At 59.4% G+C, this 115,343-nt stretch carries 85 protein-coding genes, 12 pseudogenes and 1 riboswitch (1 of these 98 running past the window's edge); of the genes and pseudogenes, 52 read left to right on the top strand and 45 right to left on the bottom strand.

Translation table 11 applies throughout. The annotated features are described in order from the left end of the window. A protein-coding gene (locus NP945_RS26950; RefSeq protein ID WP_256748082.1) for a class II aldolase/adducin family protein crosses the window boundary here: on the bottom strand, positions 1-162 show its 5' end (the start). 606 nt of this gene lie to the left of the window's left edge; only the first 162 of its 768 coding nucleotides appear in the window; it begins with the start codon at positions 160-162; its stop codon lies beyond the left edge, outside the window. Between the two features lie 224 nt (positions 163-386). Further along, complete coding sequence (locus NP945_RS26945; protein ID WP_256748027.1) at positions 387-1,283, bottom strand: LysR family transcriptional regulator; 897 nt, start codon at positions 1,281-1,283, stop codon at positions 387-389. A gap of 277 nt (positions 1,284-1,560) precedes the next feature. Between NP945_RS26945 and NP945_RS26940 the strand changes: the two genes are divergently transcribed. Together NP945_RS26940 and NP945_RS26935 are read left to right on the top strand one after the other, a co-directional pair. Further along, the gene (locus tag NP945_RS26940) at positions 1,561-2,295 is read left to right on the top strand and encodes an SDR family NAD(P)-dependent oxidoreductase (protein WP_127808822.1); all 735 of its coding nucleotides are present in this window, start codon (positions 1,561-1,563) and stop codon (positions 2,293-2,295) included. A gap of 74 nt (positions 2,296-2,369) precedes the next feature. Then, the gene (locus NP945_RS26935; RefSeq protein WP_256748026.1) at positions 2,370-2,969 is read left to right on the top strand and encodes an NADPH-dependent F420 reductase; all 600 of its coding nucleotides are present in this window, start codon (positions 2,370-2,372) and stop codon (positions 2,967-2,969) included. Positions 2,970-3,064: 95 nt separating this feature from the next. Here NP945_RS26935 and NP945_RS26930 read toward each other — a convergent pair whose 3' ends face one another. Further along, entirely contained in the window at positions 3,065-3,358 is a 294-nt protein-coding gene (locus NP945_RS26930; RefSeq protein ID WP_256748025.1) for a hypothetical protein, read from the bottom strand. Between the two features lie 901 nt (positions 3,359-4,259). Here NP945_RS26930 and NP945_RS26925 point away from each other — a divergent pair. The 4 genes and pseudogenes from NP945_RS26925 to NP945_RS26905 all read left to right on the top strand — a co-directional run bounded on the left by NP945_RS26925 (position 4,260) and on the right by NP945_RS26905 (position 7,900). Continuing rightward, the gene (locus tag NP945_RS26925; RefSeq protein ID WP_256748024.1) at positions 4,260-4,676 is read left to right on the top strand and encodes a hypothetical protein; all 417 of its coding nucleotides are present in this window, start codon (positions 4,260-4,262) and stop codon (positions 4,674-4,676) included. A gap of 71 nt (positions 4,677-4,747) precedes the next feature. After that, positions 4,748-5,350 carry a DUF3011 domain-containing protein gene (locus NP945_RS26920; protein WP_256748023.1) on the top strand — a complete coding sequence of 201 codons (603 nt, stop codon included), beginning with the start codon at positions 4,748-4,750 and terminating at the stop codon, positions 5,348-5,350. A gap of 871 nt (positions 5,351-6,221) precedes the next feature. Next, positions 6,222-7,113 (top strand): annotated as a pseudogene (locus NP945_RS26915) (DUF1403 family protein); the annotation flags it as partial. 65 nt (positions 7,114-7,178) lie between these two features. After that, positions 7,179-7,900: pseudogene (locus NP945_RS26905) on the top strand (SMC-Scp complex subunit ScpB). Between the two features lie 38 nt (positions 7,901-7,938). Here NP945_RS26905 and NP945_RS26900 read toward each other — a convergent pair. Together NP945_RS26900 and NP945_RS26895 are read right to left on the bottom strand one after the other, a co-directional pair. Further along, positions 7,939-8,463, bottom strand: a complete 525-nt coding sequence (locus tag NP945_RS26900) for an RES family NAD+ phosphorylase (RefSeq protein WP_256748020.1) — start codon at positions 8,461-8,463, stop codon at positions 7,939-7,941. Next, positions 8,460-8,846 carry a hypothetical protein gene (locus tag NP945_RS26895; protein WP_256748019.1) on the bottom strand — a complete coding sequence of 129 codons (387 nt, stop codon included), beginning with the start codon at positions 8,844-8,846 and terminating at the stop codon, positions 8,460-8,462. The genes NP945_RS26900 and NP945_RS26895 overlap by 4 nt, the downstream gene beginning before the upstream one ends. A gap of 535 nt (positions 8,847-9,381) precedes the next feature. Between NP945_RS26895 and NP945_RS26890 the strand changes: the two genes are divergently transcribed. Then, the gene (locus NP945_RS26890; protein ID WP_256748018.1) at positions 9,382-11,082 is read left to right on the top strand and encodes a hypothetical protein; all 1,701 of its coding nucleotides are present in this window, start codon (positions 9,382-9,384) and stop codon (positions 11,080-11,082) included. A gap of 220 nt (positions 11,083-11,302) precedes the next feature. Here the strand turns inward: NP945_RS26890 and NP945_RS26885 are convergent, their stop codons facing one another. Both NP945_RS26885 and NP945_RS26880 read right to left on the bottom strand, forming a co-directional pair. Then, on the bottom strand, positions 11,303-11,521 hold the full coding sequence (locus NP945_RS26885; RefSeq protein WP_256748017.1) for a hypothetical protein: 219 nt from the start codon (positions 11,519-11,521) through the stop codon (positions 11,303-11,305). A 203-nt stretch (positions 11,522-11,724) separates the two neighbouring features. Further along, a complete protein-coding gene (locus NP945_RS26880; protein ID WP_256748016.1) occupies positions 11,725-12,537 on the bottom strand; it encodes a DUF5677 domain-containing protein in 813 nt (270 codons plus the stop codon). Positions 12,538-13,053: 516 nt separating this feature from the next. Here NP945_RS26880 and NP945_RS26875 point away from each other — a divergent pair. Then, on the top strand, positions 13,054-13,587 hold the full coding sequence (locus tag NP945_RS26875; protein ID WP_306283304.1) for a very short patch repair endonuclease: 534 nt from the start codon (positions 13,054-13,056) through the stop codon (positions 13,585-13,587). Here the strand turns inward: NP945_RS26875 and NP945_RS26870 are convergent. From NP945_RS26870 to NP945_RS31880, 14 genes are all read right to left on the bottom strand, one after another. Then, on the bottom strand, positions 13,480-19,338 hold the full coding sequence (locus NP945_RS26870; RefSeq protein WP_256748014.1) for a DEAD/DEAH box helicase: 5,859 nt from the start codon (positions 19,336-19,338) through the stop codon (positions 13,480-13,482). The genes NP945_RS26875 and NP945_RS26870 overlap by 108 nt on opposite strands. Positions 19,339-19,341: 3 nt before the next feature. Beyond that, positions 19,342-21,357, bottom strand: a complete 2,016-nt coding sequence (locus NP945_RS26865; RefSeq protein WP_256748013.1) for a hypothetical protein — start codon at positions 21,355-21,357, stop codon at positions 19,342-19,344. Between the two features lie 53 nt (positions 21,358-21,410). Then, positions 21,411-23,852 (bottom strand): hypothetical protein, encoded by a 2,442-nt coding sequence (locus NP945_RS26860; protein WP_256748012.1) that lies wholly within the window; start codon positions 23,850-23,852, stop codon positions 21,411-21,413. A gap of 27 nt (positions 23,853-23,879) precedes the next feature. Further along, positions 23,880-25,727: a DNA cytosine methyltransferase gene (locus NP945_RS26855; RefSeq protein ID WP_256748011.1), complete on the bottom strand. Its 1,848-nt coding sequence runs from the start codon at positions 25,725-25,727 to the stop codon at positions 23,880-23,882. 114 nt (positions 25,728-25,841) lie between these two features. Then, a complete protein-coding gene (locus NP945_RS26850) occupies positions 25,842-26,012 on the bottom strand; it encodes a hypothetical protein (RefSeq protein ID WP_256748010.1) in 171 nt (56 codons plus the stop codon). A 16-nt stretch (positions 26,013-26,028) separates the two neighbouring features. Continuing rightward, positions 26,029-28,155 carry a nuclease-related domain-containing protein gene (locus NP945_RS26845; protein ID WP_256748009.1) on the bottom strand — a complete coding sequence of 709 codons (2,127 nt, stop codon included), beginning with the start codon at positions 28,153-28,155 and terminating at the stop codon, positions 26,029-26,031. Between the two features lie 735 nt (positions 28,156-28,890). Then, on the bottom strand, positions 28,891-29,706 hold the full coding sequence (locus tag NP945_RS26840) for a hydroxymethylpyrimidine/phosphomethylpyrimidine kinase (RefSeq protein ID WP_126057617.1): 816 nt from the start codon (positions 29,704-29,706) through the stop codon (positions 28,891-28,893). Next, positions 29,697-30,302 carry a thiamine phosphate synthase gene (locus tag NP945_RS26835; protein WP_126057618.1) on the bottom strand — a complete coding sequence of 202 codons (606 nt, stop codon included), beginning with the start codon at positions 30,300-30,302 and terminating at the stop codon, positions 29,697-29,699. The genes NP945_RS26840 and NP945_RS26835 overlap by 10 nt, the downstream gene beginning before the upstream one ends. Continuing rightward, positions 30,299-31,072 carry a thiazole synthase gene (locus NP945_RS26830; protein WP_127318688.1) on the bottom strand — a complete coding sequence of 258 codons (774 nt, stop codon included), beginning with the start codon at positions 31,070-31,072 and terminating at the stop codon, positions 30,299-30,301. Before NP945_RS26830 ends, NP945_RS26835 begins: the two co-directional genes overlap by 4 nt. Before the next feature lies 1 nt (position 31,073). Then, the gene (thiS, locus tag NP945_RS26825; protein WP_127318686.1) at positions 31,074-31,271 is read right to left on the bottom strand and encodes a sulfur carrier protein ThiS; all 198 of its coding nucleotides are present in this window, start codon (positions 31,269-31,271) and stop codon (positions 31,074-31,076) included. Next, positions 31,240-32,241: a glycine oxidase ThiO gene (gene thiO, locus NP945_RS26820; RefSeq protein WP_135887487.1), complete on the bottom strand. Its 1,002-nt coding sequence runs from the start codon at positions 32,239-32,241 to the stop codon at positions 31,240-31,242. The genes thiS and thiO overlap by 32 nt, the downstream gene beginning before the upstream one ends. After that, complete coding sequence (thiC, locus tag NP945_RS26815; protein WP_256748008.1) at positions 32,238-34,073, bottom strand: phosphomethylpyrimidine synthase ThiC; 1,836 nt, start codon at positions 34,071-34,073, stop codon at positions 32,238-32,240. Before thiC ends, thiO begins: the two co-directional genes overlap by 4 nt. A gap of 104 nt (positions 34,074-34,177) precedes the next feature. Continuing rightward, positions 34,178-34,294, bottom strand: a riboswitch (TPP riboswitch). A 107-nt stretch (positions 34,295-34,401) separates the two neighbouring features. Further along, positions 34,402-34,629: a hypothetical protein gene (locus NP945_RS26810; protein WP_245454713.1), complete on the bottom strand. Its 228-nt coding sequence runs from the start codon at positions 34,627-34,629 to the stop codon at positions 34,402-34,404. A gap of 662 nt (positions 34,630-35,291) precedes the next feature. After that, a complete protein-coding gene (locus NP945_RS31880) occupies positions 35,292-35,753 on the bottom strand; it encodes a hypothetical protein (RefSeq protein WP_306283303.1) in 462 nt (153 codons plus the stop codon). 835 nt (positions 35,754-36,588) lie between these two features. On the opposite strand from NP945_RS31880, the pseudogene NP945_RS26800 reads away from it, so the two are divergent. From NP945_RS26800 to NP945_RS26790, 3 genes and pseudogenes are all read left to right on the top strand, one after another. Beyond that, a pseudogene (locus NP945_RS26800) lies at positions 36,589-37,174 on the top strand (SMC-Scp complex subunit ScpB). A 533-nt stretch (positions 37,175-37,707) separates the two neighbouring features. Further along, a complete protein-coding gene (locus NP945_RS26795; protein WP_126057624.1) occupies positions 37,708-38,358 on the top strand; it encodes a DUF433 domain-containing protein in 651 nt (216 codons plus the stop codon). A gap of 4 nt (positions 38,359-38,362) precedes the next feature. Then, entirely contained in the window at positions 38,363-38,740 is a 378-nt protein-coding gene (locus NP945_RS26790; protein WP_256748007.1) for a DUF5615 family PIN-like protein, read from the top strand. A 21-nt stretch (positions 38,741-38,761) separates the two neighbouring features. Here the strand turns inward: NP945_RS26790 and NP945_RS26785 are convergent, their stop codons facing one another. Genes NP945_RS26785 through NP945_RS26775 form a run of 3 tightly spaced genes read right to left on the bottom strand, consistent with a single transcriptional unit; the run spans position 38,762 to position 48,493 of the window. Beyond that, the gene (locus tag NP945_RS26785) at positions 38,762-41,395 is read right to left on the bottom strand and encodes an ATP-binding protein (protein ID WP_126063810.1); all 2,634 of its coding nucleotides are present in this window, start codon (positions 41,393-41,395) and stop codon (positions 38,762-38,764) included. Further along, positions 41,392-42,516 (bottom strand): DNA repair exonuclease, encoded by a 1,125-nt coding sequence (locus NP945_RS26780; protein WP_126057626.1) that lies wholly within the window; start codon positions 42,514-42,516, stop codon positions 41,392-41,394. The genes NP945_RS26785 and NP945_RS26780 overlap by 4 nt, the downstream gene beginning before the upstream one ends. 13 nt (positions 42,517-42,529) lie before the next feature. After that, positions 42,530-48,493 (bottom strand): DUF3320 domain-containing protein, encoded by a 5,964-nt coding sequence (locus NP945_RS26775; RefSeq protein WP_256748006.1) that lies wholly within the window; start codon positions 48,491-48,493, stop codon positions 42,530-42,532. Between the two features lie 671 nt (positions 48,494-49,164). Between NP945_RS26775 and NP945_RS26770 the strand changes: the two genes are divergently transcribed. Then, positions 49,165-51,849, top strand: a complete 2,685-nt coding sequence (locus tag NP945_RS26770) for an AAA family ATPase (protein ID WP_256748005.1) — start codon at positions 49,165-49,167, stop codon at positions 51,847-51,849. A gap of 21 nt (positions 51,850-51,870) precedes the next feature. Here NP945_RS26770 and NP945_RS26765 read toward each other — a convergent pair whose 3' ends face one another. Further along, positions 51,871-52,200, bottom strand: a complete 330-nt coding sequence (locus NP945_RS26765; protein ID WP_186815491.1) for a hypothetical protein — start codon at positions 52,198-52,200, stop codon at positions 51,871-51,873. A gap of 59 nt (positions 52,201-52,259) precedes the next feature. On the opposite strand from NP945_RS26765, the gene NP945_RS26760 reads away from it, so the two are divergent. From NP945_RS26760 to NP945_RS26750, 3 genes are read left to right on the top strand one after another with little or no spacing between them, the layout of a single operon-like run. Beyond that, a complete protein-coding gene (locus NP945_RS26760; RefSeq protein ID WP_126057628.1) occupies positions 52,260-53,717 on the top strand; it encodes a metallophosphoesterase in 1,458 nt (485 codons plus the stop codon). A gap of 2 nt (positions 53,718-53,719) precedes the next feature. After that, on the top strand, positions 53,720-55,786 hold the full coding sequence (locus NP945_RS26755) for a hypothetical protein (RefSeq protein WP_126057629.1): 2,067 nt from the start codon (positions 53,720-53,722) through the stop codon (positions 55,784-55,786). Then, the gene (locus tag NP945_RS26750; RefSeq protein WP_126057630.1) at positions 55,783-56,838 is read left to right on the top strand and encodes a hypothetical protein; all 1,056 of its coding nucleotides are present in this window, start codon (positions 55,783-55,785) and stop codon (positions 56,836-56,838) included. Before NP945_RS26755 ends, NP945_RS26750 begins: the two co-directional genes overlap by 4 nt. 605 nt (positions 56,839-57,443) lie before the next feature. Here NP945_RS26750 and NP945_RS26745 read toward each other — a convergent pair. The 3 genes and pseudogenes from NP945_RS26745 to NP945_RS26735 all read right to left on the bottom strand — a co-directional run bounded on the left by NP945_RS26745 (position 57,444) and on the right by NP945_RS26735 (position 60,040). Further along, positions 57,444-58,502 (bottom strand): class I SAM-dependent methyltransferase, encoded by a 1,059-nt coding sequence (locus NP945_RS26745; RefSeq protein ID WP_024504268.1) that lies wholly within the window; start codon positions 58,500-58,502, stop codon positions 57,444-57,446. A gap of 57 nt (positions 58,503-58,559) precedes the next feature. Then, positions 58,560-58,780: pseudogene (locus NP945_RS26740) on the bottom strand (insulinase family protein); the annotation flags it as partial. 1,023 nt (positions 58,781-59,803) lie between these two features. Then, a complete protein-coding gene (locus NP945_RS26735; RefSeq protein WP_256748004.1) occupies positions 59,804-60,040 on the bottom strand; it encodes a hypothetical protein in 237 nt (78 codons plus the stop codon). 19 nt (positions 60,041-60,059) lie between these two features. On the opposite strand from NP945_RS26735, the gene NP945_RS26730 reads away from it, so the two are divergent. After that, positions 60,060-60,200, top strand: a complete 141-nt coding sequence (locus NP945_RS26730) for a hypothetical protein (RefSeq protein ID WP_245265356.1) — start codon at positions 60,060-60,062, stop codon at positions 60,198-60,200. 464 nt (positions 60,201-60,664) lie between these two features. Here NP945_RS26730 and NP945_RS26725 read toward each other — a convergent pair whose 3' ends face one another. The 3 genes and pseudogenes from NP945_RS26725 to NP945_RS26715 all read right to left on the bottom strand — a co-directional run. Further along, a complete protein-coding gene (locus tag NP945_RS26725; protein WP_024504270.1) occupies positions 60,665-62,119 on the bottom strand; it encodes a glutamate synthase subunit beta in 1,455 nt (484 codons plus the stop codon). 41 nt (positions 62,120-62,160) lie between these two features. Continuing rightward, positions 62,161-62,312: pseudogene (locus NP945_RS26720) on the bottom strand (TlpA family protein disulfide reductase); the annotation flags it as partial. A 287-nt stretch (positions 62,313-62,599) separates the two neighbouring features. Beyond that, positions 62,600-62,785 (bottom strand): annotated as a pseudogene (locus tag NP945_RS26715) (pyridoxal-phosphate dependent enzyme); the annotation flags it as partial. Between NP945_RS26715 and NP945_RS26710 the strand changes: the two are divergent. Next, on the top strand, positions 62,700-63,653 hold the full coding sequence (locus NP945_RS26710) for a TauD/TfdA family dioxygenase (protein WP_024504271.1): 954 nt from the start codon (positions 62,700-62,702) through the stop codon (positions 63,651-63,653). The pseudogene NP945_RS26715 and the gene NP945_RS26710 overlap by 86 nt on opposite strands. Before the next feature lie 594 nt (positions 63,654-64,247). Here NP945_RS26710 and NP945_RS26705 read toward each other — a convergent pair. Beyond that, a complete protein-coding gene (locus NP945_RS26705) occupies positions 64,248-64,517 on the bottom strand; it encodes a hypothetical protein (RefSeq protein ID WP_024504272.1) in 270 nt (89 codons plus the stop codon). A gap of 858 nt (positions 64,518-65,375) precedes the next feature. Between NP945_RS26705 and NP945_RS32045 the strand changes: the two genes are divergently transcribed. From NP945_RS32045 to NP945_RS26670, 6 genes and pseudogenes are all read left to right on the top strand, one after another. Next, positions 65,376-65,681, top strand: a complete 306-nt coding sequence (locus tag NP945_RS32045; protein WP_370451711.1) for a multicopper oxidase domain-containing protein — start codon at positions 65,376-65,378, stop codon at positions 65,679-65,681. Positions 65,682-66,260: 579 nt separating this feature from the next. Then, positions 66,261-66,542 (top strand): acyl carrier protein, encoded by a 282-nt coding sequence (locus NP945_RS26690; protein ID WP_029356603.1) that lies wholly within the window; start codon positions 66,261-66,263, stop codon positions 66,540-66,542. Beyond that, a complete protein-coding gene (locus tag NP945_RS26685) occupies positions 66,543-67,751 on the top strand; it encodes a beta-ketoacyl synthase (protein WP_126057631.1) in 1,209 nt (402 codons plus the stop codon). It abuts the gene before it with no gap. A gap of 853 nt (positions 67,752-68,604) precedes the next feature. After that, the gene (locus NP945_RS26680) at positions 68,605-69,195 is read left to right on the top strand and encodes a NodA family N-acyltransferase (RefSeq protein ID WP_256748003.1); all 591 of its coding nucleotides are present in this window, start codon (positions 68,605-68,607) and stop codon (positions 69,193-69,195) included. Then, positions 69,192-69,851, top strand: coding sequence for a chitooligosaccharide deacetylase NodB (nodB, locus tag NP945_RS26675; protein ID WP_024505874.1), 660 nt, complete (start codon positions 69,192-69,194; stop codon positions 69,849-69,851). Before NP945_RS26680 ends, nodB begins: the two co-directional genes overlap by 4 nt. Before the next feature lie 15 nt (positions 69,852-69,866). Continuing rightward, a pseudogene (locus NP945_RS26670) lies at positions 69,867-70,643 on the top strand (glycosyltransferase); the annotation flags it as partial. Here the strand turns inward: NP945_RS26670 and NP945_RS32040 are convergent. From NP945_RS32040 to NP945_RS26630, 9 genes are all read right to left on the bottom strand, one after another. Continuing rightward, positions 70,592-70,921, bottom strand: coding sequence for an alpha/beta fold hydrolase (locus NP945_RS32040; protein WP_372337993.1), 330 nt, complete (start codon positions 70,919-70,921; stop codon positions 70,592-70,594). The pseudogene NP945_RS26670 and the gene NP945_RS32040 sit on opposite strands and share 52 nt — an antisense overlap. 391 nt (positions 70,922-71,312) lie before the next feature. Next, entirely contained in the window at positions 71,313-71,612 is a 300-nt protein-coding gene (locus NP945_RS26665; RefSeq protein WP_024505235.1) for a ferredoxin family protein, read from the bottom strand. A gap of 12 nt (positions 71,613-71,624) precedes the next feature. Then, positions 71,625-72,929 carry an FAD-binding protein gene (locus NP945_RS26660; protein WP_024505236.1) on the bottom strand — a complete coding sequence of 435 codons (1,305 nt, stop codon included), beginning with the start codon at positions 72,927-72,929 and terminating at the stop codon, positions 71,625-71,627. A gap of 10 nt (positions 72,930-72,939) precedes the next feature. Further along, complete coding sequence (locus NP945_RS26655) at positions 72,940-74,049, bottom strand: electron transfer flavoprotein subunit alpha/FixB family protein (protein WP_024505237.1); 1,110 nt, start codon at positions 74,047-74,049, stop codon at positions 72,940-72,942. A gap of 16 nt (positions 74,050-74,065) precedes the next feature. Further along, positions 74,066-74,917: an electron transfer flavoprotein subunit beta/FixA family protein gene (locus tag NP945_RS26650; protein WP_024505238.1), complete on the bottom strand. Its 852-nt coding sequence runs from the start codon at positions 74,915-74,917 to the stop codon at positions 74,066-74,068. A gap of 188 nt (positions 74,918-75,105) precedes the next feature. Then, entirely contained in the window at positions 75,106-75,483 is a 378-nt protein-coding gene (gene nifW, locus NP945_RS26645) for a nitrogenase stabilizing/protective protein NifW (RefSeq protein ID WP_024505239.1), read from the bottom strand. A 180-nt stretch (positions 75,484-75,663) separates the two neighbouring features. Further along, complete coding sequence (nifS, locus tag NP945_RS26640) at positions 75,664-76,875, bottom strand: cysteine desulfurase NifS (protein ID WP_256748002.1); 1,212 nt, start codon at positions 76,873-76,875, stop codon at positions 75,664-75,666. A 12-nt stretch (positions 76,876-76,887) separates the two neighbouring features. Next, positions 76,888-77,208: a hypothetical protein gene (locus tag NP945_RS26635; protein ID WP_127331198.1), complete on the bottom strand. Its 321-nt coding sequence runs from the start codon at positions 77,206-77,208 to the stop codon at positions 76,888-76,890. 17 nt (positions 77,209-77,225) lie between these two features. Beyond that, positions 77,226-77,546, bottom strand: coding sequence for an iron-sulfur cluster assembly accessory protein (locus NP945_RS26630; RefSeq protein ID WP_127331214.1), 321 nt, complete (start codon positions 77,544-77,546; stop codon positions 77,226-77,228). Positions 77,547-78,132: 586 nt separating this feature from the next. Between NP945_RS26630 and NP945_RS26625 the strand changes: the two genes are divergently transcribed. Next, positions 78,133-79,269, top strand: coding sequence for a hemin-degrading factor (locus NP945_RS26625; protein ID WP_127331196.1), 1,137 nt, complete (start codon positions 78,133-78,135; stop codon positions 79,267-79,269). 156 nt (positions 79,270-79,425) lie between these two features. Here the strand turns inward: NP945_RS26625 and NP945_RS26620 are convergent, their stop codons facing one another. Then, positions 79,426-80,658, bottom strand: coding sequence for an MFS transporter (locus tag NP945_RS26620; protein ID WP_127318061.1), 1,233 nt, complete (start codon positions 80,656-80,658; stop codon positions 79,426-79,428). 1,487 nt (positions 80,659-82,145) lie between these two features. Here NP945_RS26620 and NP945_RS26615 point away from each other — a divergent pair. The 6 genes and pseudogenes from NP945_RS26615 (at position 82,146) to NP945_RS26590 (ending at position 87,755) form a co-directional block, all read left to right on the top strand. After that, positions 82,146-83,324, top strand: coding sequence for a cytochrome P450 (locus tag NP945_RS26615; protein WP_164762757.1), 1,179 nt, complete (start codon positions 82,146-82,148; stop codon positions 83,322-83,324). A 29-nt stretch (positions 83,325-83,353) separates the two neighbouring features. After that, positions 83,354-83,476, top strand: a pseudogene (locus NP945_RS26610) (ferredoxin); the annotation flags it as partial. A gap of 138 nt (positions 83,477-83,614) precedes the next feature. Further along, a complete protein-coding gene (locus tag NP945_RS26605; RefSeq protein ID WP_245463580.1) occupies positions 83,615-84,202 on the top strand; it encodes a nuclear transport factor 2 family protein in 588 nt (195 codons plus the stop codon). A gap of 148 nt (positions 84,203-84,350) precedes the next feature. Further along, complete coding sequence (locus NP945_RS26600) at positions 84,351-85,952, top strand: SDR family oxidoreductase (protein ID WP_256748001.1); 1,602 nt, start codon at positions 84,351-84,353, stop codon at positions 85,950-85,952. 137 nt (positions 85,953-86,089) lie between these two features. Continuing rightward, positions 86,090-87,142, top strand: coding sequence for an LLM class flavin-dependent oxidoreductase (locus NP945_RS26595; protein WP_256748000.1), 1,053 nt, complete (start codon positions 86,090-86,092; stop codon positions 87,140-87,142). Continuing rightward, positions 87,129-87,755, top strand: coding sequence for a nitrogen fixation protein NifQ (locus NP945_RS26590; RefSeq protein WP_024505250.1), 627 nt, complete (start codon positions 87,129-87,131; stop codon positions 87,753-87,755). Before NP945_RS26595 ends, NP945_RS26590 begins: the two co-directional genes overlap by 14 nt. Here NP945_RS26590 and rpoN read toward each other — a convergent pair. After that, positions 87,752-89,185 (bottom strand): RNA polymerase factor sigma-54, encoded by a 1,434-nt coding sequence (gene rpoN / locus NP945_RS26585; RefSeq protein WP_256747999.1) that lies wholly within the window; start codon positions 89,183-89,185, stop codon positions 87,752-87,754. The genes NP945_RS26590 and rpoN overlap by 4 nt on opposite strands. A gap of 68 nt (positions 89,186-89,253) precedes the next feature. Further along, a complete protein-coding gene (locus NP945_RS26580; protein ID WP_024505252.1) occupies positions 89,254-89,787 on the bottom strand; it encodes a peroxiredoxin in 534 nt (177 codons plus the stop codon). A gap of 1,115 nt (positions 89,788-90,902) precedes the next feature. Between NP945_RS26580 and NP945_RS32035 the strand changes: the two genes are divergently transcribed. The 4 genes and pseudogenes from NP945_RS32035 to NP945_RS26565 all read left to right on the top strand — a co-directional run bounded on the left by NP945_RS32035 (position 90,903) and on the right by NP945_RS26565 (position 95,799). Next, on the top strand, positions 90,903-91,232 hold the full coding sequence (locus tag NP945_RS32035) for a hypothetical protein (protein ID WP_372337992.1): 330 nt from the start codon (positions 90,903-90,905) through the stop codon (positions 91,230-91,232). 873 nt (positions 91,233-92,105) lie between these two features. Further along, positions 92,106-93,236, top strand: a complete 1,131-nt coding sequence (gene hisC, locus NP945_RS26575; RefSeq protein WP_256747998.1) for a histidinol-phosphate transaminase — start codon at positions 92,106-92,108, stop codon at positions 93,234-93,236. 71 nt (positions 93,237-93,307) lie between these two features. Further along, the gene (locus NP945_RS26570; protein ID WP_095484287.1) at positions 93,308-94,342 is read left to right on the top strand and encodes an LLM class flavin-dependent oxidoreductase; all 1,035 of its coding nucleotides are present in this window, start codon (positions 93,308-93,310) and stop codon (positions 94,340-94,342) included. A gap of 254 nt (positions 94,343-94,596) precedes the next feature. Further along, positions 94,597-95,799: pseudogene (locus tag NP945_RS26565) on the top strand (IS3 family transposase). Here NP945_RS26565 and NP945_RS26560 read toward each other — a convergent pair. Next, a pseudogene (locus NP945_RS26560) lies at positions 95,791-95,910 on the bottom strand (transposase); the annotation flags it as partial. The pseudogenes NP945_RS26565 and NP945_RS26560 sit on opposite strands and share 9 nt — an antisense overlap. A gap of 394 nt (positions 95,911-96,304) precedes the next feature. Here NP945_RS26560 and queC point away from each other — a divergent pair. The 18 genes and pseudogenes from queC to NP945_RS26470 form a co-directional block, all read left to right on the top strand. Beyond that, positions 96,305-97,003 carry a 7-cyano-7-deazaguanine synthase QueC gene (queC, locus tag NP945_RS26555; RefSeq protein WP_063170389.1) on the top strand — a complete coding sequence of 233 codons (699 nt, stop codon included), beginning with the start codon at positions 96,305-96,307 and terminating at the stop codon, positions 97,001-97,003. Further along, positions 97,003-97,359, top strand: coding sequence for a 6-carboxytetrahydropterin synthase QueD (gene queD, locus NP945_RS26550; RefSeq protein WP_063169374.1), 357 nt, complete (start codon positions 97,003-97,005; stop codon positions 97,357-97,359). Before queC ends, queD begins: the two co-directional genes overlap by 1 nt. A 5-nt stretch (positions 97,360-97,364) precedes the next feature. After that, entirely contained in the window at positions 97,365-98,090 is a 726-nt protein-coding gene (gene queE / locus NP945_RS26545) for a 7-carboxy-7-deazaguanine synthase QueE (RefSeq protein WP_164548811.1), read from the top strand. A 770-nt stretch (positions 98,091-98,860) separates the two neighbouring features. Further along, entirely contained in the window at positions 98,861-99,613 is a 753-nt protein-coding gene (locus NP945_RS26540; protein WP_063169372.1) for a carbonic anhydrase, read from the top strand. A 160-nt stretch (positions 99,614-99,773) separates the two neighbouring features. Next, a pseudogene (locus NP945_RS26535) lies at positions 99,774-99,970 on the top strand (7-carboxy-7-deazaguanine synthase QueE); the annotation flags it as partial. Positions 99,971-101,067: 1,097 nt separating this feature from the next. Further along, entirely contained in the window at positions 101,068-101,961 is an 894-nt protein-coding gene (gene nifH / locus NP945_RS26530; RefSeq protein ID WP_024505261.1) for a nitrogenase iron protein, read from the top strand. A gap of 87 nt (positions 101,962-102,048) precedes the next feature. Then, positions 102,049-103,551 (top strand): nitrogenase molybdenum-iron protein alpha chain, encoded by a 1,503-nt coding sequence (gene nifD / locus NP945_RS26525; protein ID WP_024505262.1) that lies wholly within the window; start codon positions 102,049-102,051, stop codon positions 103,549-103,551. Between the two features lie 129 nt (positions 103,552-103,680). Next, positions 103,681-105,222: a nitrogenase molybdenum-iron protein subunit beta gene (gene nifK, locus NP945_RS26520; protein WP_024505263.1), complete on the top strand. Its 1,542-nt coding sequence runs from the start codon at positions 103,681-103,683 to the stop codon at positions 105,220-105,222. A 61-nt stretch (positions 105,223-105,283) separates the two neighbouring features. After that, positions 105,284-106,759, top strand: coding sequence for a nitrogenase iron-molybdenum cofactor biosynthesis protein NifE (gene nifE / locus NP945_RS26515; RefSeq protein WP_256747997.1), 1,476 nt, complete (start codon positions 105,284-105,286; stop codon positions 106,757-106,759). Positions 106,760-106,767: 8 nt separating this feature from the next. Next, positions 106,768-108,120: a nitrogenase iron-molybdenum cofactor biosynthesis protein NifN gene (gene nifN, locus NP945_RS26510; RefSeq protein ID WP_256747996.1), complete on the top strand. Its 1,353-nt coding sequence runs from the start codon at positions 106,768-106,770 to the stop codon at positions 108,118-108,120. Beyond that, the gene (gene nifX, locus NP945_RS26505) at positions 108,117-108,614 is read left to right on the top strand and encodes a nitrogen fixation protein NifX (RefSeq protein ID WP_126097324.1); all 498 of its coding nucleotides are present in this window, start codon (positions 108,117-108,119) and stop codon (positions 108,612-108,614) included. Before nifN ends, nifX begins: the two co-directional genes overlap by 4 nt. A 16-nt stretch (positions 108,615-108,630) precedes the next feature. Further along, positions 108,631-109,110, top strand: a complete 480-nt coding sequence (locus tag NP945_RS26500; RefSeq protein ID WP_024505267.1) for a NifX-associated nitrogen fixation protein — start codon at positions 108,631-108,633, stop codon at positions 109,108-109,110. Further along, positions 109,107-109,922, top strand: a complete 816-nt coding sequence (locus NP945_RS26495) for a response regulator transcription factor (RefSeq protein ID WP_063169370.1) — start codon at positions 109,107-109,109, stop codon at positions 109,920-109,922. Before NP945_RS26500 ends, NP945_RS26495 begins: the two co-directional genes overlap by 4 nt. Positions 109,923-110,017: 95 nt before the next feature. Further along, on the top strand, positions 110,018-110,890 hold the full coding sequence (locus tag NP945_RS26490; protein WP_256747995.1) for a universal stress protein: 873 nt from the start codon (positions 110,018-110,020) through the stop codon (positions 110,888-110,890). Positions 110,891-111,732: 842 nt separating this feature from the next. Next, positions 111,733-113,031, top strand: a complete 1,299-nt coding sequence (locus NP945_RS26485) for a SidA/IucD/PvdA family monooxygenase (RefSeq protein WP_256747994.1) — start codon at positions 111,733-111,735, stop codon at positions 113,029-113,031. Positions 113,032-113,044: 13 nt separating this feature from the next. Further along, positions 113,045-113,422 (top strand): hypothetical protein, encoded by a 378-nt coding sequence (locus tag NP945_RS26480; protein WP_256747993.1) that lies wholly within the window; start codon positions 113,045-113,047, stop codon positions 113,420-113,422. Between the two features lie 272 nt (positions 113,423-113,694). Continuing rightward, positions 113,695-114,840, top strand: coding sequence for a TlpA disulfide reductase family protein (locus NP945_RS26475; RefSeq protein ID WP_063170388.1), 1,146 nt, complete (start codon positions 113,695-113,697; stop codon positions 114,838-114,840). A 317-nt stretch (positions 114,841-115,157) separates the two neighbouring features. Next, a pseudogene (locus NP945_RS26470) lies at positions 115,158-115,343 on the top strand (hypothetical protein); the annotation flags it as partial.

The following is a 115,343-nucleotide window of genomic DNA, read 5'->3' as shown; positions in this document are numbered from 1 at the left end:
TTCCTCGGGCAGGCGCGCGGATATGTGCGTGTGGATGATGTCGTCCATCCCGAACCGGGCGATCAGCCGATAAGCCGCCGCCAGATCCTCGCGCATGGCCATTTCGGCGGTCGACATCATCGCGGATCGTCCTTCCTGTTGATGACGGCCGAATACTTGAATTCCTGTATGCAGTCAATCAACCGGGGGATCGGCAGTCGACCCACGCGGCCGATCCGCGGCCGCCACGCCACGGGCGGCCGGTCGCCTCGGGCCGTCAAAGCGGCTCTTCGGCAGCACCAGATCGCCAACCGTGTAGGTGTGAAACTCGCTGGGCGCGACGGCGTCGAGCCTGCCGAATTGCCGGCGCCTGTCCACCGCAAGCGTCGCAGGCGACCCGCCGGGCGTCAGTCGCGCGATATGGATAGTCCCGTGAGAAGTGGAGCGTAGGCGGCGAGCCTGCGTGATATGAACTCCGTGAAGAGCCGCACGCGCTTGGTCTTGCGTGTCTCACCCTGGGTGAGAAGCCAGAGCGTTCCGTACATGTGCAGGTCGGTGCCCGGCACCCTCACCAGCAGGGGGTCGGCATCTCCGACGAAGCACGGCAGTGTCGTGATTCCGAGACCTTGCCGTACGGCAACGATCTGCGCCTCGGCGTCCGTGGTCCTGAATGGAACCCCCGTGGTGCGAACCTCACCCGCGCCGGCCCACTCTGGAATTCCATGAACGCTTATGACGATCCACCGGATGGGATCAGGCGCGCCCGCACGCCACGCGGCCAGGCGATCGCGGGACATGTAGACGCCGCCGAACACCTCCGGTCCCTTCAGGCCGTGAAGATTGAGCGGCAGGGTTTTGCGGTCGTAGACGACGCGGATCGCCACGTCGGCCTCTCGGTTGGTCAGATTTGCCAGTTCGCCGGATGACAGGATTTCCATCTCGATGTCCGGGTGCAGACGCGCGAAGTCGGCGAAGTCCGGCATGAGCAGGTGTGTCGCGAGGGGCGGTGCCAGCGTCACCCGCAGAAGCCCGCGCACGCTCTGGTCGCGCCCGAAGACGCGCGTCTCCAGCTGGTGAGACGACGCTTCCATCTGGTTCGCGAGCTCGAGGACCTCCTCGCCCGCAGCCGTCAGGCGGTAGCCCGAAGGCAGCTTTTCGAACATTTGCGCCCCGAGGCGTTCCTCAAGCTGTGCGATGCGTCGCAGCACGGTCGAGTGATTCACCCCGAGCTGCGCGCCGGCAGCCCGCACCGAGCCTCCGCGTGCGACGGCTAGAAAGTAGCGAATGTCATCCCAGTCGATCATGGTGCAATCCGGCACCGCGCGGTGCGCCTTCCAAAGCCCGTATCTAGCACATCCTACAGCAGTAGGGGCGGGACATCATTAGCTTATGTCGACAGGGGCGGCGCAATTCCGAATGGCGGACACGGAACGTCGCGGCTGGCGTCAGTCCTGAAGGCGGATCGATTTTGCACCACCGATGTGCGCGCTTCCGCACTCACCACCTGACCCCGACGGGCCCATTTAGAGGTCCTCGGGGCGTACCCGAACGACCAAAGGCAGAAGCTGGAAGGATTGAGTCATGGGAAAACTGGACGGTAAGGTTGCGGTTATTACGGGTGGCGCTACCGGCATCGGCCGCGCCGCAGCGAAGCGCTTCATCGAGGAGGGTGCCTTCGTCTTCATCTTCGGCCGCCGGCAGGAAGCGCTAGACGCCGCTGTGGCCGAGCTCGGGCCCAATGCCCGCGCGGTGAAGGGCTCGGTCTCGGATGAGGCCGACCTCGATCGGCTCTATGCGGCGGTGAAGGCCGAGCGCGGAACCCTCGACATCATCTTCGCCAACGCCGGGGTGGGAAGCCTGCTTCCGCTCGGCAAGCTCACCGCCGAGCACATTGACGAAACCTTCAACACCAATGTGAAGGGTACGATCTTCACGGTCCAGAAGGCGCTGCCGCTGATGGGCGAGGGCGGTTCGATTATCCTGACCGGATCGAGCGCCGGAACCACGGGCGCGCCCGCATTCAGCGTCTATAGCGCGAGCAAGGCGGCAGTGCGCAACCTCGCGCGGACCTGGGCGGAAGACTTGAAAGGCACCGGCATCCGGGTAAACGTGCTGTCGCCCGGGCCGACGGCGACCGAACTCGCGAAGGCAGCGATAGGCGAGGAGGGCTTGAAGGTCTTCGCCTCGATGAATCCGCTTCAGCGGATGGCCGATCCAGCGGAGATCGGGGCGGCGGCTGCGTTTCTCGCGTCGCCCGACAGCAGCTTCATGACCGCCAGCGAGGTCGCCGTCGACGGGGGCTTGGCGCAAATCTGACCCGCTACGCCCCGCCGTTCAATCCATTCGATATCCCGAGCCCGCAGGGCCTGGTAAACTGAAGGAGAATATACATGAGCTATGCAATTATTGGCTTCGGCAAGATCGGCCAGGCTCTTGCCAAGGCGTTTGCCCGCAACGGCATCGAAGTGTCCGTGGCAACCACGCGCGACCCGGAAAGCTTTGCATCAGCCGCGGCCGCGATCGGACCCACGATCATCCCGAAAACGCTGGCGGACGCGGTCAAGGCGGACATCATCTTTTTGGCTGTCCGCTTTGAATCGCACCCAGATGTCGCGAAGGCGCTGTCAAGCTGGGAAGGCAAGACGATCATCGACGCGACGAACGTGTTTCCAGTCCCCGAAGAACTGGACGGTCTGCCGTCCTCCGCCTTCGTCGCAAAGGCGTTCACCGACGCCAAGCTTGTCAAAGGCTTCAATCACCTGATTGCGGCCACCCTGGCTGCCGATCCGATCGTCGAGGGCGGCCACCGGGTCGTCTTTCTTTCGAGCGACGACGAGGACGCGATCGCTCCCGTGGCGGCCTTGGCCAAACAACTCGGGTTCGCACCGGTCAAGCTGGGGAAGCTCAACGAGGGCGGCGCACTGGTGCACGCACGCGGCCGCACTTGGGGCCAGCTGATCTTCCAGGATCTGTTCAAGAAGGAGCAATAACGGATTTACCGTGCGCCGTCAGAGTGGCCGGTGTTCGACGCCGGCCACATCGTCAGCATCGAGCCGAGCGCGCAAAGCGACGCGCTTGAAAGCGGCTACATCTGCCTGGGATCCTTCGGCCGACAGGTGCCTGCCACCCATGAATCGTAGTTGCAATAGCTGATGTCCCAGCCGGCATCGCGTCTTTTGGAAGTTACCTCACGACCGCCCGCGCGGATGGGTCCGAAGCCGCCCCAACTGCCATCCGAGCCCTTGTAATTTCCCATGACGCGATAATTGCAGTTGTTTACGACGAAGTTGCCGTCCATCGACACGCATGCCGATGCGACAGTGGAAAGACTGAAGAAGGCCGTGCCGGCGACTGTGACGGCGAGAGAGGCTTTGCGCATAGTGGTCTCCTAATTGGCTGGGCGAACCAACCATCACGAGATCTCAGGCCGGGCCTCTTCCCCCATTTGGGCTAAACCGGCTGGCAAATTCACAGCGGCATGGCTGCGCTTGCGGACAGAAAGGTATGTGTGGAGATGCCGAATGGCCTGCCCATCGCCGAAGCTTTACGGCCTCCGCGAAGGTCAGAGTGTCCCGGCTCGGGCGGCTTTGTCCTGTTGGCTGCGCGATATGCGGCAGGCGGCTCAGGAAAAAACGCCCTTGGCGGGCAAAACGGGCACGGGGACGGGCCGATATTATACATACACCGGACTCCAGGGTACCGCCTCGTCCGTCCGCCGTCCTGTTGCCAACCATCCCTACGCGTGCGTTCCGCTGGTTGCCTGTAGTCATAAATCGGCAGGCAGCCGCTGAGCTTTCGAATTGAACAGGCGCAGTGGCCTGAATTTCGCCGTGCGATCAACTCGCCGCAGACCCATGACAGCCTCTAGAGCGCGTCCCGTTCGAACGGTTTCAGGCGACGCGACACCCACGCTGGTGGCACAGGTGACAGCAGATTTCTGCTTCTATCCATATTGCGTCATAGAGGGAGAATTTAAGACATAGGCGTCGTTGCTCGTATCGATAGCACTCGCGAATAAGGTTTTGGATACCTTAACCGTCATCTCTGTCCGTCATAATCGACGTTTAGGTATTCTTTTTGCACCTTTTGCGTGTACTGAAATAAAAAAATTCAATGGACGCGTCTATATATCAGTTCACGTCAGTGACGGCATGCCGTTCGTCTTCCCGTTCGCCGTCGGCATCAGTCAGGGCGCGAACGTCCGAAGGACAAATCCAGGCTGATGGGTTGGCAATTGAACGCACCGAGTGAAAGGACCTATGATGAGGCACTCTCTATTCATGCTGGTTTCCGCCGCGCTATTGAGTACCGCCGTTGCGGGTCCAGCGGCAGCGCAGACCGCCGCTGAAACAAACCAGGCCCTTGACGCGCTGTTCGGCAGTCACACAACCTATCAGCAGTTCTTCGACAAGCTGCAGAAGGCTGTCAGTGCCGGTGACAAGCAGACCGTCGCGTCGATGATCGATTATCCCTTCCGCGCCCGGATCGGCGGCAAGGCGATCAAGATAAACGACGCCGCGCATTTCGTGACGGATTACGACAAGATCGTTACCGCCAAGGTCAAACAGACCGTCCTCGAGCAAACCTATCCGACGCTGTTCGCCAATTGGCAAGGCGTCTCAATCGGTGATGGCGAGGTCTGGTTCTCCGGCGTCGGAGACGGCAACACCATCAAGATCACCGCGATCAACGACTGACACCTGGCGGAAGAAATTCCATTTTCGATGATACCGACGCAACCGATCGTTGACCACTCCGGAGGGTTCACATGCTACGTTACCTGTTCATTGCTTTGCTCGCGCTCGGCTCATCGTGGATGATCTCTGATGCCCGCGCACGATCGACCGTCGAATGCCAATCGAGGCACTATCAGTATGGCGAATGCTGGGCGGGCCCGCTGAGCAAGCCGCAACTCATTCATCAGACTTCCGGAAGTCCTTGTATTTTGAACCGGACCTGGGGCTACAATCCACGCAGCAAATATATTTGGGTCGCGCAAGGCTGCTCCGGAATTTTCGCCGATGTCGGCGGCTACCACCATGGACGTGGCGACAGCTTTGATCCCAATGCCCGCATGTATGACCATCGCGGTCATGATGTCGGCGCGGTGGTTGGCGGAGCTATTCTCGGCGCTCTGATCGAGGGGATGGCGGACGATCATCACAATCGACGGCACACGACGAGTAACTACCGCTCCGATAGCAGCTACAATGGTTGTCATGGCATCGGATGCAAAGTCGACAATCCGGACCAGGCAATCGATACCCGACCGCAATTTGACAGGCAGGGAGAGCCAAACTTTGATGTGCATGGCAACTACCAAGGATGCCATGGTGCAGGCTGCCTTGTCGACAATCCTGACGCGGAGTGAATTGAAGGACGAAGGAAGCCGGTCACGATTGTCAAAGCGGGGCTCTTAAATCTTTCCCGCAGCATCAATCTTGATCTTCATCCTGGCATCACCACGGCAGACTTCGTTCACCTGCTTCTTGGTTTCTCCTCGAAGCGGTGGAGGCAGCCGAACATGTTCTCTATCCCCTCCTCCATCGTGGCGGCGGCCGAGACGATAAGATCGAGGTTCTTATGCCGTCGATCCATGGGGGCTTTGTGCGGAAGCCTCTTTGTACCAAGAATGTACCAAAAGAGAGCCGCTATCCAGAAAAATCGTTGCGAATCAGTCTGTTACGGGAAATCGATGGCGGAGAGGGAGGGATTCCTTTTCACCCATATGATACTGAAAATACTAATCTTTTCGCGCTTTTTGTTACACAGTTTGTTACACAGCTACAACTACGATTTATAACCGCTCTAAGCTCGCGGCTTTTGGGCTCGCCTGCCCAATCCATCCGATCTGTCGAAACCGACGGCTTGTAGGACACTCCCGCGTGTGTACGAGCGCCGACCAGGAAAAACCCGCAAAAAACGTCGCCCTCAGATACCCCGTCGGCAATGAATATGGGACCGAAGTTGCGCGGCAGATCGGGCGTTAGGTGCCTTCATGACATCTGAACCTGAGCAGGCTCCTACGCCGCGAGCCGGCACATTTCCGAACGGAGTTTCGTCCGGCTGCGAAAAAAGGTGCCCTGTCGGGACTTACTTGTTGGCCGGATGGCTTATCAGGGACTAACTCGTGAAGAGACTGATAATGCAACATTGTCGTTCGTATTGTCACGCACGACAGGCTGTGCGTTTTGGCATAAAAATCATGGCGAAAAGCGCACCGGCACTTTACCCTCCAAATCATGATTCGCCTCGATCCCGCGACCGCCCGCTCCTCTGCGCCGCCCTCCGTTCCGGCTTGGGCGATCACAAGCGCCGGCGCGCCGAGCGTTGGCGACGCCGCCTTCCAGGCCGGCGCCGCTTTGGGCACCCTCGACACGCTGGCCCGCGCACAAGCCAGCTGGGCCGGCGCTTGGCGGCAGCGGCTGGCGCTTCGCTGCGCCGCCGCCAGCATGCGGCTCGCCGGCCGCGCCGAGGACGCGGCCGCCTTGCGCGATGCCTGGCACTTGCGCCCGCCCGGCGCCGACCTCGGTCCCGCCGGCGCTATTTTTGGCGCCTGGCGGCAGCTGGCGCTGCAGCCGCCCGTCGCCACCGCCGATCGTTTGGCCAAGATCGTCGAGCTGCTTGGACTCCATTGGGATGGCGCGGCGCTTGCCGCGCTTTGCACTGAGATCGAAAAACTGGCGGCATCCCTGCGGCCGGCGCCGTTCGCCGCGGCGGCGATCGCCGCTCACGTCGTCGCCATGCGCCCCGATGCCGAGCTTCTGGCTTGGTGGCTGGCCGACCTGGTGCTGGCGCAAAGCCTGGGCTGGCCGCAACCCCTGCCGCTCCTAATGGCGCAGGTTTTTGGCCCATCCTTCCGCACCGAGGCCGGCGGCGGCAAACGCATCCGGCCAGGGGACAAGAATTTTGAGCGGGCGGTGCATCGCGCTCGTTGCGGCCGCCGCGGACGCTTGTCGGTTGGCCGCCGAGCTGTCGCGCCGGGCCGAAAAGCTTCTGGCGTTAGCGCCAAAACTGCGCGCCAAAGGAGCCGGCGACGTAATCTTTCTGCTGCTCAGTGAAGACGCCGTCTCCGGATCGCTGACGACGAAGAATCTGTCGCGCTTTGCATCGCGGCGGCTGTTCGAGCGGCTGCAGCAACTGGAGGCCGTGCGGGAGCTCTCCGGCCGCCCCACATTCCGGCTGTTCGGGTTGTAGCGATGAGCGAAGCCTCCGCCCGCCGAAAGCCAAACGTTCAGCCGGCTTTGCTGGATGTCGAGCTGGAACATCTGCCGCCGAGCTTCGCTGGCGCGAGTGGATGGGCCGAGTCGAAGCGGTGATCTTTGCGGCAAATGAACCGGTGACACGTAGTGTCCTCGCGCGGGTGGTGGGAAGGAATTGCAATCTCGAGCTGATCATCGACGACATCCGCGCCGAGCTCGCCGAGCGCCCCTACGAGCTGGTCGCCGTCGCCGGCGGCTGGCAGCACCGGACCAAGAAGATTTTTGGCGACACCATCCGCGCCGCCTTCGGCACGGCAGCGGGCGAGGGGGCAAAAGAACTGTCGCAGGCGGAGGCGCTTGTCTTGATGTGCATTGCCTATTTCCAGCCGATCACCCGTGGCGAGCTGTCAGGCTTCTTCGGCAAGGAAGTGTCGCGCGACCTGATCGGCGTGCTGCGCGCGCAAGATCTGATCGCCTCGGGGCCGCGCAGCCCGCAGCCGGGCGCGCCCTATACCTATGTGACGACCAAGAATTTTCTGTCGCAGTTCGGGCTCGACACGCTGCGCCAGCTGCCGGATTTCGAGGCGCTCGAGGACGCAGGGCTGCTGTCGAAGGAGAAACTGCTGGCCGGGGATATACCGACCGGTCTAGTCCGGGGGGAGGGCGACGGCGAAGAGGGCGAGCCAACGACTGGCGTCGTTGAGGATGAGGCGCTCTGAACTGATCGGAAATCGGGTTGCTTACGACAGCTAGCAACTCAGGGCCACGATGACTGATCGTTCGGCAGCCGGTCATCGGGATCGTGAACCGCGACATGATCGCCGTCGACAAGATTGGCCGGAAAGATCACCAGATTGGTGCCGCCGGCGTGACGCAGCGACGGGAACAGGATGCCGCGAAGCCCGGCCGTGATGACCAGGTCCGCGAGCTTCCACGATGGCGGGATTTTCTTGTCGATGCGAGCAATCTGGCGCCAGGCACAATCCCATTCCTGCCAAGCGCCGTCCCAGATGTCCGGGTCGAATCCCTGCGAAAGGTCGGCCACCTCAGCGAGCGTGATCTTGTAGGCGGCAAGCGTTGCCGGCGGGACGATGCTGGCGCCCTGCTTGTATTCGTCAAGAGCCGTCTGGGTCGAACGGGACAGATAAAGCGCTTCGACGCCTGGCCGGTTGAAACGACCGCCATCGATCGCCGCGCCTGCACCGCTGGTGGGCAGGAAGGCCCATTTGGGTGTCAGATAGCGATGGAAGATCTCGTCCGGCCCGACGCGGGTGACCTTCACCCGCGCGCCCCGTTCTCGAGATCCCGAATGAAGGCCAGGACTGCTTCGACCTGGCCGCCCGCGACGAGTTCGGCCGCCGTGCGATGGCCGTAGTCGGCGATCGGCTCATTGCGATACCAGTAGATCGCTTTGTCGACGTCGCCGGTGAGCTCCGTCGCGGCCGAGATCACCTTCACCATCTCGCGCATCCGGCCCTGCAGGCGCTCAGATGAGGGATTGCGCAGCGTGTTGCGATGGACCCCGGTCAACTGTGCCAAATTGGCAACCTTCACGCCCAGGGCCTGCGACAGGCGCTTCGGTGAGATATAAGGCGTGCGCGGCTCCTGAAGGCTGTCGACAAAGCCTGAGACCGCGGTGGAATGTGCGAGCTGTGCGTGGGCCATGGCAAATCTTCGACCTCTCATATGCACAATATATGCACATTCCAAGGCATAGCAAGTGAACAGTGGCCTGGCACCTTCCCGCACCCTGTTTGTCCTTCCCCATCCTCGTAGCGGGTGGTAGCTAGCGGCAGCAATGCGCCGCTTATCGGTCGTTCACCGCAACCATTTCTCGATCCCGAAACTTGCCGTTCGTTCATATCTTCGTTCGCGACGGTTTGACTGGCCGATTCGGGAACTCTGCTGGCTAACTGCTATTTGTGGTTCATGGAGGAAGTGTCCAATGACAAAGGAGCGGCTTCGTAAGCAGCCCAGACCGGGTAAGATGAAGGCACACCACGCCGCCGTTGATCGGCTTTGCGATCAGCTGCTATAAAGTCGTCCGATCAGGTCGGCAGCTGGCGAGTGTCGATGCGTTCCGGGATCGAGAGATACGCAACCTCCGAGCCGTCATGGCAGCGCGACGACCAGGATCTCCCCGACCGACGCCATCCCTTGCCTATGAAGCTGCGGCGCAAAGAGCGGACGACGAAGCGGTATGGACGAGAAAGAGCCGAAGAAAAGCGACGAAGCCCCCAAGGGTGCGGACAAACAGCCGGTGGCGGATCCATCCGAACCTGACGCGGGTCCGGCGACGACCGAACCTAAACCCGACTCGGACAAACAGCCGGTCGTCCCGCCCAAGGCCCCGACCCCATCGGGCCAAGACATCACGAATATCCGCGCTTCGGTGTTACGTGATCCGCTCGATGGCGGGATCGCGCGCGCGATGCGAGAGTTCAATATGAGCGAGCGCATGGCACGCGATCTCGGCCTGATCCGCAGCCCGCTCAACGATCTCATCTCGGGGAGAAACCAGCTGCATGGCGTGGCGCGCGCGGTCGCCGAGGCGCAAAAGGCGATGGAGGCGGCCGGCGGGTTCAGCGCGCTCCATGATCGTATGACCCGGGCCAGTGCAGGTCTGGATGCGCTTGGCGGCCTCGAAAATGTGAAGCGGCAACAGCGTGAGATGGAGCGCACGATTTCCGGCCTTGGCGGGATCGACGCCATTTTCGGTCGTCATTCGGCGATGCGCGATGCGGTGACCGCGCTGGGCGGCATCGAGTCGATCATGAAGCGGCACGACGAGATGAACCTGCTTGCGTCAGGCTCACTCGCCGCGGCCAGCTATGCGAAGGGTACCTCATTCGCGGCAAGCCAGGCGATCGAACGCGCTATGCGCGACATCGCCGGCGTGAGCTCGTTCACCGGGCTGCTCGGCAATGGCGGACTTGATCGCACGCAACTCGACGCGTTGGTCTCGGGCACGCAAGCATGGCGTGCGGGGTCGGGCAGCCTGTCGTTGGTCGCGACGCTGCATACACAACTACCCGATCTAGTTCCGGAGCGTCGCCGGGCGACGGCAGGGGATTTCGCGAGCGCGGGGCTATCGCGGTTTGGCGAGCGCTTCGTCCGCGACAGCGCGCGGCTCGCCCGGCTGCAGGATGAAATGCTCGGACTCAGGCGGCCATGGGTCGATGTCGGCAATCCCGGCCAGAGCGTATCCGCCTATGTCGATGCGCGCGCGCTGGCGACGATCGTTGAAAATGGGCCACCGGAATCACGGGCGGTGGCCACCGCCGTTCGCGAGGAACTGGGCGATTATCGGGAGACCGATCCGGTGCCAGAGGTCGTCGCCGCCGACCCGGTGTTGCGCTCGGCCTTCCGGCTGGAGGTCGGCTATAACGCCGATCTGAGTTCGCTTCCGCCCGCGATCATCGCCACGGTGTTCGGCGGGCTCGGGGGGGCCGTGCCGCGCCGGATCGAGGCTGATCCCGACGCGCTCGAAAGCGCGGTACATCAGCGCGCGAGGCGGCTCGAACTCAAGCTCCGGCGGTTCATCGAGAAGAAGATGATTGCAGCTCGCGGCCGCAACTGGAGCAAGCAGCGGGTGCCTGGCAAAACTGTAACGGGGTGGCGTGCGCGCCGGCAGACCGACATTGACAATGGCCGTACCCCGAGCCGCCTGTTCGACTATGCGGGCTTTGAGGATTACCGCGCGATCATCGAGCAGAAGGACAATTGGGCGGAGGTGTTCGAGCCGTTCTTCAAGGTGAAGACCTCGATCCTCGAAACGCTGCGGCGGCTGAGCATGATCCGCAATCCAGACGCGCACTACCGCATCGTGACGATCGAGGATTTCCTCGATCTGCACACCGAAGGGCGGCGTCTGGATGCGTGGATGGACGCGGCGAGCTGACCGGCACGGCACCTGATGATACTGGCCCTGACTATCTTGGCCCCGATTATTTCGAACCCGAAGAGTTCGAGGATCCCCCGACGACGGGCCGCGCCATGGTGATGTGTCCGAGCTTATCTGCGCGTTTCGCTGGGCAAGTACGAGGTCAGCGGCAAGGCCAAGATGCTGGCGATCGCGCCGGGCTATGGCCGCATCAACTCATCATGTGTTTACTGCGACTTTATGCGCCGGCGACAAGCTGGCGCATGCGCGTTGCAATCGCATGGTGCTCGTCGAAAATCGGACCGAGGCGCTCGGCCCATAGGTGAGCGTCCTCTTGCGCTTTCTGTTGCGAACCCCCGGCCTTCGAGAACTCGGGCAGCACTCCAGCCATCATCTGGTTCAATTCGGTCAGGCGCGCGGCCAATCGGTCGTACTCCTTGCGTTCATCCTCAGTCATTCAACAGCCCTCCACACGCCGCAACCCTACAGCATAGCTGCAGGGCGTTACTAGGCCGCTCGTTTGCGCGTTAATTCTACGAAGTAGTCAAAGCCATCATCGGTCGCAGGCATAAGCCGGCGGGCCAGATCAACTGAACTAGAACATGCCCGAGGAGACGCAGCCGACCACAATCGGGGAGGAAGCCCCAGGCGCCCAATCGGTTAGTGGTCATCCGGCCACGCGAACAGTTCCTCACGCGTCACGATCGGCACCGGCACGAGCTTTTCGCCGATGTCCAAGATCTCGGTTGGCTCATCCTCTTGGGAACCGTCCTGGATCCATATCTCAGTCGCGACCATCAGGTTTACAAAATTTCGCGCTGCCCAATAGCAGGCGAACTCCTCCCAATACCCAGCAAACGTCCCCGAACCGATCGTCACCTTCCCTTTGTTGCCCCAGATGCGCCGCGTGAGTTCATGCACTGAGAAGTGCACGAACGACGAAGTGGCATGATAAAGGAAGTCGTATTCTTTCTCTCGACCCGCGGCCTTTGACACCCATTTGAACGTCGGCGGAGCCTTATCCCACCCGAGCTTCCCTTTTAGGACCTTGAGCTCTTTTGCGACGGCTTCGCCATTCGCAGCATGAAACGCTACGTGCTCAGGTAGCCACCCAAGGTGCAGTGAGACGTTGCGTCCCAGATACGCAGCTTGCTGGGTCACGCTCTTGGCAGCCCCACCGGCCCCTAGCAAACGAAGGATGCGAGAGGCATCCGCTTTCACGGTAAGGAGGTACTCGATCCAGATCATCTCCTCGTAGCTCGGCCGCAGGAGCGATACGCCAAACGCACCATGTCCGGCGCTCGACAACGCTAATTGCGCTTGTAGTCCTTCCCACTGGCGCACGAGGACGGCTCGCTGGATCAGCCCGAAAAACTCGTCTTGGGTGGGGCCAGCCCACTCATGTTCCTTAAGCGGCGCCAGCATTGGAGTGAGGGCTTTAGTGAGGCGCTTAAGCTGATCGAGGTTTGACATGTGAAGCTCCCTCCGAGAACCCCGGGCCAAGAAACGTGCCAATACCCAGATCTTAGTGACGGGAGGGCTTCGGGCGGGTGAAATGACATAAACCTTCGCCGCAGGCTTGGGAAGTTAAGTCCTATGAAGGCCAAAGAGCGGTCAAGTGCTGCGTGGAAGGCCAATGGGTCAGCCCCGGTTAGCGCGTTCGAGAAACCGCATCGGCTTGACCACGACGGATAACAACCCTGACGTTACGATCCTATACTTGCCGCCTAAGTCGTTGCATAGAATCAGGCTTCACTTTCGGGCTCGTCTCGGAATGCCATCTACGCAGATGCCTTAGGCTGCTGCAGGGCGGACTCTTTTCAACAGGATGAACTCGTTGCGGGCGTTCGCCCGCGACATTCCAGAATACACACTCGGGTCGGCTGGATGTGCCTAACCTTGCCCCTACATGTATAATCGCTGTTCTTTCTTTTCCTGAAGGCACATGGTTCGAACACAGGCATCCTCGGTCAACCCTCTGTATGTTTGATGACTGACTTTAGCGAAGCTACGGCCGCCGTGCGTCGGCGCATGCAGCGCACGGCTCGAAAGGACAATCCGTTCGAGAGATCGGTGAGGTCACTCTTACACGCTCAAGGCATTCGTTACCGGATCCATTTCCCGCTGCCCGGCCTGAGGCGGACAAGCTGTGACATCGCCTTTCCCAGCCTGAAGATTGCCGTTTTTCTGGATGGATGCTTCTGGCATGGGTGCGACCAGCACTGTCCTGTCGTGAAGAAGAACACGGATTTCTGGCTTGGGAAGATCGAACGCAACCATGCACGAGATTTGCGGGCGACGGCTCATCTGACCGACATTGGCTGGATAGCGCTCCGCTACTGGGAGCACGAGGCCGCGGAGAACATCGCCGAGGCAATTGTCTTCGCAGTCAGGCAGGTCAGGGATGCCGGCGCTTCATCGGGCGGCGTGTCGCGCCCTCTGGAGGACGTGCAAGGGCCGTCTGGAAAGTTCGAAGCTGTCGACTGCAACGAATGTACTGTCGAGACCCAACTCCGCGAATAGCCGTTTCTGATCCCAAAGCGGATGAACTACCGCACCCCATCGGCTATGCCGGTCATCCAGGGAGAAAGTGGGGATATCCGCCCTGCCGTCGACGCATGATATCCGGTTGCCGGGTATGAAGGTCCTAGTTTCTTTTGCAAGTCGATGGGCGTTCGATGACCAGTCGCTGATCTCGAAGTCCTCGTACTTTCCATCGAAGCCGCACTCGTAGGTTGGATCAACGAATGCGCGGAGGTATGACAGTCCCAACCTCCAATCAAGCAGGCCGTGAAAGTTCCTATTGTTATAGCGTTGGAGGCACTTATAGCAGGAACTGCCGCATACGCTCATGTGATGCTCGTCTGATACGGTGTTACGGGGCCATTGCGCAGCCTCATCAAGAACGCTTGCCAGCAGATCCGACACAGGGATCGTGCTATCCCCGAGGAGATGGCGGCAGAAGCCGGAACCGTTCGGAAGCGCATCTGAAATCTGGAGATAAGGAAGAGACGGCCTTCCCGGAGAAATCATAATGTTTGGTGCCAGTGCATCGAACTCTTCGGGCGCGATATCGAGATCGAATGCGGCTCGTTGCACGAGAATTTCCGTTGCGGAAATCGCCGCGGCCCGCACGCTCGTCCTTGACGGATCACGCCGGTTCCTCATCGCCAGACCGACGTCCATGTCCAGCAAGCGGAGATTGCCGTTCAGTCGGATGGGGCCGATCTGTAGGGAGTTCGTGACCTTCGGAGACGCGAGGCAGGCGATGACCTTCTCGTCGCCCTGTCGATATCGGATGCCCTGATCCTCGGCTATCACGTCCGAGCTGATAGCCTGCCCTGTGAGTTTCAGGCGAGGCTTGGCCTTGAACCACCAGATGTTGCGGGAAGCCGCGAGGTCAGTCGCCGCTTCCACCTCGAAGCCTGCGAAGTCCGTGTCATCGTTGACGCCGGGGTTAACCAGGAAGATTTCGGAGCGTTCCGCGAAGTTGACAGTGATGTTCTCGTCGGTCTTCTGCTGGGTGGGCTTCCCGAGGCTTGCGAGAGTGATGCGCTGGCCCATCTTCGACTGAAGGTTCTCGTCGGTCGGACGAAGTTCGCTCCGGTAGGCCGTGGGTGTGATGCAGTGTATCCCGGCATCCTCCGGCATCTCCGTTCCGCAGAACTTGCATGGCATCGCCTGGGCAGATCCACGGTTCCACGCTCCGCATTCCTCGCAGAAGCGCAGATGGAAGTCATGCTTGAGCCAATGGCTGAGCGGCTGCATCGGCACTCCGAAGTCCGTGCCGAACTCCTTCGGTTCCCGCAGCATCCCTGTGAATCCGATGCACCTGTGCCGTAGCTTTTCACGCGTCCTGACACTGCCTGGGGCGAAGTCGAAAATCGCCATGTCTTGGTCACGGTCGATGGTGTCCCAGTCCGCTTCGGACGTCCCCTTTTCTTTGACGAGGTCCACGTAGAGGTTCCGCGACCGGGTGGGCATGCCGTAGAGCGGGATCAGACCACGTTCCGCAAGCGCCGCCGCAAGGCCGATCGGCTGTAGGCCGAACTCATCCTCTAGGTCATCGACCTCGGCGAGGATGCTGTCGACCCCGATCTCCTCGGTGATGTTCTGGAGTCCGCATCTCGATACCTCCGCAAGGATGACCGCCATCTGGTGACGGTGGCGGTCTGTGCGGGTCAGAGCGTCCTGCAGCCTGTCCCTCCAGCCCTTTTGGGCGTCGAAATACTCGTTGCAGTAGATGAACTCGCCATGAATGTCCCCGGGCACGAGGTTGTCACCGGCCCAGTCCATGCCACTCTCCTCCCGCATGAGGCGAAACGCGTCCACGAGCCAGAACTTCCTGAGCAGCCGAGACGGAATGTCCACAAGGCCTGTGGTAATGAAGGGCGGAGGCGGAGCGGATCCGGTGATCTCCACCGGATTGTGGAAGTAGTGGATGTCGTGGCTCTTACTCCGGCAGACGGTCAAAACGGTGGAGAAGGCCTGTCCACGGCGGCCGGCACGACCGACGCGCTGCTGGTAGTTGAACCTTTGCGGCGGCATGTTGCCTTGGTAAACGGCCTGAAGCGAGCCAATGTCGACGCCCACTTCCATCGTCGTCGTGACGGAGAGGAGATCGGCCGTGTCGAATAGCTTCCTCCATTCGAAATCCGTGTCGCTCTCGTAATCATTCTTGACGAACACCTGCTTGAACTGCTGGAGGCGCTCGGCCGGATCGCGGGTCTGGCCAGTAAGCTCCTCGCATTTCAAGCGGAACAGCGGCTCATTGTTTACTACCGCACGTATGACCCTTCGTCCAAGGAAGTTGCCTTCGGCGATCCGCCCTGCCGTATGGTCCTCGTCCCGCGTCAGCGTATCGCCGCAGCGGGTGCATCTACCGAAGCCCTCATGGAGATGGACCCGCCCGCACTGCTTGCAACGCCATGCCTTGTCGGAAGGCTTCGCGGTCCGGAAGTACAGCATGCTGATGTCGATCGTTCCGTCGCCCCTCTGCTGCTTCAGTATGGTCCTGAGCTTCTCAAGGAAGGCGTCGCATTCAGCTTCCGGATGCTGAAGTATCTTGGTCATAAGGCGCTTCAGACGGTTGTCGCCAGCCCCGAGCATGTCGTGGGCGCTTCTCCAGTCTTTTTTCGCTTCCGCCTGGAACTGGTTAGGCAAAATGCGGTAGGCATCCGCGAATATGCGAAGCATGGCGTCGTCGCGGGATTTCTCTGAAGTATACTCTTCCGGCCCATAGAAGCTCGGCCAGCCGAGGCCTGTCTCCTCCAACGCGAAGTAGGTCTTGCTGAAGAGAAGGTCCGTGGCGTCTGGCGGCTGCTCGCCTTGGACCTTCTGCCTCGCTTTGCGCAGACGGTTCAGTTCCTCCTCGGGCAATTCCGACTTCCATGCGATGCGCCCGTCGCCTTTCCGTTCGAAATATTTGTACCACTCACGGCCATCAACCCTTGAGAGTGCGGTGTCGGCACCTTCGACTGGTGTCGAACCGAGCTTCATGAGCTCCGATAGTATCGGCCGGGCATCATTGCCCACATTGTCTCGCTCGAATTCGAACAGCTCCTTCAGGGGCACGCTGGGTGGATGGTCGCTGGCTGTCTTCCGCTTCTTGAGCGCTTTCATCCGCTCGCTGATCTCCACCGTATCCTTCTCTTCATCGAGGAGCCGGGCTATCTCACGCTTCAGCCGCTGGTATTCCTCTTCATGCTCATGTGTATACACGTAGTCCTTCGCGATCATGGTCGCAGCGGACACTAGAATCTCGCGGCGGAGATCACGCTGATGCTGAACTTCCACCTCTAGCGCCAGATTGGCTGCGTCCTCGCGACTGTCGGAGAAGGCCACCAGCTTTCCGTCGCCGCCTTGCGACTTCAGCGAAGCCACCAGTTCGGTCGCTAGGAGCTGGGAGGTCTTTCCAAAACCCGTCCTGAAGCTCCGGATAGGCGACTTGCGGCCTTCGCGCATCTTGGAGTTAGACTGGCGGTAGCGGCCAGAATAGTCGGTTCCGCATTTCGGGCAGCAGAACGGCACCGCCGTTCCGGGATCGTCGGCCTTCCGGTTCTGCATCTTGTCTTCACCCGACCAGCGCAGGAGGAAACCCGGCACGTCGCCGGGGGTCTGGGTCTCCTGTACTATCCCCGTCTGTGGGTTGAGGCAGCCCTTGTCCCATTTGTATGGCGATCCGCTCCTGATTTCGGCTTCCGGCTTGGTGCGGCCCGGCCAGAAAAGAGCGAACTCGTTGTAGCTGGCATCTTCGAACCGAAGTGATGAGGCGGTCTCCGGCAGCTTCTCAAGTTCCTGCGGTGATGGCAGGAGGGACACGCGTCGGCCGCCGTTCTGGGTATCGCCGCGCTTTCCTCCTACCGCCAGATCGCCGCACGCTTCGCAATAGAGCATTTCGAACAGACGCCGTCTTCCATCTCCCACGTGATCGTAGTCTTGCCCCCGTTCGATGCTGGGGTCACCCCATATGAGTTCGCCGTCCTCACCAAGTCCCACCGAGGTGAACATGCCTTCAATGTTCCGGACGAAGCAGTGCATCCTGAAGCCGGGGAGATGCGCTACCGCTCTCCTCTCTGGCTTCATTTCATCAGGAATGATCGACTGCGGAAGGTCTGGGATTGCCCTGAGCGCGAGTAGGCCGCGAACGGCGGCGCGATCTTCGACATCGAATAATATGGTTCCGATCTCTCCCACTGCACGAGGTATCCTTCTGCCCTGAGCGTCCAGATCCTGCATGGCATATTCGAGCATGGCGGCGGCGGTGTTGGTCGCCTCAAGAAGCGCGGATGCGTCCGAGAGTGATGCCGATCCGGGAATGGTGCGGGCGGCGGCAAGGAGCTTTCCCTTTAATGCTCCAGGATCGTGCCTGTGGTCGAGCTTTTCAAGCGCCGCAGTGAGTTCGACCAGGCTCTCCCGGGTGGGGGTGCGCTCCGGACGGGGAATGCTGATCGGTCGCCCCGTGACGACGCTGTCCTTCCAGACGGTTTCGAGGTCGATGGCACCTGCTGTCCCTGCCGTGCCGAACATGTTCTTAAGGTAATCGATGCTCGCCTGCGCATTCTTCTCGTCCATCGGTAGCGATGCCGACGACGAAAGGATGCGGAGCTTGTGTGCATGCTCCGGATGCGTCAGGCCAAGGCGCTCGAGGAGGATCCGGATCAATCCGGCCATCTCGGCTCCCGACGAGCCGCGGATCAGATGAAGCTCGTCCAAAACTAAATAGAAGCGTGCGTCGGAGTTGTTCAGCAGCCATTCCCGAGTTTGCGCCAGGATTGGAGCGTCCACTTCGCGCACGAGCATGGCGTTCAGTATCGACTGGTTGGTAACGAGGATGTCGGGTGGTGTCTCCTGGATATCCCAGCGGGAGATCAGTTCGCCGCCGTCCGTCCTCGGGAAGATATACCTCAGGTCGGGATTATTGCCATCGCCCGCGATCCGCTGCTGGATGCTGCGGTATCGCCGCATCTCGTCCTTGAGCTCCTTCTTGGACCGGGCTGTGCGATCCTTCCAGTATTTCTGATCGTCGCGGCGGGGATGCTTCAGGAAGCCCGTGACAGGTGACTTTCCGGTGTATCGTCCGAAGAACAGCCTGTTGCCGTTGAAGTGCCGCTCCATGACATCCTGCGCTTCAGGCGAGTCTATCGCTTTGCGGAGGCGCACCATCTGGTCCTCAACGAGGGCGTTCAAGGGGTAAAGGATCAGTGCCCTGACGGCCTTCGGACGATCAGGATGCTCGTTGCGGCGATGAAAATTGAACCTTCCGCCCTTGTCGAGCCATGTGTCATCGACAGGCTGGCTTGGTGCCGGCCAGGATGTCGCCTCCTTGGCGAGCTGGGCGAGGATCGGAAGCATGAAGGACTCCGTTTTGCCCGAGCCCGTTCCCGATGTGGCGATGCCCGGCGCGCCGTCCGTGACGCCCTTCGTGAGCATCTCCACCTGGTGGTGATAGGGTTCGTATGCACCCTTGAGCGTCGCAGCCTTTTTGTCCCTCTCGAAAAGACCGGACAGGGCCAGTTCGACGAAAGCCCGCCGTTCGTTCATGCTGAACCCCGGAAGCTGCTTCTCGTCGTTGATCAGCGCCTCGAGGCCCATGCCCCACGTCTCATACCGGGGGACGGTTTCGAAGATGGGATCGAGAGCGAGCTGTCCTGGGCTTGAAAGAAGCTTTCGGCGCTTCTCCGAGACTATGGGGTCATCGATGCGATATGCCGTGTCCAGATAGGCCAGAAACTGTTCGATTATCCTTGTGAAGCCACCGATGGGATCGAACATGTTCTAGCCTCCAAGGTTCTGGAAGAAACGGGTGAGTTCGTGGTCGAAGGCGTCGCCTGCGGTCTTTGTCCATATTTGCTGACGGAGCAATACGGCCGCCACGTCTGCCAATTTCAGTTCGGGACCAACCGGAACCCTCGAAAGCATTTTCGTTCCGCGCACGAGGAATGCGGCGTCCACGTCGGTTGCGGTCAGTAGTTCCACCGCCTCCTCCTTGCGTTCGTTACCTCCATCTTGCAGAAGCGCCCAGTGTCCTGCGAACCCAACGACGCGGCCCGGCTTCTTGGCCTGCGATACCTGGATCGGGAAGAGGTATCGCAGCACGGAGTTGGGCACAGAGACCCGAAGGCCGTCGACGCCCGCACTTGCAACGAAGGCAAGATTCATCGGGAGCCTGCCAATCCGACGCATCTCGGCGAGCTGTGGCAGCCAGTATTCGCACGGGCCGCTCGTAATGCCGCAAAGCGCGACGGGTACCAGGATGTCCGATCTGCTCCTAGCATTTTCGATGGCTTTGGCCATACCGCCCGCCTCGTCACGCATGATGTCCTGCAGAGATACGTGGGTCGGATCGCAGAAGACGACGGCAGCGTCGTCGCCGCCGATGGCGTATGCGATGTCGGCAGCGGATGCCGCAGCGGTCTCGCCGACAAGAACAGGAACTTCCTCCGTAGAATAGAGCACGATGGCCATCAACTCGGACGGAGTGAGACCCGATGCCTTCGCGAGTTCCTGAATTGTCCTGAGTATATCTTGGGCGCCAGCAATCGGTGCGACGGGGGGCGGAGCATATATTGCGGAAGTGACGGAAACCTCCTCGCGTGAAGGGGCTTCACGCGTGACAGTCGAAATCATCTGTTCAACCTTCCTGATCTCGGTCCGCAGCTGTTCGAACTCCTCGCGGAGCTGTCGGGCGCTCTCAGATACATTCCGCCCGATCCCACGTGCCGCCTCCTCGATCTTCTCACGCAGAGACTTTTCATGCTGTTCGCTGGCGTTGCGAAGGAGAATCTCGCGGTGCGCTGTAGTGGCGAGGCGCTGTTCGGTGTCGACAACCAGAGCGCGAAGTTCGACGAAACGGACTTCCTGTTCTTCCGCCTCCGCGACAAGCCGCTGCCTGATTTCTTCGCGGAGTCGTTCCTGCTCCGTCTGCTCGAAAGTAAGGATCCTGACCTGCCACTTGGGATCTCGGGCCATCATCTGGGGGATGGCGTCAAGCAGAGACGGCCGGGTCGAGATTAGGCGGAGAGCTGCCGCGAGATCCTCCTTCTCCTGGTCGCCAACCGTTCCCGATATGCGCGCCTTCATGAGTTCCGACAGGTTCGCCTGGGAAGCTCCAGCTTCCCCGGATGCTGCAACTACCGTGCGTGAGAGCCATTCCTCGGCGGATTTCAGGATTTCATCGTCCGACCTCATGTCCATATGGACAGGGGGCGACCAGCGCGGCTGCGGGTTGAATACAACCAAACCGTCCCCCAGCCTCACCCAGCTGGGCTTTGCATCAGTGGCCACCGTCGGTGCGGAGCGGATCGACGTCTGAGGTAGAAGACCGTACAATTCGTTGGGGTGACGGATGAAGCCTGAGGTCATCCAGACGTTCATGCGCACCTCGATCGCATCGACCTTGCACCTTGTGGGGATGAAAAGCCTGCCCTGGCGCAGTTGTGTCACTATCTCCTCGTGGCTCATGTCGTGCGGACTGAAACCGACGGACAAACGTGAGGCAGTGGCGACGGAGACCGCATCCAGCGCCCCCGTGCCTGGCAGCCCCTGAAGTCGCGAGGAAAACTCGAACTGGGAACTTCCTTTAATGCTCATTGCGAGAGGTGAGGTCGTAGTGGCGAACAGCCCGACGGGTGCTTCCTGGTTTCTGGCGACGAACTTCGGTTCCTTCTTGACACCCGTCACCAGCCAGAACGAGTCCACACCGCCCAGATGAATCTGGCCGTTCCTTATCTCTTTGGGAGGTCCGCTTCCGAGCCCCGTATCGCCGTCCTTCACCTCGATGACCATAGCCATGTCGTGTCCTGAAACCTGACGGACGCGGAACACGGTTTTAGCTGCTGCTGCCATTAACTTCTTTCTCCGGCGGCGATCCGTATTTTCCCCGACCGGGAATCGAAAATCGTCCGGTTTCTATTTGAAGCGGATGCGAGGAATCTTCCCACCCAGGGTGCCACTTCCACGCCTCTCTGTGCGATCGACACAACCTTGGACAAGGCCGACACGGTCGGCTCCTCCATGGGGTAGAGATAGCGCCACTGTCCGTACACGAGACCAGAGCCTGCGTTGCACATGCTGCAGTCGGAAGCCCACCTAGCCCAGCTTGACGGGAGTGACACCCGAGGGAGAATCCCGGCCAAGGTCGAGCCGTCGTAGGCGAAGATATGCTTTCGCCTACGGGCATGGTGGGACAGGATCGCGAGTGTGGGCGACACGAAGTTCTGTCCAGGCTGCCCGGCGACCACGGACCGATAGAGGAAGGGGTTTCGGGTATCCGTGCGTTCAAGACGATAAAGGCCTTCCACCATGTCCCCGCCCTCTTGGGCGTCGAAGAAGCCACGCTCCTCGTTGAGACGTGCGGCGACGTGGTAGCCATGGACGCCCCCTGGAGCTCCGTGCGGGCGCTCCCCCTGCGATCTAGCGGCCGCCGCCGCGATTCCGGCATTTTCGACGAAAGCCCGAAGACGCGAAGGGTCTTTCGCCCGCACCAGATATCTTGGCAGAGACCACTTGGAGACCCCGCCCCAAACTTCCAGGGTCGCACCTTCCGCCTGCGCAGCCACCGTGATGCGGTCGATCACTGAGAGGGGGGTTGGCCCGCTGATGCGCACGGCATCGGCAGTGACCATCTCCCACGTCAAAGGGCGCTGCAATATCCGCCGCGCAGGGAAGCTCCGGAGGAGAGTGAAGTCGAACCATCCGGCATCGGCAAAGGAACGGAGAACGTCCCATTCCGACGGATGGCTGCTGGAGAAGGAAAGGCCCTTTCTGACCATCTCGAACGCTTCTGCGAACGACAGCCCTCTCGCCGTCCGGGCATAGAGCGCCTCTCCGACCGTCACCATCTCGTCGCAGACTGGCATGCGGGCGCCAGACCAAGACTCGATGGCGCAGTTTGCAGAGGGAGCCGTTTCGCGGTTGAATTCGTCCTCGCTGATCTCGCGCGCCTCATCGAAGGCAAGTCGTCTGGTGTCAGCCACCTCATTGGCCCGTGCGACAAGAAGCACCTCCCGATTCTCGTTGCGTAGGCATCCGACTGCGCTTCCGAAATAGACTCCTGGTGGGAAGGCAAGACCACTGTCGTCACGGATCATGTCAATGTCTGTGCTGTTCACCTTGACCGTTGTCATCGATTGGTCAGGCGTTGTCAGATGTGGCGAGAAAGGAGATCTTCCTAGCAGGGCGCTCCCTACGCGGATGCCGTCGTGCCATCCGAAAACGCGAGGCCCGGTCTCAGCAGCGATGGGTGCAGACGTCACTTGGCTACGAAACGACACCATGGACCACCGCAGGTTTATGGCACCGTAGGAATCGATCGTGCCTTCTTCGCACTCCGCCAGCTTCGAGGTGTGGATCAACATGACGTGGGATTCGAACGCGTTCGTTGCTCGATATCTCCCAAAGCCCATGTTCTCGAGAAGAACCACTCCCTTGCCAATCGCTTTCGAGATCGCCTTGGGGACGTACTTGATGACCTCCTCCGGCGCGCGGACTTGCTGGCGTTCCCCAAGGGGAGAAGCGCGGAACAGCTCGTAGTCGCCGAACTCTCCCTCCATGATCTCCAAATCTTCGAGAGCTGCCTGCTCGGCTACGATGGCATACCACGCGTGCCAGAACGGCGTTTCGGTGTAGTCGCGACCACCCCGCTTGCGCGCCCGGTCGAACAGATCGAAGTTGTATTCAAAGGACGGCATTTTCTCGGTGAGGAGATGGCGGGAGGTAGAGACTCTGTTCGAGACTATCTGAGGATCAAGTAGGTGGTCAGGGTCGATGGCGTGCCGGAGCTTCCTGAACACTGCCCGGTCGCGCCACGTTGGAAACGCGATGCGCAACGTCCGGCCAATTTGGGCGTGAGGGTTGATGCCGGGCAGGTCCAGTTGAATCTCATGTTGCTTTGCAAGATATTCTCTCAGATGCTCCCACATGGGATTCAGGCCACGCATGCTGGCGCCCCTGAACTTTTCCCCCGTCTGCTTCTCGAGCATTTCTCTAAAGTCGCGATCCCCACGCTGGCGTGTTCTTGTCGTCTGCATCCAGCAGAGGAACACCAGGATACGCACGTATTCTGGTTTCCTGCCTCGAATAGGCATGATATCGCCCGACAGATAGGCTCTGAGTAGGGGCATGTGGGGAAGCGCCGTGACGAATGCACACTGTGCTTCAGCGGCATCGAGCACTCCGAAAATCTCGAGAAGGTCTTCGTCGGACACGTAGACGCTGCCGATCGGCCCAAGGCTACCCGGCCCTAAGAAGTACCTCTCGAGACATATCTCCTCCACGCTGACAACCATCCCCCCTGAAGAAATTCCCCGTTTTACCTACTCTGATCGGGGCACGGCAGCTATGAGCGCAACCGATCCATCAGGCGAGCTATCGAGGTCCATTTTCTCAGCGAACAAATCTGGCGAAACATGCAACACCAAGTGTGGATCTCTATTGTCCGATCCCGCAAGCATGTCGGACTCTTCGAAGGTCAGCCTTACGACCGATGCGATCCTAGAACCTTCACCAAAGCAAATATTACCGTCCTCCTCTTGCGTCATGATAGGAAGATTGGCTACCGGGTGCTTGCTTAGCTTGTCATGGATCAGTTTTATGCGCGCGCGCAGATAGCGAACTGGAACATCTACTTCCAACGAATCTTTCCTGTTCGAAAGTATGGCAAGAAGCTGAACTATCGCCCTGTCGATAGCATCCACTTTATCTTCGCGTACCAACGGGATTGCAATAATTGCATTCGTCACGCACTCGAGGAGTTGGTCTTCGTAAACCTTTACAACGTTTTGGTCGAAGAAAGCGTCGCGACTGACCCGCCACTCGTCCCGGCGCCTGTACCGCAGCGGCATGACACTGAGCCGGTAGCCGTTAGCTGTGATTGCGTCAGCTGCGATCGGTTCCCCCCAGCCCGCAGGCCAATATGTTCCGCCGCCGTATCCGTCTCTCGCGCGAAGAGAGTCGTTTTTCTTGTTCATGAACCGTTTGACCATCTTCGGCAGTTTTCTGCCGCTGGCCAGTGCAAGGCTGGTGATCCTCGCTTCGATACCCTCGGTTCCGTCAGCCAAGTGCCGTATAAGCTTGGCCATAAAAAAAGGTGGGACGGCGTTGCCTACCTGTCTGTACTGGGCACCACGCGGGCCGGTAAACTCAAAGGAATCCTGAAAGCCTTGCAGGCGAGCTCCCTCCCTTACGGTCAGAGCTCGATCATGGTGCGGGTGAGTGAAGCATCCCGATGTTACATTCCCAAATCCAGCAGAAATCGTGTACGCAGGCGAAGCTTCGTGTAATCGCCCATAAAGGGTAGCGTAGTCCGTCATACGGACGCGCCTGAACCGATCGGGAAGAAGCTCTGGCGGGATGTCTTTCCATGATCCACCCTGAGGCACTTTCGATATTCGCTTGCGATTGATGTCCGCAAGTGTGTTGGCCCAATGATTACGGACAATACCCTCGCTATCGTGGACAAACTGCTTGAATTCTCCCTGCGGTGCGGGCGTGTCGGGGCGAACAGTAACCTTGCCATCAGTTTTTACACGGCTCAGATCGCCAATAGCCTCGCCTACGGTCATATATGCCGGAAGGCCTAGCTCAGCTTCAGCAGAATGGGTGGGCGAAGGGAATGTCGATGGAATGGGATCGGCAGACGCAATCAGAATGAATCTATTCCTGAGCTGTGGCAATCCATAGTCCGCCATGTTCAGAACGTCGGCAAAAACGTCATAACCTCTGTCTTCGAAAAGCTTGAACAGTTCCCTTACGATTACGAGGTTGCGCCCATACACGACGCCTGGAACGTTCTCCATTACAACGCGTCTGGGTCTGCGACCTGCTGCGGTAAACCCGTCCAGAAGTCGTATGAAGTGGACGAATAGAGCGTTTCGGGGATCATCAAGGTGGAAGACGCCCATCGTGCTGACAGCTTGGCAAGTCGGCCCAGCAAAAAACCAGTCAATCCTCTCCAGCGCCGCGCGATCGATGACGTCTGCTGCAGAGACGAGTGATACGTCACAGCAGTCAACGAGTGCTTCGGGGTGCGCCTTCTTGAAGGTCTGGGTGGCGTTCTTGTCTATGTCGAGTGCCCATTTGATCTCAAGATCGGGAATGGCAACCACGGCCCCGGCCGACATTCCGCCGCACCCAGAATAGAGATCGACTGCTGTTTGACCCATGATTCCCCCGAAATTTTACAAATAATCAAACTAAAGTCATTCATCAATATTATTCTTGGAGCTGAGCAACTCTATGCGACATTCTTGTTTGCGAATGCTCGGCTGGTGCAAGCGTCAGCCGGCCAGCTTGATGAAAATCAGTTCCGGCGTCAGCATGCTGCCAAAGGCGGCATGCCCGAGCCTTAGCTTCACTAGGCCGTCGAAGCGATCCGACGTGTCGGCACCGAGTGCTGGCGAGTACCTATCCGGCGATCCGGAAAGCCGAGGGTCGTAAGGTGCGCTCAAAATTCCAGTTTCCCCTCTAATCTATTTTCGCCGCGGCCTCGAACCTAGCGCGCACTGGCGCAAGGGTCGCGCTGAACTGCTCCATCTCCGTCTCGATCGCCTCCGCGGTTATGCCGGCAACCGTCGCTATGGACTGCATCGTCATTTCCCGGCGCCGGGGAACCTGCGTATAGGCATAGAGGTTGGGTCCGATCTGGATACCGATCGGCCCGATGCCCATGTGCGCGACCATCAGGCGCAACTGAAGCGGATCTTCGAGATGGCGCATGAACGCGTCTGCATCTGGCTTCTCTCCGGACCACAGGTCGTGAAGCGCGACTCGATGCACCACCTTGTGGGGACCGATCTGGTGTAGGCGGCTGACGTGGGAATACCGTTCGCTGAAGAAGCGATTGATCGCGGCGGCATCGTTGAAGTACACGCCATCGAACGAGCCCCGCATACTGAACGGCATCGCGCTCACAACGACGGGGACGATCCGCAGCGCCGAGCAGTTCTCCTTCACCTTGGTCGTGAGGATGTTGGGATGTTCGGTCAAAGCGGCAGCCAGACGCTGAACCTGCTCCACATGGCCGGCGGCGGACCGCAGGAAGTTATGGGACGCGATTGGATTAGTGCCAGACAGGGACCGGTTCTTGCACTCGAACACGAATAGGTAAGCCCCCCACGGGACGAGCGCGTCATACTCGTAAGTTTGGTCACCGCGACGCACTTCGAAGTGATAGACGGGTAGCCCCTCCGCTTCGAGTGCGCCGCGGAACTGCTCCTCGAAAGCCTCTCCCTTGCCCGCGACGTCGAGCCGCTTATTGGCAAGCGTCGAGAGCACCAGCCTGATCAGCAAGGCGGCGGAAAGCGCCGGCACGGCGAGCAGGCACCAGTCCGCCTCTCCTCGAAGGATAGGCGCGTCATAAACGTCGCGGCTGGACTTGGCGAAGCTCGCGTGGTCGATGAAGATGCGCGCCTTGGGGCCGACGAGTCCATTGCGCTGCAGGACCTCTTCCACTTCGGCGATCGTGAGGCGCGGAAACGCGCGGCCCAGTGGCTCGGACGCGGCCTCAATGTTATGATTGGCCAACTGCTGCAGCACCGCGAAGCCCCGCATCCATTCGCACAGCCGGAGGCCACCCAAGTCCGTCGGATGGGTGGCGACATTGATCCCCAGATACTCGCTCAGCATGATGACACTGTGCATCTCCTCTGGCGAAACGTATCCATGCGGAGGCATGGCCGCGCCGGGATCGACGCCTTGCGCCTTGGACAGCAGGTTGGTCTTTGCGGCCATTTCATGGAAGGTCTGGCCCAGCCGTTCGCCTAGGCGCTCGTTGGCGATAGTGTCGAGAACCTCCCATTCGATGCCCTCGGGGGTGTGAACGATGAGCTGCGCGCCCGTAGGAATACCGTCCTCCTTGGCTGCTTCGCGCTTTTCGAGTGCGCCGCCTAAGTAGCGGCACCGCTCCTCGATGAGCTGCCACTGCTGCCAACCCAGCGCCGTGCTATCCGCTGCCCCGGCCTGTGCGATCTGCTCGTCGGTAGCCGTGGGCAACGATGGCAGCCGGACGAGATCGTCGGCATCAAACCATTTACCCTTGTGGGCGGTGAGCGTCACGTTCATTCCGAGAACGTTGACGAGGAGCGACGTTGCCGCATCGGCCCCAAACCGGTGCCCTTCGGGTGTCTCGAGCACGACGCCGGAGATCAGAAGCTCTCCCGCCGCTCCCGCCGCATCGATCTGACTGCGAATACGATCCCAGCCGCGCGCGACGTGGCCGAGATAGGCTGACACCTGCTCGGCCTCCGACAGGCCAGCGAGCGGAAGGCAGTCGATCATCGTCCGCAACCCGGTATAGCCCTCATCGATTAGCGCGAAGATCTTGAAGCGCGCCGCAACCGCGTCCGCCGCCTCTTCGCTGAGATCGGCGCGAACCTTCGCCACCACGCCACTGAGGATTGCGGCCCGCTTCTTCAGATTGCCCGGATAGCGGAAGACTAGCCTCCGTGCGCGCAGGACGAGATCGACAAGCTTCGTCGCGGAGTCCTCATCGAGCGTAAGGGCCGCAAGGTGGGCGTCGAGGCGGCCCCAGTCGAGATCCTCGAGGCAATCGGTAACTGTGGCCTCGCGGAGGCGATCAACTTCTTCGATCATGCACTCATATCTAGCCTACGACGTCGCGCATCACCACGCCGCGCCGCCATGAATTTCGGGGCGAGGATGCCGCTCAGGTGCGTAGAGTGTTCGTCTGGAATTCGCGTTGGCCGACGCCGCCAGTCGGCTCCGGAATATCCGCTCTCTGCTCAATCTGCCTGTAACCGGAAAGGCAGTAAACGGCCCTTTCCAGCCATTCATAATGTCAGCCGGAACTGCGAAGCCAAGGCTATCGACCTCGAAGAACACACAACGCGCCTCTCCATTGTTCGTGCTTTGTACCTCGAAAGTCGCATAAAAGGGCAGTCTGGTATAATGGCCGAAATTATCTGTCGTCAGTTGAGCCTACGAGTCCAGAATTATCTGTCGTCGGCCTGACTGTTAAGTGGCTCATATCCCACCGCTTTCGCCCGAAGGGGTTCCCAATGCCCTTCGGTCAACAGGTTACCAATGTGCCCCAACGACAATTAATTCCGAACTGGCGCTAAGGAGCTGTCTTCATTAGCTTATTGCGGCCCTGATTGGTAACCTAAGGCCACCCACCACGCGGATTGGTAGCCCACAGGAATAGGTTTGGTAACCCTTATCGAGTGAGGGCCGCTCGTACCTTTCGGCGGGTTCGTTTCAGTTCTAAGCCCGGCTTAATTCTGGACAACGACAGATAATTCTGGACGGCACAGTGGAACTCAACGCGTTGTAAGGATGGCATAGAGAAGCAGTATCCCTCCAGTCTCGCTACGGGAAAAATTCTGGAAAATGGGTCTGCTTGGCTGGACGCAGAACGCTGTGGTTATTCAGCCGGCATTTCTGAAGCCTCTCCAAGACAAACAGCTTGCCTTCGCGCACGCTGTCTTCGAGCGGCTTCGGCTTCGCCAGATGCGCCGCAATCGCGCTGGCCAGCATGCAACCTGTCCCGCGCATCGATGTGGCAAGGCGCGGTGCATCGAAGCGGATGGGTTCGTGCCCGGAGCGTAACAGAATATCGGTCGACCGGGTTCCCGACGCATGCCCACCCTTGATCAGCAGGGCTTGAGGGCCGGCGGCCAGCAGTCTTTTTCCTTGTTGGAGCGCTCCGTCCTCATCCACTGCCAGTTCGGAGCCACTAAGGAGCGCCAGTTCAGGGAGGTTGGGCGTGACAATGCAGCAAAGCGGCATAAGATCGCGCTTCATGGCAGCGATAGCGCCTGCTTGCAGAAGTGCGCGGCCTGAGGTGGAGGCCAGCACAGGGTCGAGTACTGCGGGGACATGCGGAAATTTGCGCAGCACTGCGGCAACGGCAACAATGATCTTGGCAGTCGCCAGCATGCCGATCTTGATTGTGGCCACGTCGTTGGCCTGCAGCGCGGCGCACATCTGATTGGCCACCAGGCTAGGTGGCGAATAATAGATTTCGATCACGGCGTCATGCGTTTGCACCGTTAGCGCTGTGACGGCGAGACAGGTGCGCACGCCAATGGCAGAGATCGTCTCGATATCGCGTGCAATTCCAGCACCGCCACTGGAGTCCGATCCACCGACGACAAGCACATGTGGTTCTCGCCTCAGCGCCATTGGTCCGTCTTTTCGATCCATTCTCGCGTGCGCGCCTCGGGGTCGTCGTTGAGCGTGATGTCGGTCACCACCGCCGCGCTGTCCGCGCCAGCCGCAAAGACACCGTCGAGCCGCTCAGGGTTGAGGCCACCAATGGCGACCAATTGAAACGGCGCGACCTGGCGCTTCCATTCGCTGATCCGTTCGACCCCTTGCGGCGCCCATTTCATCTTCTTCAGGATGGTCGGATAGATGGGTCCAAGCGCTATGTAGTCAGGCTCGGCGGCCATCGCCGTTTCCAGCTCCTGATGATCATGTGTGCTCAGTCCGAGCCTTACGCCGGCTGCCCGTATCGCCAAGAGGTCAGCGGTCTGCAAATCCTCCTGGCCGAGATGTATGAAGTCGCAGCCTTCCTCGATTGCCAGGCGCCAGTGGTCGTTGACGATGAGTTGGCACTGGTATCGAGCACACAAGGCCTTCGCGGTGCGGATCTCCGCGCGCAACCCAGCCTCATCCACGGTCTTGATGCGCAGTTGCAGAAGCCGGACTCCGAGTGGGACCAGCCGTTCGATCCAGGCAGCGCTGTCGACGATCAGGTAGAAGGGATCGAGCTTCATGAAAAAACTGCCCTGCCGATCATCGGTGTCGATGGCACGGCGACTTCGCGCGGTTCGAGCATTCCCGAGCTGAACGCCTCACGACCGGCGTCGACCGCCTTACCGAAAGCACGCGCCATGCCGACCGGATATGCCGCCTTGGCGACCGCTGTGTTCAGGAGCACGGCGTCAAAGCCGAGTTCCATGACGGTGGCCGCGTGCGACGGCCGTCCGAGCCCCGCATCCACAATCAGCGGGACGCCAGGGAAATATCCGCGCATCGAGCGCAGCGCCGTCATGTTGACCGGTCCCAAGGCGGAACCGATCGGTGCGCACCACGGCATCAGGACCTTGCAGCCCGTTTCCAGCAGCCGCTCGGCGACAACGAGATCGTCGGTGGTATAGGGGAATACCGCAAAGCCGTCCTCGCACAGGATGCGGGCGGCTTCAACCAGACCGAACACATCCGGCTGTAGCGTGTCGTGATTGCCGATCACTTCGAGCTTGATCCAGTTGGTGCCGAAGACCTCGCGCGCCATTTTCGCGGTGGTGACGGCTTCCTTGACGGAGAGGCAGCCGGCGGTATTGGGCAGGATTCTGGCGCCCAGCGAGCGGATCAACGACCAGAATTGTTCGCCGGCCCTACCGCCCGCCATCTCACGCCGCAACGAGACGGTCACCACCGACGTGCCCGACGCCTTGACCGCGTCGGCAAGGATGGCCGGCGAAGGATACTGAGCCGTGCCGAGAAGCAGGCGCGACGAAAGCTCGGTTCCATAAAGCTCCAACATGCTAGCCGCCCTGCATGGGCGAGAGGATTTCGATCCGGTCGCCGTCGCTCAACTGGAACTCCGCGCGGTTGGCTTTGTGCACGAGGTCGCCGTTGACGGCGGTGGCGAGCCAATCGCCCTCATAGTCGAGCGCGGCAAGCAACTCGGCCAGCATGGTGGCGGCAATCTCACGCGCCTCGCCGTTGACCATCAGTTTCATGAGCATGCTCCTTGGTTCTGTCTTGACTGAAAACCAGGTCGGCAGCCTGGCGCGCCATGGCGGGGGCGAGGAGAAAACCGTGACGATAAAGACCGTTGATCGCGATGATCTCACCGTCTGTTTCGACGCGTGGCAAATTGTCGGGAAATGCCGGACGGACACCCACACCGGTTTCAACGATCTCGGCCTCACCAAAGGCCGGATGGAGGGCATGGGCGGCGCCCAGCAGCTCCATCATGGAACGCGCCGTCACCGGTCCGGCGCTCTGGCTTTCAATCATCGTCGCTCCGATCATGAAACGGTGATCGGTGCGCGGCACGGCATAAAGCGGAAAGCGTGGATGAAGCAAACGGACCGGCCGCGACAGCGAGACATCAGGCGTGCGAAGGATCAGCATTTCGCCGCGAACACCGCGCAGCCTGTCATCGGCCGCTGCCATTCCCATGCAGTCTATCTGACGGGCGAAACCCGAAACAGGCCGGGCGTCGCAGCCGAAGTGGAATTTGACACCCATGGTCGCAAGCTTGTCATGAAGTGCCGCCATCGCCTGGCGTGGGTCGAGGTGAGCCTCGTCGGGGAAGAGCAATCCACGCCGGAAGCGGCCGGCGAGGTCGGGTTCCAGGAGCGCAATTTCGTTTTCATCGACGCGCCGATGCCCTGACGTGCGACTGGCGAACCGGTCAAGCTCACCGGCATCACGCGGCGCGGCCACGACCAATGTCCCGGCCCGTGTCACCTGACCCGACAGCACCGCATCCCACCAGTCGGCAGCGTCGCGTCCGAGATCCAGCACCGGCTGCTCCGCGCTTTCGCGCTCGCACCATGGCGCCAGCATGCCGCCGGCGAACCACGACGCGTTGCCGCCAAGGCCATGCCGCATCTCGGCGACTGTAACCGTCGCGCCGCGGGCGGCGAGTTCGAAAGCGACGGTGAGGCCGGCAACGCCGGCCCCTTTGACGAGCACCCTCATGATGGTTTGGGAGCCTCTGGCACGACCGGTACGCCAGTCTCGTCAGCTGGCATGTAGAGATCGCCGCCCTCCCGGTATTTTGCCGCCATTGCCGCCATGCCTTCCTTCTGAGCCTCGGCACGGATGTCGTGGGAAATGCGCATGGAGCAGAATTTCGGCCCGCACATCGAACAGAAATGTGCCAGCTTGTGCGCCTCCTTGGGCAAGGTCTGGTCGTGGAAGGACCGTGCGGTTTCGGGGTCGAGCGACAGGTTGAACTGGTCCTCCCAGCGGAACTCGAAGCGCGCGCGCGAAAGGGCATCATCCCTGGTTTTCGCTGCCGGATGGCCCTTCGCCAGATCGGCTGCATGGGCGGCTATCTTGTAAGTGATCACCCCAATCTTGACGTCGTTGCGGTCGGGAAGGCCGAGATGCTCTTTCGGCGTGACGTAGCAAAGCATGGCGGTGCCGAACCAGCCTATCATGGCGGCACCTATGCCTGAGGTGATGTGGTCATAGCCCGGCGCGATGTCGGTCGTCAGCGGCCCCAACGTGTAGAACGGCGCCTCACCGCACACTGCGAGCTGCTTGTCCATGTTCTGCCTGATCTTGTGCATGGGGACATGGCCCGGGCCTTCGATCATCACCTGGCAGTCCTTTGCCCAGGCAATCTTGGTGAGTTCTCCAAGTGTTTCCAGTTCGGCGAATTGCGCCGCGTCGTTCGCATCGGCGATTGAACCGGGACGAAGGCCGTCGCCGAGCGAGAAGGAAACGTCATAGGCTCTGGCGATGTCGCAGATCTCCTCGAAATGCTCGTAGAGGAAGCTCTCCCGGTGATGGTGCAGGCACCATTTGGCCATGATCGAGCCGCCGCGCGAGACGATGCCCGTGACCCGGTCGACGGTCAGCGGTATGTAGTGCAGCCGCACGCCGGCGTGGATGGTGAAATAGTCGACGCCTTGCTCGGCCTGCTCGATCAGCGTGTCGCGATAGACCTCCCAGTTGAGGTCCTCGGCGATGCCGCCGACCTTTTCGAGCGCCTGATAGAGCGGCACCGTGCCGATCGGCACCGGTGCATTGCGCACGATCCAGTCGCGGATGTTGTGGATGTTGCGGCCGGTCGACAGGTCCATCACCGTATCGGCGCCCCAGCGGATCGCCCACACCATCTTTTCGACCTCTTCGGCCATCGACGATGTGACAGCCGAGTTACCGATGTTGGCGTTGATCTTCACCAGGAAATTTCGCCCGATGATCATCGGTTCGCTCTCGGGATGATTGATGTTGGCGGGAATGATTGCGCGTCCGCGCGCCACCTCGTCGCGCACGAATTCGGGTGTGACGAAATCTGGGATCGCCGCGCCGAAGGCTTCGCCGTCGCGTTGCAGCTTGCCGCGCATCACCTCGCGGCCGAGATTCTCGCGGATGGCTACGAACTCCATTTCTGGCGTGATGATGCCGGCGCGCGCATAGGCAAGTTGGGTCACCGCCTTGCCCTGCTTGGCCTTGAGCGGCCGATTGCGTATCGGAAATTCCGGTGTCAGGCGCTCGCCGGTGGCGAATCCATTGTCTTCCGGCCGGACGTGGCGGCCGTCATAGGCTTCGACATCGCAACGCGCCGTGACCCATTCGTGGCGAAGCCGGGCAAGGCCTTTTTCGATGCTGGTTTGGACTGATGGATCGGTGTAGGGGCCGGACGGATCGTAGACGGTGACGGGCGGTTCGCCGGCCGTCGGATGGACGGAAATCTCTCGCATCGGCACTTTGATGTGCGGATAAAGGACGCCGGACTTGTGGATTTTCCGTGAGGCGGGCAGCGGTCCCGTCGATACGGCGGGGGTGAGGGCATTCATCGTGAGGCTCCTTTGCTCATGCATTGGAGACCCAGTTCTGTGCCGGAAGGATGAAAAGACGCTTCTGTCGACCTGCCGAAACAGGATATCGGGCGTAAACTCCCGCAAAAGCGCTTGCACCGTCCCTACGCCAGTATGAACTGGATCAGGTTCAACGGGTCACTGCGCCGCGAAAGCCAGCAGTATCTCAGCCCCTTGCCGGGACTCCCCTGGTGAATGCGCCGAATTGAACGGGCCGGCGCTATTTTGTCAAGCGCATTTGGCCCGCGGCGCTGATCGGCGGCCAATCAGACCGGGCAGAAAAGCTCGCGCATGCGTCGGGGACAAGTCACGCCCCGTAGACCAGGGCTGGAATGGCCAAAGTCTCATTCGCTTCGTGAAGGATGGAAAAACTGTATCGGCCATGTGCGTCGAGATCGACCGAGTAGCTCAGGCGGTCACGGATGTGGTTATCCTGGTCGAAGGCGACGATTTGCGGCTTCAGCGAGGTGATTTGCACCACGTCCAGGTAGATGGAGTTGCAGATATGATCTGGTCGTCGGGCTGGCAGGTGCAAGCGGCCGCTCTATTCAGGATGCGGCATCGGCGGCGTTCCCGATACCAATGATATCTTGCGGGCAACTTATGCAATCACCGGCTTCGTAAAACCCGACGGCGGCGGCCGTGTCCTGGCGCTGAGGATGTGCCGCTGTTCCAGCAGAGAAATCGCGTGGGCGCGGAGTTTTCGCTCTGCGAGGAAGAGTTGACGCAATCGTTTAGCTTGCTTGCAGTTCGTAGAGACCCGCCTTTGAAAGCAACTAAGCTATTGCATTGATATGTTGGTGCGCGATCGATCGCTACATAGCCGGCCGCCATTATCCGAGTATTGATCCGCCGGTGTTCGTGTTGCCGTATATGGCAATCCCTGCGAGATCGTCGCGGCCGGATCGGCCGCACCCTCTAGTCATAAAAGGGGAAGCGACCGAGAATTCCGCTGCCGAAAACTTCTCTGGCTTGGCTATGCATGCGGTAGATGAGATCGCCGCCTACCGCGACCTGGTCGAGGAAGGCATCGACGCCCAGTTCGGACAGCCTGGTTATCGCAATGCGTTAGCGGCTCAGACTTGCGGTCTCGAGAGCGGCCTTTGGGGGTCACCTCTTTTTTGTTTCAGAGGTTGGAAGACGGCTGCTCGTTACCCAATAGAAATGGCGACTACGGAACGCGATCGATCGCGGCCATCAGGAAACACCTGTCTTCGGCTCAACCTCGACATGGCGTCCGATCGACCGCAGATATACAGCTATCTCGTCCATGAGATGATCGCGTTCGCCGTAGATCTCAGCAATCCTGCGCAGCTGTGGCTCGACGGACCTCCGTTGCGCCGGCGTCAAATCAGCATCGCCAAAGACATATCCCAAGTTGCCAATCGCGCAAATGTTGCAGCCGGCCTCCACAACTGCTTGCACGAATGCCGGAATGTCTTTTTCTTGCATAGTCTTCATGTCGAACCTCTCGTGAATGGCGTGCTTGCGCGCCCATGCTGCCTTTTCAGCGTGTCCTCTGGGCGGCGCAAGCCTTGAGCGTAATTGTGCCGGGCAACCTCGACTATCCCGTCTGCCACGCTCTTTAGAGTCGGTGGGGTCTGGTGATTGCAGGCTGGGCCACTCAAAAGCCTGCAAGAAGAAAGTCATGGCGACCATTGCTCAAGATCGCGAGGGTGCGTGCAAGACCTTCCGTTGGCAGTCATGCACGCTCACCCAGCAACTGGGTATTGAGCAACTGGGTCTCACGTCGCGGGTCTCGTGTGCTTCACAGCCGAAAATAAGGTACCACCGTGGCTATTCTCAAGTGCAGGCTACCTCTTCAGGACACGGCGGAGTGCCTTCCGACGCACCCCTGGTGCAACGTGCGACCTAACGAGACACATCTCGTTCGCGTTCCCTCGACCTTTCTTCGTATTGCTGCTTGCCCTGCGATTTCAGGCCCTCTGCTAGCTTCTCGGCCGCTCTTTGGCCTGCAATGTCACTATTCAAGATCATATCCGACATCCCTGGATGGTCATAACCGTAATGCGCATGCAGTTTCCCTCACGAGCAGCGCCTATCCGTCGATTAGTTCGTCTTCCGGAACCCGAAGCCCTTTTTATCCGGCGTACCTATCCACCATTCAACCGGTATACCTTTCCCAACTTTGGCGGACCATTTACCTCAGGCATGATCATCTCGCGTGACATTTTTTTTTGGCGCCATCATCGCACGTGGCATTTTCTAAAAACCAAGACGTGTCAATTTGTAAAATCAAGGATGCGGCCGCGCCCGTTGCGAGGATTTGCAGGTAGCTCTTCAGCCCCAACACGATGTGTGAGGCGGCGGTGGAAAAGGCAACCGACGGCGTCGACGCGTCCTTTGATGATCGCAAGCGATATGCTTCGTCGCGAGCCCAGATTGCGGTCTCGGGCACAAGGCGAGATCACAGTTCTGCGATCTGTGGTAACGCGAGCCCGCAAAGCGCCGCTGCGGCCACCGCTTTTGGAATCTGGACGGGATTCGTCGTCGTCTGAGATCAGTTGATCGAGCAGTTCGCGCGCGCGGGACGCGCTTGCGGTGCAGTCTCTCCCGCGAGCTCGCCCGTGACCTTCTCATCGACGACATCCGAGAGCTGCGCGGACGGCCCTATGACCTCGTCGCTGTCGCCGGCGGCTGGAAGCACCTGACACGGCCGGCCTATGCCGATGCCATCCGCGCCTGCGGAAGCAGCGGGCGTGCCGTCGACCTGACGTGGTCGGACGTGCTGATGCTGATGTGCATCGGCACTTCCAGCCGATTACCCGCGCCGAATTGTCGTCGGTTTTCGGGAAGTAATCAGTCGCGACCTGATCGGCCATCTGCGGCACCGGCCTGATCGCGTCGAACCCGCGCAGTCCGACGCCCGGCGCTCCCTACACCTATGTGACGACAAAAGCGTCCTGCTCGAGTTCGGCCTCGACACGCTTCGCGATCTCCCGGACTGCGAGGCGCTCGAGGATGCCGGGCTGCTGAGCAGAGATGAGCTGCTTGCTGGTGAAATTATGCCAGAGTTGGCTAGTGGCCATGAGGATGCGGGTTTGGATACGGAGGAATAGCTTGGCGCTGCAGACGCTGTGGCCACCGGGCTTGCGAGTGCTTCCAGCTTTCCATAGCGAATCTAGCGCGCCCAAGGGCGTCCGAAATTTGTAGGCAAATTTCGGACATGGACACGGTCAGCGACGTCAAGCAGGCAGCGGTATGCGGCCTCTGCACCGCTGTCGCCCAAAAATTCGTGGCCATGGGCAAGCCCCACTTGAGACCCCCAGAGAGAACGCTCGTGAGCGATGGAAACGGTTTTGGTCCAAAGCTTGATACAGATGGCCTGCAGATGGGTGTAGGGTTTCAAAGCGCTCGAAGACGCGCCTTCGCAGAGTTAAAAGTCCGCGACGAACTCGTGTGTCGTTTGTCGCCAACTGCAAATTCGATAGTTAGCGCAATTATACTGCGCCGAGTCTGCCATCTCGAGCCCCAAGGGTTTGTGAGGCCTCTCGGCTCACCACCGCCTTTGCTAACCGCCGTGATTCCAAAGACGCGTGCCTTTACGGAGGGGGTCAAACGGCCTATATTATTCTTTATAAGGAGAAGAATAATGGGCACACTTGCTCGCATCTACACCCCCGCAGAGGCAGCCGCCGTCAGCGGGATAGGAATCAAGGCCGTGCACAATGCGATCGACAAACGCATTGTCGATACTGTGCCAAGCACTGCTCGGCGCATCGGTGGGGTCGTCCGACGGGCATTGACCGGCGAGGATTTGCTGCGGCTCAAGCTTTGGTATGGCGTGGGTGCGACATTGCCCGCTGATCGTCGCTACCGCCTGTTCGAGGAAATCAAAGCTGCCCCAAGGGCCAAGACCGTAAGGGCCGACGACCTGCTGATCGTCGACGTCGCCGAGGCACGTAAACAGCTCAAAGCGCGCATCGTGGATCTTGATGAAGCGGAGGCCGCCATCGGCCGCGTTAAAGGGGTGATGGGCGGAGAGCCTGTCTTCAAAGGAACCCGCATCCCTGTTCGTATGATCACGACGATGCTAGCGCAGGGCGCAGATGAAGCGGAGGTTCTGGAGGGATATCCGAAGCTAACGCCGCGCGTGATTGAGCTCGCCAGAATGTGGGTCGCCGCGCACCCGGTTCGTGGGCGGCCTAAGAAGCTGGTCGAGCAGGGCGTGAAAATAAAGTCGTCGAAGCGCGTGGTTTTGAAGGGCGACCCAGGTCCGTCGGCCAGGTCGAGACGCGTGTGACCTCGTGAGGTTTCTGATCGATGAGTGCCTGCACACGTCTCTGGTTGCGGTAGCCCAAGAACGCGGACATGAAGCAAACCACGTCAACTGGCTTGGGCTAAGCGGCGAAACCGACTGGGACCTCATGCCGCTCATTATCGATGAGGATTTCACCTTCGTCACCAACAATGCTAAGGACTTCAGGAAGCTCTATGCCAAAGAACCGGTTCACGCCGGCCTGGTTATCGTCGTCCCTCAGGTCGGGCCTGAAAAACAGAGAGAGCTCTTCGATGCTCTCCTCGAGGATCTTGGCCCAGAGGAATTCCTGATTAATGAAGTTATCGAAATCGAGATCGAAAACGGCATTGCAATCGTAACACGATACGATCTGCCGTCGCCCTAGCTGAGGCTGCGCGATCTCCGCTTATGACCGACCCGGTTGCCAGTCGCTCATCTGCAAAATGTTACCGCCGAGTTTTGCAAACGCGCGTTGGCGGCAGGAGAAAACGAGAATCTGCTGATCGTGTGATTGACGATGCAAAGCGTCGAACATGCGCTCGATGCGGTCGTCATCGGAATAAACCAAAGCGTCATCCAGGATAACCGGTGTGGGTCGGCCGTCGCGGGCAAGCAAACGGGCGAAGGCCAGACGTGTCAGAACCGAAAGCTGTTCTCGCATGCCGCCACTCAACCTATCGACATCCTCATCCTGACCATTGCGGCGAACGGTCTGTGGCAACAGTGTGTTCTCGTCGAACACTATGGAGATGTCATCGAATAGCAATCCAAGCAGCGGTCGCAGCTCGGACATGACCGGCTTCAGATAAAGATCGCGTGCCGTCGAGCGCGCAGCGACCAGCGTCGTGCGCAGCCGGTCGAGGACGGCTTTTTCGAATTCGAAGCGTCTCGCTCGCTCTCCAGCGATTTCCAATTTTTCTGTGGCCTCGCGCAAAGCTTCTTCCACCGCGTCGTCGGACCGAGTGCGAATATGGCCATTGAGATCGGCCAGGGTTACACGCAACTGACTTGCTTCCTGTGTGGCGGCATCCTGAACCGAACGGGCGCGGCGCAGAACGGCTTCAGCGCTGGTGAGATCGCGAGCGCCGTCGCGCAGGGGAGCAGCGCGCATTTCGGCCGCTTCGCGCAGCTTTTGTCGTGCGGTGGCCTCGGTGAGCAGCAAGCGCCCCTTTTCCTCGCGCGCTGCATCGGGTCCCAATATGACCTCGAGGCTGGTCAGTTCCGCCTGGATGGTGACATAAGCCGTCTCCGCAGCCATGACAGCCTCGTCGGCATGGCTGCGCAAAGGCAAGGCCTCGCGCACGCTGTTGCGTGTTGTCGCCACACGCTGCTCGGCTGCGGCATGATGTTGCCGGATCTGTTCTGGATCGACTTTGAGTTCGAGGTCCCCGGCCCCGAGGGCACTCAGACGAGCAAGCTCCTCGTGTAATTGCTGTATCCCCTTGGGCGCGAGATCGGCAAGTCGCTGACGCGCCAAGCCCAGTTCGGTAGCTTTGTCGCGCGCTTCCACTAGGCGCTGGCGTGCCGTCCTGAGGCTATCGACACCGAGGGACGCAAGCAGGCTGCGGTGCTTCGCTTCGGCGTCTTCGATGGTCCGGTCGGCCTGCTGCGGCCGATTCGATCGCAGGGTCAAGGCTCCGATGCCGGCAATATCCAGGCGTACGGTGCCAGCAAAGCTTTGGTCTTCTGCATGGGGCAAGGGCTTGGCATCGATGGTCACCAAATCGGCGGCGCCGTCCCGGTATTCCATGCATAGCGTCGGCAGGGTTGCCAGGTGAGCTGCACGAAGGCTGGCGATCTCGATTTCGAGCGCCTGGAGTTGCTCGACAGCTTGTTCCGGCACCGCCAGCATCGCCAGTGCTGCCTCTCCATCTTCGATCTGGGTTCTGGCGACTTCGGCTTGTTTCAACCGGTTGTCCGAGCCGGCCAGTTGTTCGGCAGCGTCACGCGCCAAAAGAGTCGCATCCAGCCGCGCGAGCAATTCGCGTGCTTCGCGCTCTTCCAGTTCGGCTGCTTGAACTTCGCCCATCGCTTGTTCGTTTTCGGCAATGGCAGAAGCGCGCCGATCGAGAACCTCACTGCGGCGAAGCTGCGCAATCGTCGACTGCTGGCGCAAATCCGTGGCTCGTTTGAGCGCGGTCCGAAAACTATCGAGGGCCTGCTGCGCCGCGTCGTGGTGAATTGCGGCAAGGGCAGCTTCCGCCTCGGCGGCTTTCAAGGCTTCGCTGTGCGATTTGGCGGCCTCGACTGCGGCTTCCGCGGCCGAGATGGCTTCCCGCCGAGTGGCGCCTTCTTCGGGGTTTTCAAGCTCAGACAGACGCGCCAACGCCATGCGCCGCTTGTCGAGCGAATCGCGCAGACCGGTGACTTCGGCGCTGAGACGCTGCTCGTCTTTCACCAGCTTGTCACGCTCGTCGAGCGCTGCCGCATAGAGACCGCCGCTCTTGGGACGCAGCGTTGACGTAACCAGGCTATAGAGTTCTTCTTCACATGCCGCGGCGATTTCGGCCATGCGTCGCCCGCCGGTCAGGGCTTCAACTTCCCCCTGAACCGAGGACAGTAGGCTTTCGCGCACGCGTTTTTCGCCGTCCTCCTCGCTTTTGCTGCGCCTTTCGATGCCGGTGACCCCTTGGCGAACCCAGAGCAATCCTGCCGGTCCTGCGCTTCCGCCATGGATTAGTTTGCCGATAAAGGCTTCGGCCTCATCGGCTTGAGCCAACAGTCGCCCGCCGTCGAGGTCAATAACGCTGGCCAGCCTGCCGCCATAAAACTGCTTGGCAAGTCGATAGCGTCCTTCTGAAGTGGTGATGTCGGCCTCCACCACCGGATTGCCCCCACTATAAGGCCGCAACAGTCGCACGCCTTCGGGTGTGCCCGTGTGAGGCTGGAAAAAGAGTGCGTGCAGCGCTTCGAAGAAGGTTGATTTGCCGAACTCATTGACCGCGCAAAGCACGTTGACGCCGTCGCCGATGTTTTCGATGGCGACGCCTTGCCCGGCGAACCGTTTGACGTTGTGGAGCCGAAGGGCCGTAAGTTTCATGATCCCATCGCCTCGCAATAGCTGAACAACCGAACCAGTGCTTCTCGCGATATGTCGCGTTCGACAGCCGACCGGGTTTCGTCGCTGCTTTCATCCAACAGTGCCTGCGCTGCCTCGCGAAGGGCACCAGAGCGGTCGATCCGATCCAAATCGCCACTTTCGCAGTCGGTCGCGAGCCCGTCCCCGTCCAGTTCCAGATAGGCGAAGTCGGGCGCGGCTACCGCGATCGCCGCTTGAAGGATCGTTCGCCCACTTAACCGCACCCGGCCAGACGCGGCAATTCGCAGCAAAGTCTGACGCCGCAGATGAGCCGGTGGAAGCAACGCTTCAAATGCCGCGGCGCTGTCGTCGCCAGACAGCAGATGCAGGGGAGCGGTTTTCCAGGAAAAGCTAGCTGTTTCAACGGCCACGATCTCGGGCACGGCGCCAGGCCCGGCAATGGAAACGACAAGGGCCTGACCGGGTGTATCATGCTTGAAACGGTCAGGTTCGGGCGCACCGCTATAACGGCTGCGCTCATTGATGGTGACGGGTCCGTGCCAGTCGCCAAGTGCCAGATAATCGAGGCCGGCCTTGGTCGCGCGATCTGGTGCAATGACATCGGACGCTGCTGAATCTTCGGAAAAGTTCTGAATAGCGCCATGAGCAAGGCCGAGCCGGATGGCGCCTTGCGGCGTCGCGGCGCTGTTCATCCACTCGGTAAGGTCGCGACCGGGTCTGCGGGTGGTGCAAGGTGCAGGCAGCAGCGCCACGTCCGCGCCAATGGTCAGGGTTTCGGGCCGCGTCGCCAGCAGGACATTGTCCGGCACAACGCTGTCCGCTGCACTCCACAATTGATCAGCCAACAGGGAATCATGGTTGCCAGGCAGCAATATCCAGCGCAGAGGCGCGCTCTGGCTCATCTCGGCCATGGCCTGCCGCAACATCGCTGGAGTGGGCGTTTCGGTATCGAACGTATCGCCGGCCAGAAGTATGGTGGATGCACCATGGACGCGTGCCTGCTCTGCCAGCCGGCTGATCGCGCCATGGCGCGCTTCACGGAGCCGCCCGCGCAGATCCTCTGGCATGTTGCCGAACCGCTTGCCGATATGAAGATCGGAGCTGTGGATGAATCGAAACATGGAGTCTCCGAGACTATGTCGATGCCAGGTTGCGCTGGGCGCGATCGATGGCTTCATCCAGCCGGGAGCGTGAAATCGCCGCAAGTCGCTCGACACCGAGCAGACGTGCAAGGTCGAGAGCGGGGTCGGACTGTTCCAGAATGTCCTCGTTCGCAACGACGACAGCGGCCAGCTCGGCGATTGGAATGTCGGCAATGGACCGGCGGGCATCGGCATCGAACGGCATGCGATAATCAAGCAGGTCGACCACCGTCCCTCTCTTCCATAGGAAGCTGCCGCTGGATTCTTCAGTTCTATCGAACTCGCGCAGATGCAGGTCGATCCGCTCCCGAATCTTGTTGCCCGTTCTGAGCCAGCCATGCGCCCGTGCGATGCGCTGCGCAAGGACGTCTTCTCGCAGAGGTCCTTCCTGCTCGATCACCGCGTCGACCATGGACCGCAGCGTGCCTCGGTAGACGAAGTCATAAAACTGATCCGGGCTGGTGGAAAATCCGGTTAGATCAGTCAGGCGATAACGGCCGCCCGTCGGTACGGTATCATGCGTCGAATGCGCGGCCACAGGCAAAATTCCTGCAGATGCCGATGGGCGCTCTCCCGTCGCGAGGGGAGCGGCGACAAGTTCTGGCTCTGATTTTATCGACGGATGTTCCGGTTCGCCGGCCGATGCTAGGTCTTCGGCTGGCAATGGGTCCATGGGGTCGACCTTATGTCCCATGTCCCAATGGATCGCGGCTTCACTTTCCTGTTGTTCAGCCTGTTTGCGACGGCTTTCCTCGAGCAGCGCGGCCAGGCTGGCATGAAGCCTCTCGGTGCAACCTTCGAGATCAAACCACCAATCGGTTGACCATACCCGGACAATGTTCCACCCGAGGCCGCGCAGGACCTGCTCGCGGACCTTGTCTCGATCTCGCGCCGTGGCAGAACTGTGATAGGTCGCGCCGTCGCATTCGACCCCAGCCAGATAGGCGCCGGCGAGATCGGGATGCCGGATCCCTATATCCACTCGAAAGCCCGAAATGCCGACTTGAGGAACGATGGTCCATCCGCGCTTCTCAAGCTCGGCAGCGACGGCCTCCTCGAAAGGGGATTCCAGGGCTCCGACCGATCCGCGTTCCTGCGCTGGCAATGCCACAGCGCCGCGTTCGGCAAAATCGAGAAAGGCTTTGAGATGCTGTACGCCGATCGCTTTGGTTCGGTTGGGGTCGATCTGGTCGGCGGCAAAACCTGAAAATACGATCAGTTCCTGCCGCGCACGCGTCACCGCGACATTCAGCCGGCGTTCGCCGCCGTCCCGATTCAGCGCGCCGAAATCCATGCTGCGCTTGCCGGCATTATCTTGCGAAAAGGTGATCGAAAACAGGATTATGTCACGCTCGTCCCCTTGGACATTTTCCAGATTCTTGACGATGGCGGGCTCAATACGCTCGTCGGCAAAGAACCATTCAAGCTCCGGCTCTGTCTGGCGTGCCTTGTCGAAAAGGTCGAGGATGAGCGACTGCTGTTGCGCGTTGAAAGTGATGACTCCGAGCGTGGGTCGGTCCTTTTCCGGTAGGGCCAGCCAACGCCGCATCCTGCTGACCGCCTCGTCGGTTACCGCTTGGGCTTCGATTCGATTGGTGCGGCTTTTGCCACGGTCATAGATGCCGGTCGTGATTTTTCGCAGCTGAACTGCCCGATCTTCCACCGTTGGCGAAGGGAATGTGATGAGCCGGTTCTGATAGTAGTGATGGTTGGAAAAGGCGATCAGCGACTCATTGCGGCTACGATAATGCCAGCGCAGGTCACGTACCGGGATGCCGGCCGCTTTGACTTCGTCGAGAATGCTCTCAAGATCCTTTTCGTGTTCGACGACTTCCTCGTCCTCCTCGTTGCGGCCAAAGAAATTGGTGGGCGGCAACTGCTTGGGATCGCCTACGATTATGGTTTGATGGGCTCGCGCGATGGCACCGACGGCGTCCCAGGTGGTGATCTGCGATGCTTCGTCGAAAATCACCACGTCGAACAGGGCTTGGTCGGGCGGTAGATATTGAGCGATTGAAAGAGGGGACATCAGCATGCACGGCGCGAGCTTGGCAAAGCTCGTCGGCATCGCGCCAATCATCTCGCGGATTGACCGGCTGGGCCGCTGCAATTCCATCTGATGGCGCAACAGGCCCAACTCGGAATTGCGCGGGACGCCTTGCACAGCCGGCAAACCATGAGCGATGGCACTGATGACGCGAAGGCTTGCTTGAGCGCGGACAAGATCGTCGATTTCCCGGAAATCTTCGATGGCGTGCTCGTGCTGGAAGCGACGGAAATTCCGCAGCACCGGATCGGCATCCAGCGTGGCCGGCAGCCACCAGCGTACATAGGCCAGGCGGAACGCGGATTGAGCTTCAGCTGGTCGCACTAGACCCGCCTCGATATCGTCGACCAACGCTCCCAGATTGTGACTGACAGCCCTGCGACGAATGCCGCACCACGAAGTCCAGTCCCGGAGAAGATGACGGGCGTCGAGCAAGTCTCCCATCGCAGTCGTCAATTCGGTCAGCGGGTTATCATGTTCTGCCCAAGAAGGCGTCTTTCCAGCAGGGATCGCAAATTGGGTCTTGGCAGCCTCGAATGCTGCAGAAGCCGCAAGGAAGCGGGCTGCCCCATAGCGCATCGTGCTATCTGCTGCACCGCTTCGCAGGCTCGGGGCGGTTGCTTGCAGGAGCGCTTTGAAATCCTCCGTGCCGAGGCCGGGCAGGCGTAGCGTCTGTCGAAGCCTTTCGGCCATCGAGAGTATCTGATCGATACGGTGGGTGTCGGTATCAAGTGCGGCAAATCCGATCGGCTTCCCAGATAGGATGTTGGCTTCGACAGTGGCCCGGCGGTCCTGCATCAGGCGCAACAGCAGCAAGTCGTGCTGAGGATCGGCTACCCCCTCTGTGACATAGCCTTGAAGCAGCTTCTGGACTTTGCGTTTGCCCAACTGACTGTTTGGCCAGAATGCAGAAGCGGCCTGCTGCCATTGCTGCTCTATGTCCTCCACCCGTATGCGCGCAACGGCAGCCTCGTCATAGCGGGCCGACAGGTCCTTGCGAGACTTGCGATAGTCTCCGATTGCCTCATTGAGAGTGGCGAGGGCTCCCCGCAACTGGGCGAAATCTCGATCAAAGACAATGCTGACGTCATAGCCGGCACTGTCCTGGAGTGCCGCTGCTAGTTTTCGCAGCGCTTCGAGCTCCGCTTTTGACGCGTCGCCTTTGGCGCGCAGGCCGATGCTCACCAGGAAGGCGTCGAGTGCGGTCGCTAGAACCTCGGACGCATTCTTGAGGGTCTTTGCCCCTTCGAGCAAATTGTCCTGCCAGCCTGACGTCCACTCGGTGACATCTATAAGACGCAAGACCGACCGCATCTCCACCGACTGAAATGCGAGACCTGTTTCGGCGGCAATATGCTCCAGCGCCAGCCGGTTTGCCTCGTCATGGGAATCGCGCGATGGCCAGGACAATCTCGGAGCGTGCTGCCGCTTGTTCTTGAGAGCGATGCCGAGCGCCAGATAAGGCGTCAGACCATTGACATGGTGCCGATGCAGCGCTTCGACATAGGCATTCAGTTCGTCGCGACGGACGCGAAGCCGCTCGTTGATCGCAATCCACTCCGCTGCGTCCACGCGCACGCCGCTTTCCCAGCTGATCCTGAGCTGGGTGAGAAAGTTGCGTCGGTCCGCCTTGCTGGAATGGAGTTCGAGACAATGCGCGCCCAGGCCATGTTCGCGCAGGCGGCGATACACCACATCGAGCGCCGCCGTCTTCTCGGCCACAAACAGCACGGTTTTGCCAACTGAAAGACAGTTGGCAATCATGTTGGCAATGGTCTGGCTCTTGCCAGTGCCGGGAGGGCCGATGATGACAAAATCGCGACCCTCAGCGGCGGCAAGACTTGCGGCGGTCTGTGAGGAGTCGGCCGGCAGCAGCAAAACCATGTCGGACGGGGCATAGTGCCGGTCGAGTTCGCGCTCGTCGCGGAATGATGCGCCATTGCCCTCGAAAGCTATCTCCGGCGTGTCGATCAGATGGCGCACGACACGGTTTTCGCGCAGCGCATCGGTACGCTCGACCAGATCCTTCCACATGAGAAACTTGGCGAAGGAAAAGGTCGACAGCGCCGTCTCGTCCACCACCTCCATGCCGGGGACGTCGCGCACTGCCTGGCGCATAAGACCGAGCAGCCTCGGCACATCAACGCCGCTTTCGTCCTCGGGCAGCTCACCGGAAAACTGTGGCAGTTTGAGCTCGAAGTCGCGTTCGAGAAACTGCAACAAGGTTGCGTTGAATCGCGGTTCATCTTCATGGAAGCGCAAGGTAAAATGCGATGTTGCGCTGCGGCGCTCGATTTTGACCGGTACGAGCAGCAATGGCGCGCGATAGCTGCGCTCGTCCTCGGCCTTCTTCTTCCAGCGCAGGAAGCCGACCGCCAGGAAGAGCGTATTCGCGCCGCCCTCGGCAAAATCGTTGCGCACTTGCCGGTAAAGATCGATCAGCCGGGATTCCAATTGACGCCCATCGAGCGTCGACGGGAGCTCGTCGCGCAGAAGCGCTTCCGCGGCAAAGCCACGCTGGAGGTCACGTCCGTGCACCTCGCGATAGAGGACAGCATCCCGCTCGCCCAGTGGATTCTGTTCGGGGAGCGAAATCAGCCGGATCGAAGCGCCTGCCATCAGACGGTCCTCGAGGTAGCCGACGTCAGTACAAAGAAACGGAATTGTCTTCTTGGAGTCCGGAAAATTGAGCAGGCGGTTCCGCAGTGTCAAATCGAGGAGCTTTTTCTGCCAGCGGTCGATCCGTCCGGCCGCTGTCGTCGGCTTTACCTCGACGATCTCGACCGGCAGGGCTACCACGGCCGGTGCGGCTGGCAACGGCAACGCGATTTCGGTTGCCACCTCTGCATCCACGCTGCGGCGCGTCGGTTCGTGCGAAGCAAGCGGTGTGATGCCGCCGCTGCGCGAGCGGCGTATATCGATGGCTGCGACAAAGGTGGCTACCTGCGTTTCGTCGAGCCGCTGTTCGATTGCGTGTCGGGCAGCCTCCAACGTCATCGCCGGCCGATGCGTCACGCCTGTCGTCTCAAACACGATGAGTTCGCGCGATGCCAGCGCCTTGCGGACCTCCATGGCATCGGGTTCAATGGCGTTGGCGAGCGTCCTTTGTGTCATCCAGACGCCGACGGCCGCGTGTCCCTGAAACATCAAAACGACGGGATGCAAGCCCGTCGCCTCCAGGGCGGACGCGAATAACAGACTGGTATCGAGACAGGTTGCCAGCTTTTCTGCCGTAATAATTGAGGGACGTCGAATTTTTTGGCCGCGGCTTTCGAAGCTCGCAGGTGGCTCTGCATAATGCAGCGATAGGCCAGCAATGGCCGAATAAATTGCGGCCGCCAGCATGAATGCGCGTTGCGGATTGCCGCTTTGATAGCCATCGAGGCTGGAAGGATGACCATGCGCTGCGAGCAGCTCCGCTGCGGAACGCAGCAGTCCTGCGATCGCCGGGTCGTTCGGCATGACGAATGCGGCGAGCAATTGCGCCATATCGACGACGCCACCCCATTCGTCGCGGGCAAGCAGGCGCACCGCAACGCGCTGCTCGGCCAGCACTGCGCCTCCTGAGGTTAGGCGCAACGTTATCTCCCCGCGCTCAGCCTCGTTGAGACCGGCCAGATAGCCGGCGTCGAGATCGATTTTTCGATCGCTTAAGGGAAGCCGGTCGCCAGCAACGATCCGATCAATTGTCCAGCTTTTGGCGCGCAAAAAAGGGGGGTTCGATGTCAGCTCGAGAGTGCATTTTTCGAAACCCTGCTGGGTCGGGTTGTTGAGCGCGATAGACCGGATCACCGGAATAGCATTTTGGAAGGACGCATATGTAAAGCTGGCGGCGATGTCCGCCACGACTTCTATTACGGGCGCGGCTGATATACCGGCAGCATCGCCAGTCTCCGAACTCGTTTCCATACCCCATCCCCTATTTTCATTTACGATAGAACTTTGCCGCCAGAATTTGAAAGTAAATTCTCGGTATGGTCGCCGCTTATGTCCAGCAGCATAGATTTCTAAAAGTGTTACCGCCCAGATAACGGTCGAAATGGAGACAGGCGATAATCGGTCGTCACGATTGGAGGGGATCCAAAAGTCGCGGAAATCGGAGCGCCGGCGCACGCTGCTGAAACCCAAGACGGGCAGGACGTCATCCGCAAATGTGTGGCGGTCCGGGCGCCATGGACCAAGCGTTGCGCGCCTATCGCGAGCGCTGTCGTGGCGCCTATCGCGGACTCGGACCCAGCCCGACAGTGACGGCGAACCTCGATCGGCCTATCGGTGAGGCGGTCGAATTCCGCCCATAGACTATCGAAAGGCACGCACTTCCAGCTCTATCTCCTCGTACGCGTTGCCGGCTACCTAAATTCGTGCGCGCGGTCCAATGCCTTTGATTGCTGATGTCGTTGTGGAGACGTTTGATCGCTGAAGCATTTGTTTGCTGACCTAGCGGCGCGGGGGGAGGTCATTTATTTGGTACATCTCCAGCACTCTATGTGCGATCGCGAGGAAAATTTGTCCAGACAAGCGAATTCATCGAATCTGGACAGATCAATAAGTATAATGATGGTAAGATTCGGGGGGCAGGAATGGCCGAGGTTGGACTTTTGGAATGGGCGGATAAGCAGCCCGACTGGATTAGGGATGCCTTAAGAAGACACGCCGCGCGGCCGGGCTTCAACCTCGAGCAGGAGGATAAGGCCGGTGTAACAGCTCGGGTCCGCCACGTCGGTGGATTTACCGCTGATCTGCCCGAATGCTCTCCGCTCTCGGCGGAGCATTTGAGGGCCAACAGTTCGAACGAGCCGCGCGCGGTGCTTTGCTCACTCGGCCCCGTCAAGCATTTGAACCGCCTCGCCGAAGAGCAGCAACTGCGTTTCGCCACCGATGGCATCACCATTATCTACGGCGACAATGGAAGCGGAAAGAGCGGCTATTGCCGGATCGCGAAGAAGCTTTGCCGTAGTCTGACGGCGGATGATCTTCTTGGCAACGTGTTCGAGATCGGCACCAAACCGCCAGCCGAAGTGCTTGTCCGGTTTCTCGAAGAGGGTGCTACGGAACCGACCCCCATAACCTGGAAGGACGGAACGCTGCCCCCCGCGTCAATTGCACGGATCTCCGTTTTCGACTCCGCGAACGCTCGCCTCTACGTCGATAAGCAAAACCGTATCGGTTTTCTGCCCGCAGCCATCGCGCTTCTCGAAAGCCATGGACGTCACCGCACCGAGCTCGAAGCCGACTTCCGGGAAGAAATCAAAGCGATCGAAAAGAACCTAAAGACACCATTGCCGAGTGGGTACACAGCTGCCGGCGCGGTCGTAAAGCTGCTGGCTCGTCTCGAAATCAAGTCAAAGGACGTGATGCCTTCCGCAGCCGAAATCAAAAACCTCGCTGCCCTCTCAGAGCAGGACATGGCTGATCTCGCTGGCCTCGAACAGGCTCTGGCAAGCGACCCTTCAACGATGGCGACAAAGCGTCGGCGTGCCAAGGCGGCCTTGGAAAAACTGCTGACTGCATCTGAACAGATCGACGCGGCTCTCTCAGCGGCGGCCCTCGAGATTTATCGCAATCTATATGCAACAGCCGATTCTACAGCGCAGGCTGCACAACTTGCCGCCTCAGGAGCGTTCGCGACTATGCCGTTGAGCGGCGTTGGGCTTTCTCCCTGGCGGTATATGTTCGACCATGCACGAGCCTATTTAGCGAGCGTCACTGGCATCGATCATCAGCACTTGCCAGATCAGGAAGGCGATCGTTGCATGCTCTGCCAGGAGCCGATGACGGCGGACGCCGCGGGGCGGATCCAATCCTTCAATGACTTCGTAACGGGCGCCGCAAATAAGGCGGCGCAAGTCGCATCTATTGCCCATGAAGAGGCCCTGCGCCAAATCAAAGGACTCACCATTGCGACCGGGGAGGCGGTTGAGGCGGCTCTCGGAGAGTTTGGCGATCTGTCCGCCGCACGCAAGGCGATGGTGGCCCTGATCTCGGCATATTATGTCGAGGCAGGTAAAAGGCGTGATGCAATTGTCGTTGCGGCTGCGCTGTCCGAGTACGCTGCGTTCCCGCAACTTGCGGCGCCAGTTGCATCGAAACTCCGAACGGAGGCGGAGGCGCTAGAGGCCGAAGCGCTGACGGACGACAAGGCAGCGGCCGACGACGGGAACCGCGCTGCCGATCGAGCTCGTCGCGATACACTCAAGGATCGGAAAAAACTGGGCGACGATCTCACCATCGTTCTCGCGCGCTTGGCGAATCTCGAAGAGCGGCGCAAGCTTCTCTCATGCTGCGATGCTGTCGAAACAGGCTCGGTGTCACGGCAGATGACGTCGCTTCGACGAAGCCTCGTCATGCAGGATCTCGAAAAGCGCGTCGTCGCCGAGATTGAGACTCTGGCGTTAACGCACATCCCGTTCGCAGTTAATGATCGTAGTCAAGATGGGCAGAGCTATTTCGAGGTCGGGCTCAACGCGGCAAAAGCGATCTCAAACAGCAAGGTCTTAAGCGAAGGAGAGCAGCGCGCGCTTGCCCTGGCCTGTTTCTTAGCCGAGGTCGGAGGAGACACATCGCGTCAAGGCATGATCATCGACGACCCCGTGTCATCTCTCGACCATGTTCGGATCAGGCGGGTCGCGGCAAGGCTCGTAAAAGAAGCGGCCACAGGACGTCAGATTATTATTTTCACCCATAATCTTCTGTTCTTCAACGAGGTGGTTGACGCAGCTGCGCAGGCCAATCCGCCGATTCCCCTTGTTCGAAACTACATCAACAAGTCCGAATCTGCCGGTTTTGGCTTGATTAGCGAAACTGACGAGCCGTGGATCGCACAGTCTGTCACGAAGCGCATCGAGACTCTCAAGACGCGCCTGAAGAGCTTCGACGGCGCCACTGATTTCACCACCGATGCTTGGCGAAGGTCAGCGAAGGATTTCTACAGCGATCTTCGGGAAACCTGGGAGAGGCTCGTTGAAGAAATCCTGCTCGGTAAAGTCGTCGAGCGATTTAACAGCGATGTCAAGACACAGAGCCTGAAGGGTGTGGTGGTCGAGGACGAAGACCACAAGCGAATCTATTGGGCCATGAAGCGAGTTTCGGAGCGTTCTGGACATGACATGGCGTCCGCCAAGGCCATTCCAGTTCCAACACCAAACGATATGAAGAGCGATCTTGATGGAATTGACCAATATCGTATCGACACCACCAAACGAAAAAAGGATGCCGAAAAGCGCCGGATTGAATTCGAACAGCCTCCCAAGGCGACTGTACTCTAGCCTAATGACTATTGTCGTGTATTACTGGCCCTCACTGGCTTCATCCTGCTGCGCATGCCGGTGTCCGCCTGCCGCGGGCGAAGCCGACGTGACGAGGAAGTATCGCGAGGGCGCCAAGCCATCAATGGCTGTGCGCTCGCTCTTCATCTTGGATTTCAGCGCCGAGAAGCCTGACCGCTGGTAGTGCTTCGCCTGCACAATGTCGCCGCCGGCAAGGGCATGTCGACCATCCATCGCGTCGTCCGGTCCCTCGGGAAAGGCCTCGAAACGCTTGTCGATCTCGCGACCTACGAGGTCGCGGGCCAAATCCTCAAACTCGTTATGGGACAAACTCGAGAAATCATAAGCCATGCGCCCAGATTGAGTGCCCATTTGGTGGGCAGACAAGCAACCGGGGGCACAATTGCGTCGTGCCTCTCCATTACCAACAAAAAGATAAACGCGCTTTCCAGGCGATGCGGTCGGATGATCGTTTCGCGCTTGGCAAAAGCGAACGGATTAGTCTATGGCTCTCGGCGGGGGGGCGAGTTATGCGACGGGTGCGAATCCTTCAAGTAGGCGATATTCACTATCCGGATTGGCATCCTTCCTCTAGCAACATCGATGCCAAGGATAGCAAGTTCGCTCCGAAAATAACGCAGAAGCTACGCGCGTCTTCGCTGCGTGCCGTCTTGACGAAGCTTCGGCGGCTGACGACTTCGAAGCCCTTGGATTCGATCGCCTTCATGGGGGATTTCACGAGCCGTGGCGACAAGACTTTCATTGCTTCGGCATTCCAGCATTTCACGTTGCTCTGCCGCGCACAGGGGCGCAGTTCAAAGGCGCTTCCGTTGATATTCGTACCGGGAAATCACGATGTGAACCGTGATGACGCGCGCGAACTTGGACCGACTGAGAAATTCAGCGAAATGGCGAGTTTAGCCGCCCGCTTGGGTTGGCAGACCGTTCCCGTGGACCAACCCGTGCACTTCAGACTTCCGACAGGATCCGCAGGCGCAAACTTCATCCTCGTCAACACAGCGATAGGCAGTTGGGAGCTTCAGAACCTTCCCGCGTTCCTTCGTGATCGTCTCGAGGCACTCGGTCCTTCTACAGAACCTGTAGATCTCGGCTCGCCGGACACCTCGGGACATTCGCCCGCGACACCTCCCAGCGATCCAGACAAGGAGGCGTCCGACGACGAGTATTACGGTCAGATGGACACGCCATACATCTCGCGTGAGATGCTTGCAGGCCTACAGGAATTGCTCCAGCAGCCCGACATGCGTTACGGCATCATGATCGGCCATCACAATCTGCTGCCACAAAAGACTCCGCGCATTACGCCATACGCGGAGATGCTCAACAGCGGATTTGTCAGAACTCAGCTGCTGCAGGGCAACAAGCCTATCGTCTACCTGCATGGACACATACATGCCGATCCGGTCGAGATCGTCAACGATCCAAGGTTTCCGGACGGCAAATTGATCTGCATCTCAGCACCAGAGATACAGTCAGGTTTCAATGAGCTCGTCTTCTTCACGACCGATCAGGGAGAGCTCGTCGGCATCCGACTTATACCCTACCGCACCAATGTCGCCGACGGGACGGTCATGGAAGGCGAACATTGCTTCATCTCGACTATGTCCAACGGCAAGGCCTTTCTGAACAACGACACGTTTGACCTGATGCGCCGACTGCGCGACCATGCCACCAGGCGCGGGAATGGGTTACTCTTCTGGGACGAGATCACTGAGATTGCCGCCTCCGCCGAGCTCGGGCTAGATTTGGAAGACTCTCTTCTGATGCTCCAAGCGGCGCGCTTCGTCGAGATAGACGGCCTCACGAAGGCAAACTCGGCTTGGCGCATTAAGGTAAGGGACGAATAGAGATGGAGAATCCGTTCGGCCCCAACAGGATCGAGTACGAAAGTCGCCCGATACTGTGGTTCAGTCAGAAGTCGGCCTTGATTTCTGCCGCCGCCAAGCCGGTCTTCGTCGCAGGGACGAGAGGCAGCGGCAAGACCAGTATTCTTCGCTCGCTTTCCACAGTTCATATCCTCGAAGACAAAAGTCTCGCGGACCAAGTCGGCAAGCTCGGCTGGTATGGCGTCTTCTTCCAGCTCAATGAGACATTTTCGCCCCTAATCGACAACGCGGTTCTGAACCTCATTCCGGAGCGGATACGCTTCGACACGGCCGCCGTGATCCCGCGGCAATTCGTAATCTTCTCTCACTATCTGGAGCTGAAGATAGTCGAACGCCTGCTCGAGAGCATCAGCCAGCTCAGACGCGACAGCCACTTGAAATACCGGGCCTCTGAAGATAGGGACGTCGCCTTGGCACTGCATCGCGAAGTGCTGCACTTCATACCCCAACCTGCCCGTCTCGACTTCTTCAGCATAGATGAGCTGCGGGGTGGGATAACCCGGTACGTCGACGAATGCTTCAACGCGTTCTTCTTTGCCGCCGATGAGGGAGCGACCGGCTTCAGAGCGACAGACCCTGGCGCGATCATTAACAAGGTCGCGACCGCGATCACCCCACTTTTAAATGGCCCATCTTTCGCCGGTGACAGGGCGCCCTTCTTCAAGATCCTGATTGACGACTGTGAGGCACTGACACCGCTCCAACAGCAGTTCCTGAACACCTTGGTGAGGAAGACGCGCGGCAATGTGAAATGGGTCCTCGCCTACATCGGCGGCCTTTACGACACGATCCGGACGATCATACCCGGCCAGTCGCTCTCGAATGCTGACCGGGACGTCGAGAATCTTGATTCAGTCGATCCGAGGGAGTTCGCCACGCTGTGCGAGAACGTGTCGTCGCTTCGGCTCTACTATGCGCTTCCTGACCATCTGCGGAGTGATCTCAAGCGCAACGATGCGCTCAGCGCGTTTTCGCTCAAAAACCGGCTGGGGCGGCTTTCCGTCAATGACATCATCGAGCGGGTTATCATATCGGGTCATTCCGAGGGCAGAGAAGAGCTTGTGGCACTCGCTGATGCAGCACGTGAATTCCTCTCCGTGAATTTGAGGACGGCGGATCAGCAGCAATTCCTTCTTGATCGAAAAGCGCGCCCTTATGCCGAAGGGCTGGCGCTCGCGCTCATGAACCCGGAAATCAAGCGCCGGCCCATGAGCAAGGCGGATGCTTCAAATCTGAAGAGGTCGATCGCCCGGAAACAGGGATGGGCTTTTCTGAAAGCGTGCCAGATGCTGCGTCTGCATGACTACCCGTACGTAGGGCACCAGATCATCACATCATTGAGCGACGTCTGTATACGCGATTTCCTTGATATAATGGGAGAGATCTTCCGCCGCAGTGTTCCGAGTTCCAGTGATCCACGAAAACTGGTGGAATTCATCAACTCGGATTTACAGATTCATCTCGAACAGCAGAGACAGGCTGTGAACGCCGCCTCTCAACGGAAGCTTGATGGACTTCAGGCGCTTTCACATCCGTACGAAGAAGAGAGCGTGCGCATGGTGCGGGCGTTGGGTTACCTGACCGCTCGCCTCCAGACAGAGTTTGCCGAAGAAAATGCTCTAGGAACGACAGAGAGAGGCATTTTCAGGGTTGATCTAAAGGAAATGCGCTCGCTGGTGAACCGACTGGAGCAACCCAGCGGAAAACTGGACGAGGTCCTGCGTCGGGCGGAAAGGGATGGGTTTATCCGGGAGGTCTCCGCCGCCGGCAACTTTGAGGTGGACCGCGCCGACCCCGCATCGAAGGAGATGCTGATCAGATTGCATCGGCGATTTGCACCTTACTTCGGGTTCTCCTATCGCGGCCCGTACGAAATCAACACAATCCCTGCGGCGCAGATGGTCGACCTGCTTTTTACCAGGCATCGGCTCCCAGAAGACTGGGCCGACTCGGTGTTTAAGGAGCTCGTCGCGCGGCCCGCACTCAAGACCGAATTCCAGCACTCGCTTTTCGAGAGCGATCTCGAATGACCGCTTCAACTGTCGAGTATCGAGTCTTCGGCCATCTGGCCGTCACTGAGAAGGCGAGAGATGCAGGTACCTGCGAAACGATGGAGGCAGATATCGCGATCGTCGCGCTTGGATGGGAAACGCGTTTCGCCGCGTTCGAAAACCATCTTGACCTGAAGGTCGGCAAAATCGTGGTTCTGGACTTTGCTCTGAAGGAAGCGAACGTCCCAGCCGTCGAAGAAAACCGGCGAAAGCTCATCGCTATGGGTACCCGATGGGGCGTCGAAGTGACTGCGATCACCCTCGAGCCTTCCATCGAGTATCAGAAGAACATCAATCTCCTCGATCACCTGCTCACTCAGATGGCCGCTTCATGTGGCTCATACGAAGGAAGCCTGCGGAAGGTTTTCGTCGAGTGCTCGACGATGCCGCGAATCTACATCCAATGGCTGATTGCGGTGGCATTCAAGAAAATGTCGATTCAGTCTCTCGAATTCGGGTACGCCGAAGGTATCTACGGGAACGCGATCGGCAAAGAGGATTTTTCCAGCGGCTTGGACCGATACGTCACCGTCCCTCATCTTCAAGGCAGCGGAGGAATGGGCGAAGAGAAAGTCCTGCTCGTGGGGATCGGAGGAGATGCCGACGTATTCTACGGATTGATCGATATCGTCAGTCCGGAACGGATCTCGCTCCTCGTCCCAAGAAGCGAGAAGAATGCGCATATCGATGCTTTGCTCGATCAACAGGTGGCCAAGGTACGTGAAACCCACCGGCTCGAAGATGGCGAAGTTCGCGACATCCAGGCTTTCGGGCTGATGGCCCACCTCGATGCTTTCGAGACGTATCTCGACGGGTTCGGCTCGCGTGCGGTGGTGAACGTTTTTGTCAGCGGCCCGAAGGTTCAGGCCATCGCTGCTGCCGTGCTCGCCTGCTCCGACAGCCGCGTCCATCTCAAGGCACGAATTCCCACCTCCTATGCCCATCGTGAAGTCTCAGCGAATGGGCGGTATCATATCTATAGGCTGATTGACCTGACATCCCCTGCCTGCAGCCTTCCCGGGACGTTCTGACACGATCTTGCATTCGAGTAGCATCATGGTCCCAGTAGCCGTTCCGCCAAGCCTTCAGCGCATGTTCGTGTCGCCCGATCCGGTCGATGGGGGACTAATTCCCACTTAGAAGCTGCTCTACATCAGATCAGGGGAAATGCAGACTGGCAGAATTCCATAATTAGCGACTCAAAACATATACTCAGGCGAGACTGTTTAGCATAGAAATAGTGAGCGCTCTCCAAATGTTAGGCTCTGTCGCAGTAGCGCAACAAGCTCAGTCTTTGGATGGGTGGTATGAGGATGAGACGACTGAATGTGTACAGGCTCAGTCATTTTATCGAGGCTCTCGTTTTTGTCGTAAGCGCGTTCGGTGCGACGTGGCTTACCAGCTTTGTGAACGCGCCATGGTGGGCATATGTGATTATAGCGGCCATCACTATGGGCATGTTCGTAGCCGTGCGTCGGGTCCTTTCTGAGCCGCAACGTATGGGACTCTTGGCACACAACTCGGCAGCGACCTCTGCGTGAACCCAGGCGCCTTGAAAATGTCCCCGATGCGTCCGGATTTTTGGCGGTGATCTTCAATCAAATGCGATGAGCTGCAATTTCTGGCGACGGCCACGCTAAGGGCGGGCCTCCAGCACCATGTTGAACGGTGTCTCCGCGGCGCGACGCAATCGCTTGAAGCCGCCGCCGGTCACAACCTTGCGCAGCCTCGCCTCACCGGCCTGGGCTCCAAGCGCGAGCCCGACTTCCTGCGACACGGATGCGGGCGTGCACACGAAAGTGGAAGCGGCATAGTAAACGCGGCCGACGGGATTGAGGTTCGCCGCCAGATGATCATGCGCGAACGGCTCGACGATCATCCACGTGCCGTCCGGCTTGAGCGATCCGTGGACATGGGTGGCGGCGCCCGTCGGGTCGCCCATGTCGTGAAGGCAATCGAAGAATGTGACGAGGTCATACGTTCCGGGATAGCTCTTGGCGGCCGCCACGTCGAACCGCGTGTTAACGCCGACGCCGGCTACCTCGGCCGCCTTGCGGGCGCGCTCAATCGAGGGGGCATGATAGTCGAAGCCGACGAAGCGCGAATTGGGGAAGGCCTGTGCCATGAGCACGGTCGATGCACCATGACCGCATCCAACATCCGCGACGTCCACGCCGCGTTCGAGCTTCTCGACGACGCCCTCCAAGGCCGGCAGCCAGGAGTCGATCAGATTGGCATTGTAGCCTGGACGGAAGAACCGTTCCGTACCGCGAAACAGACACGCGCTATGATCGTGCCACCCGACGCCCTTGCCGGACTGGAATGCCTGCCTCACCTTTTCTTCATCGAGCCACAGCGCGGACAGGAACTCGAATGCGCCTGCCATGAAGGCCGGGCTGTCTTCATCAGCGAACACCAGCTCTTGCTCGGCGTTGAGATAGAATTTGTCGCTCGCTTCATCGTAGTCGACGTAACCCGCCGCCGCCTGCCCGGAAAGCCATTCCCTTACGAGGCGTTCCTGGGTGCCGGTGCGTGTCGAAAGTTCGGCGGCCGTCATCTTGCCGCCTTCGCGCAATGCCTTGAACAGGCCGAGTCTGTCCCCCAGCAGGACTCCCGCGCCCGTTGCGATCGCACCGAGATCGCCGACCATTTTCCCCAAGAATGCGTCCAACTTTTCCTGATTCGCTTCAGACATCTGAATCTCCCTTTGGGTTCAATCTCTCCAGGCGACGGAGCCGTGCTCGTCATGAGGCGCCTTGAGCATCAGATGCTCGAAGACATGCAGATATCCCCGGCGGCTCATCCGCGCTGCCGATCCTGCACCAGACCATATCGGTGACGAGCGGCGCGGTGGTCGGGAATGACAGCCACCTCCATGCCGTTGAAAAGCAGGAAATCCGTCACTTTGCCCTCGTCGGTAACCGGCGGAGCCGGAGTGGTCGTCACCAGGGCAAGCCCTGTTGCAGCAGGTATCCTTGGGCAGCCTGTCAGAACATCGATGACTCCGGTTGTGGTGCCGGGGCGGGCGATCAGGGGCCAAGTGATTGTTCCGCGGCGGCTGTATGTTGTGGTAAGGTGATCATGCGAACTCTTGTTGGTCGGTCACGTGTTTTGCGGATGACCCGCATGTACTGTGCCAAATGAGAAAACCATTCAAACGCAATCCAGTAGATCTGACTGTATCCGACATTGTCGGAATTTGGACATCGCCGAACGCGAAGCGCTCGGGGCTTGTGACGATACTTGAGCGTGCTGCTTCGGAGGAGGGATGCGCCTCGAACCGGCAGCGAGGCCTTTTTCTGGCAACGGATATTCCGGCCGGGTTAGGCCGCGAGGAAAGCGACGGTGAATAAGAGGTAGAGGACCAACCGTTTTGAGCGGGTAGTTGCCGTGTTGCGCCCCCAGGCAAAGGCCAGCACCACGGAGCAGTATTTCTGGTGGCGATACTACATCGCCTTTAAGTGCCGGTTACCCGTTTTTACCCAGTTGGCCTGGTGCATTCAGAGCGAGGTCGTTGGAAACCGCTTATTGTGGCTATGAGCAAACTCGGGATGGAGGAGTGGACCCAAAAATTGGCAAAATGCCCCAGGGAGGATTACATGGGTCGCTCATTCCCCGTACTCGTTACAGGTGCGCGTCGCTACGCAAACAGCTTGCTTTTGACTTGGCGTTTCTTGCCGTTTCGGCATCGCTCACTAATTCGGCCGCTGCCGACACCGTGAACTGGCGTCAATTCGAAGGGACCAGCATAACTTGGGCCTACGACATCCACCCCTATGCGGATGCTCTCGCTGCGCAACTTTCCGGAGTTCGAGAAGCTGACCCGGCATCAAGGTCACGCCGGAACTCTACCCAGACGATTCTTACTGGAACAAGATGACGATCCAACTGACGACGAAGTCGCCAGCATGGGATGTGTTCGGCACTGGCATTCAGCCCGCGTAGGACCTCGCTCCGAGTGGCGCCTGCTGGACAAATACATGAGTGATCCGAAGCTTACCGATGCTGGATACGACTACATTCGGACATGATCAAGAAGTGCGCGGCTCCTTCCTTCGCCAATGATAACTGGAACCAGGTCGTGGACGGCATCTCGTCCGGCCGCACCGCGATGACGATCGACTCAAAAATGTTCGGCTTCTGGAACGATGTTGCGGGGAAGCCGGCATCCGGCAAGATCGCCTTCGCTCCGCCGCTGCACGCACCGAGCGCCACGAGCTTGGATTCTGACATCTGGATCTAGGCTCTCGCCATGAACGCGGCTTCCGAAAAGAAGGGCACGGCCTGGCTGTTCATCCCGTGGGCCACCTCCAAGCAGGTGGCGCTCAAGGGTGCCCTTGCTGGCCAGCTCGTCAATCCGCCGCGCACGTCGACCTGGCAGGACGATACCTAGACTAAGTACGCTTCGCAGCCCGAGTTCAACAACTTCGTTGACAGCTTCAAAAAGATACAGGATCAAGCCGCGCTGGCTTTCACACCGCGTGTCGGCTTCGGCGAAGCCATGAACGCATGGGCCGTGGCGATGCAGAAGATGGCAAACGGCGATGACGTCGAGACGACGTTGAGGGCGCTTGCCGAAGAAATCCGCACTGGCCTCTGATCAAAAGGAACAGGGCAGTACTATTGCACTGCCCTGTTCCCGCCAACGGCGGAGATCACGCCGTGTCACCCCAAGCACTTAAACCCAGCGCTGCTTCGCCCGGCCGCGCCGACGATTTTTCTTGGCCGCCAAGGCGGCAGCCTGCGGCCGGGGCCACAACCGAAACGACCACGGCGATCAGTCCGTAAGCTGCCCGGGGCAGCGGAAGGGCGGAAAGCGCCTTCAGGTGGCCGCACAAGTAGGGTCTCGAGACGGACTCAGCGCGGCAGCACGCTCGATCCCATCAGCGCCTCATCGATGGCGCGCGCCGCCTGGCGGCCCTCGCGGATCGCCCAGACGACCAGCGACTGGCCGCGCCGCACGTCGCCCGCCGCATAGAGCTTTTCGACGCTGGTCCTGTAGTCCCGGTCATTGGCCTCGACATTCTTCGAGCGGCGGCTGTCAATGGCGATCTTCATCTGGCCGGCCAGTTCCGACACCGGCCCGCGAGCGGCTGGCCCGGCAAAGCCGATGGCGATGAACGCGAGATCGGCACGAATGACGAATTCGCTGCCGGCGATCGGCTTGCGCTTTTCGTCGACCTCGCAGCATTTGACCCCGGTCAGCTGGCCGTCTTCGCCGATGAACTCGAGCGTCGCCACCTGAAACTCGCGCTCGGCGCCTTCGGCCTGCGAGGACGAGGTGCGCATCTTGGTCGCCCAGTAGGGCCAGACCGAAAGCTTGTCTTCCTTTTCCGGCGGCTGCGGACGGATGTCGAGCTGGGTGACGCGGACCGCGCCCTGGCGGAAGGCGGTGCCGACGCAGTCGGACGCGGTATCGCCGCCGCCGACGACGACCACATGCTGGCCGCCGGCGAGGATCGGATGCGACGGCCACGCCACCGACTGGATCGGTTCGCCGCCGACACGCCTGTTCTGCTGCACCAGATAGGGCATCGCGTCATGCACGCCGCCGAGATCGTCGCCGGGAATGCCGGCCGCGCGCGGCGTTTCGGAACCGCCGCAATAAAGCACCGCGTCATGTTCGGCGAGCAGCTCGGCAACCGGCTTGTCGACGCCGACATTGACGCCGCAATGGAAGGTGACGCCCTCGCCCTGCATCTGCTCGATGCGCCGGTCGATATAGTGCTTCTCGATCTTGAAGTCGGGAATGCCGTAACGCATCAGCCCGCCGGGCCGGCTCTCGCGCTCATAGACATGGACGTCGTGGCCGGCGCGGCCGAGCTGCTGGGCAGCCGACATGCCGGCCGGGCCGGAGCCGATGACGGCGACGCGCTTGCCGGTCTTCTTCTCCGGCGGATAGGGCCTGATATGGCCGGTCTCGTAAGCCTTGTCGGCGATCGCCTGCTCGACCGTCTTGATGGCGACGGGAATGTCCTCGAGGTTCAGCGTGCAGGCTTCCTCGCAAGGTGCGGGGCAGATGCGGCCGGTGAATTCCGGGAAATTGTTGGTCGAATGCAGGTTGCGGATCGCATTGTCCCAGTCGCCATTGTAGACGAGGTCGTTCCAGTCCGGGATCTGGTTGTGGATGGGACAGCCCGTTGGCCCGTGGCAGAACGGAATGCCGCAATCCATGCAGCGCGCGGCCTGTTTCTCGACCTCCTTGTCCGACATCGGCAGCGTGAATTCACGGAAATGCCGGATGCGGTCGGAGGCCGGCTGGTACTTGTGCACCTGCCGGTCGATTTCGAGAAAGCCTGTTACCTTGCCCATAGTCCAGCTCCTGCTGTCCAGATGGCGCGCCTGGCGACGCCCTGCAGCTGGATCAGATGGGGCATCCCGTCCACACATGGGCCGCACCAAGTTGCCCAAAATTCGACTATGTACACTTGCCGGGCTCAAAGCTCGTGAGGGGCTCGCCATGCAGCCAGTTCTCGACTCTAATCGAAGGAGCCGGGGACTCCATCTGCAATACCACGTTGCGGTCCAAAGCTATTTCCAAAGGTTTCTGCACGAGCTGGTTTCCTCTCAGAGACGGCACACGGGTTCAGGGAGGAGCGCATCGCTCGTCTTGCCCCATTAAGTGCAGTCACAGTCACTCAGTCTCAAAAGCCATGCCAACGCGCTCAGCGCGCAGTTAGCGCCCATTGCTTCGAAAAACCTCGTCAGTGCCCAGATGTTGGTTGTAATGAACCTGACATTTGTCTGACGCTGTCAGCTTTTGGACACGCGATCACGCGCTTCGTGCCGCCAGGCCAGGCCGAGCCCTGTGTTGCCAGCGGTCGCTTCGATGATTGTACCGCCCGGCGCGAGCTGGCCACGCTGTTCGGCATTAACGATCATCGACAACGCAATGCGATCCTTGATCGATCCGCCGGGATTTTGGCTTTCGAGCTTGACGAAGAGAATTCCTGACTCCGACGTTGTACCGCTGACCAGCCGTGTTGGAGCTGAAATCAGAGGAGTTCGCCTTGGTGGAGACCTTTCGGACGCAGCGATAGCAGCCATCAACCAGCTTCTTCTAAAACACAAGGTGATCTTCTTCCGCGGCCAGGAGCATCTCGACGATGCGGAGCAGGAATTGTTCGCGCGGCGTCTGGGTAACCTTGTACCTCATCCCACGCAGGGGCCGGCAGCCGGCACGGCCTCAATCCTCAATCTCGATTCCGGCCGTGGCGGTGGCAGGGCAGACCAGTGGCATACCGATGTGACTTTCGTCGATGCCTATCCGAAATTCTCGGTCCTACGTGGCGTCGTCATTCCGGCGGCGGGGGGCGACACGATCTGGTCCAACACGCACGCCGCGTACGAGAATCTGCCGGCGCCGCTCAAAATATTGGCGGACAATCTGTGGGCTATTCATAGCAATGCCTACGACTACGCAGCCGTGCGCCCGCGCGCCACAGCCGAAGAGAAGAAGCACTTCGAGGAAGTTTTCACATCGACGATCTACGAGACCGAGCATCCGGTCGTGCGCGTCCATCCGGAAACCGGGGAGAAGTCGCTGCTGCTCGGCAATTTCGTGCAGCGCCTCGTCGGCCTTTCCAAGAGCGATTCCGCCAAACTCTACGAGGTGTTCCAGTCCTACGTCACTGCCCCGGAAAATACCGTGCGGTGGCGCTGGCAAGTAGGCGACGTCGCTATCTGGGACAACCGTGCTAACCAGCATTATGCGGTCAACGACTATGGCGACCAGCACCGGGTTGTGCGTCGCGCTACGGTTGACGGTGACGTTCCGATCGGCGTCGACGGTCGCCGCAGTATAACCCATGTCAAGGCAGCCAAGCCGGCGGCGAAGGCAGCCTGACCGTCTGAACAGGGTAAAGATGAAAACTTCGTATCGCCGCGGCCATATCGCGCTGCTTAACCGCCCCACAAAGCCTTATGATTTCCGAGAAGCAAGGCGAGTTGCGGGCTCGAGGCTTGGCCCGAAATCGAGGTCCTGCAGCGTGGCGCATGGCTCGAGTCGCTGCTCGTGGCCCCGCTGCAGCGGTACAGGTCCCCCACCGCCCCACCATCTCGCCCGCCCTGCACCTCGGATAGCGATCATTCACCGTTTGTTCATTATGATAGCGCACGATCATAACTGGACATGCTGGTAGCTCGTACATGCCTGAAGGCCCTGCGCGCCGACCCAGCGCCGGGGCCTTTTTACTTCCGCAAAATCGATTCCAGCAACGCGGGCACTTCGCAGGATGTCGGAATCCCGCGCTTGCGATGATACGCCGTACAGCGAATTGCGCGAGTCAAACGAATTTGGGTTTCTCAAATATAGAATCGTCGATACCGATCCTGATGGATCGAGCCTCGACGACGAAGTCAACCATCTTCAAACGGAATTATTCAACATTGCCGAGAGCTCCCGGTGTGCCGTCGAAGCCGACATTGGGGAGGTCAGCGGTCACCAACGATCATGGTGATCGCCAGCATCTTTCGTATTCACATAACCGTCGGCCTTGTACTTTCCCGAGGCCATGACATGAGTGGGTCTTCCAAGCACCGATTTGGCCCGGTAGGATTTGCAGGGGGCGCGGACAAGCGGATGAACAAACGGAATGATGCCGGAAAACTGCGCGCGCCTGCTGGGATTTAGCCGACCGTCGATAGGAACATAGCCCTGGTCGACGGCTTTCTGAAGGGCAAGAGTTTCGCCGACCTGGCTCAGGAACATGGCTTGTCGACAACGAGGGTGCGCCAAATCATCGAGAAGGCCGATCGGCTCGTGGGCGGCGCATTCAGACCAAGACTGAAACGTCCAACGCCTCGCCTCGGTCCGATTTCATGGTCGACTATCCCTATGTGTGCAAATGGCCGAGAAGCACCGGCTGGGTAGCGTCACGCCGCATCATTCTTTGCGGAGCTGGAGCGCGCGGGATCGCTGGAGCGGCTGGTGAAAGCGGTTGCCGGGGCGCACAACACGTGAGCTGGCGCCTCGTGTGGCAAAAGGAGAGGGCGAGAGCCCATGGCCTGCAATGAAGCGATCAAGCATTGCGATCGTGGAACCAAGCTAGTCGACCATCCGGACCGCGGCCTTCAATGCCAGCTCGCCTTGGAATCGGCCTTCCAGGAATTGGCTGAGCGCGCAGCGGAATCCGGCTGGACCGAGGAGATAGCCACGCGCTCCTCGAACTCGCCGGCGCGCGCCTCAGGAGCGACTCCGCCAATGACAGACTGAGAGGACGATTAATCGTGCCAGGGCAACGAGAGAGCGGCAGGTTCAAGAAGCTTCGCCTGAACCGATAGGAACGTCGCTGCGCCAATAAAATTGGCGGTGAAGGCTGACCGCGGCCGAGTCGGGCAAGCGAGCGAAGTGCTGAAATAAGGGCGTGAGAATCCAAGACATCGTTTGTAGAGAGCATCGAGCTTCGCGAGATTGTGGTACAGGATCGACCGCAGGTGTTCTCGCAGCGCTCGCAGAACCCGGGATTCTTCCGCGGCACCCGCCAAGGCGAAGAACGGTCAGAGTTGCACGATAACGTTTAAAAGCGAGCCTTCCTCCGAAAGTCTGCGCGCGCAGTTCCACGGTCCGATGCGCTTTCATAGCTATTCCAATCGCCGCGCCCATCCTCTCCCGGATCAGGTCCAGCGGGTCTGCAGTGCATGCGCCCCCAAAGTGGACGCCATTGGGCCGGGTGAACCGGGCTCGATTGCGCGCCGAAGGCCCGTTCCAGGCCCGGAAATCCGGGTCCGTCAGGGCGAGCGCGTGCGGGTCGAGGTAGAGAACGGCCTTGCCGAGAAAACGACCGTGCACTGGCATCGCGTGCGTGTGCCACATGCCATGGATGGCGTGCCTCACCTCACGCAGAAGCCCGCGAAAAGGCAACGGAAGATCTAGCATTTATGGGGGAAATGTTTTTTCGGAGTGCTTGACCCGCAGGAAGGGCAGGGCATGACTGCCTATCGCCCGACCCGGCCGGCCGCACTCATGACCGGCTGGGCTCGGTTAATCCTGCATGCCGCGCCCATGAGGTTGCGCTCTGTCGGGAGTGCGTCGAGCACAACGACGAGATGTAGTTCACGATCTTTGAAACGCGTGTCAACCATCCAAAGTGTGGATGCCTTTCATCGAAACAAACGATTTCATCAATGTTCTGGAATCCTGCATGGGCAGAACAGAAACCGCCCGAAAGGAGATTTTTCATGCGCTCTACCGGGCAGTGGAGTGCTGGGAAAGGGAGTTGCAACTGACCGGGTCCGACTTCTTCCGAGTCTATGGACAGACTGGGAGACGCGCACGGTGTAGCGGCTCACATCGTCATACTGCACCTACGCCACACACCGGCCGGACCTGATCCGGCTTTATGAGCATTGGGCTTTGTCAGTTGCCCAAGCGTGATGGCTTTCGCGACGCGGCGCGCCTCAGGAACTGAGCCGCGTCCAGGTCGAAACGCGGGAAAGAAAGACAGGAAACAGAATGGCCGATCAATTCGCAACGGACGTCATTGCCCTGATCAAGAAACGCGCCGAGTCGGAGAGCGGTGAGGGAATGCCTGCGTCATTCGTCGGCGAGATAACAATCGCCACGGAACTGGACGCGCTCGGGTTTGATTCGCTGGGTTTGGCGGACGTCCTCTGGGATGTGGAGCAGGCCTACGGCATCAAGATCGACATGAACACGGCCGATGCCTGGTCCAATCTCAAGAATGTCGGCGACGTCGTGGAAGCCGTCCGCGGCTTGCTTGCGAAGGAGGCTTGAATGGACAGGCGCGTCGTTATCACCGGAGTGGGCGGCCTGTGCGGACTGGGCACCGACGCCGCCTCTATGTGGAAAGAGATGCGCGAAGGCCGCTCCGCCATCGGCCCGATCGCCAATTCCGAGCTTCATGACCTGGAGGGCATGACCGGCGCTGAGATCAAGGCGCTGCCCCAGCACGACATCAACCGGGGGCATCTCATCTCCATGGACCGCTTCAGCTTGCTCGCCGTGCTTGCAGCGCGCGAAGCCATGCGGCAGGCCGGACTTTCCTGGGACGAGGGGAATGCCCATCGCTTCGGCGCGACAGTGGGCGTCGGATTTACCGGTTCATACGCAACAGAACAAACTTACCGCTCACTGCTTTTGGGTAGCGCAATCCGTGCTGAACTCTTCACTGGAGTAAAGGTGATGCCCAGCGCCGCTTCCGTCCATCTTAGCTTGAGCCTCGGCTTGCGCGGGCCGGTCTTCGGGGTGACCTCCGCATGTGCCTCGGCCAACCATGCGATCGCCTCGGCGGTGGACCAGATCAAGCTGGGCCGGGCCGACGTAATGGTTTCCGGAGGCAGCGACGCACCCTTCGCATGGGGCGTGCTGAAAGCATGGGAAGCAATGCGCGTGCTTTCACCCGATACCTGCCGGCCCTTCTCCGCCGATAGGAAGGGCCTGGTGCTGGGCGAGGGTGCGGGCATGGCCGTGCTGGAAAGCTACGAGCATGCCACGAGGCGTGGTGCCACAATTCTTGCCGAGATCGCCGGCGTCGGCCTTTCCGCCGATGCCTTCCACATTGCCGCGCCATCTGTCGAGGGGCCAGCGTCGGCGATGCGCGCCTGCCTTGCCGATGCCGGGCTGAATGCCGAGGACGTCGACTACCTCAACGCGCACGGCACCGGTACCAAAAGCAATGATCAGACTGAAACGGCGGCGATCAAGCGTGTGTTTGGAAACCACGCTTATTTGATGTCCATCTCTTCCACCAAGTCCACGCACGCGCATTGCCTCGGCGCAGCGAGCGCGCTTGAAATGATCGCCTGCGTGATGGCAATCCAAGAGGACGTCGTGCCGCCGACCGCCAACTATCGCGAGCCAGATCCCGCTTGCGACCTCGACATCACACCCAATGTGCCGCGCGAGCGCAAGGTGCGCGTCGCCATGAGCAACGCCTTCGCCATGGGCGGTACGAACGCAGTTCTGGCATTCAGGCAGGTGTAGAAGCCATGCAAGACGCCTCATTTGAGGTCACCTGTCGTATCTAGCTGCTTGCCGGACCACTATGTGAAGCGAGCGCTATTGGCTGCCTCTGCGATGCGGGAATTGGCAGCGGACGTCTCACGATCAAACAGGCATCTGCTTGTAGAATTCTTTTAATCGTGAAGCGGCGCGAGTGCGCTATCCGTTGAGGTGAGCAAGGCCGGCGCCCTGGGTGAGCGCTGGTGTCGGGTGGTGGAAAGTACAGGGGGAGCTGTGTGGCCCCCTCTTTCTCGGCCTCGACGATGTGCGAAGGAGCCTGTGCGGCGAACGGGCCGACGCCCCAGGCTCAGAACCTGGGCGAACCTAACTCCCGCCAAAGGACAGCCCAGAGCTGGATACACGAAAGAGATACTGAACCCGCGAATCAGATTCTGATCAATCGTCGTGTCTGAGCTCCGCTCGGCTCTTACGGAGATAATCGCGCGGCCCGGCAACGGCCGCGCGTGCCGCGGGCGTGAGCTTTGCGCTTCGTCAGAAGTGCCTCGAGCGTGACGACGATAATTGACCAGCCATATGGAACGCATTCGCCCAGTTATCCAAAGCGTGGATACCTTTCATCTAAACAAAGGATTTTACCGTTTTTGCTGCAGGTCCCATAGAGGCGCTTCAAGTTGGAAAGATAGGTAGTTCCCATGGTTGCGTTGGATCCGATGAGCATCATCTGGTGTGCGGGGCGCACAAAGTCAGTCGCATCTGCATTACGGCTTGGTCTTTCGGCGGTCTCCACAAGTTACGCCCCGTTGGTGCGATGCCAATTATTTAACCAATGCTTGAACATTTATCTCAACCAGACAGCTCCAAGGTGAGGTCTTCCATGCGCCCGAATGTCGATTGGAAGTTGTGCTGGGAAAATGAGCTGCAACTGGCCGACCATGTCGAACTCTCCGACTTTTTTCGAAAGACCTATGGACGGACTGGCGCCTTCAACGCGGAGCCATTCGAAGGCGGCCGCAGTTGGGCCGGCGCGAGGCCGGAATTCCGCGCAATCGGCTACGACGCGCATGGGGTAGCGGCTCACATCGGCATGCTGCGGCGCTTCATCAAAGTTGGCGAGGTCGACTTGATCGTCGCTGAATTGGGCCTGTACGCGGTTCGTCCGGATCTTGAAGGGCTCGGAATCGGTTTTTCGATGCGCGTGGCGTACCCAGTGCTCCATCAGTTGGGTGTTCCATTCGGTTTCGGCACGGTTCGGCACGCGCTGCGAAACCATGTCGAAAGATTCTGCAGAGCCGGCCTCGCGAACATTGTGTCGGGCGTTCGCGTACGATCGACCCGTCCAGATGTGCATCCCGACCTGCCGCCCACGCGCCTGGAAGACGTACTCGTGTTGGTTTCGCCGATCGGACGCTCGATGGACGAGTGGCCGTCCGGTACCCTGATCGACCGGAACGGTCCGGAACTATGAAGCCTCTGGACTACATATGCGAAGGGCAGAGTGACAATGCCGATGGCACTGCAGAGCGCAGCGTCTATCTGACGTTTGACGATGGTCCCAATTCATTTTTCACACCGCAGATACTCAATGTGCTGGCGCAACATCAGGTGACGGCGACCTTCTTCGTTGTTGGGGCCTACGCGGCCGACGAGCCGGAACTCGTTCGCCGAATTATTACAGACGGGCACGGTATAGCCAACCACACGATGACTCATCCGGACCTGGCCAAATGCGGGTCCGTCGAAGTCGACTGCCAGATAGTTGAGGCAAACAGAGTCATAGGGATGGCTTGCCCGCAGGCCATGGTTCGGTACTTTCGTGCACCGTATGGCATCTGGACCGAAGAAGTAATCGCTGCATCAGCGGGTGCGGCATTGACGCCCGTCCATTGGTCCATTGATCCACGCGACTGGTCTCGCCCCGGCGTTGACGCCATCGTCGACAGAGTGCTCGCCGATATCCGGCCGGGCGCAATCGTGCTGTTGCACGACGGGTGCGCTCCCGACGAATTGCAACCAGGCAATCAAGCCAGTCTGCGCGACCAGACGGTGACAGCGTTGTCACGCCTAATTCCAGAATTGCACGGCCGCGGATTTGTAATCCGATCACTTCCTCAACACCCCTGAACAAACAGAGATCCTATGGACCTTCTCACCACAGCCAGTACTGTTGCCGTTTCGTCTTATGCGGTGCTCTCGACTGTTTACAGAGGCATGCAAGCGGTCTACTCCCAACCGGAAAATGTTACGCCGCCGTCGGAAAGCTTGTTCGGATCCGACCGTTGGCCGAGCGTGGATGTCATTATCCCCTGCTACAATGAGGACCCGCGCACACTCGCGGCGTGTTTAGCTTCCATTGCAAATCAAGATTACGCCGGAACATTTCAGGTCTATCTGGTTGACGACGGTTCTGGAAATCGTAATGCCGTCATCCCGGTACATCACGCCTACGAGGGCGACCCGAGATTCAATTTCATTCTGCTCCGCGAGAATGTTGGCAAACGCAAGGCGCAGATCGCCGCCATCCGCCGCTCATCTGGAGATTTCGTGCTCAGCGTCGACTCTGACACGACACTTGCGTCCGACGTCATCACAAAGCTTGCAGTAAAAATGCGGGATTCCATGGTCGGAGCGGCCATGGGCCAGCTGACGGCATACAACCGCAGCGACACTTGGTTGACCCGATTGATCGATATGGAATACTGGCTGGCTTGCAATGAGGAGCGCGCGGCGCAAGGTCGCTTTGGTGCGGTCATGTGCTGCTGCGGCCCATGTGCAATGTACCGCCGGTCTTGTCTCCTTTCTCTGCTGGATCAATACGAGACGCAGCTGTTCAGGGGGAAACCAAGCGACTTCGGTGAAGACCGTCATCTTACGATCCTCATGCTGAAAGCAGGCTTTCGAACCGAGTACGTTCCAGGCATGAAGATACCCCGTCCTTCCTCCGCAACCAATTTTCGACGGGCGGCGACGATGTCGGGGGGCATGGTGCTGAATACACTTTGACCGCTCTCGACGATGGCGCCGTCGAGATAAACGAGATGGCTGATATGGTCGGGTATCCGGTCGGCGGCGCCGGTGATGCTGATGCCGCCTAGACTGTGACCGACAAGGATCACATCGCTCAGCTCTTCCGTCACAATGTGGTTGACGATGTCGGTCACGAATGTGTCGGGCGTGATGTCCTTGCACAGCAAATGTGCGCGTTCGCCGACACCTGGTCGGCGTGGTCACGTGGCATCCCATCTTGCGAAGATTGGCAGCCACGTCCCGCCAACACCATCCGCCATGCCAGGCACCATGCACTAGCACATACGTCTTTGCCATGGGTTGTGCCGTTCCACTTGCTCACCGGCCGTTGTGGCTGCCATCCGGCACGATGGCCGGGCGTTGTCCCAAAGGGGCTCGACCACGTGACCGGTGATAAGTCCGGCGCACAGGGCAGCGCCGTGGCCTGAGGACACCGCTAACGAGTCAAGGAAATTTGAATTGCGAAAGGCCAATATTCACTAGCTCTTTGCAAGTGGATGGAGAGGCTCATGGTGTGCCGCAGTTGCTCGCTGCCGGCATGCTCTTGGCACCGGCTGATCATCCGAACTTGAACAGGACACCAAAGCCGCCGCGCGGATAGTTCCACTCGATGTCGCCGCCTTTCTCGCACAATATCCGGCAGGTGCCGCATTCCATGCAGCCGTCGGCGGTGATCTCGACTTGACCCTTGTCATTCAACTCATAGCATTTCGCCGGACAGACGTAGGTCAAGGCAAGCAAGTTCGCGCTTGGCTTGTCGTGCGGTCGCACTATGATATGGGGGCGGCCGGAATCGACCAGATAGCGGTTCTGGTAAAGTTTGTCCTCGACACGAACCTTCGTCACTGCGATCGTCATCTTGTACCCTCTTCAGCGCCATGCCAATGCCAGGCGGACCGCGTCGCTGACCAACCCCCAGCGCGAGCGCGCGTTGATGAAGGCGGCCGTGGTGTTCTTTTCCTTCTCGATCTTCGGCGTGCCGTCGACACGCATGAAGTTCTGAGCGGCATGCGACATCAACCGCGGATAGCTGTCAAAAAAGTTGCTGGAATTGGTGTGGAGTAAGGCTGGCATGTCCTTGTATTTCTTAAGATCCTTGATCACAAAGGAGTCATCCAGCATCGTCTTGTAGAGCGCAAGGTTCGCTTTGGTCATAGGACCGTTGCGGCTTTTGACTTTGATGATCGCCTCAGCCGCGACGCGACCCGAGGTCATGGCAAGGTTCGAACCCTCACGGTGAATGGCATTGTTCAGTTGCGCTGCGTCGCCGACGATGACCCAACCGTCGCCGAAGAGCTGCGGAATGGCCCTGTAACCACCTTCGGGGATAAGATGGGCGGCATATTCTTTCACCTCCGAGCCAGCGATCAGCGGCCGGATCGAAGGATGGTTTTTCATCGCATCCAGGAGGGCGGACGGGCTCTCCATCGTCGCGGCGAAATCCGAGACCAGGCAGCCGATGCCGAGTGAAATCGACTCCTTATTGGTGTAAAGGAAGCCGAGCCCGGCCATGCTGCGAGAGATCGTGCCCACGGCCTCGATTACGCAGCCTTCATCGCCCTTGACACCGAACCGCTGGCCAATGACCTCTTCGGGCAAGAAATGCATTTCCTTGACGGCAAGCGCCACGGTCTCCGGCTTCGGCATCTCGCGCAGGCCTGCGCGAGTGCCAAGCAATCCCGACACCCCTTCTGCGAGAACGACCACATTCGCGAAGACCACTCCGCCAGCCCGGTCTGTGCGGACGCCGATCACCTTGCCATTGCCATCACGGACGAGTTCCGTCGCGGTCGTCTCACACAGGACCGTCGCGCCAGCCTCGCGCACCTTGCGGGAAAACCATTTGTCGAACTGGGCGCGGATGATCGTGTAGCGGTTGGGTTTCGCCTCATTGAAGTCGTCCGACCGGTAATGAATTCCGGTGTGAGACGTGTCGTCCATCACCCAAAGTCGCTGTTCGACCAGGTGCCGCTCGAGGGGCGCATCATCGCGGAAGTCCGGGATGATCTTCTCCAGCATGTTCGCGTACATTATGGCACCCTGGACGTTCTTGGAGCCCGGATATTCCCCGCGCTCCAACTGCAGTACCTTCAGCCCCTGGCTTGCCAAAGTGTAAGCAGCTGCGTTTCCAGACATGCCAGCTCCGACCACAATGGCATCGAATTGTTCAATCATGTCCTCTCCCTCAACTCGCAAGCTTGTCTCGACTGTGCGGCGACAGCCGCCGGGTGAAGGCTTCCGTCAGTGCGGGCAGGAAGCGGATTGCATCCGTGACGATCCCGAGGTGGGCGAACTCGAAAATCGGCGCGTTCGGATCGGTGTTGATCGCGACGATGAGATCGGCCCCCTCGACCCCAACTCGGTGCTGGATGGCGCCGGAAATTCCGGCCGCGATGTAAAGCTTCGGTCGAATGGTCTTGCCAGTTTGTCCAATCTGTCGATCAGCCGGCATCCAGCCCTTCTGGACCAAGGGGCGCGAACAGCCATGCTCGGCGCCGATCGCTCGGGCAAGATTCTTCACAAGCTGAAGGTTCTCCGCCGCTCCGAGACCGAGGCCTCCCGCAACCACGACATCCGCATAGGCAAGATTTGCCATTGCCGACTGGTTATCCGGTAGGAAGCCGAGGACTTTGGTGACGATATCGTCCTCAACGAGCGACAGCTTGTGCCGCATGACACGCCCGACCGGCTTATCCACCCGTTGCGGCATAGGCATGACCCTTGGTCGCACCGTCGCCATTTGCGGCCGGTAATTTAGTGTATAGATCGTACACAACAATGAGCCACCAAAAGTCGGACGGGTCGCGGCGAGTGAACCGTCGGAATCTACATCAAGTTCGGTGCAGTCGGCCGTGAGCCCCGTCTGCAGGGTCGTCGCTACCGAGCCTGCAAGATCCCTGCCCAGTGTGGTCGCGCCGAGAAGGAGGATTTCGGGTTTATGGGTATTGACCAGATCCGTGAGCGCCTTGGCGAACGGCTCGTTCCGGTAGTCGGCGAGCGGCGGCGCATCGACGATGTAGACAAGATCCGCCCCGTAAGCGAAGGCCTCGGCAACAGCGTCCTCGACCATCTCGCCCGGCGGTCCCAGCACGACGCCCGCGAGCTGGACTTCAAGCTTGTCGGCTAATTTGCGGCCTTCGCCCAGCAGTTCGAATGATACAGGATGCACATTGCCGCGTTCGAGCTCGAGGAAGACCCACACGTGCCGGTAGTCTTTGAAACGGTCGGGAAGTTCTTTCTTTACACCGGCACGGCCGGGGGCAATGCGAGGGGTAGTTTGGCTTGCGGTCGACATTTTCTGCTCCTGGCCGTCACGTGCCGCTGTTGAAGGCCAGCTCATGTTCCAGCGCCGGCCGGCGGGTTAAGATATCGGCGATGAGTTCATCGGCTATGTCCTGCAAGCCCCTTTCCGCGGTGTCGATCTGCGCCGCCCTTTCTGCCCGTGCGGTGGGGGCGAAAACACGCTTGACGACTGTAGGCGAGCCACGCAGACCGCACCGGGTGAGATCGTCAATGCCGGCGTCGGCTGCAGTCCACTTCACGACTTGGCTGCGCGCCGCGCACAGAGCCTGCTGGAGCGAGCCCCGGCGGATTTCGTTGGTGTCTTCCAGCATTGTAATGAGGCAAGGGAGTCTGCTCTTCAGCAACTGGGTGCCGCCTTCGGCGCGACGCGCGACTTCGATCTCTCGCGTATCGCGGTCGATGGAGGCAATCTTCGCGACATAGGTAAGTTGCGATAAATCTAGGCGCTTGGCTATGCCCGGTCCGACCTGGGCGGTATCGCCGTCAATCGTCTGCTTGCCGGTGAAGACGATGTCCGGCCTGCCGAAAGTCTCCCCAATTTTTGCGATTGCTTGCGAAAGAGCAAAGGAAGTCGCCAGCGTATCGGATCCGGCAAAATAGCGGTCCGTCAAGAGAACTGCTCGGTCAGCACCGTAACCGAGCGCCTTTCGCAGCGAGTCCTCCGCCATGGGCGGACCCATTGTGAGCACAGTAACCTCGCCACCATGAACGTCGCGCAGTTTGAGCGCTTCTTCCAGGGCGAACAGGTCGTAAGGATTGATGATGGTCGGAACACCCTGACGCATGATCGTGTTCGTCACCGGGTGCACGCGGATCTGTGCCGAATCCGGCACCTGCTTGATGCAGACTACGATATGCATTGGCGGTTTCTCTAAGCTCCCAGTCCGGATTCGTGCTTGGCGGTTCACCTCATTGCCTGCATCGTTCATGCCAAGTCGTCTTCCTGCCTCTATTCCAGAAGGTGGCTTCGTTTGCTTCCGAGGAGGCGTCATGAGGACTGGATTTGTCGACTTCTCGACATTGTCGCGTCGCAGCCGTGTCGGGCTCATTACTTTCCGAACCGCTTCAGTGCAGAGTCGAGCGGGACGAAGGCGCGGCCAGGTGCGGGACATATGTTTGGATCGTGGTCCCTTAGCACCTTGAACACACGTTGCGTGAGCGGCGAGGAAGTCGCGAAATCTTCGTAGGCGCGTTCCAGCTTGGCGCGCACCCGCGCGGCGATTACCTGGTTAGGCAGACCGGAGAAATCTTCTTCGGCAAGGTATTGGCCCACGCGCTTCATGATATGGAGCCGCGAGACATTCATCACTTTCGGGTCATAGGAGACGCCAAGGCAGGCGAAGAAGTCCTCCGCGGCCGACAGGCCCTTCAGTCGCGCTAGGATATCGGTGCGATCGATCGGGCGGCTATCAGCGGAGCAGTTCATTGTATTCTCCCGGCGCGTAATTGTGGTGTCGATGCATTGGTGACATTGCTGACGGCGTGCCGACCTCTGGCACGGCGGCTGGGCAAGAGACTTGGCGATCTCAAGCTTTTCTGAAGTGGTGAAGGCGACCCCGAGTTTGACTGCTCTCCATTGCGCAGGGTCGTCACGTTGAGGAAGACCTCACGGCTTGTCGGCTATTGTGCCGCTCGGACCCGGGCCGGAATGAAGCTGTTCTGCACCTCGCCCGCACAGTCCAGCACTGGGAACGGCCCGTAGCTTCTCGGTGATCGCAGGCAGGACCTCAAGCACGCGGTCTACGTCATCTTCGCCGTTGTCACGCGACAAGGAGAAGCGGACTGCCCCACATGCCGCGTTCATAGCGATCAGAACATGGCTCGGTTCCAGTGAGCCAGAGGCACAGGCGGACCCGGCGGAACAGGCGATTCCCAGCCGGCTCAGGACAATTGGAATTGCATCGCCTTCGATACCTTCGAATCCAATGTTTGCAGTGTTTGGCAATCGCTCTTGCGGATCGCCGTTGATGGATGTGTTTGGGATGCGCTGGATGATCCCGTTCTCAAGGCGGTCGCGCAACCATTTTATTCGTTTTGTCTCGTCCATGAATTTCAAGGCGAGTTCGGCCGCCATGCCCAGTCCGACTATGCCGGGTGTGTTTTCAGTGCCTGCACGCCGGTCGCGCTCTTGGTGCCCACCCTTGATCATGGAGGAGAAGCGCACGCCACGTCTTACATAAAGCGCGCCTATCCCCTTTGGACCATGCAGCTTGTGGGCGGAGAGCGACAGCATGTCGATCGCGGTCGATTTCAGCTCAATCGGAAGCCTTCCGACCGCCTGCACTGCATCAGTGTGGAAAAGCGCGCCGACTTCCCTGGCTAGATCGGCAAGCTTAACCACGGGAAAGATCGTACCGGTCTCATTGTTCGCCCACATTATCGAGACGATTGCCACTTGTGGAGTGAGAGCGGTTCTGTAGGCGTCCAGGTCGAGCCGGCCGTGGTGATCGACTGGGATAATGTGCACCTTGACGCCGCGCGTCTTTTCAAGGTGCGCGCACAACTTCAGAACGGCCGGATGTTCAACCGCGGAAGTCACTATTTCCGTTCGGTCGGGCATCACCTCCAGCGCCGAAAGGATGGCTGTACTGTCGCTTTCAGTCCCGCCCGAGGTGAAGATGATCTCGTCCTCGAATCCCGCGCCGATGAGGGCTTGCAACTGTTGCCTCGCCTTTCTCACGGCTTCAGCAACCGATGCGCCATAGGCGTGCATGGACGAATGATTGCCAAATTGCTCCGTAAAGAAAGGCAACATCGCTCCAACGACTGCAGGATCAACCCGCGTCGTTGCGTTGTTGTCGAGATAGACAGGGTTCATGGGAGTGATCCTTCAACTGCTGAAATGATTCAAGGGTAGGCGGGCGGCCATTGAACCTCTGGCGCATATCGTATCTGGTAAGGTGGGCGGCCGGGCGAGCGATGGCTTGGCTGACCGGTCGCTGTCGACATTGCCCTTTGGTGGCGGCATCCGCCGGGAATTCAGCTGTTTCGGGCAATTTTGTTTGCTTGCCCACGGCAACGATCGATGATCGCGATTTGGCGCATCACCGAACGCAATTGTTCCGGGCCGACAGTGCGTGTCGGCCGGTTCCAGAGCGCCGGCGGTTACCGGTTCGACGCAGTATTCCTTGGCGTCGCTATTGTCGAACATAGCCTGTTCCCTCGCAATCATTTGCAGGACTTGCCGCAGCCGCACGTCTCACGCGCATTGGGGTTATCGAAAACAAAGCCGGATGTTTCGAGCCCATTGACGAAGTCCACGGTCATGCCGGCGGCATGGGGTTGGGAGCCTCTATCCATGAACACCTTGAGCCCATCTCGCTCGATGATCGCATCGCCCTCACGTGAGACGCTCTCCAGGCCCATTGAGTATTGGAAGCCGGTGCAGCCGCCGGCATGGACCATGATGCGAAATCCTTCCGCCGGCTCGCTGGCGCGGTAAAGAGCGGCCTTGATGGCGGCAACAGCGTTGTCGGTGAGCGTAATCATGGCTCGATTTCTCCTCGGTCCGGCGTTTTCGCGGATCATCTCGCATGGACCGTGCCAAAGGGAAGACGTGTCAAAAACCGTAGGACATCCCGACGTCTCTTATGCTCGATTGCTGGGGAGACGTCCGACAACCGACACTTACTGTCGGGTTTGTCGCGTCCGCGTCACAGGAAGGGCGCCTGAGTTCGCGATGCACTCACGCGTAAAGCAATGAACAGAGCCAAAGATGTTCAGAGCTTGCCGCGGAGCAACTGGCACGATTTTTGTGAAGCCTTCGTTGCGGCGGCAAAATTGCCGGCCGATTCACCTTTGGGTTGCCCTCGCAATCGAAGAACGAAGGGAAGCAATATGATCCATCAGACCCGCCTTAAGTGGGAAAGCAGCACCGCCGGTGGTACCCGAATGCTCGATCGGCCGATTGGCGCCGACCACCCAACAATCGCTCTCTACCGGCGATTGGCCGCTGACCGCCCGGAGACAGGATTCGACTGGCATGTGCCTGACGATCGATCGCGTCCGCCGTGCACACCCCTGAGGCCCGTTTTTCGATCGATCGTCAAAAGAAGAACGGGGCAGGGGTAAAAACATGGATCAGCGCAAGAAGCGGTCGCCCAACGAAATCCGGCGTGCGTGGGAAGTCTGTCCGAACATTCCCGCGCGTGATTTCGCCGCCCAATTGGCCATTTCGGAAGCGGAACTGGTCGCGGCCCATTGCGGTTTCGGCGCGGCACGCATCGACCCGCGCATCAATCACCTTCTGACGGGCCTCGAATTCGTGGGCGAAGTGACGGCGCTGACCCGCAATCAAGGTGCCGTGCACGAAAAGATTAGCGTCTTCAACAGAGTGATAACCGGCAACAATCACGCCATGGTCCTTGGTGACGAATTCGACCTTCGCGTCTTCCCGCAGGCTTGGAGGTATGGTTTCGCTGTTGAAAGGCGCCATCGCGGCGGAATCCAGCGCAGTTTGCAATTCTTCGACGCCGCCGGCGCAGCAGTGCATAAGGTGCATCTCAGGCCGGTCTCCAACCTTCATGCCTATCGAAAGCTGGTGGCCGAGCTCGTATCCGCCAACCAGGAGCCGACCATGTCGCTTAAGGCGAGAGTAGCCGACCTGGGGGCGAGGACTGCGGACTGGGCCGGCACGGTGGACGACCTACGCGAGTCCTGGAGCCGGCTGACTGACGTCAACCTTCTAAAGACGCTCAAGCTCAGCCGCTGCCAGGCTTTGCGCATGGTCGGCCAGGATTACGCTTGGCTGCTCGACAATGCCGCAGTTGGCGCCGTGCTCCAGCGTGCGGCCGAAGACGAATTGCCGATCATGTGCTTCGTCGGCAACCGAGGTTCTATCCAGACCCATTCCGGCTTAATCAAGTCGGTCAAGCAGATCGGGCCGTGCATCCATGTGCTGGACGAAACGTTCCGGCTGCATCTCAGGACCCACCAAATCCGTGAGGTTTGGGCCGTGCGCAAGCCGACCAATGACAGTCACGTCACCTCGCTCGAAGCATATGGGTCCGACGGCAAGATCATCATCCAGTTGTTCGGTGCGCGCAAGGAAGGCGAACGCGAGCGCGACGACTGGCGGGTTCTGGCGGAAAACCTGCCTCGTTTCCCCGACAGCTACATGAGAAAAGACCGATCGTCGTCGGTGGGACGCCGGCGCCCATCTGCCTCCGCAGCCAGTAGCCGGGCATTGAAGCCGAGACCGGGGACACGATGACGCAATAAGCGCGCTGTATTATCGCAACGCGATGAGCAGGAAGCAATTTGGCGCTGCCCCATCGACCGCATGGTTACGACGAAGCCGCGGCCTTTGGGCCGAGCTCAGAGGTGACAATAGCGTGAACGCCGCCGACCGTCACTCCCCACCAGGCGGTCAGGTTTTGCGGTTCGGGCCGAGCAAAAATACTGTCAAGACAGCGAGGAACGTGGCAACCGCGCTGTAGACAAAGACACTGGCAATACCCGTGTGATCCACCAATAGGCCACCGAAAGTTGTGCCGGCTGCGATGGCCACTTGGAAGGTTATGACCATCAGTACACCAGCGCTCTCGGCCTGTTTCGGAGCGGCGCGTAGCACCATCCATGTCTGCAATCCGACCGGGACCGCGCCAAAAGCAAAGCCCCATACGGCAACTGCAATTGCCGAGGTCAAGGCCGATGCTCCCATGGTCAGGAGCGAGACAGCGGCTACGGCAATGAGCAGGGGCGGCAGGGCCGCGACCGCCTTGAGACTGTGTTTGGTGAGGAATGCGCCGGCTAAATTGCCGAAGACGCCGGCCGTGCCAAAAGCAAGGAACACGAGCGGGATTGACTTCTTTTCGAGCGCAGGAACGCTCTCGAGAAAGGCGCGGATGTAGGCGAAGCTGGCAAAATGGCCGGAAGCGACCAATAGCACGACTAGCACCGCAACCTTCATCGCCGGATTCTTCGCGACATCCAGCGGACTGCGGAATCTGCGCACTTCGATCGGAGGCAGTGGCGGAATGGTTACGAGTTGCACGAGCAGCGCAACGGCACTCACGATTGCGGCGACCTTGAACGAGGCTCGCCATCCCCAAATGTCACCGACATAAGCGCCGATTGGAGCCGCGCAGACGGAGGCGACAGAAACGCCGGTGAGGATGATCGACATGGCGCGCGGCATGAGGTGACTTGGAACCAGCCGCATCGCCAACGCTGCCGAAATTGACCAAAAACCACCAAGCGATATGCCAAGGACGACGCGTGCCGCCAGCAAAACCGGCAGCGACCCCGCAACCTCTGCCAGAACGTTCGACAGGATCAGCAGGAGCGTCATCGCCCAGATGACGACCCTGCGGTCCAGACGCTTTGTCACCATGGCGATTATCGGTGCCGAGATCGCCGCGACGATTGCGGTCGCTGTTAGCGCCTGTCCAGCCGTGCCCGTGGTGATACGGAGATCATGCGCGAGCGGTGTCAGAACGCTGGCGGGCAGAAACTCTGCCGTCACAAGCCCGAAGGTGCCGAAGGAAAGCGAAATGATGGCACCCCATGCAGGGCCAGAACGTTGATATGGACTTTCTGGGTCAAGCCGATCTCGGTCGAACAAAGCCGCGTCCACTAAATCTGTCGCCGATTCGGTCATGAATGAGTTCTCCGGCTAGGAGCTGTTGCAGCAGGGGTGGCTACATCGCCGGGGATCAAAGCCGCGAGACCTTCCGGCGGCGGCCAGTCGGCATCAGTCGAGGCCTCGGCGCCCGACGCATCCGAGGCCTCATCGGAGGGCCGACGGACCCAACCGTCGACAATGCGGGAGAGTTCTCGGCGCGGTCGCATCGATCGCATTCGTGAAGTGCGGTCTGTTCACTGCGAACCAAGCAAGCCGAACGCGGTGTCCTCGATCGAGGCCTTGATGGGGGGATGATCGACGATCTCTATATTGCTTTGAAGCAGGAAGTTCCGTCGCCATATGTGGTTATCCTGGCAGCCAGAATTGAGCGGTTGTCGCAAGCACCAAGGCGGTCGCAATGAGTGCAACGAGGCGGAAGTCTGATGGATGGCTGCGGTTCGATGGCCGCGCGATCGACAAAATTGAGGTGATGAGTTATCCCTTTTGAAGCCGTTGCTCCCAATTCTGGGATAAGGTAATTGCAGGCGGTCCCAGCAACGTCGGGCGGCCTTTTTGGTGGTCGAATTCATGGGACGACACTCTCGGTCCGTGACGCATCTGCGAATGACTGCGCAAGTTCCGTGCCATCAACGACAAATCTGGCTCTGCTGAGCGGGTGGTGGAGGCACGAGCGTGGGCTATCCCAAGAGCTTGCCGCAAGGTTGTTCGAAGTTGAGGTGCCGGATAGACCGCAAATATGTCGGGCGGCCTGGGGTTGGCCAACACGAAGATGCGCAAGTTCAAAAGGACGAGCTGAACCCTTGCCGATATCCGTCCGAGGCTGATCTGGAGAAGGTCAAGAACTGCGTCTTGAAGGCTTCCGCCGCACCGGCAAATGCGAAGCCAAGGTGCTGGGCAAGATGGACAGGGCCATCCAACCCGTCGACTGGACGCTCATTAATGGCGTCGGTGTGGCTCTGTAGCTGGCGAGAAAAACGCCCTGCTGAAAGACAAAAGCTCGTGTGGCCGGCTCTGAAGGACGGCCAATGAGGCAGGCGAGGAGAGGCTATAGTCCATTCGTGTAGGCTGATCTTGTCCCACGGAGGCGGCTAACCACCCCGCCAGACATCATCGAGGGGAGCGCCACTAGGCTCACCCCAAGTGTTGGTCGTTTCCACCTGGTGACCTCGGCCAAGTCACCAAGCCGCTTAGCGCAAGCTTTCGAACTGGATGCTCCCCGGGCACATGATCGGCTAGCGATCCCACCAGTTGAGTTGCTCCAAGTCGGTGTCTAGCTTTCTACATTCTGTGTCCGACGCTGGACAAGAATGTTGCAATCCCGACCAGTAAGTCAGCACAGGCGCCACCTGTTGCCCAGCAAAACGGCAAGGATTATCGAAAGACGAATTCGGCACGGAGCTTGCACCAACGATTGCATGCAAATGCCGACAGCATCTCATGAACGGTCTCTCGATTCTGGCGCGGTTAAATCGCGGCCGGTTCCAGATCATGTCCCGCCCGAAATGGTGAGGGACTTCAACCTGTTTGCGTCGCCCGGCATGTTGCCGACGGCTAACGGGGATCCGCATGCAGCGGTTGCTTGCGTTCATGCCGGGCCTCCGATCTTTTATTCAACCAGCAACACGCGCGACGGTCGGGGTACCTGGGTCATCACTCGCGCGAGCGACCAGCGCCGGGTGCTGCAGGACACCGAAACGTTTTCCAGCCATCGCAGCATCTTCGCCTCTGTGCTCGGCGAGAGCTGGCCGATGATCCCGCTTGAGCTCGATCCGCCATTCCACGGTGTTTTTCGCTCACTGCTCAATCCGCTGCTTTCGCCAAAGCGGGTAATGGCATTGGAGCCGGCTGTCCGGGAACGAGCGATCAAGCTGATCGACAGGATCGCCGCATCAGGCACGAGCTGCGACATCATGAAGGATTTTGCAGTTCCGTTCGCGGTCAATATCTTCCTTCGCTTTATTGGGCTTTCGGACGACGGACTAGAAACATTTGTCGGCTGGGCTAGAGATCTGCTCCACGGCGATAAGGAGCAACGACCACCCGCAGCCCGGGCGATCGTGGCCTTCATCGACGAACTTGCCACCGAGCGCCGCAAGGAGCCGGTCGATGATTTCATGACCTTCATCGTGAAGGCAAAGGTCGAGGGTCGTCTGCTCAGTGACGAAGAAGTCCGTGGCATCGGCGTGCTTGTGTTCGTCGCGGGACTCGACACGGTCTCAGCAGCCATATGCTTCGACTTGGCCCATCTCGCGCGCAACCCCAAAGATCAGGAATTGCTACGAAGCGAACCTGACCGGATTGCCGTCGCTGCGGAAGAATTGCTGCGCGCCTATTCGACCATTCAGATGATCCGAGTGGCAACGAAGGATGTCGACTTCAAAGGCGCGCCGATCCGCAAGGGAGATTATGTTTCCTGTGCCACGATGATTGCCAATCGTGACCCGGCGGAATTCGAATGCCCGAATGAGATCGATCTGGCGCGCGAGGACAACCGGCACGCTGCCTTTGGCTATGGTCCCCATCGTTGTCTTGGCTCACACCTTGCCCGGCGGGAGATTGTCATTGGCCTGGAGGAGTGGCTGGCGCGCATCCCAGCCTTTCGGATCAAGACAGGGACTGAACCTATCACCTTCGGCGGCCATGTGTTCGGGATCGAGAATCTGATCCTGGACTGGTCCTGAAGTTTCAGCCCACGACATTGGAGTTCGCTATGCGTGTCGTCGTACATAAAGCCAGATGCCAGGGTCATGCGCGCTGCTGGGCGCGGGCGCCGAGAGTCTTCAAGCTTGATGACGCCGGCTACATCTTGCCCGGTGATATTGATGTTGCCGATGGGGAGCAACTGCTTGCCTCAAAAGGGGTACGAGCCTGCCCCGAACAAGCTCTGGAAGTTGACGAGCCCCCCGCTAACTCAGTTGTAGAGAGAGACACACGCAAAGTGCAGACTGGCATCGGGAAGGACAAAACAATCATACAATTCGCGACAGACCCTGTCGACCACGCGAAAATTACCGAACTGCGTGACCGAGAGGCGATCCGCAACTGCCTGTATCGGTACTGCCGCGGGATAGACCGCGCCGATGAGGCGGCGCTGCGTAGCGCATACTGGCCCGAAGCGTATGACAGGCACGGTCCCTATTGCGGACCGGCAGAGGACTTCATCCAATTTGCTCTCGGTCTGCCGGGGCACCGTAACATCCATCAAATCACGAACAGCCTGATCGACTTCATCAGTTCAGCAGAGGCCGCGGTCGAGAGCTATTTCACCGCGCTGCAACGCGGACCGGATACAGACCAAGAAATACGTCAGACGCTGCTTTGCGGCCGTTACTGCGATCTGTTTCAGAAGAGGCAGGACGAGTGGCGAATTGCGGAACGGACAGTCGTCTACGATTGGGTTGAGGAGCAAATCCCGCCAGCGATTCTTGAGGCAGATAGGTTCGGCCAGCGACAGCCGATTGGAGCACCACATCCAGACGATCCCATCTACCAGTTGCTCAAGGGTCACATCCCCACCGACCAAGATGGCGTCGAGGGTCCCCAACTGGGAGCTGCATAAGTGGGTAGAAATGGAGGATGAGCGCCCTACGGGAACGACATCTGTGTGGGGCCGCAACTGGCGGTCACTGCAACGATTTGGCTCGGCCCTTCATTCCGCCCAAGGTTGATGGGCTGAGATCACAAGCGGTCATCGTGGAGAAGCTCTCGTGAAACTGGCAGCACGCACCGTAATCATCACAGGCGCTGCGGGCGGGATCGGCCGTGCCCTGGTCGATATCCTTGCCGCGGACGGAGACACTGTAGTTGCGGTGGACCTTCCGGGCAGTGGTGTGGTTGAACTGGCTCGGGATCTCGGGTCGCCGCACGTCGGTCTGGAGTGCGATGTGTCGCGAGAGAAGGACATGCTCTCACTTTTCGGCCAGGTCGAAGCACGGTTCGCGCAAATCGATGTCCTCATCAACAATGCGGCGGTTGGACCCACGATGGATAGGATCATCGACACCGCTGTCGATACCTTCCGAAGCGGCGTGACAGTGAACCTTATTGGGCCATTCGTTATGGCCCGGGAAGCGGCGCGGCGCATGAAGCCGGGCGGTGCGATCGTCAATGTGGCTTCGATGGCGGGCGTGGTCGGCAATCCCAGGCGCAACGCCTACGCAGCCTCGAAAGCTGGCGTGATCTCGTTGACAAAGTCCCTTGCATGCGAGTGGGCTATGCGAGGAATCCGCGTCACGGCGGTGGCGCCGGGCTCCGTCCGCACCCCAATGGTCACAGAACTGGCACGCGCTGGCAAAATGGACCTCGCGGCGATACGCCGCCGCGTGCCGATGGGGCGCTTGGCTCGCCCCGACGAGATCGCCAGGGTCGTGCGTTTTCTGAGCAGCACGCAGGCGCGCTACATCACCGGCTCGGTGCTGGCAGTCGACGGAGGCTGGATGTCATTCAACCAGCCGGGGGATGCTCACCCGCCGGTGGATGGTGCGCTCCAAGCCGAGCTCTCCTGTCCGGCCGAATGCACAGATGCGCGAATCGTGCTCGTCACCGGTGGCGCAAAAAGCATTGGCGCGGCCGTCGCTCGCCGCTTTGCCGCGAACGGCGACACCGTCGTGATTGCTGATAAAGATGGCACTGCAGCGGCAGAGCTGGCTACATCGCTCCCCGGCAAGCATCTGGCGAAATCGCTGGACGTGGCCGTCGAGAGCGATGTGGTGTCGATGTTCGAAGAACTGAGGGGACGCTTCGGGTATATCGATATTCTGGTCAATAGTGCTGATACCGCCGACAGGATTGTGCCTGCGATCGAGCAACTGTCGAAACAGCTCGAACACGTCCTGGATGTCAACCTTACCGGCGCCTTCACCTGCGCGCGCGAAGCGATCAAGGCTATGCGCCCGGGCGGCGTGATCCTCAATCTCGGGTCGATCGACAGCTTTCTGCCGTTCGCGCCGCGCCATGCCTACGGCGCCTCCAAGGCGGGGATGGATATGCTGACCCGTTGCATGGCGGCCGAACTCGGGCCGGTCGGAATTCGGACAGCCACCGTCGCTCCTGGCCACATCCGCACGCCCGCACTTGCTCAGTTGGCCAAAGCCGGCCGCATCGACCTGGCAGCAATCGGACGACGCATCCCCATGGGCAGGATGGGACGGCCAGAAGACGTCGCAGATGCATCGTTCTTCCTTGCTTCGTCTGACGCCTCATACATCAACGGCTCGATCCTCTACGTGGACGGCGGCTGGACCTCGTTCGGTGATGCGGGAAACGCCAGCGAGCTCTATGACGAATGTTTTGCGGAGGCCGCAGGTTAATTGCCAGGCCTTCGCAGGGCGACCGGCCGAGCATTATGAGCCTCGGCTCCACGACGCACCTGAGGTGCTTGAGATCCAAGCATGCGCATGCCGAGCACATTCCCGGTCGGCTGACGTGTCTATAACGAGGAGAAATCATGGAATTTGCCACTTTCATTCTGGCCGCCCAGCGTGGCTATCACCAATCCTCAGAAAGCGTCATCCGCAACTCCATCGAACAGGCCGTCGCTTCGGAGCAGGCTGGGTTCAACACCGCGTGGTTTGCTGAGCACCACTTCAACAATTACAGCCTCATACCATCCCCGCTGATGATGGTGGCGCACTGCGCCGGCTTGACAAGCACGATTCGCCTGGGCACTGCCGTCTGCGTGCTGCCGCTTTACCAACCGCAGCGCCTGCTGTCCGAGATCGGCTTCGCCGACATCGTTGCAAACGGCCGTCTCGAGCTGGGCGTAGGCTTGGGATACCAGCAGTTCGAGTTCGAACGGTTCGGCGTGGACATCGATGAGGCGCCGGTCGTCTTTTCGGAATACCTGGACATCATTCTCAAGGGCCTCAACCAAAACGTCTTCGAACACGACGGCCAGTATGAGAAGATCCCCCCAACAGCGATTTCGGTCCGCACAGTCCAGCAGCCGACGCCGCCTATCTGGATCGCTGGCGGAGCCGCACGGATGGCTCGGGCCTACCGCGAGGGGCACAATTTTTTTGTCACAGCCTTCCACGACGGCTTAGAGACTTTGACCACACTGCGTGAATCAGTCGAGAGGGCGGCGGCATCCGAGGAAAAGAACGTCACCGACGTCAAGATATCGCTGCTGCGCTGCTGCTATGCCAGCCACGACGAGTTGGAGATCAACAGCTATCTCGACAATGCCCGCTTCCAGCGCCGGCTTTCTGAAGCCCTGCATCAGCGCCGCCAACAGAGCCACGATGGCTACCTGCTGCAGGAGACACCGACCCAGCAGGATCTGTCCTTCGAGACCATGCGCAAAAATTTGCCGATTGGCAGCGTAAATCGCGTGATTGATCGCCTGCTGGAAGAGATCGATATCTTGAAACCGGACCAGATCGCAGTTCAGACTCAATTGGGCGACTTCGACCAAAAGACGATGCTGCGCCAGATCGAGCTCTGGGGCGACAAGATCATCCCTGCGGTCAACAAGGCGCTTTGTCATGCCGGAAGCTGAAGCCGGCCGTTACGATGATGGCTGCCTATCCAGCGCGCAATGGCGTGGGTCCGAGCTAGGGAGGAGCTTCGATCAGCATGTGCTGCCCTGCGTACATTCACGTTCGCTTGAGGAGGTCCAGGCGGGCGAGGTGTTGGCGACGGAGGGGACAGGCCTTTCGTCTGTCGAATTGCGTGATGTCTTGGCCGCAACTTTCCCGTCTACCTCCAGCAGCGTATTCGCTTTGGAGGAGTTGAGCGAGCCCGAGCCGGAACTGGAAGAGGAACTGCTACGCCGGCTGCTGCTAGCGCATGCTGCGCCGGCCGACCCGGCGAGCGCCCGCTTGGCCAAGATCATCGCCCGGCGTGCGATGCGCATGGACCATCTTTGGCGGGATCTTGGCCTCTCAAATCGCGCTGAGCTCAGCCGCCTGCTTGCCAGACATTTTCCCGCGCTGGCGGCAGGCAACACAGAAAACATGAAATGGAAAAAGTACTTTTACCGCAAGCTGTGTGAGGCCGAAGGCTTTTCGTCATGCACAGCACCCAGTTGCGGGGAATGCCATGACTTCGAAAGCTGCTTCGGCCCGGAGGAAGTTGAGAGTTGCCTCTCGCCGACCACGAATGTCGGTTAGTCACTTCGCTTGATCGCAGCTGCGGACAAACGCTTATCGCGGCGCCGTCGTATGGAGGAAGGGATGTTCATCGCCTCGCGATATTTGGTGACGGTACGGCGAGCGACATCGATGCCGGTCTCCTTGAGTTGAGCAACGATGTCTTCGTCGGAATGTACCTTGTCGAGCGATTCTTCGGCTATGATTGCCTTGATCCGATGGCGGACAGCTTTGGCGGAGTGCGCATCGCCGCCCTCGCAGGATGCGATTGGCGCAGCGAAAAAATACTTCAGCTCGAACACCCCGCGCGGAGTTAACATGTACCTGTTCGAAGCCACCCGGCTTACCGTCGACTGGTGCATGCCGATCTCGTCAGCGACATTTTTGAGACAGAGAGGCCGCAGATGGGCGGCGCCGTGTGTAAAAAAGGCATCCTGCTGGCGCACGATTTCGGTCGCAACCTTAAGGATCGTCTTAGCGCGCTGCTTGAGACTGCTGATCAGCGAGTTCCCTTTTTCCTGGCAATGGTCGAGAAACGCTTTGCCTTCCGGATTTTGCTTGGTCAGCTGCGAGATTTCGGCGACATAGGTTTGGTTAATCAACACTTTGGGCAGCGTGGCCGGATCAAGCTCCACCCGCCATCCACCTTCGGACGAGGGCATTACCCAGACGTCCGGTACGATGGTTTCCGGCGTCCCGGACTGGAACCGGTCTCCAGGCTTGGGATCGAGCGCGCGGATTTCGTTCCTCATGTCGAGGAGATCCTCCTCGTCGACTCCGCAACGCTGCTTCAATCCCTGAAAATCCCCCCGTGCAAGCATCTCGAGATTGGCGACCAAAGCTGCCATAGCCGGGTCGAACCGGTCTTGCTGGCGCAGCTGAATCTCCAGGCATTCGCTGAGAGTTCGCGCAAAAATGCCCGGCGGATCAAATTGCTGCAAGATTCCGATGACCCGTTCCACATCAGCTTGCCGAACGTTTAACCTCCTGGCCAGATCGAAAAGGTTTACCTGAAGATAGCCAGTGTCCTCCAGATGAGCGGCGAGCTGTCCGGCAATCAGCCGCTCCTGGGGGGTGAACGGGGTGAGGGCGACCTGGCGGGCGACATGGTCGTGCAATGTTTCGGTGTGGGCGGTAAACTCCTCGACGGCAGGTCGATCGTTGCCGCTACTGCGTTGCGACTTCCATTGCCCGCGCCCGCCAGACGGCCCGCCAATGGGCGATTCGCCGATTTCGCTTCTGCTTTGACTGCTCCGCTGATCCACCCCTGGCAGCGGCGAATCGTCGTCAAACGGGTCAGGCTTCAAAACGGGGTTCTTCTCGAGTGCCTGCTGCACGAGCTGATGGAGTTCAGTATGCGTCAATCGCAGCAAGCGAATAGCTTCAATGGCTTGAGGCGATAAGACCATACGTTGCTTCTGGCGTTGAAGCAGGCTTGCTGAGAGATGCATGTTGAACCGTGATCTGCCGAGGAGGCTCTAGTGTGTGCTTGGGTTGTGTGAGACTTTCCACTTCTGGGTCATGCCGCCGCCTTCAATTTGTCGAGAACGTTTTGCGGGGATGAAACGCCATAGGGGTCCGTCTCGCAGTTGTCACAGAAGCCTTCCTCCTCGAACCACTGCTCCACCACGCCATCGTCGATCAGAGCGGCGTATCGCCAGGAGCGCATGCCAAAGCCCAGATTGTCCTTCGCGACCAGCATGCCCATTTTGCGCGTGAACTCGCCCGACCCGTCTGGGATCAGCTCGATCTTCTGCAGCCCCAAGGACTTTCCCCACGCATTCATGACGAAAGCATCGTTGACCGAGACGCAGTAGATCGCGTCAATTCGCAGTTCCAGAAATTGATCATAGAGTTTTTCGAAATCGGGCAGTTGGAAGGTCGAGCAGGTCGGGGTGAAGGCGCCAGGCAGCGAGAACAGGATGATGCGCTTGCCCCCGAAATAATCGTCGGAGGTCTTGTTCTCCCACCGATAAGGATTTGGCCCCCCGATCGACTCATCGCGAACACGCGTGCGAAAGGTCACGAGAGGAACGTTCTTTCTATAGGTCATTGATTTGCTTCCAGGCCAAAGTGGTACGGTGCATTTTTCGGTTAAACTGAAGCGGCATCGACTTCGGTCGACAGTTCCGGCAGCCTCGCGCCTTGGCGTGGTTGCCTCGGACCGGTCTTGTGCAAGACCGCCCCCGAGCAGGCACGTTTAACGGCGACGAGCTTCCGCGGAGACGGGGAATTTTGCTCGCGTGCTTTATCGAGCTTTGAGAGGTAGGCATGGTCTGCAACCGTGATTTTGACTGCGTTCTATCGACCGAGTCGCAAGCGCCATGCCAATTGACCCGATGCCTTGGGTTCACTTCGGTTTTTGCAGCAACTTTCGTGTTGTGCAGTAATGCCGGTCGATATTATTGCTCAAGCAGCACTGGAAATTGGGTGCGACTCCGTTCGGCAAACCCGGCCTTTGTCCGAAGCCGGACACGAATGTCGGAAATAGCCAAACGCCAGGATCTGGGGCGGGTTAAGAAACGTTGCCGTGGGCACCGGCTTCAGCACAATTGCGCCACGCGAGCATGGCTCCCAGCGTCAATGCCGTGCAGCAGCGAGACGAAGTCACTGCAGAATATCAACCTCTGCGAAGTCGTTGAAACCCAGCATGTGCGAGCCGTTCGAGGCGCAGATCAAGGCATGCTCGAGGAAGAGCTCGTGCTCTCGGCAGCAAGTGTTGCGACGTCTGACAAGGATCGTCGCGCTTCAAGGAAAAGAACCTGAATGGTGCACGGCTTGTGAAGGCCGGCGCATGGAAATGGCTGGGCTGATCATCCTCCATGAGGGTTGAATGAAGAGCTGGCCCCTATCTCCCTCAGCTGCAACGGGGGGAGATAGGGCATGTCCGTCTATCGCGCTGGGTAACATTCCTCGGTGATGCAATAAGGGGGAGCAATTTCTCATTTCGGCAGACACGACCCAGCTCTCCTTTCATGCGCTGATTCCCCCAGGGGAAATCGCGACTCCAGGCTTCCTATGCAGCGAATCGCGGTGCTGTCCGATGTCCGACAATGTCGGATGCGGATCGTAGCTGGGCTAGATCCGTCACTTTGCCTCGATGGTTTCCCACTGGCCTTATATCTGCTTCGCCCAAATGCGGCGACATAACCTGTGCGGCATCTGTGAATGGATCGACTTCAATCCAGACCTCGGAGGTCCCGATGCGCGAAGGGAGCTTGCCGATATGACGGCCACCATAGCGAACCACGGTCCGGACGACGAGGGGACTTGGATCGGCGGGCCTGCGGCGCTGGGACACCACCGCCTGGCAATCATCGATATCAGGGCGGCCGCCAGCCGAGGATGCTCCAGGAGGATGGCCGACCTGACTTGGTGCTCGTCTACTCGGGTGAGACTTACAACTACCGCGAGCTGCGTCAACAGCTGGCCGGCCTAGTCCATCGCATGAACACGAGCAGTGACACCGAGGTGGTGCTGCACCGCCCCCGCGAGTAGGGCTCTTCGGCGGGTACACTTTTTTCACGAAATCCGTGAATGTTTCTCGCGACATCATCCCGCAATCGGTGGTGCAGCGGGTGAAGAGCCCGTATCCGGCTATCCAGAATGCTGCCTACGACAAAATACTACGTACGCGGTTCACTGTGATGCTGGACGACCTAGTGCCGGCAGTGGCACCGCTGTTGTCCGTCGACAGGTCCCGCGCTTGCTCGGTGCGACCAACAACCTTAAGCGCTAGGGCGTAACCTGACCCTGCAAGATCTCCTCACCGACTATAAGGTGCGCCTCACGATCTGAGACGATGGGACAGGATGGCTAAGGAGGTGCGCCGTCTTGCATGCCCCGCCAGCGAGGCGAACCCTCTTGGCTACGCGCGCCACCAGCGACGCTCCATATCGTCAGGCCTGCGTCTCATGCTCAGATGAGCCGGTATTTGGCTCTCTCATCAGCAAACCGAGAGAGCCCATGCCAAGACGGAAGCAAGCAAGACGAACGAGCGTCAGAGATATCCTGCGCCTGACCCATAAACAGGGCAGTCCGGTGGGCCAAGGTGGCAGAGCAACTGAGGTTCGGCAAGACTTCGGCTTCCACCTATCTGCGGGCGCTGGAGACGGGCTGTCGTGCAGGCCCTGCATGCGGCTTTGAGGACGATGCGATGTTGAAACACCGTCTGTTGCGCCGAATCGGCCGTCGGCCAAACGTTGGGTCGTCATCAGGTTCTCGACAGCTTCCCGGTGTCAAATCCAAACCGTGGTCGGCGATCCCCACCAGGGTGGGAAGGCAGCGCTGATATAGCCGAACGTCGATCAAGTCACGATCAACGATTGCCTCATGTCACATGCCCTGCGGGACTGAAAAACGGAGAAGAACATGTGCGATGCAAAACTGAAGACCGTGCTTTCGCTTTTTTCGCCGGTGGCCAGCAAATTAGATGCTCTCTCGTCCAACGGACCAGCGACGGATGCAAATTGCGTTAAGCTAAATACGAACGAGAACCCGTTTCCGTTGCCGAAGAGCGTAATGCAAAGTGCAATTGCTGCGATCGAACACCAGTATCTTTATCCGGAAGACGACAATCTCAGCTTAAGGGCAGCTGCCTCCGATGCTTACGGATTTTCCAAAGATCAGGTGATTGCCGGCAACGGTTCGTCGGAGCTGCTCGGACTCATCTACAGAGCTTTCCTCGCCCCAGGAGATAGAGTGGCAATGCTGTCGCCCGGATTTTCGTTCAACCGTAAACTTGCCATGTTGCAGGGTGCCGAGTTTCTCGAAATCGCATCGAGCGAAGCTCATCCCCTGCCGATAGAAAAACTGCTGTCCGGCCCCGCAAAAGACGCGAAGTTCATTCTGTTGGCTAATCCGAACAATCCGACCGGAACATTCGTGCCGGTGGCCGAAATCGAACGCCTTGTGGAGCAAGCAGATCGCTTGATCGTCTTGGATGAGGCCTACGTTGACTTCGCACCCGACCATGCCCTGCGCCTCGTCAATAGACATCCGAATCTTTTGATCTTGAGGACTTTTTCAAAGAGCTATGCTGCCGCTGGCGTGCGAGTCGGCTTCGGTTTCGGTCACCCAGAAATCATTGGCAGGCTGCGCAACATCCAGAATGTCTTCAACATGAACGTGATCGGGCAGGCGGTCGGGAAAAGCATTCTTGCGCATCGCCACGCCTACGAAGAGAACCACAGGCACATCAAGCATGAACGACAGCGAGTGACCCTGGCGCTGTTGCAACTTGGCTTTTCCGTAACACCCTCCCACGCAAACTTTTTGCTGGCCCGTGTGCCGGCGGGACAGGAGGGCTCATGCTGGCAAGCCGCGTTGAAAGAGCAGGCGATCCTCATCGCCAGCTTTCCTGACGTAGATTTGAAGAACTGTATTCGCGTCAGCATTGGCACCACAGAGCAGATGGACAAATTCCTTGCTGCCGCCGAACGCGTCTGTATGAACTTTAAGAAGAATCGCGGTGCTCACAAGCATGAAGTCGATTCACATTAAGCATCAAGTAATGATATGTCGTGAGCTATGATGATTAGCGAATAAATATAGGTAATTTGGAGAACAATTAATTGAAGAAAATTTCCGCTTCGGGCCTGACCTTCGGCATCTTCGATCATCTGGACGAAAACGGCGATGACATCGCACAACAATATGCAGATCGGCTGAGCCTAGCAGAAGCGTGCGATGGCTATGGCTTTTATGCGTATCATCTCGCCGAGCACCACTGTACGCCGCATGGCAGAGGTCCATCACCGAATTTGTTCTTAGCGAGCGTCGCCCAGCGAACCCGCAGTCTTCGTGTTGGTCCCATGGTAATGCTACTTGCGCTCTATCATCCGCTGCGTGCCTTCGAGGAGATCTGCATGCTTGATCAGTTGAGCGGCGGCAGGCTTGAACTCGGCATAGGGCGCGGCTCTGCTCCCACTGAATTGGGATACTTCGGGGTTGCTGTAGAAGCAGCACCAGAACAGTATGCGGAGGCCAGTGAGATTCTCATCAATGCGATGAAAGGCGGGACGCTTTCTTATCAGGGCCGCCACTTTGAGTTGAAAGATGTTCCGCTGACGTTGAGACCTCACCAATATCCCCATCCGCCGACATGGATCGCCACCAATCGACCCGAGCCGGCTAGCTGGGCCGCTGCGAATGGGGCAAACATCGCCTGCGTCGGACCTTCCACTTCTGTTCGCAGCGTTACCGACGCGTTCCGCGCCGCCCGAATTCACGATGCTGACATTGGCCAGCAAGCGCCATTTCTTGGATTGCTCCGAATGGTGGTGATAGGGCGTTCTGAAACAGATGCGTATTTGCTCGCAGCACCTGCCTATGAACGATGGCTCAATAGCTTCAAATTTCTATACGAACTAAATGCCATTTCCACTCCACCAAACTTGCCTTTGAACTTCGATGCAGCAATTGAAAGTGAATTGTGCGTCGTGGGAACGGCAGATTCTGTCCGAAAAGCTCTCCTTGATCAGCTGGAAGAGGCAGGTGCTAATTATCTTCTGTGTCAACTGGCATTTGGGGATTTGCCGCTGGATGCCTCACTATACACCGCATCGGCCATTCGATCCGAAATCATGGCTCGAGTTGCCGCATCGTGAATCCGTCGTGTGATTGGAGGAGCAGCGGCAGCGCTGCTCCTCATTGCGAAACGGTTGTGGGGGCCGGACTCCTGTGTCAGGTGTAAACCATTGGAGCACGTCCTATCTGATCCAGGTCATATCCTGCGGCTTTGAAGTAGTTGGCACATTCGGCTGGGGTGAAGAGGTCGACGACCGCGCCGAGGCGTCCTGACCTTGCCCCTCTGATCTAATCCGGTTTGAAGTTCGTTCTGGCCCATCCAGAGGACCAGGACATGAAACGCAGCCGCTTCTCTGAAGAGCAGATCATCGGAATTTTGAAGAAACACGAGGCCGGGGTATCGGTTGGCGATCTGTGCCGCAAGCACGGGGTCAGCGACGCCTCGATCTACAATTGGAAGGCCCGCTTCGGCGGGATGGATGTCACCGAGGCTCGGCGACCTGAAGGCGCTGGAGGACGAGAACACGCGCCTGAGGCGGCTTTTGGCCGACGCCATGCTCGACAATGCCGCGTTGAAGGACCTTGTGGGAAAGAAATGGTGACGCCCGCCGCCAAGCGGAAAGCTGTCGCTCGCCTGAAGGAAGGCTTCGGGATGAGCGAACGGCGGGCGTGTAAAGCCATCGGCTGTTGCCGCATGACGGTTCGCTACCAGACCAGCAGGCCGGACGACCGGGAGGTTCGCGAGCGGATGAAGGCGATCGCGCAGGAGCGTCGCCGGTTCGGCTACCGGCGTCTTCTCGTGATGCTGAGGCGGGAGGGCCTGGTCGTGAACCACAAGAAGCTGTTCCGGCTCTATCGGGAGGAGAAGCTCGCCGTTCGCCGCCGTGGCGGCCGCAAACGGGCGATCGGGACCAGGGCGCCGATGCTGGTGCCGCTGAGGCCCGACGAGCGCTGGTCGCTCGACTTCGTATCGGACCAGCTCACCGACGGGCGCCGCTTCCGCATCCTGGCCGTCGTCGACGACTGCACGAGACAGTGCCTGGCACTCATCGTTGATACGTCTCTCTCGGGCATGCGGGTTGCCCGCGAATTGGACCGGCTCATCACCAGCGCGGCCGGCCCAGGATGATCGTCAGCGACAATGGCAGCGAGTTCACCTCGAACGCCATCCTCTCCTGGGCGGATCAGAACCGCGTCGAATGGCATTACATTGCGCCCGCCAAGCCGATGCAGAATGGCTTCATCGAGAGCTTCAACGGCCGACTGCGCGATGAACTGCTCAACGAGACGCTGTTCACCTCGCTGGCTCAGGCGCGCGTAGCCATCGCCCTGTGGCACGCCGACTACAACACCGCGCGGCCGCACTCCCCCCTGGCAGACCCCGGCCAAGTTCGCCAGCACCTTCAATCCGCGACGGTCGCTCGCGCTGCGCTATGCCAAAGGCTCCGCGCCAGCGCCCGTCGCTTCACCCGCCCAGCAGGGCACAACCCACGCCGGAAACGAACTCAAAACTGCTGGGGCAACGTCAGTCCCATAGAGCCTTGATGGTTATCTCGGCCTTTGCTCGCGGCAGCGCCTTAGGTTGGGCGAAGGCGTTCTCAATCGGATTGAAGTCGGGACTGTAGGGCGGCAGGTAGAGCAGGCTCGCCTGCGGCCTCAATCGCGCCGCGCAGGGTTCTCCAGGTGGATGTCGCCAATGTCAAATTTGCTGGCATCCATGTCGCCCTCGCCAACCGCACAAGCGAAGGCCAGAAAGCCAACATGTGTTCTGCGGCTTAATTAAGAGTCAGCCGATGTCGGCCGAACATCACCTTGTCTCGAAGTCGACGATCGGACAGCAGGTTGCGAAAGTTGGCGCGATGCGAAACAAACTGCTGAAGCGCTCAACTTTTATTGATCACGCGTGTTGGACGCGACGCACTCCCGTTCCAATCGGGCTGAGCGCAAATTCTCCCGGTTCACAAAACTGAGTCGCTGGAGTAGTGGGGGCGCAGAGAAATCTCCGGTCGCAGCCTTACCCGGTCAAAACAAGGATACCAATGATGAAGACTCTCGCCGTCTGCTCTGGCGGATTGGACTCCGTTTCCCTTGCTCACATGGTGGCAGCGGAGCACGAACTCACCGGCCTTCTATCTTTCGACTATGGCCAACGGCACAGGAAGGAATTGGGCTTCGCCGCTCTTTGCGCGCAGCGACTGAAGGTCCCGCACCAGATCATCGACATCGGCGAAATTGGCCGTGGCCTTTCCGGCTCAGCGCTGACTAGCAGTATCGACGTGCCGGACGGCCACTACGCCGAAGACACGATGAAGATTACGGTGGTGCCGAACCGCAATGCCATCATGTTGGCAATCGCCTTCGGTCTCGCCGCCGCCCACAGCGCCGAAGCGGTGGCGGCGGCCGTGCATGGTGGGGACCATTTCATCTATCCCGATTGCCGTCCGGCCTTCATTGAAGCTTTCCAGACAATGCAAGACCGCGCGCTCGACGGCTATGCGCAGATACGCCTCTATGCACCGTATGTGAATCTCGGAAAAGCTGACATTGTTGCGGATGGCGCAAGATACGGCACCCCGTTTGCTGAGACCTGGTCCTGTTACAAGGGCGGCGTGCGTCACTGCGGACGATGCGGGACCTGCGTCGAGCGGCGCGAAGCGTTCCATCTCGCCGGGCACGCTGATCCCACCGACTACGAGGACGCCGATTTCTGGCTTGAGGCGCTGCGCAGGAGGCGCGCGTAATGTTCCACATCAGCAAGGAATTCCACTTCTCGGCCTCGCATCAGCTCACCTCCTTGCCTCCCAACCATCAATGCGCGCGCCTGCACGGGCATAACTATGTCGTCGTAGTGGAGCTGTCGGCCAAGGAACTGGACGCCCACGGCTTCGTGCGCGACTATCACGATCTGGCGCCGCTCAAACGCTACATTGACGAGAGCTTCGACCATCGGCACCTCAACGACGTGCTGGGACATGAGAAGGTCACGGCGGAATGCCTGGCCAGACATTTCTATGAATGGTGCAAGGCACGTCTGCCGCAGACCGCGGCCGTGCGCGTTAGCGAAACACCGAAAACTTGGGCGGAATACCGTCCGTGACCGACATGCATCCCGCAATCCGTGTGAGCGAGATATTCGGGCCGACTATCCAGGGCGAGGGCGTGCTCATCGGCTTGCCGACGGTGTTCATCAGAACCGGCGGATGTGATTATCGCTGTTCATGGTGCGACAGCCTTCACGCGGTGGACAATCAGTATCGCCATGAATGGCTACCGATGCCGATCGATGCCGTGTGGCAAACCGTCCATGCGCTTTCCGGCGGCAGGCCGGTTATGGTCTCCTTGTCAGGCGGCAACCCGGCCATTCAGCCGTTCGGTCCCCTCATAGAACGAGGCCATCGCGAGGGCTATCGTTTTGCACTGGAAACGCAGGGTTCCGTGGTGAGGGAGTGGTTTGCGGATCTTGACGTGCTGACCCTTAGCCCAAAGCCGCCGTCCAGCGAGATGACGACCCGTTGGGCTGCGTTTGATGCATGCCTCGAAGCGGCGCAAGAGAAGCCGCAAATCGTGCTCAAGCTCGTCGTTTTCGACGAGAGTGACTATGCCTACGCCAAAGAAGTCGCGGCGAGATATCCGCACCTTCCGATCTATCTGCAACCCGGCAATCACACGCCGCCGCTCCCTGGCAGTGAAGACGCCTCTGTCGACTTGGACGGAATAATGATGCGAATGGAATGGCTTGTCGAAAGGGTGACTAGCGACAGGTGGTTCGAAGCCCGCGTGTTGCCGCAGCTGCACGTTCTGCTTTGGGGTAACAAGAGGGCGGTCTAGTCTGTGGCTTGCGTCGCACCGGAAGGCCGGGCTCCAACGGCTTGGCAGGCTCTCTTCGCGTGCCGAGTACAGCCGAGCTTTGTTCGCGTCAGCGGTCTCGCGATTGTGCGGCTGGAAACCGCCCGGACACCCCGCTGCCGGCGTGTGTCACCTTGACTCCGATGAGCTGTCGTCACGCAAAGTTGAAATCCGCAAGAACTGGCCTTCTCGCCCCACCTGCTCCGTCGCAAGCACGTCATCCCCTCATCCTTGTCCAGCTCTTATCGATGTATCTCATTGTCCGGCCTGACGCACGACTGTCAGCATGGGAATGCATCCATTGCGCAAATGCCTTCCATAAAGAAGATCGATTTCCTCATTGGCCCAACGTGAAATATAGCAACGTTTTCGTGGCGTGGGTCGGCTGCGTCGGGAGTAGCGATGAAAACGTATTGGGGTCGCCTGCGTCTCCTTGGGCAGCGAGTGTAAAGTATAGCGATGCGGCCTCCGGCGCGAACGGCAGCCGCGCAGTGATCACCTTCGCCTGTGCCTTTGCGGCGGGGGTCAAGCGCTGGTCTGCTCAAATTTTTTATCGTTTAGCTGGTTGAAACTGCCCCCGTTGCGGGCTGCAGAAGCCGGCCAGCCGAGAAACGGCAGCCGCACTTATGAAAGCACGCCAAGGCATGCGGGCATCTATCAGTTGCAAAGGACAATACTGGCCGCGCCGATTGGCCATCACGCGTCCATTAGGGCAGCCACCAACATCAGTTCGCAAGAGGAGCAAAAGTAATATGTATCGTCGTCACCTGATCAAAGGGTTGGTTGCGCTCGGCGCATGCCGGATTTGCGTTCAAGCCGCCCAAGCGACCAGTGCCCATTGGGGGTACACCGGTCCGGTCGGGCCGGAGCACTGGGCTGATCTGGATAAGGAAAATTTCGTATGCTCTGCCGGCACGCAGCAATCGCCGATCAATATCAACAGCGCGGTCAAGGCGGATATCCCGCATATCGCCATCGGCTGGCACAAGGGCGGCGGCAATATGGTGAACAACGGCCACACCATTCAAATCAATATGCCACAAGGCAGCACGCTGACCCGCGGCGATCGTGTCTACGAACTGGTACAGTTCCATTTCCATGCGCCAAGCGAACATCACGTGGCGGGCAAGAGCTTCCCGATGGAGGTGCATTTCGTTCACAAGGACACGCAAAGTGGTACTCTGGGCGTGCTGGGCGTCTTTTTAACGCCCGGCGCGACAAATGCCAGCTTTGCTGCCCTTGCTGCGGCCTTTCCCGAACTGCCGAATGGGGAGGTGACGATCGACGAGGTGAATCCCAACTGGCTTCTGCCAGCCTCGCTTGGCTATTGGACTTATGAGGGCTCACTGACGACGCCGCCGTGCACCGAAAACGTCGAGTGGATGGTGGCGATGGAACCGGTTGACGTTGATCCGGCAGACATCCAGCGATTTGCCTCACTCTACCCGTCGAACGCGCGCCCTATTCATTCACCCAATCGACGCTTCATCCTGCGCCAGAGTTGAGCGCCGCCCCAGCGGTTCCGCACGGTCCAACATTCTTGGCACAAGTTGGCGCGAAGCCTCCTCTTCCGGTCTGGCGGTCTGACGGCGCTCCCCAAGCTGGCTAGTCTAAATGATAGGGATTCGGTGCCGACACCACTCGTCCCAAAGACGTCGCGGCGAGGTTTGTCTGCAACCCGGCAATCACACGCCGCCCCGCCGTGGTAATGAAGACGTCTCTGTCGAGTCCGACGGAATATGATGCGCATGGAACCGCTGGTAGAAAAGGTGACCAGCGACAGGTGGTTCGAAGCCCGCGTCTTGCCGCAGCTGCACGTTCTACTCTGGGGTAACAAGAGGGTGGTGTATACCTTCTCCTAGCTTCGCCGCCAACTGCTCGGTTTTCCGAATTGCTCTCTATATTCTTGAAGACGATGCGTTCGTTAAAGACATGTGCTGCGCACCTGGTGTAAAAGCTGCTCTCATCATGCAGAGGTCAAGCCAGTCGGGCTCATCCGAGGCTATGGCCGTGAGCACTGTTCAGTTCGGCAGAGAGGGCGCTTTTGTACACACTTTGCGATCGTGGCGGCCCCGTGGGCAGATCTGCAAGCTGCCGCGACACTAACCTCTCGAAGCCCGCCCGCCCGCCTTTCGTGCAGCTTCCTCTGAACAAAACCACCGCTCGCCCTTCAATAGGTTGATGCGTGTCTCCCAGTAAGATTCCTGTCCAAGAACGTGATAATCTTCTTGCCAGTGTTGTAGCTGATGTTGCCCTTGATGCCGCAGCCTACCGCGGCGGGACCAAACTCAATGGCAAGCAGGCCGGCTAGGATCGTGCAGCCAGTCGCGAGCCTCGCCCACAACGGGGTCTCACGCGCATGAGGGCGCCGACCATGGGTTCGGCGGTTCATACGCGTATAACACGTATCTTTCTGAAAAAATCAATGCTCTCGGCTAAGCTACTGAATTATTTGGCTTCCATATAGCGCGTCGGCGGAACCAACTTGTAGACGGGCTATGAAAGGTTAAGCGCCGATGTCTATCGGCCGCCGGCGTTCCCGCTCTGTAAGCCTGCCTGAACTACCCGCGCCGCGGTCAAGCCCCAGGCTCCTGCTCATCCAGCGACCGCCCGATCAATGGCAGGCTGGAAAGACAAGAGCCGATGTCTTCCGATGGTCTCGCCATCAGCTTTGGGCTAACTTCCCCATTCTCCCGCTTCGAGCTCGACACACGGCGGTTTGGATGGCGCACGACAATCTGTGTCGGCTTTGTCGTGTCCGTGACAGACGCCTGAAAGGCCCGTTCGCGCGTTTTGCTGCCGTCTAAGCGGCTGGAATTTAATGACAAAGTTTCTTCTGGGATCGGCCGATCACGCTGGTACGCTTTTTGCGATGCTTGGTGTGAGGCGGCACGAGCTGCCTATCGGCACTTGTGTCGCGGGCAGTCGCGATGATTAGAACGAAGGAAGGAAAGCTATTATGTCAGGTCTGCGTCAGATCGCCTTTTACGGAAAAGGCGGCATCGGCAAGTCCACCACGTCCCAAAATACGCTCGCTGCCCTTGTCGACCTCGGGCAGAGAATCCTCATCGTAGGATGCGACCCCAAAGCCGATTCCACACGCTTGATCCTGAATTCGAAAGCTCAGGATACCGTCCTGGATCTCGCCGCACAGGAAGGTTCGGTGGAAGACCTCGAACTCCAGGACGTGCTCAAGGTGGGCTACAGAGGCATCAAGTGCGTGGAGTCCGGCGGCCCCGAGCCGGGTGTCGGTTGCGCCGGCCGCGGCGTCATCACCTCGATCAATTTCCTCGAGGAGAATGGCGCTTATGACGATGTCGATTATGTCTCCTATGACGTCCTCGGCGACGTGGTATGCGGCGGCTTCGCCATGCCGATCCGCGAAGGCAAGGCCCAGGAGATCTATATCGTCATGTCCGGCGAGATGATGGCGCTCTATGCCGCCAACAACATCGCCAAGGGCATCCTCAAATATGCCCATTCGGGCGGTGTGCGGCTGGGCGGGCTGATCTGCAATGAACGTCAAACCGACCGCGAACTCGATCTGGCCGAAGCACTGGCTGGCCGATTGAATTCCAAGCTCATCCACTTCGTGCCCCGCGACAACATCGTCCAACATGCCGAACTCAGGAAGATGTCGGTGATCCAGTACGCGCCGGACTCAAAGCAGGCAGGGGAATACCGCGCTCTGGCCGAGAAGATCCACGCCAATTCGGGCCAGGGTACGATCCCGACGCCGATCACCATGGAGGAGCTGGAGGAGATGCTGCTCGACTTCGGCATCATGAAGACCGACGAGCAGATGCTTGCCGAGCTTCACTCCAAGGAAGCGGCGAAGGCGGCGGCCCAGTAGTGACATTAGCGCTGCCATGAATCGGCGCGCCTTGCAGAGAACGGCGCCTATTCTTTGAGGCGTCACCCAACCTTGAAAGGGGGACTCATGAGCCGGGAATACGAGAATGACGGTGCTCTTCATGCGAAGCTTATCGAAGAGGTGCTGTCGCATTATCCCGACAAGGCGGCGAAGCGCCGCAAGAAGCACCTCAACGTCGCAAAGAGCGGCAACGAGGCTGGCGGGGAAAGCGAGGTCCTTTCCGAATGCGACGTCAAATCGAACATCAAGTCCATTCCCGGGGTGATGACGATTCGCGGCTGTGCATATGCTGGTTCGAAAGGCGTGGTGTGGGGGCCAGTCAAGGATATGGTCCATATCTCGCACGGCCCGGTCGGCTGCGGCCAATATTCTTGGTCGCAGCGCCGCAACTACTACGTCGGTACGACGGGCGTCGACACGTTCGGGACAATGCAGTTCACCTCCGATTTCCAGGAGAAGGACATCGTCTTCGGCGGCGACAAGAAGCTGGAACAGATCATTGACGAGATTGAAGTCTTGTTTCCGCTCAACAACGGCATCACCGTGCAGTCCGAATGCCCTATCGGCCTGATTGGCGATGACACCGAGGCCGTTTCTCGCAAAAAGACCAAGGAGTATGACAAGACGATCGTGCCGGTACGCTGCGAGGGCTTCCGCGGCGTCTCGCAGTCGCTTGGCCACCACATCGCCAATGATGCAATCCGGGATTGGGTCTTCGACAAAAAGGATGTCAAGTTCGAGGCCGGCCCCTACGACGTCAACGTCATCGGCGACTACAATATCGGCGGCGATGCCTGGGCCTCGCGCATACTGCTTGAGGAGATAGGGCTGCGCGTGGTTGGCAACTGGTCGGGTGACGCCACACTCGCAGAGATCGAGCGCGCCCCGAAGGCTAAGCTCAATCTTATCCACTGCTACCGGTCGATGAATTACATCTGTCGGCATATGGAGGAAAAGTATGGCGTCGCCTGGATGGAGTACAATTTCTTCGGTCCCTCCCAGATCGAAGCCTCTCTGCGCAACATAGCCAAGCATTTTGGGCCGGAAATCGAGGAGAAGACGGAAAAGGTCATTGCCAAGTACAGGCCGCTTGTTGATGCGGTCATCGCCAAGTACCTGTCGCGCCTGGAAGGAAATACCGTGATGCTCTATGTCGGCGGCCTGCGCCCCCGCCACGTCGTCACGGCCTACGAGGACCTCGGCATGGTCATCGTGGGCACCGGCTATGAATTCGCCCACAGCGACGACTATCAGCGCACCGGCCACTACGTGAAGAACGGCACGCTGATCTACGATGACGTGACCGGCTATGAGTTGGAGAAATTCATCGAAGGGATTCGCCCAAATCTGGTCGGCTCGGGAATCAAAGAAAAATACCCGGTGCAGAAGATGGGCATACCGTTCCGCCAGATGCATTCCTGGGATTATTCAGGCCCGTATCACGGCTACGATGGCTTTGCCATTTTCGCACGTGATGTGGATCTCGCCATCAACAACCCGGTCTGGGACCTATTCCACGCGCCTTGGAAAAGAAGCCGGGGCGATGAGCGGGCGATGGCTGCCGAATAAACATTTGCTTCAGCCCCAGTCTCCCACTGAGACGGTGAACTCCCGCGGCCTCTGATCCGCCGGAGCCTGGAACGTCTTGACGTCCTGAGCTGCCGTCCCGCGCAGCCAGATGCAAAAGAGGTAATCATCATGCCGCAGTCGGCTGAAAAAATTCTCGATCACGCTCCCCTGTTCCGCGAGCCGGAATACAGAAAGATGCTCGCTGAGAAGAAGCTAAACTTCGAATGTCCGCACCCCGATGAAATCGTTTCCGATCAGCGCGATTTCACCCAGACGTGGGAATACCGCGAAAAGAACCTCGCCCGCAAAGCGCTTGTCGTGAACCCGGCCAAGGCCTGCCAGCCGCTGGGTGCGGTATTCGCTGCCGCCGGCTTCGAGCGAACCATGTCCTTCGTCCACGGCAGCCAAGGTTGCGTCGCCTATTACCGCTCGCACCTGTCGCGCCATTTCAAGGAGCCTGCCGCGGCGGTCTCCTCCTCAATGACCGAGGATGCGGCGGTGTTTGGCGGCCTGAAGAACATGGTCGACGGGCTCGCCAACACCTACCAGCTCTACGACCCCAAGATGATTGCCGTGTCGACGACCTGTATGGCAGAGGTCATTGGCGACGACCTGCACAGCTTCATCCAGAACGCCAAGGACGAAGATTCAGTCCCGCGCGACTTCGACGTGCCCTTTGCCCACACCCCGGCCTTCGTTGGCAGTCATGTCGACGGCTATGACAACATGGTCAAAGGCATTTTGGAGCACTTCTGGAAAGGTCAGGAGCGTACGCAAATCGAAGGAACCATCAACATCATTCCGGGCTTCGACGGCTTCTGCGTCGGCAACAACCGGGAGCTCAAGCGCCTGCTCGATGTAATGGGCGTGTCCTATACATTGATCCAGGATGCCTCTGACCAGTTCGATACGCCTTCGGACGGTGAATACCGCATGTATGACGGGGGCACGAAGATCAACGAGGTGAAGAAGGCCCTCAACGCCGAGGCAACGCTTTCGCTGCAGCATCACAACACCCGAAAGACACTGGGCTATTGCGAGGAGGTCGGGCAGGCGACGGCCTCGTTCCACTATCCGCTCGGCGTTCAGGCGACGGACGAATTCCTGATGGAGGTCGCGGCGATTTCCGGCAAGGAGATTCCCGAGGCAATTCGCCTCGAGCGCGGCCGACTGGTAGACGCCATGGCGGACAGCCAATCCTGGTTGCATGGTAAGAAATACGCCATCTACGGTGATCCCGACTTCGTTCACGCAATGGCCCGCTTTGTCATGGAGACCGGCGGCGAGCCAACCCATTGCCTCGCCACCAATGGCACCTCGGCATGGGAAGCCGATTTGAAGAAGCTGCTAGCATCCTCGCCTTTCGGCAAGGCTGCCCAGGTTTGGGCGGGCAAGGACCTGTGGGCGCTGCGCTCACTGCTCTTTACCGAGCCGGTGGACCTTTTGATCGGCAATTCCTACGGCAAGTACCTGGAGCGCGACACCGGAACACCGCTGATCCGGCTGATGTTTCCGATCTTCGATCGGCACCATCATCACCGCTTTGCGCTCTTTGGCTACCAGGGAGCGTTGCGCGTGCTGACGACGATCCTCGACAAGATCTTCGACAAACTCGATCGCGAGACGAGCGAGACGGGTGTGACGGATTATTCCTATGACCTCACGCGCTAAGAGCCGTGGCCGGCTTTTCGCCGAGGCCATTCCTTGCCCAATGGACTGGGGAGGCTGAGCAATGTCCTCCCTCAGCGCCAAAATCAAGGACGCCTTCGATGAGCCCGCCTGCGATAAGAACCGTGGCAAAGATGCCAAGGCGCGCAAGGAGGGCTGCTCGAAGTCGCTGACACCAGGGGCGGCAGCCGGCGGCTGCGCCTTTGACGGAGCCAAGATCGTCCTGCAGCCGATCACCGACGTTGCGCATCTGGTCCATGCGCCGCTCGCCTGCGAGGGCAATTCTTGGGACAACCGTGGTGCGGTTTCGTCAGGGCCGACCTTGTGGCGGACAAGCTTCACGACCGACCTCACCGAACTCGACCTTGTGATGGGGCAGGGCGAGCGGAAACTCTTCAAGGCGATCCGCGAGATCAAGCACACATACGCGCCGCCGGCGATCTTCGTCTACTCGACTTGCGTAACGGCGCTGATCGGTGACGACATCGAGGCCGTGTGCAAACGCGCCACGGAAAAGTTCGGTTTGGCCGTGGTGCCGATCAATGCGCCTGGCCTGGCAGGCTCCAAGAACCTCGGCAATAAGCTCGCCGCCGAGGCGTTGCTCGATCATGTCATCGGCACGGTCGAACCCGACGACCCCGGACCCTACGACATCAACATCCTTGGCGAATTCAACCTCTCGGGCGAATTCTGGCTTGTAAAGCCGCTCCTCGATCGGCTCGGGATTCGGGTGCGCGCCTGCATTCCCGGCGATGCGCGTTACCGCGACATTGCTTCCGCGCACCGCGCCCGGGCGGCAATGATGGTGTGCTCGACCGCGCTGATCAGTCTTGCCCGCAAGATGGAGGAGCGCTGGGACATCCCGTTCTTCGAGGGCTCCTTCTATGGCATCTCCGACACATCGCAAGCTCTTCGAAACCTTGTCAGGCTGCTGGTGAGGAAGGGCGCCGATCCGGAGATCCTCGAGCGCACAGAGACGCTGATCGCGCAGCAGGAGGCGATCGCGTGGAAGAAACTCGAATCCTACCGGCAAAGGCTCCAAGGCAAGCGCGTGCTGCTCAACACAGGCGGTGTGAAGTCCTGGTCGGTTGTCCATGCGCTGATGGAGATCGGAATCGAGATCGTCGGCACCTCGATCAAGAAATCTACGGTGCAGGACAAGGAGCGCATCAAACAAGTTCTCAAGCACGACAAGCACCTGTTCGAATCCATGGCTGCGAGCGAGCTGTACGCCATGCTCTCTGAACACAGGGCCGATATCATGCTGTCGGGCGGTCGCACGCAATTCATTGCGCTCAAGGCCAAGACGCCCTGGCTCGATATCAACCAGGAGCGCCAGCATCCTTATGCCGGCTATGACGGCATGGTGGAACTCGTACGCCAGATCGACCTCGCCATTCACAATCCGATCTGGTCTCAGGTGCGCCAGCCGGCCCCGTGGGATTGCCAGCCTGAGCTGATAGGCGAATTGCCGTGCACGAGGAACGAGACCGCGTACCTGTTTGATGAATTCGCCTGCGCGACGGCACACGAGTGTTGAGGCGACCGATGGCCCGCATCCTTCCCCAGAGCAAATCGGCGGCAGTCAACCCGCTGAAGTCGTCGCAGCCGCTGGGTGCCGCCTTTGCCTTTCTTGGCGTCGACGGTGCGATGCCGCTGTTCCACGGCAGCCAAGGCTGCACAAGCTTTGCGCTCGTTCTCTTCGTGCGGCACTTCAAAGAAGCGATTCCCTTGCAGACTACGGCGATGGATGAGGTGGCGACCATCCTCGGCGCAGCCGACCATCTGGAAGAGGCGATCCTCAACCTCAAGAACCGCACGAAGCCAACGCTGATCGGGGTGTGCACGACCGCGCTGGTGGAGACGCGTGGCGAAGATTGCGCGGGTGATATTGCCAACATCATGCGGAAGCACACGCAACAGCTTGCGGGTACGGAGGTCGTGCTGGCCAACACGCCGGATTTTGACGGCGCGATCGAAGAGGGCTGGGCCAAGGCAGTCACCGCAATGATCGAAGGGATTACGCGCTCGGGCGAACGGGCGCGGCACCCGAAGAAGATCGCAATCCTGCCCGGATGCAACCTCTCTGTCGCCGACATCGAGCATATGCGGGACATGGTTGAAAGCTTTGGGCTCAAGCCGGTTATTCTGCCCGACATTTCAGGCTCGCTCGACGGTACGGTTCCTGACCGCTGGGTAGCGACCACATACGGCGGCACCAGCGTCGAAGACATTCGCGAGTTGGGTACGGCCATGCGATGCATCGCCATCGGTGAGCACATGCGCCGCCCGGCGACAGCGCTGCTCGGGTTGACCGGCGTGCCTTACGTGTTGTTCCAGTCACTGACTGGGCTGCAGGACACGGACCGCTTCGTGTCGCTGCTGTCTTCGATTTCGGGCGCGGCGGTACCGGCCCGCGTGCGCCGGCGCCGGGCGCAATTGCAGGACGCGATGCTCGACGGACATTTCCATTTCGGCGGCAAGAAAATTGCCATCGCTGCCGAACCAGACCAGCTGTTCCAACTTGCAACCTTCTTTGCTGGTCTCGGCTCCGAGATAGCCGCGGCCGTCACAACGACCGACAGGTCTAAAATTCTCAAGAAAGTCCCGGCGGTTTCGGTTCAGATCGGCGATCTCGGCGATCTGGAAAGTCTTGCCGTCGGTGCTGACCTGCTTGTCACGCATTCGCACGGGCGCCAAGCATCGGAGCGGCTCGGAATTCCGCTCATGCGCATCGGGTTCCCGGTCTTCGATCGACTAGGCAGCCAGCACAAGCTCGCAATTCTCTATCAGGGCACCCGCGACATGATCTTCGAGGTCGCCAGCATCTTCCAGGCCAACCAACACGCGCCCACTCCTGAGGCGCTTGATCCACTCCGTAATCGAGAAATATCACGATGAACGCTGTTCGCCGCCTCTCGCTGGTCAGTAATGAGGTTTTCGCCCCGATGCCTGAACGACGTAAGGGCGCATTGCGCGTTGCGATCGCCACTCAGGACATGCAGGACCTCAATGCCCATTTCGGGTCGGCCAGGCGCTTTGCTGTCTACGACGTGACGCGCGAGGAATGGAATCTCGTAGAAGCCGTGGCCTTCGATGACGTGTCCGATGAAAGCGGGGAGCATCGGGCCGAGCGCGATGATCGCATCACGCCAAAGGTGGATGCGCTCAAGGGCTGTCAGATCCTGTTTTGTCTGGCAATTGGCGGCCCTTCGGCAGCCAAGCTTGTCGCGGCAAAAATCCACCCGATCAAAGTGGCGGAGCCCCAATCGATCCCACAGGTGCTCTTGCGCACGCAGATGATGCTCAGGACGTGTCCTCCGCCTTGGCTGCGCAAGGTGCTGGCGCGAGCGGGCATTGCCGAAAAGAAACCGTCCTTCGAGGACGAGGACTGAAAAGAGGAGGACGCCAATGCCTGACCCCGCAATCCCCCCAGCTGTCGCCGAAGACGAGGCGGCTCTTTGCACCCCGTTCGTCAAATGCCTCGTGCGGCTGATCCGTTCTCAGGATTCCTATGGCTCGTGGGAACGCAAAGCGGACGCTGAGCTGCTGGGCGACTTCATCATTACCAAGGAACAGCGCCGAGGGATCCCAATCATCGGAGATCCCGATCCCGACGTGCTGTGGAGGCTCGACAAGTACTACGCCGCCATCGGGCTTGCGATCGAGGAGCGCTGCGGCCTTATGGCATCGCCGATGATCCAGGTGAGCCATGAGGGTTTTGGTCGGGTGCTTTTCACGACCGGACGGCTGGTCGTTTTGTCCAAAACGCTGCGCGATGTCCACCGGTTTGGCTTCGAGACGCTCCTGAAGCTCGCCACGGCCGGTACGAAGCTGGTCGACGATGCGATTTCAGTCATCGAAACCTTTCCCCACGTGGCGCTGGCATGATGGGCGCGATTTTCGAGAAAGGCCATCATGACGGACCCGAGAAACTATGTTGGCCAGTCCCCTCGATCCAGGGACTCGAGGCCGACCAGGTTGTTGGGGTATCGCCGATGAAAAAGCCGCTGGTCCTGATCTGCTCGCAAGATGCCGAGTTCTATCTGCTCTACAGCCACATACTGGAGGTTGACGGTTTCAGCAGTGAGACGGCAGACGGCGCGAAGGCTGCGCTGGCCTTGGCCGAACAACGGGAGCTTCAGGCCGTAGTGCTGGATTGCGACCCAGCCAGCATAAACGGGTCCGCAATTTGCGCCCACCTCAAGCGGGAACCGCGCACCACCGACCTGCCTATCATCGCCCTGATCGCGCCTGGCGCCGAGCACCAGCACCTCGATCTCTTGAAGGCAGGCGTTGAGAGCTTTGTGCGGCCGGTGGCTCCGGCCAAGCTGCTCGACTGCCTGCGGGCGAGGCTCGGGCTGACCAAGCGTGGTCCGAACGGGGTTGAAAACGACAGTTGGATTTGTTGTGGAGGCCTGGAGATGAAGCTCGATGCCCATCGGGTTCGCGGTAATGGCCACGACATCCATCTCGGACGGATCGATTTCAACGTGCTGCGGCTTATGATTGAGGCCCCCGGCAAGGTCTTCAGCCGGGACGAGCTTATCGGGGCGGCCTGGCTGCCCAACATTCATGTCGGTGCACGCACCGTCGATGTCCATATCAGCCGAATCAGGAGGGCGCTGAAAACGGCCTTGCCCGGCAGCGTCATTCGCACCGTCAGGTCGGCCGGCTACTCGCTCGAGAAGCCGGACGACTGAAATCGGTGATCGAACGTGGTGCCGCTCTCTCTTCCTCCTGAGAGCGGTGTTGCCGCTTTGAGGCGCTCCTAACGAAGACCAGGAGAAGCAGGCAAATGGAATTTAAAAGCATATTCAGTGTGACGGGTGCTGATCATTCTGATGAGGACCTCACAACAGCTGCCGGACTGTGTGCCGAGGTCGGCGCGCACCTATCGGTACTCATTATACCGCCTCCATTGCTCTTGATGTCGTCTCCGCCCCCCGAATGGGATACAGGACGTGCACAGGCAATTGCAGTACCGAACTATCGATTTCAGCAAATCGAGAAATTTTCACAGGACGTGACCAGAATGGAAAGACGGTCCGCGGATATCCTCAAAAGGCTGAAAGCTATGTCGCTTTCCTGTGACGTTGACACCGACTATTGCGATCCGGCTAGCCTCGGTGAAGTGGCACGACAGCGGGCGCTCTGCGCTGACCTGACGATCGTTGGAGGAGACCTCCTCAACGATGAGACTCTCGGACCTCCTGTTGTCAACGGCTGCTTGTTCGATAGCGGAAAGCCGGTGCTCATCGTGCCGAAGGGCGTTAAGGCGACGCTGTCGCCTCGACGCGTGCTGGTCGGCTGGGATTCGCGTGTAGAGGCCTCGCGTGCGGTTCGGGAAGCTCTTAGTATCCTATCCGCTGCCAGGGAAGTCTGTGTCGCTATGGTCGATCCAAAGGCGCAAAACAACGGGAAAGGCGCGCAGTCTGGAGCTGACATCGCTGCCTATCTTACTCGGCACGGTGCTCGGGTCTCCGTTGACCTGCTTAAGAGCGCCGGCAAATCGGCGGGCACAGTGCTGACCCAGCACGCGAACGACATCTGTGCTGACATGATGGTCATGGGTGCTTATGGCAGCCGTGGGCTGCGTGAGCGGATTTTCGGCGGTCCGCCGAGCTGGAGCTTTGGGAAGACCACATTGCCGCTGTTTTTGGCTCGCTGATCAGCTCCGTAGGAACACCGATCAGGTCGTAGGACCGCCAACCAGTCCGAAGTCGTCGTCGGTTACCGGTCGGATTGCGGAGACATGGCTGGATCCGCGAACATCTTGCGACGCTTGTCAGAGCCAAACCGGACGCCTCGACTGCTTCACGACGCTCTCGTGAACCAACTCGTGCGAGATCGCCGCAACGGGCAGTAAAGACGAACGGCTGCAGCAGACCGCAGCCAAGCCACAGGGCGGGGTGTACCAGGAGACCCCGCCTCGTGCGCGAACCCTGTTGGAAGGCCCCTTATCAGTACCCGGACGCGCGTCAAATCGGCGGCTGTCCCTGTCAGCCTGCGGTGTGCAAGGGCCGCTGCCGCGGAGCTTCCCCTGCCCGATCGTCGGGCGTGCGACAATGTCGGATTCCAGACGAGCTGGAACTGCGCGAACTCGTTGGTTTGACAGGTCTTTATCCGGCACGTCGCATGCATGGGAGTCTCCGAAAGCATTAAGAGCCGTTATCCATGGTTACGCCCCTCGAAAGAAAGAGCCGCTTCCGTCGTGGCAGGGAAACAGCCACTCCTGGGGTGGAGGCCGGCGCTAGAAGCCGCCGTAAGATCCGGAAGAGCCGCGCGACAGCATCACACACTTTCCTTCTGCTCTTGGGTTCGGATCACGCCGCGCCGCTGTCGATGCCGCCGACATTGAGCCCAAGACCTGGAAGGCGGCACACGCTTTTGCTGTCCTCTCAGTCGGGACCGCGGCTCAAGCATGCCTGTGAGGTTCGCATTGCTCAATGCCCGGCGATCGACGTCAACATGCCGCTGAGTTGGAAAACACTCCTAGAGGAGTAAGGATAAGTGGACCTCTTTTGTATTGGTGTGGGTGCTGGACCATCTAATTTGAGCCTTGCGTGTCAGATACAGGAAGAGATTGCGCAAGGGGCACTGTTCCTGGATCGGCAGGTTGATTTCCGAGGACATCCAGGCAGCGCTTTCGATTGCGCGGAGCTCCAGGTCGGCCACTTCCAGGATCTGGTTACTCTGGTCAATCCGCGATCAGCCTACACATTCGTAAACTACCTCCACGAGAACGGGCGTCTTTACAATTTCCTCAATGCGCAATTTCACGGGGTGCTTAGAGCCGAGTTCGCCCAATATCTCAACTGGGCGTTCCAGAAGAATCCGCTTGTCCGTGGCGGCGAGGCCGTTCGCGAAATCCGCTTTGACGGCGAGTTTCGCGTGCGGACGGACAACGCGGTCCTTGATGCAAGAAACCTCGTCATCGACATAGGCAAGCAGGCGCAAATTCCGCCTCAGTTTCATGGCTGGACTGGACCCAACCTGTTCCACTCATCTGAGTTGGCCCACATCAATCCTGAGGTGCAAAAAAAGCATGTCTGCGTTGTTGGCGGCGGACAGTCGGGAGCCGAGCTGCTACTGCACCTTGTCGGCCGGCCGAAAGAACGGCGGCCCGCGGCGATCACATGGGTCTTGACGCGCGAGATGCCTTTCGACGACCACGCGTTCACAAACGGGCTGTTCACGCCATGCTTCTCGGATCGTTTTGCTGCGATGAGCGAGGTGCATCGACAGCTGTTCCTGCGGCGTTTCGCGCTTGCCTCCGAGGGCATTTCAGAAAGCAAGTTGCGCGCGGTCTATCAGGCGCTCTACCACCACGCCTTTCTCGAGCCACACCAATGCGAGATCACATTGCGGCCAAGTTGCAACGTGTCGCGCTGCATCAATGCCGGAGCAGGGCACAGGCTCACGCTGCAACGCGGCTTGGACAACATCGGAGAAGTAACCGCCGATATCGTCATCCTGGCCACCGGGTACGAGAAACCGCTGCCGGGTTTCCTAGAACCGATCGCAGATCGCCTCGAACAGATCGGCAATGAGCTCGCCATCGGCGAGGATTTTTCGGTGTACTGGGACGGACCGCGAGACCGACGCCTTTTCGTTCAGAACGCCTGCCTTGGACAGCGCGGGCTGGCTGATCCGAACTTTGGGCTGCTGGCCTGGCGAGCGCGCCGCATCCTTGACAGCCTTCTGCGGCGCGCGCCATGCGCCAATCCCGAGCATCTAGGGTTCATCAACCGTCCCTTGACGGAGTGCTGGCCCGACCTCGGAGTCGAACAAATGGGCAGCGGGATATGATTCGTCGATATTGATGATCGGCGGTGGCATTCAGGAAAGATTGCCGCCTCTGGCGGCAAAAGCGGGACGAGCAATATTCCTACGGCGTCAGATCGCTCTGCTCGCGCTTGAGCAAGGTAGCGTCGCGCGACTCCTGCTTGGCGTGAAACAGCAAAGGGCATTCAATCACGATGCAGCTTTACGTGCTGTCGGGCTCAACGCCACGTGGATCGAGCCCAACGCCGCCGTTGGCAACCGCGACGCGAATTATGACGCCGGGCCACATGCGGCGGTGGCTGCAAGGGTACCGAGCCTCTCCCGCACTTTCGACCCCATCGCCGAAGTGCGACTACTCCAGGACGCCGAAGCCGGTCTTATCGCCAGCGGGCCAGCCAAACTCTCACCTTCCTAAACGGCAGCCGCTAAGGTGAGCCGTCGAAAGCCGACATTCAGGTTAACGTCAGCTGGCCGTGTTAGGGCTCGCTTATTCAAGGCGGTACCGGCGCTTGCCGAAGCTAAGAAGGGTTGGCATGCCCTTTGCCGTGCTTGATGTGCGGCAACACGGTGAGAGCTCCGCTGAAGCAAGCGAGAGGGAGCAATGCCCTCGAGACCGTGTCCGATTTTGACTGGAAAATATTCCGCGACAAAAGAGACGAAAGGTGTGGAATGACTTTGGACACCAAGATGGAACTGCGTATGGGGTCCCCGGCTCCTGCGCTGAAAGTGGAGAACTGGCTGCGTGGCGAGCCCCTCACGAGCCTTCGGCCCGGCAAGGTCTACCTCGTTGAATTTTGGGCGACTTGGTGCCGACCATGTGTCCACGCCATGCCCCATTTGATCGAACTGCAGGAGAAATATAAAGACAGCGGATTTGAGATTATCGGAGTCGCAGCTTGCGAAAAGGCTGCAACCGCGGACGAAGCGCGGACCAACGTGGATGCCTGGCTGACCGAGAAGTTCCCGAATCTGAATTATCGGACAGCGTTCGATTGCACTGGCGAAATGAAAAAGCTCTGGCTGGAACCCAGCTCTTCGTTCGGGATTCCCACCTCGTTCGTGGTCGACCGCGACGGCCACATCGCTTATATCGGCCACCCGGCACCTCTCGATGACGTTTTGCCGAAAGTCCTTAACGGCAGCTGGCGCAGCAGCTATGAAGCGAAAGCCGTCGATGCAAAGCGAATCTCGCGTGTGCGCGAATCGTCGCTGAGTCAGCCGATATACGCCAAACTTGGGCCGGCGATGCAGGACGAGGATTGGGCAGCGGCGCTATTGGCCATCGAAGAAGGCCTCGCCGTGATGCCAGACTCTTTTGATTTTCGGCGGGTTCATGCGGATATTCTGCTTCACAAGCTGCGCGACATCAAAACCGGCTTGCCGCTTATGCGCGAATTGGTCGAGGACGCGATCAACAAAAAGTTCGAAGCGATGTCTTGGGTGGTGATGGCGCTGAACCAACTCTTCCATCCCACGATCGACAACTCCCATCTTCCGCATGATGATCGCTTTGCGATGGGCAAGGAGCTCTCCGAACAGATCCTGGAACTTAATCCTCCGCAAGGCGATGGAGACTTTAAATTCGGGTGTTACTTTCCGGTCGCTCAGTATTATTACGAGAGCGGCAACAAGGACCGGGCGATCGAGTTGATCGAGGTGGCAATCAAATCGCTGGACCATTCGGAGCCAGTGCCGGACCAAACCAAACAGCGCTACCTCACCTCGTTGCTCCAAGCCCTGGCCAACTACACGGGTGAGCCTGCCTGTCACGCGGGTCTCTGTGTGGCTCCGCAAAACAAGACTTCCGAAACTCAAAACGCTGTCACTTCCTGAGCAAGGATCGCGAAGGGCATGACAATTGGAATTGAACACCGGCAAATCCGCCCGCCCAGGCGCACTTCGCAGCAATAACGTCGATGCCGCAAAAGTGCGCGGCTTGCGGCAGGTGGAATTTCCATTGCGTTTACGGGTCGAACCGCGGCGCAGGCGTTCGCGCCGCGGTGAAAGGTCTCGCATTGGTGGACGTGCTCGAGGTCGGCCACGGGACACTGTTGCGTGGGATCGGCTCGCCCAAGCCATTCCCCGCCCACGCAAGCGCCCGAACCACACATCGCAGAAAAAGAGATCGTCCTTCAAGAGGAGTACTGAAATTGGGGAAAAGCGAGATTCCTCATGAACCGGTTGGCCCTGCTGTCCACAAGGACGACGAGGCCCTTGCTTCCCCGTTCGTCAAATGCCTCCTGCGGCTCATTCGTACTCAGGATTCCTTCGGCTTATGGGAAGGCCATTCGGATGCCGAGCTGCTGGCCGAGTTCATCATCACCAAGCAACAGCAA

This window comes from Mesorhizobium sp. LMG17149 (assembly GCF_024518695.1).
Classification (GTDB): Bacteria; Pseudomonadota; Alphaproteobacteria; order Rhizobiales; family Rhizobiaceae; genus Mesorhizobium.
Note: the sequence above shows the minus strand (reverse complement) of the source record. Positions and strands in the feature narration are given on the sequence as shown.

What these genes read in the sequence shown, in the direction of transcription:
- NP945_RS26945 (WP_256748027.1), bottom strand. Translation starts at nt 1,283, where the DNA reads ATGATCGACTGGGATGACATTCGCTACTTTCTAGCCGTCGCACGCGGA.
- NP945_RS26940 (WP_127808822.1), top strand. Translation starts at nt 1,561, where the DNA reads ATGGGAAAACTGGACGGTAAGGTTGCGGTTATTACGGGTGGCGCTACC.
- NP945_RS26935 (WP_256748026.1), top strand. Translation starts at nt 2,370, where the DNA reads ATGAGCTATGCAATTATTGGCTTCGGCAAGATCGGCCAGGCTCTTGCC.
- NP945_RS26930 (WP_256748025.1), bottom strand. Translation starts at nt 3,358, where the DNA reads ATGCGCAAAGCCTCTCTCGCCGTCACAGTCGCCGGCACGGCCTTCTTC.
- NP945_RS26925 (WP_256748024.1), top strand. Translation starts at nt 4,260, where the DNA reads ATGCTGGTTTCCGCCGCGCTATTGAGTACCGCCGTTGCGGGTCCAGCG.
- NP945_RS26920 (WP_256748023.1), top strand. Translation starts at nt 4,748, where the DNA reads ATGCTACGTTACCTGTTCATTGCTTTGCTCGCGCTCGGCTCATCGTGG.
- NP945_RS26895 (WP_256748019.1), bottom strand. Translation starts at nt 8,846, where the DNA reads ATGGCCCACGCACAGCTCGCACATTCCACCGCGGTCTCAGGCTTTGTC.
- NP945_RS26890 (WP_256748018.1), top strand. Translation starts at nt 9,382, where the DNA reads ATGGACGAGAAAGAGCCGAAGAAAAGCGACGAAGCCCCCAAGGGTGCG.
- NP945_RS26885 (WP_256748017.1), bottom strand. Translation starts at nt 11,521, where the DNA reads ATGACTGAGGATGAACGCAAGGAGTACGACCGATTGGCCGCGCGCCTG.
- NP945_RS26880 (WP_256748016.1), bottom strand. Translation starts at nt 12,537, where the DNA reads ATGTCAAACCTCGATCAGCTTAAGCGCCTCACTAAAGCCCTCACTCCA.
- NP945_RS26875 (WP_306283304.1), top strand. Translation starts at nt 13,054, where the DNA reads ATGACTGACTTTAGCGAAGCTACGGCCGCCGTGCGTCGGCGCATGCAG.
- NP945_RS26870 (WP_256748014.1), bottom strand. Translation starts at nt 19,338, where the DNA reads ATGTTCGATCCCATCGGTGGCTTCACAAGGATAATCGAACAGTTTCTG.
- NP945_RS26865 (WP_256748013.1), bottom strand. Translation starts at nt 21,357, where the DNA reads ATGGCTATGGTCATCGAGGTGAAGGACGGCGATACGGGGCTCGGAAGC.
- NP945_RS26860 (WP_256748012.1), bottom strand. Translation starts at nt 23,852, where the DNA reads ATGGTTGTCAGCGTGGAGGAGATATGTCTCGAGAGGTACTTCTTAGGG.
- NP945_RS26855 (WP_256748011.1), bottom strand. Translation starts at nt 25,727, where the DNA reads ATGGGTCAAACAGCAGTCGATCTCTATTCTGGGTGCGGCGGAATGTCG.
- NP945_RS26845 (WP_256748009.1), bottom strand. Translation starts at nt 28,155, where the DNA reads ATGATCGAAGAAGTTGATCGCCTCCGCGAGGCCACAGTTACCGATTGC.
- NP945_RS26840 (WP_126057617.1), bottom strand. Translation starts at nt 29,706, where the DNA reads ATGGCGCTGAGGCGAGAACCACATGTGCTTGTCGTCGGTGGATCGGAC.
- NP945_RS26835 (WP_126057618.1), bottom strand. Translation starts at nt 30,302, where the DNA reads ATGAAGCTCGATCCCTTCTACCTGATCGTCGACAGCGCTGCCTGGATC.
- NP945_RS26830 (WP_127318688.1), bottom strand. Translation starts at nt 31,072, where the DNA reads ATGTTGGAGCTTTATGGAACCGAGCTTTCGTCGCGCCTGCTTCTCGGC.
- thiS (WP_127318686.1), bottom strand. Translation starts at nt 31,271, where the DNA reads ATGAAACTGATGGTCAACGGCGAGGCGCGTGAGATTGCCGCCACCATG.
- thiO (WP_135887487.1), bottom strand. Translation starts at nt 32,241, where the DNA reads ATGAGGGTGCTCGTCAAAGGGGCCGGCGTTGCCGGCCTCACCGTCGCT.
- thiC (WP_256748008.1), bottom strand. Translation starts at nt 34,073, where the DNA reads ATGAATGCCCTCACCCCCGCCGTATCGACGGGACCGCTGCCCGCCTCA.
- NP945_RS31880 (WP_306283303.1), bottom strand. Translation starts at nt 35,753, where the DNA reads ATGGTCGCCATGACTTTCTTCTTGCAGGCTTTTGAGTGGCCCAGCCTG.
- NP945_RS26795 (WP_126057624.1), top strand. Translation starts at nt 37,708, where the DNA reads ATGGGCACACTTGCTCGCATCTACACCCCCGCAGAGGCAGCCGCCGTC.
- NP945_RS26785 (WP_126063810.1), bottom strand. Translation starts at nt 41,395, where the DNA reads ATGAAACTTACGGCCCTTCGGCTCCACAACGTCAAACGGTTCGCCGGG.
- NP945_RS26780 (WP_126057626.1), bottom strand. Translation starts at nt 42,516, where the DNA reads ATGTTTCGATTCATCCACAGCTCCGATCTTCATATCGGCAAGCGGTTC.
- NP945_RS26775 (WP_256748006.1), bottom strand. Translation starts at nt 48,493, where the DNA reads ATGGAAACGAGTTCGGAGACTGGCGATGCTGCCGGTATATCAGCCGCG.
- NP945_RS26770 (WP_256748005.1), top strand. Translation starts at nt 49,165, where the DNA reads ATGGCCGAGGTTGGACTTTTGGAATGGGCGGATAAGCAGCCCGACTGG.
- NP945_RS26765 (WP_186815491.1), bottom strand. Translation starts at nt 52,200, where the DNA reads ATGGCTTATGATTTCTCGAGTTTGTCCCATAACGAGTTTGAGGATTTG.
- NP945_RS26755 (WP_126057629.1), top strand. Translation starts at nt 53,720, where the DNA reads ATGGAGAATCCGTTCGGCCCCAACAGGATCGAGTACGAAAGTCGCCCG.
- NP945_RS26750 (WP_126057630.1), top strand. Translation starts at nt 55,783, where the DNA reads ATGACCGCTTCAACTGTCGAGTATCGAGTCTTCGGCCATCTGGCCGTC.
- NP945_RS26745 (WP_024504268.1), bottom strand. Translation starts at nt 58,502, where the DNA reads ATGTCTGAAGCGAATCAGGAAAAGTTGGACGCATTCTTGGGGAAAATG.
- NP945_RS26735 (WP_256748004.1), bottom strand. Translation starts at nt 60,040, where the DNA reads ATGTCAGAATCCAAGCTCGTGGCGCTCGGTGCGTGCAGCGGCGGAGCG.
- NP945_RS26730 (WP_245265356.1), top strand. Translation starts at nt 60,060, where the DNA reads ATGAACGCGGCTTCCGAAAAGAAGGGCACGGCCTGGCTGTTCATCCCG.
- NP945_RS26725 (WP_024504270.1), bottom strand. Translation starts at nt 62,119, where the DNA reads ATGGGCAAGGTAACAGGCTTTCTCGAAATCGACCGGCAGGTGCACAAG.
- NP945_RS26710 (WP_024504271.1), top strand. Translation starts at nt 62,700, where the DNA reads ATGCGATCCTTGATCGATCCGCCGGGATTTTGGCTTTCGAGCTTGACG.
- NP945_RS26705 (WP_024504272.1), bottom strand. Translation starts at nt 64,517, where the DNA reads ATGTTCCTGAGCCAGGTCGGCGAAACTCTTGCCCTTCAGAAAGCCGTC.
- NP945_RS32045 (WP_370451711.1), top strand. Translation starts at nt 65,376, where the DNA reads ATGCGCTTTCATAGCTATTCCAATCGCCGCGCCCATCCTCTCCCGGAT.
- NP945_RS26690 (WP_029356603.1), top strand. Translation starts at nt 66,261, where the DNA reads ATGGCCGATCAATTCGCAACGGACGTCATTGCCCTGATCAAGAAACGC.
- NP945_RS26685 (WP_126057631.1), top strand. Translation starts at nt 66,543, where the DNA reads ATGGACAGGCGCGTCGTTATCACCGGAGTGGGCGGCCTGTGCGGACTG.
- NP945_RS26680 (WP_256748003.1), top strand. Translation starts at nt 68,605, where the DNA reads ATGCGCCCGAATGTCGATTGGAAGTTGTGCTGGGAAAATGAGCTGCAA.
- nodB (WP_024505874.1), top strand. Translation starts at nt 69,192, where the DNA reads ATGAAGCCTCTGGACTACATATGCGAAGGGCAGAGTGACAATGCCGAT.
- NP945_RS26665 (WP_024505235.1), bottom strand. Translation starts at nt 71,612, where the DNA reads ATGACGATCGCAGTGACGAAGGTTCGTGTCGAGGACAAACTTTACCAG.
- NP945_RS26660 (WP_024505236.1), bottom strand. Translation starts at nt 72,929, where the DNA reads ATGATTGAACAATTCGATGCCATTGTGGTCGGAGCTGGCATGTCTGGA.
- NP945_RS26655 (WP_024505237.1), bottom strand. Translation starts at nt 74,049, where the DNA reads ATGTCGACCGCAAGCCAAACTACCCCTCGCATTGCCCCCGGCCGTGCC.
- NP945_RS26650 (WP_024505238.1), bottom strand. Translation starts at nt 74,917, where the DNA reads ATGCATATCGTAGTCTGCATCAAGCAGGTGCCGGATTCGGCACAGATC.
- nifW (WP_024505239.1), bottom strand. Translation starts at nt 75,483, where the DNA reads ATGAACTGCTCCGCTGATAGCCGCCCGATCGATCGCACCGATATCCTA.
- nifS (WP_256748002.1), bottom strand. Translation starts at nt 76,875, where the DNA reads ATGAACCCTGTCTATCTCGACAACAACGCAACGACGCGGGTTGATCCT.
- NP945_RS26635 (WP_127331198.1), bottom strand. Translation starts at nt 77,208, where the DNA reads ATGTTCGACAATAGCGACGCCAAGGAATACTGCGTCGAACCGGTAACC.
- NP945_RS26630 (WP_127331214.1), bottom strand. Translation starts at nt 77,546, where the DNA reads ATGATTACGCTCACCGACAACGCTGTTGCCGCCATCAAGGCCGCTCTT.
- NP945_RS26625 (WP_127331196.1), top strand. Translation starts at nt 78,133, where the DNA reads ATGGATCAGCGCAAGAAGCGGTCGCCCAACGAAATCCGGCGTGCGTGG.
- NP945_RS26620 (WP_127318061.1), bottom strand. Translation starts at nt 80,658, where the DNA reads ATGACCGAATCGGCGACAGATTTAGTGGACGCGGCTTTGTTCGACCGA.
- NP945_RS26615 (WP_164762757.1), top strand. Translation starts at nt 82,146, where the DNA reads ATGGTGAGGGACTTCAACCTGTTTGCGTCGCCCGGCATGTTGCCGACG.
- NP945_RS26595 (WP_256748000.1), top strand. Translation starts at nt 86,090, where the DNA reads ATGGAATTTGCCACTTTCATTCTGGCCGCCCAGCGTGGCTATCACCAA.
- NP945_RS26590 (WP_024505250.1), top strand. Translation starts at nt 87,129, where the DNA reads ATGCCGGAAGCTGAAGCCGGCCGTTACGATGATGGCTGCCTATCCAGC.
- rpoN (WP_256747999.1), bottom strand. Translation starts at nt 89,185, where the DNA reads ATGCATCTCTCAGCAAGCCTGCTTCAACGCCAGAAGCAACGTATGGTC.
- NP945_RS26580 (WP_024505252.1), bottom strand. Translation starts at nt 89,787, where the DNA reads ATGACCTATAGAAAGAACGTTCCTCTCGTGACCTTTCGCACGCGTGTT.
- NP945_RS32035 (WP_372337992.1), top strand. Translation starts at nt 90,903, where the DNA reads ATGGATCGACTTCAATCCAGACCTCGGAGGTCCCGATGCGCGAAGGGA.
- hisC (WP_256747998.1), top strand. Translation starts at nt 92,106, where the DNA reads ATGTGCGATGCAAAACTGAAGACCGTGCTTTCGCTTTTTTCGCCGGTG.
- queC (WP_063170389.1), top strand. Translation starts at nt 96,305, where the DNA reads ATGAAGACTCTCGCCGTCTGCTCTGGCGGATTGGACTCCGTTTCCCTT.
- queD (WP_063169374.1), top strand. Translation starts at nt 97,003, where the DNA reads ATGTTCCACATCAGCAAGGAATTCCACTTCTCGGCCTCGCATCAGCTC.
- queE (WP_164548811.1), top strand. Translation starts at nt 97,365, where the DNA reads ATGCATCCCGCAATCCGTGTGAGCGAGATATTCGGGCCGACTATCCAG.
- NP945_RS26540 (WP_063169372.1), top strand. Translation starts at nt 98,861, where the DNA reads ATGTATCGTCGTCACCTGATCAAAGGGTTGGTTGCGCTCGGCGCATGC.
- nifH (WP_024505261.1), top strand. Translation starts at nt 101,068, where the DNA reads ATGTCAGGTCTGCGTCAGATCGCCTTTTACGGAAAAGGCGGCATCGGC.
- nifD (WP_024505262.1), top strand. Translation starts at nt 102,049, where the DNA reads ATGAGCCGGGAATACGAGAATGACGGTGCTCTTCATGCGAAGCTTATC.
- nifK (WP_024505263.1), top strand. Translation starts at nt 103,681, where the DNA reads ATGCCGCAGTCGGCTGAAAAAATTCTCGATCACGCTCCCCTGTTCCGC.
- nifE (WP_256747997.1), top strand. Translation starts at nt 105,284, where the DNA reads ATGTCCTCCCTCAGCGCCAAAATCAAGGACGCCTTCGATGAGCCCGCC.
- nifN (WP_256747996.1), top strand. Translation starts at nt 106,768, where the DNA reads ATGGCCCGCATCCTTCCCCAGAGCAAATCGGCGGCAGTCAACCCGCTG.
- nifX (WP_126097324.1), top strand. Translation starts at nt 108,117, where the DNA reads ATGAACGCTGTTCGCCGCCTCTCGCTGGTCAGTAATGAGGTTTTCGCC.
- NP945_RS26500 (WP_024505267.1), top strand. Translation starts at nt 108,631, where the DNA reads ATGCCTGACCCCGCAATCCCCCCAGCTGTCGCCGAAGACGAGGCGGCT.
- NP945_RS26495 (WP_063169370.1), top strand. Translation starts at nt 109,107, where the DNA reads ATGATGGGCGCGATTTTCGAGAAAGGCCATCATGACGGACCCGAGAAA.
- NP945_RS26490 (WP_256747995.1), top strand. Translation starts at nt 110,018, where the DNA reads ATGGAATTTAAAAGCATATTCAGTGTGACGGGTGCTGATCATTCTGAT.
- NP945_RS26480 (WP_256747993.1), top strand. Translation starts at nt 113,045, where the DNA reads ATGATCGGCGGTGGCATTCAGGAAAGATTGCCGCCTCTGGCGGCAAAA.
- NP945_RS26475 (WP_063170388.1), top strand. Translation starts at nt 113,695, where the DNA reads ATGGAACTGCGTATGGGGTCCCCGGCTCCTGCGCTGAAAGTGGAGAAC.